This window comes from Sphingomonas sp. NY01 (assembly GCF_038809135.1).
Taxonomy (GTDB): Bacteria; Pseudomonadota; Alphaproteobacteria; order Sphingomonadales; family Sphingomonadaceae; genus Sphingomonas; species Sphingomonas carotinifaciens.
In genome coordinates this window covers 57672-173014 of record NZ_CP101723.1, presented here as the reverse complement: position 1 = coordinate 173014, position 115343 = coordinate 57672, and the positions used below count along the sequence as shown (strand labels likewise).

Here is a 115343-nt window from a genome sequence, read left to right as displayed (position 1 = left end):
TCTGCTGGTCGAGGATCAGGGTGCAAAGCGCACCATTCGTTACCTTCCGCAAGGGAAGGAACGGGTTTCCGTCCAGCAGATGCAGACCACGAGGGCAAGTGACAGGCAATGCGGGCAGACTTTGGGCGGAATGGCGAGCGCGACCCTAGGCTGATATAAGGCACCGACTTTGCCCGAAACCGCGTCTCTCAGACGTTTCGAGAAACCTAATATTTTCTCATTTCACCATCGTTTTCGGGAAGAGCCAGACCCTCGACAATTTCCCGTCGCGTCGTCACATAAGCTATTACGAAACAGAAAAGAGGCGATGAAGATGCATAAGAATGCCCGAGAGCGATATCTGCCGGTCGCCATGATTCCTGCGATCATGCCGGTTATCATGTTACCGGGTATGAAAGCTGATCTCTCGCCGTATCTATACTACGGAATTTGGAGCCTTTCGCTTGGCCTGGCAATCATGGGTGTTGCTTGGCTGGCTAAGGGTGCGCCGCGCCAAACCGCAAAATCCGCCCGGTCGTAGAGCGTTGAGCTCAGTCCCGTAATTTGATCCTTGTGGGAAGGACCGGGCCGTCTCGCTGGCCGTTGCCCAACCGGGAAGGTTTCTCCTTCCCGGTTGGTGTGGTTCATCGCGTGGATGGTCCGGCAGGTGCGGCAAGAAACGGTCGTAGCAGCTCGTCCAGCCGCTGCGGTTGATCCGACATGATGAAATGCCGCGTGCCATCCACCCGAGCCAGCTTGACGTTCGGCATCGTTCGATAGCTCGCTTGGAATATGGCATCTGTCATTTCCGCAGTCGGCTTCGTCCCGTCCGGGTACGTCAGCGTCGGATCGGAGGCGTATAGCACGAGGGTAGGCGTTCTGATGGCGGGAAGCGCCGGCCGAAGATCGGTGGTGAGGTCTTCATACATGGCGCGACTCCCCACCTCGGGATCGCTCGCCAGTCCGTCCGCTGCAATCCGCACGCGGGCCACCGGGTCTAGTGCCAGCGATTGGGCTATGTTGCGCTCCCCCGCTTCGCGGCGTGCTTGCGACGCCGTAAAGGTGCTGTCGCTCATGGATCGGGCCATCGGACGAACGCTGTCGGCGGTGGAGTTGGGACCGAACATCAGCCCCCAGAAAGGAGTGGCATCGACCACGACCAGCTTGGTGACATCCTGCGGGTATTTCGCCGCCAGCATCAATCCGAGCAGGCCCCCGAGCGAATGCCCGATGATGACGGGGCGCATCCGCCGTGCGGCGATATAGGCGTGCAGGTCTTCCACGAGCGCCGGGAGCAGCGGGTCCGCCGTGGCATTGGCGCCGGCGGGCTGTCCGGCGAAGCCGTTCACCTGGAACAGGTGAAGCCGATAGTCGGGCGCCAGCTTCGCGGCCTGCGCTTCCCACACCCACCGTCCGCCGGTCAGGCCGGGGAGCAGGATCACGTCGGGCTTGCCGGTGGCGCCCTGGTCCACGACTGTGAAGCGGATCGGGGCGGGTGCCGGAGCGGCAGTCGGGGATGACGGCGCGGCCTGCGCCATGCCCCAAGCGAGAGTCAGGACAGCGGCAGTCAGGGCAAGAGCGGCCCGCAGGTTGAACATTGATGCGTCCTTTCGGTAAGCCCGATCGGGCTATTGATGGGACGCCTCTCCACCGACAGCGGCTTGCTTGGTAGTGACGAATGTCACCCGCCACATCGCGCCGGCCGCCTACAGCCACCCTTTCGCGCGGGCGTTGCGGACGGCTTCGATCCGGTTGGCGGCGTAGAGCTTCGATGCCGCTTCCGAGAGATAGTTGCGGACGGTGCCCGTCGAGAGGCCGAGGCGGTCGCCGATATCCCTGTTCGGCATCCCTTCTTCAGCCAAGCGCAGCACGTCGCGCTCGCGATCGGTCAACGGATCGACCCCCGCCTTGCGTGCCGCTTCGGCGAGATCGGCCGGGATGACGATACCGCCGCAGTGAACCGCCCGGATCGCGCTGACCAGCTCGTCCGCCGGCGCGACCTTGAGCAGGTAGCCCGATACGTTCGCGGCGCGAGCGCGCGTCAGATAGCCCGGCCGCGCATAGGTCGTGACGACGATAACGCGCACCGGCAGCTTTTCCGCGTCGATGGCATGGGCCAGCTCGATGCCGGACCGGCCCGGCATCTCCACGTCGGTCAGGAGGATGTCGGGGCGCAGCTCGCGAACCATCGTCAAGGCGGCGTCGCCGTCCCCCGCCCGGCCGATGACCTGGAGGTCGTCTTCCAGCGCAAGCAGGGCGGCGATGGCACCCAGCACCAGCGTCTGATCCTCGGCAATGATGATGCGGATCGGATCGCTCATGCCGGCACGCTCGCGACCAGCGTCGTGCCCGCGTCCGTACGGATGACCAGTTCACCGCCGGCCGCCACCAATCGCTGTCGCATCCCCGTCAGGCCGTTCCCTTCCACGATCGCCTTTCCCATGCCGTCATCGGCAACGATCATGGTCAGCCGCCCCGCCCCGTGCGTCAGCCCGATCGAGCACCGGCCGGCGTCCGCGTGTCGGATGACGTTCGTCACCGCTTCGCGCAGCGTCATGGCTAGGATCGCGCCGGCATCGGGCGGGATCGCCGTCCGATCGCCGTCAATGTCAGCCCGGATGCTCGCCGTTTCCAGCGCCGCGACCGATGCTGCAATCTCGTTGGCGAGGCTTCCTCCGGCATGGCCGTCAAGCGCGGCCCGTATCTCGGCGAAACCGGCACGAGCCTGTTCGCCGATGCTGCGCGCCTCCTTGGAGGCCGCCTCGCCGTCCCTGCCGGCCAGGCGCTCGACCAGATCGGCCTTGAGGGCAACCAGCGTCAGCGTGCGGCCGATCACGTCGTGAACGTCGCGCGCCATGCGCTCGCGCTCGGCAAGGCCGGCGAGCCGCCGCACTTCCGCTTGCGTCGCTAGGAGAGCGTGCGTGCGATCGTAGAAGGCTTCCCGCGATAATGCTGCACCGCCGATCAACGCCGGCAGGATCAGGCTCGGCAACCACCATGTCGGGGGTTGTCGTGACAGAATGCCGGCGACCAGGAACACGACGATAGACAGCAGGATCGCCCATATGGCTAAGCGCCGGGGCCGGAGGTGAGCGGCCTGCATGGCGGGATAGACCGCCAAGGCGCTCCAACCGCCGCCTACCGGCACCAAGGCGACGCCGATCGCCGCCATGATGGCGATCGATCCAGCGAGCGTCTTTCCGGTCAGATGGAAGGATCGGAAATAGACGGCCAAGAAGATACCGAGCGCGACGGCTGACAGCAGCAGTTGCTTCGGACCGGGAGGCACCCACAGCCAAGGGATGCCGTAGGTGGCAAGATAGGCCAGCCAAGGCCAGGGACCGTCCCACCATCGCATATCGCTTCGCATGGTTTGAGCGTCCGGTTTCACGCCGACTGGGTCAAGCTCGGGCTTTCGTTCTCAGAAGTGACGGGTTTAGAGAACGCTTTCTCTTTCTCGATCAACGATCCCGGTGGGAAAGCCGGATGCCGGAAGCGACTTCGTCTGCTAACTTCGCTCAATGGCGAGGTTCGAGAACAAGCGCGTCCTTATCACGGGCGGAACGAGCGGCATGGGTCTGGCCGGCGCGAAGCGCATCGTCGCCGAAGGCGGCAGCGTCATCGTCACAAGGCTCAGTCCGGATCGTATCGACGGCACGCGACGTGAACTCGGCGATCGTGGCCAGGTCCTCGCCAACGATGCCGCTGATCCTGCCAGCGTCGCCATTCTGGCCGAGACGGCAAACAATGCGGGCGGACTCGACGGACTATGGCTCAACGCCGGATATGCCGCGCTCGGCGCGCCTGAAGAAGTCGACGCCAGTGCCTTCGACCGGATGATGGCCGCCAACGTGCGGGGTCCGATGCTTCAACTCGCTGCGCTCTCCAATCACCTGAGGGACGGGGCCTCGGTCGTCGTCACGTCATCGTCCTCGACCTATGAGGGCGCCGCTGCCACAAGCCTGTACGCTGCCACCAAAGGGGCACTGGTCGCGATGGCACGGTCTTGGGCGACGGCATTCGCGCCGCGAGGCATCCGTGTGAACGTCGTCGTGCCCGGACCGATCGACACCAATTTCCGCCACTTCCTGCCGGCTGAGGCAAAGCGCGGTTTCGAGGATTTCGTTGTCGGTCAGGTCCCGCTGGGTCGCCCTGGTACACCCGAGGAAGCGGCGGCTGTTGCGCTGTTCCTCCTCTCGGACGATGCCTCCTACGTCACCGGCAGCCAATATGCCGTCGATGGTGGCCTAATTATGCAGTAGCCGCCCGTTCTCGTTTCGCGATCCCAATGGGAATGCCCCATCGCCATGTCGGCCTATTCTGATAGGAATGGCTTGGGTCATTCGGCTGACCCGCTTGGCTGGCTAGAGGGAACAGCCGTGACTCGATCTGCACCGCGCAGGGCGTCGATCACGGCACGGATCGAGGCTGCTGTTCTGATGTCCGTGTGCAGGGTGAGCCACACGTCGCGGGTTACAATCGCGTCGCCCTTATTCGCTCGGACGAGGCCCGACCATCGGGATGTCAGGAATTCCGGCAATAGTGCGACACCGCTTCCAGCGGCTGCGAGGGCAGCCTGTATATCGACTTGGTCGCTTTGCCACGGGTCAACATCCCGCTTAGCGAGTTTTGCAAGCTCGGCTTGTTGAAGTGAACTCGCCATAGCGCCGACCGAACCGATGAACACCCAATCGTCTTTCGGGGTCGTCGAGAGATACTCGGCGCTGCCATAAAGGTGGAAGGGCATCGTGCCGATCCGCATGGCCGTCAGCTCGTTGCCTTCTGGGCGACTGAGCCGAATGGCGATGTCGGCCTCGCGCCTCGCAAGTGAGGCGCTGTGCGCCTCTCCGAGCAGGCGTATCGCCAGCTTGGGGTGCCGAATTCGAAGAGCCGCGAGGCGACCCGCCAGCACCGAAGCCGCGTAGGCGGGTGGCGCACTGATCGTCACCCTTCCTCGCAGTTCGGAACGGCTTCCGTCCGCCAGGCGCTCGACCGCACGGATAGTCTCGGCCATCTGGTCGGCGAGCGCGGCCACCTTTTCCCCCGCCGGGGTAAGAATGAGGCGACGCCCACGCCGATCGACCAGCTTCATCTGCAACCGGTCTTCGAGCGCCGCAATCCGCCGCGCGACGGTGGCATGTTCGATCCCAAGCGTTCTAGCCGCACCGGACAGACTGCCCGTTCCGACGAACGCGGCAAAATGGCGAAGATCGTCCCAGCTCATATCAGCGATCTATTCCCATTCGTTGTGTATCGCACGGGAATTTTCTGCCAGCATCCTTCGCTGCAAACGTCTTCGCGAAGGAGACATGCTCATGGATATCGCAGTCAGATTGAAGCACCCCGGCGGCCCGAACCAGCTCGAGACGATCGAGTGGCCTGCACAGGTGGCGGGCAAAGGCGAGTTGCTTATCCGACACGAGGCGATCGGCCTCAACTTCATCGACATCTACCATCGAACCGGCCTGTACCCTTTGGCGCATCCGGCGATCCCCGGTGTCGAAGGCGTGGCCCGCATTGAGGCGATCGGCGACGACGTTCAGGGCCTGCATGTAGGGCAGCGGATTGCCTATGCCGGTATCGCGGGCGGCTATGCCACCACGCGCCTCCTGCCCGCGTGGCGCGCCGTACCGCTTCCCGAGGGGATCGATACGAAGGTGGCCGCCGCATTCCTTTTGCGCGGGTTGACGATCCACATGCTGATGAACCGCACGTTTCCGGTCACGTCGAGCACCACCTTGCTGGTCCATGCCGCAGCCGGGGGACTGGGAGCGTTCGCCACCCTCTGGGCCAAGCGCCTCGGTGCCACGGTGATCGGGACTGTGGGATCGGACGCGAAGGCCTCGATCGCAATCTCGCATGGCGTCGATCACGTGATAGTCGGGCGTGACGCTGACTTCGCGGCCGAAGTGTCCAGGCTCACAGAAGGGCGCGGTGTAGATTTCGCGATAGACGGGATCGGCGGAAGCACGCTTGGCAAGACGCTGGAATGCGTTCGACGGTTCGGCACCGTAGCCAGTATCGGCGAAGCAGGTGGCTCCATTCCCGCTCTCGCCGTCGAAGCGATCGGGCCGCTGCGGTCGCTCAGTTTCGCGCGACCGAGCGTCATGGCCTACGCCGCGGACCCTGACACCTATGCATTGGCGTCTCGAGCCGTGGTCGACCTGATGGCAGCGGGCGTCGCCGCCCCGATAGGACGACGTTATCCGCTACGTGAAGCGCCGCAAGCCCACGCCGACCTCGAAGCGGGACTGTTCTCCGGTGCTGCCATCCTGCTGCCGGGGTGATCGTGATCGGCATAGTTCATCCACAACACCTCCACGGGACGACGGACGATGTTGATAGGCTATGCGCGTGTCTCAACGGCCGACCAGGATCTCGCTTTTCAAATTGACGCTTTGACGAAGGCCGGTTGCGAGAAGATCTTCACTGATAAGGCGAGCGGTGCGAAATCGGATCGTCCAGGCCTTGCCGATGCGCTGCAATTTGTGCGGGGCGGTGATACATTGGTCATCTGGAAGTTGGATCGGCTTGGCCGATCGATCCGGGGCCTGATTGAGCTGGCCGCTGGCCTGTCGGCTCGCAAGATCGACTTTCGATCACTGACTGATGGTTTCGATACGGCCACGCCCTCTGGAAGGCTGCTGTTTCATATCCTTGCCTCGGTAGCCGAGATGGAACGCGAGCTGGTCAGGGAGCGCACAATCGCCGGTCTGGCTGCGGTCCGCGCGAAGGGCGGCAGCGGCGGAGGGAGAAAGCTGGCGATGACGCCTGAGAAGATCGACACGGCGCGCAAGCTACTCGCGGCAGGTGACAAGCCCGCAAAGATAGCCAAGTTGCTGAATGTCGGCGTGTCGACGTTCTACCGTCATTGCCCAGGCGGCCATCGTCTATCGGGCTGACCCGCCGTTGTTCTCTTTTTTCCAGGTGTCGGGGCAATCGAGAGATCTTCGGCTGTCTCGCTGGCCGTTCCTTATCGGGAATGGGTCGGCATTCCGAGCATTTGCCCGTATGGAAAGAAGGCCTTCCGTCAGGAAGCCTTGGCAGCATCAGGGACAGACGTTGATCCAGTCGATTGAGCGTGCCGTCGCACTCCTTGAGATCATCGCGCGGCATGGCGGGGCAGCCAGGCTTGGCGAAGTCGCGGCGGAGGCGGGCATCGGCAAGACGACGGCGCATAACATCCTGAAGACGCTGGAGGCGCTCGGCTATGTCGGACGCCGTAGTGGCGACGCAAGCTATCACCTGGGCGGTGGCATTCTGAACCTGGCCCGGATCGCGGGTGACGACGGCAATCTGCGGCGTCGCCTGCGCCCCACGCTGGAGCGCATCGCGGTCGCAACCGGCGAGACGGTGTATCTGGCGGTTCCGAGCGGCGACGAGACCTATTATCTTGATTGCGTCGAGTCCGGCGCGGTGCTGCGTACCACCAGTCAGACAGGGATGCGCGAGCGACTGGAAGGCTCGGCGATCGGACTGGTCTTCCTTGCGTTCCTGCCGGGTCTCGGCAGGCGTCTGCTCGCCGCGCGAGCCGAAGCGTTAGGCCCGGCGATCGTAGACGAAATCGCGGCGGTAGCCACACGCGGCTACGCGCTCGATCTGGAAGGCTACATGCCCGGACTGCACTGTATCGCGGTGCCCTTCCGCGAGCGTGGAGAGGTGCGTGCGGCGCTGGGGCTTAGCGGGCCGGCAGTGCGATTGCCGCGCGCACGTCTGGACGAGATCGCCTGGATGATGATGGAACTGGCGATCGAAGCTGCTTGAGCGTCCCCGACGCTCCATTGTTCAACATTGTTGGAGATATGGCGATTCTGATAACTATACTATGCGGTTCCAGGAACTAGGGCCAACAGATCGTCTTATCCTGTGCATCAATGACCCCACGCCGGGTCGCTGTGCAGGAGCCACGTCATGCCCGATTATCCGCTGGATGTCGTCGGGATTGTCATCGCCACGGACGGGCAAGAAGAAGCGTTGGAAGCCGTGCTCATGCGCTGTGTCGCGCCAAGCCGGGCCGAAAGCGGTTGCCTTGCCTATGCCCTTCATCGCGACCGTGAGCGGCCCGCACGCTTCGTCTTCATCGAACGCTGGGCCGATGATGGCGCCTTCGCCGCGCACCAGGCGACGCCTCACTTCCGCGCCCTCGGCAAGGCAATCCGCGACCTGATCGCATCCCCACCCGAGACGATCGTCACCCGGCGTCTGGGTGGCACGACTGTCGTTCCCGCAACCTGAAAGGCATTCGTATGAACACTGCCATCGCCCATGCTCTCGTCGCCGCGGCCGAAGCCGAAGCGACACGCGGCGGGTTCGCTGTCTCGATCACCGTTCTCGACGCCGCAGCCCATCCGGTCGCCTTCCTGCGGATGAACGGCGGCGCGATCGGTCCTGCCGAGGTCAGCTTGAAGAAGGCGCGCACCGCCGCACTCTTCCAGGCCGACAGTGCCGTTCTGGGCGCCGCTGCGCAGCCAGGCGGGGCGATCTATTCCCTCGAGCACACGCATGGCGGCCTCATCAGCTTCGGCGGCGGCGTCGTGGTACGGGACGCGGCGGGAGTGGTCATCGGCGCGATCGGTGTCGCCGGAGCGACGGTCGAGGCAGATGAGACCATCGCCCAGGTAGCCGCCGCCTCGCTGCACGCTTGACCGCTGCAATGACTAGTATCCGTACACCGCCGGGCCTGTTCGCACTGGCCGTCGCCGCCTTTGCCATTGGCACGACCGAGTTCGTTATCGTCGGGCTGATCCCGGAGATGGCGCGCGACCTCGGCGTCTCACTCACCACAGCGGGGCTGTTGGTCAGCCTGTACGCTCTGGCGATCACGCTCGGCGCGCCGAGCGTCACCGCGTTGACCGGCCGCCTGCCGCGCCGGCAGCTTGCCATCGGACTGATGGCGATCTTCACCGCCGGCAACCTGATTGCCGCTGTTGCACCAGGCTATGGCCTGCTGCTGGCGGGACGGATCGTAACCGGCATCGCGCACGGCGTGTTCTTCTCGATCGGAGCGACCGTCGCGACATCCCTGGTCGACAAGACCCGATCCGGTCAGGCGGTGGCGCTGATGTTCGCCGGACTGACGGTCGCGATGGTCGTCGGCGTGCCGCTGGGCGCCTTCATCGGTCAGCACCTGGGTTGGCGCGCACCGTTCCTGGTCGTAGCGGGGCTCGGCGTTGTCAGCATGGCTGGCCTGATACTGTTTCTGCCGAAACAGATCGCCCACACGCCGCCCTCCGGCCTTGCCGCGCAGCTCAAGCTGCTCGGTCAGCCCCGCTTGGCCTCACTCTATCTCGTCACCGCGTTCGGCTTCGGTGCGTCGTTCACCGTCTTCACCTACCTGTCACCCTTGATGACCGGGGTCACCGGCGTATCGGAGGGAACCGTCAGTCTTGCCCTGATGCTGTTCGGTGTGGCGACGGTGATCGGCAATCTCATGGGCGGCGGTCTGTCAGACTCGTTGGGGCGCAGGCGCGCGCTCGTTACCACGCTCACAGGCCTGATCGTCGCCCTTGCGGCCCTGCCGTTCACCGTGACGAACCCGGTGACGATGTTCGTCAACCTGTTCGTCTGGGGGGTCTTTGCCTTCGGCCTCTCGCCGATCGTGCAGGCAGGCGTCGTCGCGGTGGCGGAGGAGGTTGCTCCGCAAGCCGTCGGCACCGCGTCCGGGTTCAACATCGCCGCCTTCAACCTCGGCATCTTCGGTGCCTCCTTTCTTGGCGGCGTCCTTGTCGCCGGGCCGGGCATTCTCACGACCCCATGGGCGGCTGTCGCCGCCGCCAGTGTCGCGCTTACCATCACTCTGATCCACAGGGAACGTACTCATGGATGACCCCTTGACGCTCGACCCGTCACGTACCGCCGTGCTCGTCATCGACCTGCAGAACGACAATCTCGCTCCCGGCGGCGCTTCCGATGGCAGCGAGGGCTTCCGCCATGCCCGGTCGCAGCAGGTCGTGGCCCATGCCGGGCGGATCGCCGATGCCGCCCGGTCGGCGGGGGGCAAGGTCGTTCACTGCCATTTCGTCATCGATCCCGAAGCCGGCGGAGCGGGTCGGAACACGCCCCTGTTCCGCAAGATCACCGATGGCCCGATGGTGGTGCGCGCGAGCTGGGGTGCGGCCCCTGTCGCCGGCGCCGAGCCGCGACCGGGCGATCTGGTGATTGCCCGGTCGCGCATGAGCGCGTTCGGGGGCACGCAGCTGGACATCATGCTGCGCAACCTACGGATCGACACCGTCGTCGTGACCGGCGTCCATCTGTGTCACGCCGTCAACCATACGACGCGTGATGCAGCCGATCTCGGCTACCGCGTGCTGCTGGTCAGTGACGCCACCGCTTCACAGAGTGCCGAATGGCAAGCGGCGGACCTCGCAACCGGCCTCACCGATATCGCGGAGATCTTGACGACGGAGGCGGTGATCACCGGGTTTCTCACCAAGCAATCGGAGGCGACGGCATGAAGATTTTCGCATTGAGCGTTCCGATCAGCTCCATCGGTTCTTCCCGGCGGGTGGCGAGCGCGGTGTGATGCGCTTCACGGATCGGGCACCGCTCCCAAGTCGTGGCACGGGCCGTGCCCGTCGCCGGCTGCATTTGGGGCGATCGCGCATGGGTATATCCATCGCTTGCGCCTGACACAGAAAAGATGCTTGCGTGAACTCGTCATACTGCGGCAGCTGATATTTCTCTGAATACCATCCCAAACGGTAAGCGGGCGTTGCCGCGCCGGCTGAAGTACGGCAGCGATGGAGAATGCCTCAGCGACTGAACCTCACTGCTCTCCTCGTCGACGAATATGACACCGCGCTGACGTTCTTCGTCGGTAAGCTGGGCTTTGAGGTTCGTGAAGACACCCAGCTTGGAGACGGGAAACGATGGATCGTGGTCGCGCCGGAAGGCGCGGCGAACGGCCTCCTTCTGGCGCGAGCCGTTGGCGAGCGGCAGCGGAATGCCATCGGCGATCAGAGCGGCGGTCGAGTGTTCCTGTTTTTGGAGACCGATGATTTCGCGCGAGACCACCTCGCCTACACGCAGCAGGGTGTACGTTTTGTCGAGGAGCCTCGGCACGAGCCATACGGCATCGTGGCGGTCTTCGAGGACCTCTATGGAAATCGATGGGATCTGATCGAGCCGATTACCACCGAGCGATGATCTGCATTCCTCGATCCCTATGGGATCGTGGCTCGACGCGCTCTCAAACGCCGACGCGATAAAGCGCCGCCCCCCTGAAGCCCGAACGGATGGCCGACGCGAGCGGCACTGATCCATGCGCTGTCGAGGACATCGCCTGAGCGCCGGTTGACGAGCTTCCCCCCTGCCCTTCCACGTGGTCAAGCCGCCCTGCCCTAGCGTCGACGCCATCGCGAGCGACGTTTTCGCAGGGACTTAACAAAAATCGACTTAGCTAACGATCCAACAGTCGTTACGGGCGTTATCAATATCGCTGAGCTGATTTGTCAGATACGGTAGACAGCGCAGCAGATTCTGCCTTTGGGCAGTATTTGGGAGGCGTCGCTTAACCATGACGGACAAGGAACTGCTTCGCGGTCTTGAGGAGCACCACCGAGTCATCCGGATTGGCCTCGCCTCAATTCAGAGTCACTGCGCTCATGACTGCGCCAACATTGCAGATTTGGAAAAGGCTCGCGTAGATCTAACCCGCGCAAGCCGCGAAAGGTCAGCGTTTGTTAGCGACCGCATTATTCCGCGACTGAGCTGAGCCCTTCGGATTGGTCCATTCTTTGTGAGAAATTCCCGGTTAGGTTTGGCAGGTGCCGGACGAGGGAATCCGCCGATGAAGAAGTCGAGGTTCAGCGAGCAGCAGATAGCGTTCATCCTGAAGCAGGCCGAGGATGGAACGACCGTGGAGGAGGTATGCCGAAAGGCCGGCATATCGATCCAGACCTATTACCGATGGCGCAGCAAATACGGAGGGCTGATGCCGTCGGAGATGAAGCGCCTGAAGGTGCTGGAGGAGGAGAACGTCCGGCTGAAGCGGCTGGTGGCGAACCTCAGCCTGGATAACCCTGTCCTGAGCTTGTCGAAGGGGAAATGCTGCAGGACGTCATCCGCCGAAAAATGTAGGGCCTGGTCGAGCCCGGGAGATCGTCGGCTATTTGCAGGCGAGCTACCAGGTCAGCGAACGGCGAGCCTGCAGCGCGTTTCCGATCAATCGATCGACCCAGCGCTATCAGTCGCGCCGCCTCGATCAGGCCGGCCTCAAGATGCGGATCAAGGAGTTGGCTGCGACCCGTGTTCGCTATGGGTACCGACGCATCCATGTGCTGCTCCGACGGGAGGGCTGGGAGATCAACCACAAGCGCACTCATCGGCTGTATCGTGAGCTCGGGCTGCAGCTGCGCAACAAGACGCCCAAGCGCAAGGTGAAGGCGAAGCTGCGCGATGACCGGACGCCGGCGACGGCACCCAACGAGTGCTGGTCGATGGATTTCCTGTCGGACCAGCTGTTCGACGGTCGCAAGATCCGGGTGCTCTCGATCGTCGACAACTTCACCCGTGTGTCACCAGCGCTCGACGTACGGACGAGCTACCGCGGCTCTGACGTGGTCGAGACGCTCGAGCGCATTGCCGTGGTACACGGTCGTCCCAAGCGTATTCGTCTGGATAATGGCCCGGAATTCATCTCGAAGGATCTCGACCTGTGGGCTTACCAGCATGATGTGGTGCTGGACTTCAGCAGGCCTGGAAAGCCGACCGACAACGCGTTTGCGGAGGCGTTCAACGGCCGGGTGCGGGCCGAATGCCTCAACGCATACTGGTTCTTGAGCTTGGACGACGCACGGGTAAAATGTGAGGCGTGGCGGCGTGATTACAACGAGCACCGTCCGCATAGCTCCCTCGGCAACCAGACCCCGATGGAGCGCGCTTTTTCGTCAGGGCAGGCATGCCTGCCCTGACGAAAAGAGAGCCGGTTTTCTCATAAAGACCGGACCAGAGACGGGGTGAGGCTCATCCTTGATCCAGACTCTCATAGTCGATGGACCACTCAGAAGGGGGCAGCTCAGTATGAGCTCGATCCTACGGCTGGCTCTGATGTGGGGCTGGGTCAGCTGCGATCCGGATTCCCGCGCATCGTCGGCCAGTCGGAATAGCCGACCGACCCGCCGCCATACCAATACTCTTTTGGCGCCTCTGCAAGCGGCGCACCTGTGCGCAGGCGATCAACGAGATCGGGGTTGGCAATGAACGGCCGCCCCATGCTGAACAGGTCGGCATCGCCACGCTCAAGAACCTCTTCGGCCAGCTTGAGCGTGTACTGGTTGTTCGCGATATAAGCCCCTTTGAAGCGCTTGCGCAGCGCAGCAAAGTCGACGCCATCTGCGTCACGTGTCTGCTGCGTCACGCCCTCGATGTCGTGGACATAGAGCAGGCCGCGCTGAGACAGCGCATCAACATAAATGCCGAAGGTTTCCATCACGGTGCTGTCGAGCGGCGTCTCGCCGGGCATTGTCGTTGCTGGCGACAACCGGATGCCGACACGCCCTGCGCCCCAAACGCCGACGACCGCGTCGACGACCTCGAGGGGGAAGCGCAGACGGTTTTCGATTGACCCGCCATAGGGGTCGGTTCGCCGGTTGGTGCTGTCGCGTACGAACTGTTCAAGCAGATAGTTGTTCGCCGAATGGACTTCGACCCCATCGAACCCTGCCGCCTTGGCGTTGGTGGCGGCGCGACGATAATCCTCGACGATGCCAGGGATCTCGTCCGTTTCCAGGGCTCGCGGCGTTACGTGGTCCTTCATACCATCCTTGGTGAATGCCTGTCCGACCGGCTTGATGGCCGACGGCGCGACCGGCGGTTTTCCGCCCTGTAGGTCCGGATGCGAGATACGCCCAGTATGCCACAACTGAAGAAATATGACGCCGCCACGATCATGGACAGCCTGCACGATCGGGCGCCACGCCTCGATTTGCTGTTCGTTCCAGATACCCGGTGTTAACGAATAGCCGACCGCCTGGGGAGATACATTGGTCGCTTCGCTTATGATGATCCCGGCGTCAGCGCGCTGTGAGTAATAGTCTGCGGCGAAAGCGGGCGGGATCCCGTCGTCGTTCGAACGGCTGCGCGTCAACGGCGCCATGACGATGCGGTTGCGCAGCGACAGGTCACCGATCTGGACGGGCTGCAATATGGGCGATGCGGAATGGTCGGGCATGGTCGGCGATATCCATCAAGCAGTGCAAGATCAGGAACGCTGAACGGACAAGCTGCCGTTACGGTCCGGCGTTCGGCCACATTCATGGTCGGTTGAACCGATTTGGAAGAGATGCTGGTGGCGCGTTGACGGCCGCAATGGCCTCCTATGCGATCATGACCGAACCCCAGTCGTTTCAATCCCCTCCTGGCTGATTGATCTCAGCGCTCGTCAATGTGTATGAACTCGTCGTTTGGGCGTCCCCGCTTCGGCACCGGCACGCCCAAGCATTTACATGTCCGCTGCGGTCGGGCGAACGATCACCTCATTGATGTCGACACCCTCCGGCTGCTCGATGGCATAGCGAACGGCTCGCGCGATCGCATCCGGCGTCAGCGACTTCTTTCGCCATCCGGTCAGGGCCGCAGCAACCTCAGGATCGGTGATGTCATGGCCCAGCTCGGTGGCAACCACGCCCGGCGAGATCAACGTCGAACGGACCTCGTCATGCTCCTGCCGCAGCCCTTCAGTGATGGCGCGTACGGCATGTTTGGTGGCGCAATAAACCGCGGCGGTCGGCATCACCATGTGTGCGGCGACCGAGGCGACATTGACGACATGCCCCCTTCGCTGAGCCACGAACCGCGGCAGGACCGCGGCGATGCCGTTGAGGACGCCGTGGATGTTGACGTCGACCATCCGCTTCCACTCGTCGCGCTTGAGCGCAGCGAGCGGTGAGAGCGGCATCACACCCGCATTGTTGACCAGCACGTCGACACGTCCGAAGCGCGCTTCAGCGGCCTCCACGAACGCATCGAAATCGGCGCCGTAGGTGACGTCGAGTTCGCGCCAGGCGACGGTCTCGCCCAGTTCCTCCGCCAGTGCCTTCAGGCGCTCTCCGCGACGCGCGCCGATGAACAGCCGGGCGCCGGTCGCAGCCATTTCTCGCGCAGTTGCCTCGCCGATCCCACTCGACGCGCCTGTGATGAGGACGACCTTGTCAATATTTCCTGCCATGATGCAGTCCTTCCGTTGTGGTGACGGGACGCAGATGGGCCATCGTCCATGTCGCACGGTAGAGTGATTGCCCTAATGGCTTGCACGATCCTCTAGAATTAACGCCAGATACTTGCCCACAGCTCGCAATTGGAGAAGGATCGTCGGCATGGACCGGATCGCTCAACTCTCCGCCCTCATCGATCGACACGTTGTGGGCACAGGCATTTGCAGCACGGCGATGCCGCGTGTGTCGCTGATCCGGGCCGACGCGCCGAGCACCCCCACGCCTGCCGTCTACGAGGCCTCCCTTTGCATAATAGCCCAGGGGTCTAAGCGGGTGTCGATCGGCGAGCACAGCGTGGTCTATGATGCGGCCCATTACCTCTTGGTCTCGGTCGACTTGCCGCTGGTCGGTCATGTGCTCGATGCGAGCCCCGAGCGACCCTATCTCTGCTGCAAGATCGATCTCGATGCCTCGATCCTGGCCGATCTCATGGCGATCGAAGGCGGTGGGGTGGTCCGAACAGACTTGCCGGTGCTTGGCGTCTACCCCGGCGATACCGACCTGATCGACGCGGCATGCCGGCTGGTCGGCCTGCTCGACCGACCCGACACGATCCGCGCGCTGGCGCCGCTGATCGAGCGCGAGATCCTCTATCGTCTGCTCACCGGACCGCATGGTCCGATGCTTCGTCACGTCGCAACCGCTGGCAGCCATCTCAATCAGGTCAGCCGCGCCATCGCCGCCATCCGCCGGCGTTTCGACGCGCCGATCCGCATCGACGATGTCGCAGCCGAGGCCGGCATGAGCTCCTCCTCGCTCCACGTACACTTCAAGGCGATTACCCGCATGACGCCGCTGGAGTATCAAAAACAGCTGCGGTTGCAGGAGGCCAGACGCCTGATGCTGACGGAGGGCGCCACGGCGAGCACCGCAGGCTTTGCCGTCGGCTATGAGAGCCCATCGCAATTCAGCCGCGAATACAGGCGACTGTTCGGCGCGCCTCCACGTGCCGACATCGAACGACTCCACGCTGCGCCAGCAGCCGCCATGGCGCTGTGACAATGGCTCGGGTGGCGACCGGTGCTTCAAAATGCTGTGATCAGCTGATGCTGGGACGCAGACCCAGTTGCAGACATTCGGGATCCCTTTCCCGTCTCCCAACTTCAGACATTCGTTCATTTTCGGTCGGCGTCTCGAGCGGCAAACGTGGAATGACGAAATCTGGGACGAAGCCGTCATTCAAAACCGGCCTTCGAAACGGCAGTATCTGACAACAGCTGACGTTCGGGCACTAGGCGGCGTGGACAAAATTAGGAGATGATTTCGACGCTGACCAGCTTCATGTCGCCGTCGAAAGGTTCGATGTACGCGCATATGTTATCTGAGAACTCATCCATGAGGTTGAGCCCCTCAGGATCGTAATCGTTTTCCGCGACCAGCTGGAGCGTGCCGTCCATGAAGGTGCAGGTGACGTTGTGCTCGTGCGGGTAGTGGAGCCGGAATGCCTCGGCGATGTCTCGCGCGGCTTCGTCGCCCGCCGCAGCCGGGACATTAAAACACTCCAGCGTGATGCGATACATGCGTCCATGCTCCCAACCTGCGGCATACCTATCCGCAAACAAGCGCGAGAAGGAAGCCGCCCGATTGACGAGGTGCGCGCTGGTTGATTCAAGGCTGCTTTTTGGAGGCAGGCTTGAGCCGGGGCGATCTCACTGAGGCGGAATGGCGCATCCTAAGGGACTTGCTCCCGATTGATCGCAAGAACCGGAGCCGAGGGCGGCCTCCCGAACAGAACCGCTCGATCATCAATGGCATACTCTGGCGGCTACGATGCGGCGCTCCGTGGCGCGATGTTCCTCCCAAATACGGGAGCTGGAACACCATCTATCGCCGGTTCCGGCGATGGAGCGAGGCCGGGGTCTGGGAGATCGTGGCGGTGACGCTGGCCGAGATCATGGCGGACACCGGTCACTACAGCATCGACAGCACCACCGTCCGCGCCCACGTCTCGGCAGCGGGTGGAAAAGGGGGGCTCATCGACGCGCTCTTGGCCGCTCGCGGGGCGGGTTCACCAGTAAGCTTCACTGCCTGGCTGACGCCCTCGGAAGACCGCTCGCCTTCCACCTGACGGGCGGTGAGGCGGCAGACTGCAAGGCGTATGACGCCCTGATCGCCCTGCCAGAACGCACGCCCGATGCCTTGCTGGCGGACAAGGGCTACGATGCCGACGCCATCCGTGCCGACCTCGCGAAGCGCAATATCGAACCCGTCATTCCCGGCCGATCAAACCGCCGGGTGAAGATCGTGTATGACCGAACCCTCTACAAGCAGCGCAACCGCATCGAGCGCATGTTCGGTCACCTCAAGATCAACCGTGCCATTGCAACCCGCTACGACCAGCTGACCAGTAGCTTCCTCGGCATGGTCCACCTGCCACCGCCAGATACTGGATCAAATTTGTCCACGCCGCCTAGTCCTTTGAATGCGCCTCGCGGGTATCAGGGAGTGCCAGCGGCGGCGAGGTGGGTCAGCACGAGCTGCTGCGCCTGCGCGGCGCGGGCGGCACGATAGGCGTTGGAGCGCGCCAAGTCGGCCTCGAACCGGCTCGACAGGTCGGGATGGCGAGCGCGGAACAGGGTCGGCAGGTGGACGGGGTCGCCGGCGTCGCGCTGCGGCTGGGTTTCATCCCATAACACCTGCAGGATGGCGTTGGCGGTGCACCGGTCATCTTCGTCGAAGTCGGGGGAGGGCGCACCATTTGTCGCGGCGGCGAATGCGTGGACCAGTCCGACAAGGACCGAACGGCTGGTCGCCAGCGGCCAGCAGGCGAGAGTGCAGGCGTTCAGCGCGATTCGCGTAGCGTTCTCTGCCGCCGTCGCTCGCGCCTCGATCTCCTCCCGCAGGCGCGACCAGGCGGTCCGGCTGGCCGTGTCGCCGCGGGCTTCGTTGCGGTGCATGTCGATGACGATCGCGAAATAGTCGGGGGCCGACGCCCCGGCGCCCAGCCGCTCCAGCAGGTCGGTCAGGAGGGTGGCAGGTACGCCCGACAGGTCGCTGCCCGGCAGCACGTGCTCATGCCAAGCGATCGCAGTGTCGAGCGCACCGGCGTGGTTGACCGCCACGATCGGATCGAGCAGCCCGGCGAGCGCCAGCGGATAGCCGAACCGCGTCGCATAGTCGCCGCTGTCCTCGCTCTCGGCCGCGATGCCCAGCGTGCTGCCGCCCGTACCGTCCCACCGCGTCGCGCCGAATGACAAAGTGCCCGCAGCGGCGTGACCCTTCAGTAGCTCTATGACAGCGGACTGGACCGCGGCGTCGCCATGAAAGGCGGGAGTCACAGATGCCCCTCGATCCAGCGCGACAATTCTGATCGGGAACGCAGTCCCAGGATGCGATCGACCTCCTGCCCGTCCCGGTAGAGCGCCAGCGTGGGGACGCCGCGGATGCCGAGCCGGGTGTGCAATTCCGGTTCCGCTGCGACATCGACCTTGTACACCGCGACCTCACCGGCGAAATCCACCGCCAGGTCCTCTAGGATCGGCAACAGCGTCCGGCACGGGACGCAGTCCGGCGACCAGAGATCGACGAGCACGAGCTCGTCCCGGCCGGTGACCACCGCATCGAATCTCACAGTGGTGACGTTGACGATCTTCGCCATGCATACCTCTCCCATTGGGCGGCGCAGGCGTCGCCCGGCATGTTGTCCTTGGCCGTTATCGACCGGCGTTCATTCGTCCGATGCGTCAACCGCGATCGGTGCGGATGCGGCCCGGCCGTTGGCGATGTTCAGCACGTGCGTGTGCCGGTCGAGCAGCGTCTCGTCATGGATGACGCTGATGATGGTCGCATCGGGCAGGGACGTCCGGACGCTGTCGTAGAAGTGCCGGGCGTTGTCGGCGTCGAGCGCGCTCGTCGCCTCGTCCAGCACCAGCAGCGACGGTCGGTGCAGCAGGACGCGGGCCAGCGCCACGCGTTGCTGTTCGCCCGGCGATAGTTCCTCCTGCCATATCCTAAGAGCGTGGAGGTCGTCCGCCAGATGCCCCAGCCGAACGCGGGTTAGCAGCGCCAGGATGCTCTCGTCGTCATGTGCCTGCGGCTTGTCAGGGAAGCAGATCGCGGCCTTCAGCGTGCCGAGCGGCAGGTACAGGCGTTGCGGCACGAACATCGCGCTGCTGTCCCTCGCCATCGCCACGCTGCCCCGGCCATCGGGCCACAGTCCGGCAAGCGCGCGCACCAGCGTCGACTTGCCGGCCCCGGATGCGCCCGTCAGTGCCCAGCGCTCGCCCAGCCGGATGGACCAGTCGCCAATGTCGACCAGCGCGTCGCCGTGCGGACGGTGCAGCGCCAGCCCGGAGGTCGCGAGGGCAACGCCCGCCGCAGTCCCCGCGCCGACCGTGATGCCGACCGGGCGCACCTGCTCGATCGCGTCGTCCAGGCCCTTCAAGCGGTTGAAGTAGCTGACCTGCTGGCCTATGAGCTGGAAGCTCTTCAGGAAGTAACCGAGCTGGAACGACAGCTGGTTGAACGCCTCGCGCCCCGCCATGAGCTGGCCGAACGTCATGCCGCCCGCGAAATAGGTCGGCACCATGAAGACGAGCGGCAGGATGACGCCGCCACGTTCGTACACGCTGCCCGCCGCGGTGATGCCGAGCGAGGAGTAGATGACCGCGCGGAAGTTGCGGCGCACTTCGCCGAATGACTGTGCGAGCGCCGTGCGCTCGATTTCGACCGCTCCCGCGAGGCCGATCTGCGCGGCGTTGCGCCGGACGTGGATCAGCCCGGCACGGAAATCCGCCTCACGGTGCTGCTGGCGCATCATGGCGCGGATGAATGGCTGGCCGATCTTCGCCGTCAGATACGATCCGACCAGCGCGTAGGCGGCGGCGTACCAGACCGTGCTGCCGGGAATCGACACCGCGGTACCCGCTAGTGAGAAGCGGATCGGCGGCGCCGTCTCCAGCAGCACCATCGCGAAAGTGACCGCCGTCACGATCGACCCGATCAGGCGCAGCACAATATGCAGCGCGCCGATGTTCGTGCCGACCGCCGAGGTGATGTAGTTCAGGTCGTCGGCGATACGCTGATCGGGGTTGTCGATGAGCCGCAGCCGCTCGATCTCGGCATAGCGGTTACGCTTCATCCAGCGGTCGAGGTAATCCTGTGTCAGGTAGTTGCGCCAGCGGATCGAGAGCAGCCCGTCGATCAGGTTCTCCACCACGATCATGGCGATCTGCATCGCCATGATGCCCAGGAACACGAACAGCAGCGGCGTGAATTGCGCCGCGTCGCGCTGCTCGACAACGTCGAAGAACTGCTGCTGCCACCGGTTCGCGCGCAGCAGGATGAACGCGGTGCCGAACTGGAAGAACAGCAGCGCGATCAAGGCGGCCCACGCGAACTTCCAGTCCTTCGACGTCCAGTAGCTGCCGACGAGCGACCAGGCATGACGCCAGCGCGCCGCTGCAGGCTGGGGGTCGGAGAGGCCCGTCTCGCGACGGACCTCCCCGCTCTGGGTGGGTTGCGGGATCATGCGCCTTGCCTACCGCGCCGTCACTTGAACCGGTAGCCGACCGACACCCGCCAGTTACGCGGTTCGCCGAGCGGTACATAGGACGAGGAGATTGTCGGGAAGTAGTTCTGGCGATCGAACACGTTGCGGACGCCGGCGTTGATGTCGAACTTGCCGATCGTGACGAAGGCGTTGATGTCGGCCTGCAGCGTGCCGCCGAGACGATAGACGCCGAGCGAATCGACTGCGGAACTCGACCGACCGCTGACCCCTGCGCCTAGACCCGCCGTGACGTCGCTCGACACAGTGTGGCGGTACGATGAGTACAGGCTGTAGAGATCGCGTGGCTGCGCATTGACGATGCCGCCGATGCGCGGGTCGAAGCTGAGGAACTTGTAGTTGGTGCGCGTATAGGCGGCCACGATGGACAGGCCGCGGATCGGTTCGCCGCTCAGGTTGATATCGATGCCGCGGCCGAGGACGCCCGGTGTCGCGGTGTCGAAACCGCCGATGCGGCGGATGCGGTTGCTTTCGCGGATGCTGAAATACGAGGCGTTCAGCACCATGCGATCGCCGAACATGTCCCACTTGATGCCGGTCTCGGCATTGCGCGTTCTGACGTCGGGCAGGCGTATTCCGCCGATCCCGGTGGTGAATGTCGGCAGGAACCCGTAGGCCAGCGTACCGAAGACCGAGAATTTATCGGTGATATCGACCACCGCGCCATAGTTTGGCGTGGTGATATCGGTCTTGATCCTGGTGGTGCTGAGCACGTTGCGGTTGGCGACGGTCGACGAGACATCGGTCTTGTTGTGCCGCAGCCCTGCCACGAGGTGAACCTTCCAGAAGCCGAGCAGATACTGGCCGTAGAAGCCGTCCTGCTTCCGGATCGAGCTGTTGCTGAAGCCGTAGTTGGAGGCGAGCGGACGCAATGCAGTCGGCGTCAGAAACGCGTATGGAACGAATGCTCCGTCAGTGGCCCCCAGCGCGGTGGTCCGGTTGTCGAGGCGCGTATATCCCGCCACGATCTTGTGGTTGAAGATGCCGGTATCGAAATTCGCCCGCGCGTAGGCGTCGACCACGTCCATGTTCAACTGCTGGCGTACGCCACTGGAATTTATCAGCAGCAGTCCGGGCGCCAGCAAGGCGAATGGCGAATATTGCGCCAGCGAGAAGGTCGATTCGGTATGTTGCCCGCGCGCCACGACGGTCAGCCAGTCGGCGACCTTCTGCGTCACCTCCAGATTGACCTGGGTGTTTCCGTTGCGCGTGAACTGTTCGCGGCCACCGAGCAGCGGTCGGTCGAACGCGACGTTATATGGCTTGCCAGTGGCAGGGTTCAGTACCGTGTACGGCACCATGCCGAAGATCTGCGTCGAAATCGTCGACGACAGCACGACGTCGGTCACTCCGTTCTTGTAGCGCAGCGACGGCGCAAACAGATAATCCTCGTTGCCGCGGTAGCCGCCGAAATTGTGGTCCGCCGATGCCGCGGTGGCGATGATGCGAGCCGACCAGCGATTGTCCGCGCTGATCGAACGATTGGCGTCGATCGTGCCGCGGATCAGGCCGAAAGAGCCGGTGTCGGCAGATACGTACAGCCGCTCCTCGACACTGGGCTTCTTGGTCACGATGTTGATCGTGCCGCCCAGACTGTCGCCGCCCAGCAGAATGGCGTCGGGACCTTTCAACACCTCGATCCGCTCGACGTTGGCGACCGAAAGGGTGGCCCCCGACGCGAAGCTGCTGCTGCCCGCGCCAGGCAGGCCGTTGATCGCGCCGTTGGAGCTGAATCCCCGTACGCTGAAGCTGACGCCGCCCTGCACGGTCGCCTGGTTCAGCACCACGCCGCCGGCATTGGTCAGCGCTTCCGACAATGTCTGCGCCTGCTGGTCCTTCAGCAGCTTCGACGAGATGACCTGCGTGTTGCGCGCCTGGTCACGCAGCGACTGGCCCAGGCGGGACGAGGTGGTGGAGCTACGCACCAGCACGCTCGTTTCAGCTTCGTCACGGCGGGCGACGACAAGGATGTCGTTGGCGACGGTCGGATTGCCACCGGCATCCTGCTGGAAGGCGATCGGCAGGCCTCTCGTCGCCTGCTCCACGGCGTCGTCGGCATTGCGTGCGTCGGACACCGGTCGCGACGTCAGCCCCTTCACGGCATCGGGGTCAACGTTGACCGGCTTGCCCGACCAGGCGGCGATCTTTTCCAGTGCATCCCGCAGCGGCTGCGCCGGCAGCGACAACGTCCGGTCCTGCGCGGCGGCGGCGTTCGGCAGCGTGATCGACGATGCAATGATGCCTGCGGTCGCCAGGTGAATGGATAGTGCGACACGGTACTTCATAGTCTTTCCCCCTTTATGTGCCCCAAGCCTGATAGTGCCGTCGACCGTTGTCGTTTCGGCGGTTATGGTGTTCGATCACTCCGGCGCGCGCAGGACGACCGGCTCGCCCAGGCCCAGCCCGGTCAGCTGATCGCGTATCCGGTTCCAGTCGCCGACGACGACCCACTTCATCTTCATCGGGTCCAGCAAATACTTTGACGCGCCCCGCACCTGCGCCAGCGAAAGGGTGCGCATCGTGGCGGGATCACGGACGATCGCGTCGTACGGTCGGCCATAGGATTCGCTGTCGGCCATCGCTGCTACGATGTCGGCGTTGCTTTCCAGCTTCGCCGCGACGCGGTTGATGCTGCCGTTGACGATACGGTCCAGCTCGTCCTGAAGCGGCGGATCGTCGCCGTTCATCGCGCGCATCTCGCGGATCAGCTCCGCGATCGCCTCGCCGGTGTGTGCCGCATCGACCGAGCCTGCGATCTGCCACATCCGGGGGCCGCGCGCATCGTCGGTTCCTGACCCGATGCCATAGGTCCAGCCGCGCTTTTCCCGCAGTGTCGTGCGGATGCGCGCACCGGTCATGTTGCCGTAGACGCCGTCCGCCGCCTCGATCGCCAGGTCGTTGTCCTTCGGCGTCGGCGAAATCGTTCGCCCGACGTCGAGGAACGACTGGCCCGCGCCGGGCTGGTCGATCACGATCAGCTGCGGTGCGGGGGCGGCGGGCGCGGCGGGCACCGGGGCATCGGTCGCTGCCGGACCCCGGCCCGCCCATCCCTCGAACGCGGCATCGAGCAACGGGCGCAGCGTCGCCATCGTCGTGTCGCCGGCAACGTAGAGGACCGCGCGGTCGGGCCGCACATGGCCCTGCGCCCATGTCTTGACCGCAGGCAAAGTTACCGCCTCGATCGCCGCGATGTCCTCAGCCGCCGCGCGGTTCGTGCCGTAGGGATGCGCCGCGCCGTAGAGTGCGTTGCGCATGATGCGACGATAGCTCGGCGCAGCGGCGGCCTCGCGCCGGAGGGCGTCGAGGTACGCCGTCCGCACCTTCGTCAACTCCGCCTCGCTGAAATCGGGCCGAGCGATGACGTCGCCCATCAGCGCGACGATGGCCGGCAACTTTGCGGTTTCCGCCGAGAGCGAAACGTCGGTGACGTCGAGGTTCGCTCCGCCCTGGAGCCTGCTTCCCAGCGCGTCGGCGCGGGTCGCGTAGCTGCCCTTGGGATCGACCAGCATCGCGGCGGTGATCGCATCGACCGGGCCGGTCACGCTTGCCGTGCCGGAGTCGAACCGCATGAGCATGCTGGCGGTCGAGGTTCCGGGCCGCGGCACCAGGACGACGTTCAGGCCGTTCGACAACCGAGCGCGTTCCACGGCGGGAAAGGCGATCGGCTGTGCCGGGCCGACGGGCGGCGGCCCCTTGGCGAGGTCGTAGCCGCCCGGCGTCGCCTTCACAGCGGGCAACGGCCGCACGATCAGGCGGTGGCCGGGGCGACCGTACACGCGCTCAGCGGTCCGCCGCACGCTGTCGCGCGTCGCCGCATTCAATTGGCGGACATAGGTCGCGGCATAGTCCGGATCGTCGGTCATCGACACGCCGCGCATCAGCAGGAACGCCTTGCCGAACGTGCTGTCCTGCATCCGGCGGACATAGGCGAGCCGCGCCTCGCGTGCGCTGGCGAGCTCTTCCTCGCTCGGTCCCTCGGCGACGAACCGTGCGATCACCGCCTCCATTTCGGTTTCCACGCGGCGGACCTGGTCAGGGGCCTTCACGTCCACGACGAAGCCCATCTGGCTCGACAGCAGGCGCTCGTCGAACGTCACCATCGCGGCGTTGGCGATACCCAGCTCCGTCACGAGATGCCGGCTGAGGCGTGAGTTGGCGCCGTTGGCCATGATCTGGGCGATGAGATCGAGATTGGGAATGTCGGGTGATCCCGCCGGGGGCGCGGCATGGGTTGCGTAGATCCGCGCAGTTGGCACCGCTTCGAACATCTCGCGACGCAAGGCACCAGGGAGCGGCGACATTTGCGTCAGCACCCTGTCCAGCGGCGCGCGCGGGGCAAGGCTGGCAAAGTATTTCTCAACCAGCGCGCGCGCCTCCTCTGGTGCGATGTCGCCGGTGAGGATCAGCGATGCATTGGCCGGGCCGTAATAGGCGCGGAACCAGTCGGTCGCGTCCTTCACGGTTATCGCGCGCAGGTCGGCGTCTTCGCCGATCACGCCGTGGTGATAGGGGTGGTCGGCCGGATACAGGTCCCGCCCGATGGTGATGAAGTCGCGACCGTAGGGCGCCCCCCCGCGCTGGCGCTTCTCGTTCAGCACGACATCGACTTCGCGCGCGACCTTGGCCGGCGTCAGCGCATCGGCCAGATAGCCCATGCGGTCAGCCTCTAGGAACAGTGTCCGCTCCAATGCTGAACGAGGCACGGTTTCGTAGAAGATCGTGCGATCCTCGGTCGTCGTCGCATTGATCTCCGACGCGCCTAGGTTCGTCAGCGCCAGCGTCGAATTCTCGACCCAATGCTTGCTGCCGCCCAACATCAGATGCTCGAACAGGTGGGCGTAGCCGTATTGGCCCCGCTTCTCGTCCTTTGCCCCGACGTTGTAGATGACGATGGCGGTGACGATGGGTAGGCGACGGTCAGGCCGGACGACGACCTTCAGCCCATTGCGCAACGTGAAGCTGGTCGAGGCTTCCGCGGCCGGACCAGCGACCGGCGTCGCGACGGGGCGGACGCTGTCAGGGCCGGCCTGCGGCCAGGCGCTCGTGGCGGGAAGGAAGGCCGTGATCGCGGCGGCCGTCAACAAGTGCCATTGAAATTTCATATGTGCAGATTGATCCATTGTGGTTTTCAATGCGCCGGTACAATCTACAATTATATGATCCAACTGTCCGACCAAATTGACCCTAACAATTGTCGCGGGTCAGCCTTGCGCAACAATGATGCCCGGAGACTAACCGACCGGCTTCATGATGACATACTGGGCCGCATCATGGCCGGCGTTCTTTCCGTCGGGGAACGGCTGCCATCGGTTCGCACTCTATCCGCGCAACAGGGCGTCAGCCGCGATACCGTACTGCGCGTCTATGACAGGCTGGTTGCCGAAGGACGTGCGCAGGCGGTGCGGGGGGCCGGCTATTTCGTGCTCGGGCAGCCGACGCCGGCAATGGATGCGTTGCCGATCGATCCGCGCGATCCGCTCGACGCGATGCGGCTCGTGCATTCGGACTATCCGCTCGATCATCAGCCCGGCAGCGGCATCCTAAGGCAGGACGCCGCGACACGGGCCGAGGTCACCCGCGTGCTGCGTAGCGTGTCGGGCGGGGGTCCGGGAATGGATGGCATCTATGGCGATCCGCTGGGATATCTACCGCTGCGCCAGCACCTTGGCGACGGGCTTCGGCACGGCGGAGTCGATTGCCCGACCGATGCGGTCGTAACGACGCCGGGCGCCGTCGCTGGTATCGGCCTGGCGGTACGGTCCATGCTGCGGGCCGGCAGCGTGGCACTGATCGAGGATCCCTGCTCGTTCATGCACATGCACGCCCTGATGGCGCAGGGGGCCGAGATCCGTCGCGTACCCAGGCTTGCCGACGGACCGGACATCGATATGCTGCGCGAACTGTGCGAGCGCTATCGTCCGAAGCTATACGTGCTGAGTTCCGTCCTGCACAATCCCACTGGGTCCACGATCGCACTTCACAAGGCGCAGAAGCTGGTTGAGATCGCAGCTGAGTTCGAGATGGTGCTGATCGACGACTGCAGCTACGTCGATCTGCTTCCGCGGACGGTCGATCGACCAGTGGTACCGCTGATCCTGCTCGACCGCTTGCGCTGGGTGATCCATGTCGGCGGCTTCTCCCGCACGGTTTCGCCAGTGTCCGGTCCCGGCTATCTCATCGCCGGTGAAGCGCATATGCGCTACATCCGCGCCTATCGCCCGGTCACGGGCTTGGGCAACATGATCCTAGCCGAGCGGACCGTGTACCGATTGTTGAGCGAAGGCCTGTATCGGCGACGATGCTCAAGGATTCAGGCCAGCCTTGTCGATCAGAGGACCGGGCTGCGGCAGCGCATGGCGGCGGTTGGTTTCACGCTGCCAGAGAATCAGGCCGGCTTGTTTCTATGGCTTTCTCTTGGCGACGGCGTCGATGCTAACGCGGTAGCCGAGCGCATGATGGCGCGGCGGTTTCTTACTGCGCCAGCGAAGCACTTCACTATCGCGCCAGACAGGCAGTCGTACATGCGGTTCAACGTTACGACAACGACTGACGACGCGGTCGCACTATTGTCGAACTGCCTTTGATACGACGTCACTTCGCTGGTGCAGCTTAGGCGGCGTGGACAAATTTGATCCAGTATCTGGCGGTGGCGAGGTGGACCATGCCGAGGAAGCTACTGGTCAGCTGGTCGTAGCGGGTTGCAATGGCACGGTTGATCTTGAGGTGACCGAACATGCGCTCGATGCGGTTGCGCTGCTTGTAGAGGGTTCGGTCATACACGATCTTCACCCGGCGGTTTGATCGGCCGGGAATGACGGGTTCGATATTGCGCTTCGCGAGGTCGGCACGGATGGCGTCGGCATCGTAGCCCTTGTCCGCCAGCAAGGCATCGGGCGTGCGTTCTGGCAGGGCGATCAGGGCGTCATACGCCTTGCAGTCTGCCGCCTCACCGCCCGTCAGGTGGAAGGCGAGCGGTCTTCCGAGGGCGTCAGCCAGGCAGTGAAGCTTACTGGTGAACCCGCCCCGCGAGCGGCCAAGAGCGCGTCGATGAGCCCCCCTTTTCCACCCGCTGCCGAGACGTGGGCGCGGACGGTGGTGCTGTCGATGCTGTAGTGACCGGTGTCCGCCATGATCTCGGCCAGCGTCACCGCCACGATCTCCCAGACCCCGGCCTCGCTCCATCGCCGGAACCGGCGATAGATGGTGTTCCAGCTCCCGTATTTGGGAGGAACATCGCGCCACGGAGCGCCGCATCGTAGCCGCCAGAGTATGCCATTGATGATCGAGCGGTTCTGTTCGGGAGGCCGCCCTCGGCTCCGGTTCTTGCGATCAATCGGGAGCAAGTCCCTTAGGATGCGCCATTCCGCCTCAGTGAGATCGCCCCGGCTCAAGCCTGCCTCCAAAAAGCAGCCTTGAATCAACCAGCGCGCACCTCGTCAATCGGGCGGCTTCCTTCTCGCGCTTGTTTGCGGATAGGTATGCCGCAGGTTGGGAGCATGGACGCATGTATCGCATCACGCTGGAGTGTTTTAATGTCCCGGCTGCGGCGGGCGACGAAGCCGCGCGAGACATCGCCGAGGCATTCCGGCTCCACTACCCGCACGAGCACAACGTCACCTGCACCTTCATGGACGGCACGCTCCAGCTGGTCGCGGAAAACGATTACGATCCTGAGGGGCTCAACCTCATGGATGAGTTCTCAGATAACATATGCGCGTACATCGAACCTTTCGACGGCGACATGAAGCTGGTCAGCGTCGAAATCATCTCCTAATTTTGTCCACGCCGCCTAGCCAGTTCTATATCAGAGGATGCCTTTGGGCGGTATCGGTATTCGTGCCGCCGGCGATTGGAGTTCATTTCCCGTTTAGCATCGCCCCGACCGCTGTTTGCGGGGATGACCCCATTGCGATCGTCAGGGGCCTAAGGCGCTTGCCCCGGACCGGAGGCCTGTTCACTCGTAAGGTCACGCTCTTTCAACGGCATGTGGTCTATCAAGGCTCGCGGTGACGCGCAGGAGACGCTATGGGACTTCGTGAGCTGCCCCCTTCTGAGTGGTCCATCGACTATGATTGTCTGGATCAAGGAAGGGACGACGAATGCCTGCCAAGAAGCACAAGCCCGAAGAGATCATCGGCAAGCTGCGTGAGGTTGAGATCATGCTGGGCCAGGGCGGCACAACTGCCGAGGCATGCCGGCGCATCGCCGTCAGCGAGCAGACCTATTACCGGTGGCGCAAAGAATATGGTGGTCTGAAGACGGATCAGGCGCGGCGGATGAAGGACTTGGAGAAGGAGAACCTCCGGCTGCGCCGCGCGATCTCGGACCTGACATTGGACAAGCTAATCCTGCAGGAGGCGGCACGGGGAAACTTCTAAGCCCTGCACGGCACCGGCGGTGCATCGACCAGGTGCGGGAGGTGCTGGATGTGTCCGAGCGACGGGTGTGCCGCGTCCTCGGGCAGCACCGGTCGACCCAGCGCAGGGTGCCGTGCGGGGCAGATGACGAAGAAGCGCTGACCGACGACATCGTCGCGCTGGCCAGGCAGTACGGGCGCTACGGCTATCGCCGGGTAACCGCACTGCTACATGCGGCAGGCTGGTCGGTAAACCACAAACGGGTGGAGCGGATCTGGCGACGCGAGGGGCTGAAGGTGCCGCAGCGGCAGCCGAAACGCGGTCGGCTGTGGTTGAACGATGGCTCGTGTATTCGGCTGCGACCGGAGTATCCCGGGCATGTCTGGGCATACGACTTTGTCGAGGCGAGGACGCACGACGGACGCAAGTTCCGCATCCTCACGATCATCGACGAGGCCAGCCGCGAGTGCCTGGCGCTGGTGGTCGCCCGCCAGCTCCGCCACGAAGATGTGCTGGCGGCCTTGGCCGAATTGTTCATCACGCGGGGCCCGCCAGCTCATATCAGGTCGGATAACGGCAGCGAGTTCATCGCCACCGCAGTCCAGAAATGGCTTGGGCGGATCGGCGTGAAAACGCTCTACATCACACCAGGCTCGCCATGGGAAAACGGCTACAACGAAAGCTTCAACGGCTCCCTGCGTGATGAGTTGCTTAACGGAGAGATCTTCTACAGCCTCGCCGAGGCCAAAGTGCTGATCGAGGCATGGCGGTGAGCTGCCCCCTTCTGAGTGGTCCATCGACTATGAGAGTCTGGATCAAGGTGAGCCTCACCCCGTCTCTGGTCCGGTCTTTATGAGAAAACCGGCTCTCTTTTCGTCAGGGCAGGCATGCCTGCCCTGACGAAAAAGCGCGCTCCATCGGGGTCTGGTTGCCGAGGGAGCTATGCGGACGGTGCTCGTTGTAATCACGCCGCCACGCCTCACATTTTACCCGTGCGTCGTCCAAGCTCAAGAACCAGTATGCGTTGAGGCATTCGGCCCGCACCCGGCCGTTGAACGCCTCCGCAAACGCGTTGTCGGTCGGCTTTCCAGGCCTGCTGAAGTCCAGCACCACATCATGCTGGTAAGCCCACAGGTCGAGATCCTTCGAGATGAATTCCGGGCCATTATCCAGACGAATACGCTTGGGACGACCGTGTACCACGGCAATGCGCTCGAGCGTCTCGACCACGTCAGAGCCGCGGTAGCTCGTCCGTACGTCGAGCGCTGGTGACACACGGGTGAAGTTGTCGACGATCGAGAGCACCCGGATCTTGCGACCGTCGAACAGCTGGTCCGACAGGAAATCCATCGACCAGCACTCGTTGGGTGCCGTCGCCGGCGTCCGGTCATCGCGCAGCTTCGCCTTCACCTTGCGCTTGGGCGTCTTGTTGCGCAGCTGCAGCCCGAGCTCACGATACAGCCGATGAGTGCGCTTGTGGTTGATCTCCCAGCCCTCCCGTCGGAGCAGCACATGGATGCGTCGGTACCCATAGCGAACACGGGTCGCAGCCAACTCCTTGATCCGCATCTTGAGGCCGGCCTGATCGAGGCGGCGCGACTGATAGCGCTGGGTCGATCGATTGATCGGAAACGCGCTGCAGGCTCGCCGTTCGCTGACCTGGTAGCTCGCCTGCAAATAGCCGACGATCTCCCGGGCTCGACCAGGCCCTACATTTTTCGGCGGATGACGTCCTGCAGCATTTCCCCTTCGACAAGCTCAGGACAGGGTTATCCAGGCTGAGGTTCGCCACCAGCCGCTTCAGCCGGACGTTCTCCTCCTCCAGCACCTTCAGGCGCTTCATCTCCGACGGCATCAGCCCTCCGTATTTGCTGCGCCATCGGTAATAGGTCTGGATCGATATGCCGGCCTTTCGGCATACCTCCTCCACGGTCGTTCCATCCTCGGCCTGCTTCAGGATGAACGCTATCTGCTGCTCGCTGAACCTCGACTTCTTCATCGGCGGATTCCCTCGTCCGGCACCTGCCAAACCTAACCGGGAATTTCTCACAAAGAATGGACCAATCCGAAGGGCTCAGCTCATCGATGCGCAACGAATTCGCTTGGTATTTGAACTCCTCCAGCGCGGCAGCCCGCGGAGCTTGGGAAACCGCGATCCTGACGGTGGACACCAACGTCCTACTGGATCTCTACCGCTACCATGCGAAGACCTGCGAAAGCATTCTCACGGCTCTCGAGTCCTTCGGCGATAGGGTCTGGCTTTCGCACCAAGCGGCGACCGAGTTCTTCCGCAACAGAAAGAAGGTGATCTCCTCTTCGGAGAAGACCTTCAGGGAAGCCGCCAAGGGGCTAGACGATCTGGACAAAACGCTTGCGAGCGACATTTCCAAGCTCAAGAGCCACCGCCTTATCCCCACTCCGATTCTTGACGATCTGTCGTCGGCAATATCCGACGCAGTGGTGAAGGCGCGCGGAAAACTCGACGACGTGACGAAGGAGCATCCAAAGTACCTCGACGAGGACCCGGTTCTGGAGCGCCTGCTAAAGTTATTCGAGGGACGGGTCGGTCCGGCTCCGTCGCAGGAGAGGCACGCCGAGCTGCTGGCTGAGGGAAGGAAGCGGCACGAAGCAAAGATTCCCCCGGGCTACCTCGATAAAAAGGAGGGTGACCGGAGCTTCGGCGACTACCTGCTGTGGGCCCAGACCATCGACCATGGGAGGACGGCGGCCGCCCCTGTTATCTTGGTCACCTCGGAGCGTGACGAAGACTGGTGGCACATAGAATCCGGCAAGACGCTGGGGTCTAGACAGGAGATGGTCGAGGAGTTCTGGCGCGCGACGGGCCAGCCGGTGTTCCTTTACCAGACACAGCACTTCCTCCGCTTGGCGGAGGAGCTCGCCGGCAGGAAAGTGAGCGAGGAGGCGGTCGCAGACATCAGGAGTGTCGGCGTCAGACGCGCGCACGGTCGCGCCGGCAGCTCGCCCGCTGCCGAGGTCAATCAGATTGTCCACGATGCGGAGTCCGAAGCGAATCACGGCATCCTTGAAATCGACCTCCAGCGCGCGGTTCTTAACCTGACCAGCAGCGGGCGCTTGGATCCGGAGCTAGACGACGTACCTGCGCTCGCCGTCTCAGTGATCTCGTCGCCCGACGGCTGCCCACCGATCCGCGTCACCGCCAAGACCGGAACGACGTTCGACTTTAATGTCCACCTTCGGCCCACGGAGTGGGGCAGCACCCTGCCAGTTGGCATGTACCGGATCGGCTATTCCGCAGTTTGCCTTACGGAAGAAGCGTACCCGAGCGATGCACCTGATAATGAGGCGAGCTGACCGGGCGGTAAAGCCGACTTGAGCCAATTGCTCTCCCTCACGCGTCACCTTGCTACAACGGCAACAAGCGCTCGCGGCGCCGTTGTCTGTCTCAAGCCAAAATTTCGACGTGCCGGTTCGCGACCCGACGTTTGAAGGCGGCGCAGACCGTCGTACATCGGCATGATCCGCTTGCTGGCCTTGATCAGGACGAACGGCATCTACTGTCGGGACTAGCCGTTCGCTTAATCAATTGATCCGACTGCACTCTCGTAGGCTCTCGTCGCGCTGGCTCGAACGGTAGAACCGAGGCGCGCGTCCCAAATTAGGCGATGGCTCCGCCGGGATGGGCATGCTACCCATCCGGCCATGTTGGTTCAGGCCTCAGAAGCTGTTCGCCTTTCCGGCCTAACAGCCCATCAACTACGCGAGTGGTGTGGGCGTCGGGCGCTCGTCGAAGCCGACGTTCCTCCCGCCGGGCGCGGGCATCTGGCCTTATTCTCTTGGCAGACGATCCTGGCGCTGCGGGTGCTGCACGAGGTGCATCTTCGCTACGCGGTCGAGGTCAGTGGTTGGCGCGAGGCGATCGCGCAACTCCAGGCGCTGTTGCGCAAGCGCGCCTTTCCGTCGCTCTGGGGCTATGCCGCAATGTTTGCTAACGCGCGAGAGGCCTCGCTACGCGTATCGAACGACCCTTTGGGAAAATGCTCCTGCCTGGTCGTCGAGCTAGACGCGCATCTGGAAATCCTCGCGACGCCCAATGCTCTTCGGGTCGAGAGCCAGCTGCCGCTTTTCCCCGCGATGGCGGTGCGATGACTCAGTTGGAGCCTATCGCCCACGACTGGAGCCGCCGCTTCGGTCTGGCACTCGCGCCGCTCTTCGAGACGCAGGACACCACCGCGATTCCGGGCGATCACCACGTTCTACTCGACGGCGGATTTGGAACGTTCGCGCTCTCGACGTCGTCCGAGGATCTTTGGCGTACCGGTGAGACCGCCGGCTGGGCGTGGTCGAGCGATATTCCCCATCATGTGACGGTGACGGACAGCAAGGTGGCCGTCGTGCGGTGGGATATGCCCGGCGACGCGCGCGTCTACGAGCGCGGCGGCGTCGAACGCAGCCTCGATCGATTCTATACGTATCTGAACGAAGATCGCCTGCGGTCGAACCGTGGCATCGTCGAGCATCTCCTCAATTTCTTTCGCCGTGTGCGCTCGCTCGCCCATCATGCCAAGGTGCCCGACGGTCGGGCGATCGACGTGTATCTGGCGACCCTAGCCGGGCTCATCGCTCCGGATGTGATCGGACAGGACCTGTCCGTGCTCGGCTTGGCCGAGGACGTCGCCGAGCTGCACGCGCGCATTCCGGCAAACGCACTGAACGCCGCCAGTAGTGAGGCCGCAGCGGCGCCCGGCGCGCTCTCTAGACTTCGGCTCCATCCGGCGCTCGCGATCCGCCACGCTGGCGGTCAGCTGTTCCAGGAGGCGCATTTCGAGTTGCTGCGGGTGTCGCCGGATTTCGATCTGTTCGGACTAGTCGATGCCCCGGAAACGCGTGTTACGCACCGCGGCGGAACCCATTTTACGCCGCCCGCGCTAGCGCGCAGCATCGTCGAACAGGTTCTTGCCCAGGTTCCCGATCTCTCAACCCGCCCAGAGCTGGTTCTGTGTGATCCGGCCTGCGGATCCGGCGCATTTCTGCATGAGGCACTGCGTGCGCTCAGACGCGCGCGCTTCGCCGGCAAGCTGACGATTATCGGCCTGGATATCTCCCCAGCCGCGATCGCCATGGCACGCTTCGTCATCAGTCTCTCGCTCCGCGACTGGACGCCGGCAGGCGGCGTCCAACTCGAGATCGTTCAGCGCGACGCGCTCGGTGAAGCGGGCTTCCCACGCGCAGACGTCATCGTCATGAATCCACCGTTCATCGGATTCGGTGCGCAGACGCCCGAGCAGCGCCAGCAACTGCGTGACGCGACCGACGGTAGCGCCGCGCGCGGCGACTATAGCATGGCCTTTGTGTCGCGCGCGCTCGATGCCCTCAATGAGGGAGGCGCGCTCGGGTCGCTTTTTCCTGCAAGCTTATTGTCGCTCAAGGCCGCAGAGACGTGGCGCGAAAGGCTCGCGGATCGCGGCGACATCCGCATGCTCGCCTCCATCGGTGATTTTGGCCTGTTCTCCCACGCCCTCGTTCAGGTTGCCTGCACGGTGATCCGAAAGGGGCAGTCGGCCGAGCCCAAGCCGCTCATGGCGTTGCTGACGGAAAACGACCCTGCAGCCACCGGCGAAGCGCTTCGTCAGGTCCGCAAGCTCGATGGCGCGGCCCCGCCGGCGCCGATCATCGAACCCCAGTGGAGCCTGTTTCCGGTCAAGGCGAGCTCTCTCGTCGGGCGCGGAACATGGCGATTGCCGACGCCATCGACGGAGCGTCTGCTCGCAGAAATGGCGGAACTGGGGCTGCCGACCGTCTCGGACCTGTTCGAAATCTCACAAGGTATCCAGACCGGCTATAATGACGTCCTACTGCTAACACAGGACGAGTGGCAGTCGCTGCCGCCACGGGAGCGGCGTTATTTCCGCCTGGCGACGATGACGGACTCGATTCAGAACGGGCGGATCGTCAAGCCCTATCACGTATTCTTCCCGCATAGCGCCGACGGGCCGCTGTTTGTGGACGAAGAGGCGGTCGCGCGCGCGGTTCCGACCTATTTCAAAACCTATCTCTCACCGTCGCGTGACCGCCTCTTGGGCCGCGCGTCGATTGTCCGATCGAACCGGAAGGACTGGTGGGGTCTGATGCATTCACGGTCGTGGGCGTACCGGAGCGAACCGAGGATCATCAGCAAATTCTTCTCGGCAGAAGGTGGCTTCGTGCTCGATCTGGAGGCGGCCTACGTCCCGGTCATGGGACATGTGTGGACGCCCAAGCAGATTCTCGTCGATGCGGATGACGATGCGCTGCCGGCAGGCGACATTCTGGCCGCTTATGCCGCACTATTCAATTCGGTACCCTTTGCCCGGTTGCTCGGCCTCTACGCCCCGCATGTCGCCGGCGGCCAGTTCGACCTGAGCGCCCGTCATGCCAACCCAATGCCGCTGCCCGATCTGCGCGCCCTGAGTGTCGACCTTCGGGCCGGACGCCGCGTGAGCGAGCTTGCACACCTCGGTCGCGCGATCAACGTCACCGACCGGTCGTGGCGCGCGAGAGTCAGTCAGATCGTGGTAGAGATGTATGGCGCGCCCGGCCTCGCCGCAGCCTGACTGGCTGCCGGAGGAGCTCCGGGCAACGAAGGGCATGCTCGACCAGCGATGGATCGAGCTCAGCAAAGCGTTTGCGATGACACTGGCCATGCCGATGGATGGTCGCGCCTTGCGTGTAGAGGTCGATTATCAGTCCAGCCAAGCCTGGGCAGGACTGATCGGAACGGAATGCGAACGGGTAACGCGGAACCGCGGCGGGACAACCTTGGTCGCGCCGTTGTGCGAGATCTCAGGCGGCCTCACTTCTTGGCTCGGCTGGCAGGAGGTCTGGGAGGTCACGGTCGGTCCGAAACCCTACCGCTTTCGCAACGCCGGCCTGACAGTCTATTTGGGAAAACGGTACGAGGCGGCCAAGCCGCAGATCCTGCGACTGGAATGGCCAGGGATCAGCACATGGTCAGGTGGGGAGCTCTCCTTTCAAAGTCCGGGCGCGGGCCATCCTCATTGGCAATTCGATCTGCTCGAAGCGCTGGCGCAAACGGCGAACCAAGCAAACTTCATTCCCGACACGGAGGAGGTCGTTGAAGATTTCGACGCCGCGCCGCCCGAGCGAAGCACGACCGAACTACTCTCCAAATTCTCTATTGAGCGGATGCATCTCGCAAGCGCGGCTCCTTGGTGGCTCCCCCCGAAATCGGGTGGCTCAGCACATCATATGAACGCTCCGCCCGATCTTTCCTCGCTGACAAGATGGCTTGAGCAGAGCGTATTGTACCTCAGACAGGAACTGCAACGCTGCGTCATAACCGCTTAGGCGCAAATGTGCATTGCAGCGATATAGCCGAAAGCTCGACGAAGAACGGCGTGTCTATCGTAAGCGTGGTCAGCAGGCCGCCTTGCGGTAGCGCCGGTAGCCGGGATGCTTGCCGCCTTTGAAGAGGGTGCGGGCGGTGCAGGAAGTTATCGGTTCTACGACCAGTCATACGAGCACTCGTATGACTGGTCGGATAGAGGTGGTCGGCCGGGTATCGGGTCGACGGCGATGGTCCGACGCGGAGAAGCTGGAGATTCTGGCCGAGGCGTTCCGGCCGGGGGTTCGGGTCTGCGATGTCATCGCACATCGCGAGGTATCGAGCAGCCTAATCTACACGTGGCGCAAGCAGCTGCACGAAGGCAAGCTGGCCGGGGCGATGCCGTCGCTGCCGGTATTTGCCGAGGTGCAGGTGGCGGAACTGACGCCGTCAGCGCCACAGCCGGCACCATGTTCATCGGGGCTCATCCACATCGAACTGCCGAGCGGTGTGCGGGTAAGCGTCGACGCAGGCGTGGATGCAGGCGCGCTGGCGCGGGTGCTGTCGGTGCTGCGGTGAGCCCGGTGCCGCTACCGACGCGGGTGTTCCTGGCGTGCGGGGTGACCGACATGCGCAAGGGCTTCGATGGTCTGGCGGTGCTGGTGCAGCAGGTGCTGGCGCAGAATCCTCATTCGGGTGCGCTGTTCGCGTTCCGGGGCAAACGGGGACATCTGGTCAAGCTGCTGTGGTTCGATGGGCAGGGGCTGTGCCTGTTTTCCAAGCGGCTCGACCGTGGCCGCTTCGTCTGGCCGGTGACCGCGACCGGCACGGTGGTGCTGACGCCGGCGCAATTGTCGATGCTGCTGGAGGGCATCGACTGGCGACGCCCCGAGCGGACGTTCGCGCCGACGCTGGCGGGGTGAGAACGGCGGTTTTACGCCGCTTTTGCTCGCTCGCCGACCTGCAATCTGCTATGAAGACAGCGTGTCGGAAGCGCCTGTTTCCCCTGCAGATGCCACCGCGCGGATCGCCGCGCTGGAGGCCTTACTCGCCCGGGCCAATGCCGCTCTGGCTGCCCGCGACCTGCTCATCGATACGCTGCGCGGACAGATCGCGCGGCTGCGGCGGATGCAATTCGGCGCCTCGTCCGAGAAGCTCGGCCGCGAGATCGAGCAGCTCGAACTGGCGCTGGAGGAACTGGAGACGGAGCGCAACGCGCCTGGGCCTGAGATGGCCGACAGCGGCGTGGCGGTTCGGCCGGTGCCCGTCCGCAGTCTTCCCGGACATCTGCCGCGCGAGGAGGTCGTCCATGAGCCGGCGTCGGGTGCCTGCACCTGCCCGGACTGTGGCGGTGCATTGCGCGCGCTCGGCTCGGACGCACACGAGATGCTCGACATCGTGCCGGTGCGCTGGCGGGTCGTGCGCAACGTCCGCCCCAAATACAGCTGCCGGGTGTGCGAGAAGATCGTCCAGGCTACCGCCCCGGTCAGCGCCGTGGCGCGTGGCAAGGCCACCTTCGCTACGCTGGCGCATGTCGTCGTCTCGAAGTTCGACCACCATTTGCCGCTTTACCGCCAGGCCGAGATGATGGCCGCGCAAGGGCTCGACATCGACCGCTCGACGCTGGCGGGCTGGACCGGACAGGCCGCGGTGCTCCTCGACCCCATCGTCAGCCGCATCCGTGACGAGGTGCTCAAGGCCGACAAGATCCATGCCGACGACACGCCCGTGCCGGTGCTCGACCCCGGCCGGGGGAAGACCGCGACCGGGCGGCTATGGGTGTACGCAGCCGACGACCAGGCGTCCGGCGGCACGGCGCCGCGCGCGACCTGGTATCGCTTCACGCCCGACCGCACGGCCGCGCACCCGATGGCCCATCTCGCCGGCTTCCGCGGTTTCCTTCAGGCCGATGCCTATGCCGGCTATGACGGGCTCTACCGCAGCGGCGTGACCGAAGTCGCGTGTTGGGCACACTTTCGCCGAAAGGTCTTCGATCTGCACGAGCGGTCACCCACGCCGCTGACAACCAACATCCTCGAGCGGATCGGCACGCTTTACGCTGTCGAGGCCGAGGTCCGTGGCCAACCACCCGACGTGCGATGTCGAGCCCGACAGGAAAAAAGTCGACCGCTGGTCGACGCCTTGCGCGAGGTGCTCGACGCCAGCTTGCGCCGCCTGTCGTCCAGGTCCGACATGGCAAGGGCCATCGCCTATGGCACGAAGCGCTGGCCAGCGCTGTCCCGCTTCCTCGACGATGGCCGCCTGGAGATCGACAACAATATCGCGGAGCGTGCGCTGCGCGGTGTCGCGGTCGGACGCCGCAACTGGCTGTTCGCCGGTTCGCGCGCAGGCGGCGAACGGGCCGCTGCCATCTACACCGTCATCCAGACCTGCAAGGCCAACGGCGTCGATCCGCAGACCTATATCGCAGACGTCATCGCCAAAGTCGCGGCAGACTGGCTTGCCAGCCGATGGGATGAACTCATGCCGTGGAACTGGATGCCGCCGGCACATCAGCCGACCGCACAAGCCGCATAATCCGCGGTCTCCACATCACGCTTACTGTCTATCAATCTAACCACTATTTATAACTATTTTCTGGAGCGAATGTCTCCGTGCCTTTGCCGAAAAGCGCTGTCCACTGCGGCTATGTCCGCTTCGGACAAAAGCCGCCGGTAACCGTCCTTTCTATGACTGACTGACTTTGGTCGTGAGCGGCCGCCCTCCCCTTCTGCCGCGGCGACCCAGTTCCAGACATTCACGGCCCACTTCACCCTCCCCAGCTTCGGCCGTTCGTTCAGTTTGCTCTCCGATTTCCGGGCGCACGAATTTCTCGCGCGCACCGGCATTGCCGCGGACAGTCCCCGAGCGGTTAGATCAGCGTTGATCGTCGCCTAGGCTAGCCATCATCTCCGCGTCGGAAGGCTAGTCTATCACTGCCAGAGAGCCTATCCGGTCCGTGGTAGCCCAACCTGGGCGGTCAAGGGAGGTGATACATATAGACACCGCAACAATCGTAGCACTGGTACTCGGCGTCGCGACGCTCGTCGTTGCGCTCCTCAGCTTGGTAGTGAAAATCATCGAGCTGTCGCGCCACTAGGCCGAGTTGGGGACGTCCCGGCGCTGGAACGCCGGGGCGTCCTTAAAAAGTTTGAGCCCCGAACGCTGGAACGCTCGGGGCTCAGGGAATGACCTATAGACATAGAACATCGTAGCCCGGCCTATATACGCTTAAATCCATAACGCTGCAAGGCCGCCCCGCCGCGATACCCGTGCCGTTTACGCGCGAGCAATGCCGTAAGCATGCAGACCCACAATCGGTCACTCACGTTCCCCTTCCCCGCTCCTCAACTTCCGATGATCATTCGGCTCTGCGGTATAGCTCTTTTAGTACCCAATCTTCCGATAGCGAACGTCATGACGTGACGACGACCAAGCGACGAGCTTGAAGAACCTTGAACTGGAGAGCTGACGCTGCATCTTGATTTAGCCAAACTCGTTGAGTCGGCGATTACATGCACGATGACGCCGTCTGCTGGGCACTCTCCCCTCTTCTGAAAGCCAGGTGCTCACTCACTTCACACCGAGCAGTGCAGTGGCCCAGCGTCTCAGCGGTGCCTCTTCGCGTCGACGTCAGCACTTTCCGGGATAGCATCACCTACCGACCCCATGCCACTCTATCTATATTGATAGTGACTTGCAGTTGCGGATCTGATAGCTAGCGGCAAAATCAAAAGGGGAAGACAAACAGTGCGTTTCTCAGCGATGCTGCTCGCCACCACGGCAATGGTGGCGACGGTACCCACTTGCGCCTATGCGACGGTGAACGACGAACCGAAGACAACGGTCACTCCCGACCTGGGTACCCCCGCAGTCGACCAGGTTCAGACCGGCGAGCGTGACGAGCGCAACCAGACCGAGCTCGTCGTGGTGGGCAAGAGCTACGGCAGGGAAGTCGGCAAGACGATCACGCCGCTGAAGGACGTCGCCAACACGGTGACAGTCATCGAGCGTGAGCAGATCGAGGCACAGAACCTCTTTACGCTAGAAGATGCACTGACAGCGACCAACGGTATCACTGTGAATGGCATTGGCAGCGAAGACCCGGCATACTTCTCGCGTGGCTTCGCCATCACCAACTATCTCGTCGACGGCGTGCCGACGTTGACGTTCAACTTCCCGGGCGTGGTGCCCGATCTGTTCGCGTATGACCGTATCGAGGTGCTGCGTGGACCTGCCGGATTATTCAGCGGCTCCGGAAATCCGTCGGGCAGCATCAATCTCGTCCGCAAGCGGCCGCTCGATGCATTCAAGATGCAAGGTTCCGCAGGATACGGCAGCTATGACAACATCCGGCTCGAACTGGACCTGTCCGCACCACTGGGGGAGCATGCCGGCGTTCGCATGGGTGTGATGGCACAGGATCAGGACCAGTTCTTCGACTATGCGCACCGCAACCGGGTGAATGCATTCGCGGTAGGCAGCTTTGAGATCGGCGATCGCACCACCGTCACGTTCGGCGGCTCGTATGATCGCTTCAGGCCTTCGACCCAGTCCGGGCTACCCGGCTATGCCGGTGACACGAGGGGTGGCGAGGGGCGGTTGCTTGATGTCCGTCGGTCAACCTACCTGGGTGCAGACTGGAACCGGTTTGAGTCTAAAACCTGGACTGCCTTTGCTGAGATCGCCCACCGCATCAGCGACCGCTGGACCTTGCGAGCGACAGGTCTGTTCACTGATGTCGATCGTGTCGACATCTACAGCTATGTCGGCAATGCGGCAGTGACCACCGCGGCCAACGCGGTAACGCCTGCTGCCGCGAATAACGGGACCACCACCCAGATCGCCTATCGCGGCGACAGCTTCTCGAAGACCAACTCGTTTGATTTCAACGGCGTCGGCAGCTTCCGCCTGTTCGGGCAAGAGCAGACGCTGATCTTGGGCGGCGACTATCAGTCGCAGGACTATGACAGCTATTACACGCGTCTGAATGGCTATGCCCGGATCAACGTCTTCAACCCCGTCTCGCCACTCGAGCCGCCCCTCAATCCCTATGGCGCATCACCCTATTATCCGGTGCAGGGCACCAATGCCGTCTGCCCGAACCGCACCACACCTATCACGCCGGCCCCCGTCAACTGCGTCATTCAGAGCTGGGGCGCGACCAATACGGTCATCGAGCAATACGGCCTCTACGGTCAGCTGCGGCTTCAACCGGTCGCCGGGCTGACGCTGATCGGCGGTGGTCGTCTGACCTGGTGGGAACAAACGATCGACACGCTGCTGCCGACCGCGGTCCGGGGACGGCCGCAGAACATCGACAACCGGTTCACGCCCTATGCGGGCATCGTCTGGGATGTGACGCCGAACCTCAACGTGTATGGCAGCTATGCCGACAGCTTCACACCGCAGGCCGCACCCGCCAACCGCGTCCGCGACGATGGCGGCACGGTCGAACCGCTGATCGGCAGTCAGTACGAGGTCGGCACCAAGCTGGCGCTGATGAACGACCGGTTGCTGCTGTCGGCGGCCGTCTACCAGATCGAGCAGACCAACCGCATCTTCAATCCGCCCGAACTGACCACCGTCTACCTTCAGGTGGGCAAAGTCCGTTCTCGCGGTATTGAGGCAGAGGCGACCGGCGAGATCCTGCCAGGCTGGCGTGTTAACGGTGGCTACACCTACACCCGCACGAAATACCTCGAAGATACGCAGCCCCAATATGAAGGGCTGTCGCTGACGCCGATCATCCCCCGGCACATGATCAAGGCCTTCACCAACTACACGGTGCAGGGCGGTGCGCTGAAGGGGGCGAGCCTTGGTGGCAGCGTCACCTGGTTCAGCGAGACGTTCGGTGGCACGCCGTCGATCATTGTCCCGGTCACTACGGCCACGCCGAACGGACGTTCGATCTCGTCGGTGGTTCGCCAGCCCGGCTATGCGGTGGTCGACCTGCGTGCCGGCTACAAGGTCAACGAACAATTGTCGCTGTCGGTCAACGTCAACAACGTGCTCGACAAGAGCTACTATGCGCGCATCTCGTCGACCGGGCGCGGCAACTATTACGGCGTTCCACGCACCGTGTTCGCCACGCTCCGGTTCGCCTACCCGTGATCGCAAGAGCGACCGGCCGTGCCGTGATTTGGCGGAGGCGTAGTGACAATGCGCTGCGCTTCATCGCGGCGGTGCCGCTCGGCTATGCCGTTGCCAGTCTCTGGGCAGCGGCACTGGCGCGGGTGCTGCCGATGTCCCGGTCGGAAGCGACGGTGACCGGGACGCTGATCGCCCTACTGCTGTGCGCCCTGTTCGCGATGTACGCGTACGGGGCGCGCAGCGGTTGGCGGGCGACATGGGTCCTCGGTCTGATCGGCATGGTTGCGGGCGGGATCGTCTGGTGGTCGATCGCAACAACGGGGCGGCTATGAGCAAAGGCATCCGGCAGTCGCAGTCGACGCTTCACACCTGGTCAGGTTTGCTGCTCGGCTGGATCCTGTTTCTTGTGTTCCTGACGGGCACCGTCGCGTTCTGGCGTGAGGGGCTGAACCGCTACATGCGACCCGAACTCGCCCGGATCGAGGAGCCGATGCGTGTTCTGGGCGGCGCGCAACGCTTCCTCGTCCGCAAGGCGCCCGATGCCAAGAACTGGTTCATCGCCATGCCCAACGCTCAGGTGCCAGGCGCACAGGTGACCTGGCAGCCGCAACCCAAGAAAGGTGAGCGGGGCGGACGCCGCGGCGGAGGGCGCGGACGGCGAGACAATCAGGCGTTGATCGGTGCCGATGGTACACCAATTACTGCGCGCGATACCCGCGGGGGCGACTTCTTCTACCGCTTCCATTTCGACCTCTACTACCTGCCGGTGATCTCGTCGCGCTGGCTGGTGGGGTTCGCCTCCGTCATGATGCTGGTCGCCATCCTGACCGGCATCGTCACCCACAAGAAGATTTTCCGCGACTTCTTCACTCTCCGCCGTAACAAGGGTCAGCGATCATGGCTCGACGGGCACAACGCCACCGCCGTGCTGGCGCTGCCCTTCCACCTCATGATCACCTACACTGGCATCGTCACATTGATGGCGCTGCTGATGCCATGGGCGACCGTCGCCAACTATGCGGACGAGACGAAGATGTTCGCCGACCTCTTCCCTCAGGCGCCGGTGGTGGAGCGCACCGGGCGACCGGCACCGCTTATGCCGCTGTCGACGATTGCTCGCGATGCCGAGCGCCGGCTTGGCGGACCGGTGGGAACGATCGAGGTGAGCCAGCCTGGTGATGCGGCCGCTCGCGTCACCCTCTATCGCACCCCCACCTCGCTACTAAACACCCGTGCGCCGGCCATCACCTATGACGGCATCACCGGAGTACCCGTCTGGCATTCGCCAGGCCCAGGCGGTGCAGCGGTGACGGCCGGCGTGATGGTCGGCCTTCATGCCGGCCGCTTTGCGGACCTCTTGTTACGCTGGATCTATTTTCTGTGCGGCGTGGCGGGCACGCTGATGGTGGCCAGCGGGTTGGTGTTGTGGACCGTGAAACGGCGCGAGAAGTTGGCCGATCCGGCATGCCCCCCTTTCGGCTTCAAGGTCGTCGAACGGCTGAACGTCGCGGTGCTGGGCGGCTTCCCGCTTGGCATCGCAGGCCTGTTCTGGGCCAACCGGTTGCTGCCGGTGACCTTGCCCGGTCGGTCGCGGTGGGAAGTGCATATCCTTTTCATCATCTGGGGTGGCGCAGCGATCCTGTCGCTGTTGCGGCGTCCGGCCGCGGTGTGGCCCATCCTGTTCGGAGCAACGGGCATCTCACTGGCTGCCCTACCGGTCTACAACCTGTTCGGCACACAGTGGAATTGGGCCAGGTCAACCGGGGCGGGCGATCTGCTGCCGCTCGGCGTCGACTTCACCATGATCGTGTTCGCCGTCGCCTTCCTCTGGCTTGCCCGGCGCGTGGCACGTCACCGCCCGGCCGTCCGTATCAGCCGTCGTGCGCGGACGGCAGCGATCCCGATGTCTGAGATGGAGGCAGTGGCATGACGTGGCTGACGTTCATCCTGTCGCTCATCGGGTTCGGCTGCTTCGGCTTCGCCACCGATGACCACCATCAGCGTCTGACCGGACGCCGGCCTGCATCTGTTGCCAAGACAAGATGGCGAGCAGCCGCATGGATTGCCCTGGCGTTTGCCTTTGGTAGCGCCGTAGTGGCGCGTGGCTGGGCATTCGGTCCTGTGTTGTGGCTCGGTGCAGTGATGCTTGCCGCCGGCATCGTGTTCCTCGCACTCAACTTGTGGCCCCCGCAGGTCCATGGCAACCGCGAGTAGGGAGATGCGGCGCGGCAAGGCAGACAGACGGGAGATCGCTCCAGTCCCCGGATTTGGTGTCATTCCTTGCCCGACATCGCGGACCTTCCCCCTTCGCAAGGGTGCGCGACCATGAATAACGCTCATAGATTGATTGCTTGGGCAGTTCTAACTTTTGTGCTCGCAGCATGCGCAGGGCAGCACAAGACGGCCCCATTCCATGTGTCCATTCACAGAACCACTGCACTCTGCACCGTCCAGATCAAAGATCGTACGGTAGATATGGACGAGCTTCTTGCAATCGCACGCGTGGAAGCGAAGTCCGGCCCGCATGCCACTATCTCATCTGAGCTAACTGATACACCCTACCGGTGCCTCGGTGGCGCGATTTACATCTTGCAAACTGCCGGCTTCGCAAGCGTCCGTGTTGTTGGCACACCTTGACGTGACCCCCGTTTCTTCATCCATCTGGAACTAGAAACCGGCTCCTTGTGACGGTCCCCCGGTTTCTCATCCGGATTTGATGCGAGCTTCCGGACTGCATCCGCCGGGGTTAACCCCGGCGGATGCAGCATATTCGGCTGGCGTCAGCCAGCCAAGCGCCGTGTGAGGACGGCTCTCGTTATAGTCCCGCCGCCAGGCCTCGATCTTGGTTCTTGCGTCCGCCAGTGACAGGAACCAGTGGCTGTTCAGGCACTCGTCACGCAGGCGGCCGTTGAACGACTCCACAAAAGCGTTGTCGGTCGGTTTGCCCGGCCGCGAGAAGTCGAGCGTGACGCCGTTCTCGTACGCCCATCGGTCCAGTGCTTTCGAGATGAACTCCGGACCATTGTCGACCCGGATGGTCTTGGGCGCACCACGTGTCGCCGAAATCCGCGTCATTGTCGCCACGACCTGTTCACCCTTGATGCCCTGGTCGACATCGATCGCCAGCGCTTCACGGGTGAAGGCATCGACCACCGTCAGCGCCCGCAGCCGTCGGCCATCGAACAAGGCATCCGAGACGAAGTCCATCGACCACATCTCGTTAGGCGCCGACGCTGCGGGCTGGCGTTCGCGGTTCGCAGCGCTGACGTTGCGCCGAGGACGTTTGAGCCGGAGGCTCAGCCCATCTTCCCGGTAGAGCCGATAGACGCGCTTATGGTTCACCAGCCAGCCTTCCCTGCGTAGCAGGATGTAGATCCGGAAATAGCCGTAGCGCACCCGTGCCGCCGCCAGATCGTGGATGCGCAACCGCAGCGGCGCCTGGTCAGGCTTGTGCGACACGTACCGCACCGACGAGCGGTCGACGCCGAGCGCGAGGCAGCTACGCCGCTCGCTGACGCCATGGGACGCCTGGACGTGCGCGACGATCTCGCGCCGTCGCCCAGGCGTCAGAGCTTTTTTGCGAGCACGTCCTGCAGGATATGCTTGTCCAAGCTCAGATCCGCGACGAGTTGCTTGAGCTTACGATTCTCGTCCTCGAGCTGCTTGACCCGCCGCAGCTCGCCGACGCCCAGCCCGCCATACACCTTCTTCCAGCGGTAGAACGTCTGCTCCGACACGCCCATCCGGCGAATGACCTCGGCCACCGGCGTGCCCATCTCCGCCTGCTTCAGCGCAAACGCAATCTGCTCTTCCGTGTACCTCGACTTCTTCATGTTCCAGCTCCTTGCCCGCAGGCTTCAAAGGGCCGGAAAACTCTCACTCAACATGGATGAAAAAACAGGGGGGACGTCACTTGAAGGGACGGACGGAATGAAGCGGAAGCAGTTTTCGGAAGAGCAGATCATCGGCATTCTGAAAGAGGCCGAGGCGGGTGCGGTGGTGACGGAGCTGTGCCGCAAGCACGGGCTGTCGAGCGCGACCTACTACGCGTGGAAGGCGAAATTCGGCGGCCTGGAGGTATCCGACGCAAAGCGCCTGCGGTCGCTCGAAGAGGAGAATGCCCGGCTCAAGCGGCTGCTGGCGGATACGATGCTCGACAATGCGGGTCTGAAGGATCTGCTGTCAAAAAAATGGTAACGCCCGCCGCGAAGCGGCAAGCGGTCGCGCATCTCCAGGCGACGTTGGGGATGAGCGAGCGGCGGGCGTGCATGGTCGTCGGGGCGGACCGCACGAGCATGCGGTATCGCTCGTGTCGGGGAGATGATGGCGACCTGCGGTCGCGGCTGTGCGAACTGGCGCAGCAGCGCCGGCGGTTCGGCTATCGACGGCTGCACATTCTGCTTCGTCGGGACGGCATCACGATCAACCGCAAGAAGACCCAGCGGCTCTACCGTGAGGAGGGTTTGACGGTCAGGCGCCGGAAGGGACGAAGGCGCGCCGTGGGCGCGCGGGCGCCTGCACCGGTGCTGGCACTTCCCAACCAGCGGTGGAGCCTGGATTTCGTCCACGACCAGCTCGTCACCGGCCGACGGTTCTGCGTGCTCAACATCGTCGACGACGTCACGCGCGAGTGCCTCCGGGCGGTGGTGGACACGTCCATTTCGGGCCGGCGGATCGTGCGCGAGCTGGCCAATCTGATCGTCGAGCGCGGCAAGCCGACGATGATCGTCAGCGACAACGGAACCGAACTGACGTCGAACGCGGTGCTCGCCTGGTCCGGCGATGCTGGCATCGAGTGGCATTACATCGCGCCGGGCAAGCCGACCCAGAACGGCTTCGTCGAGAGCTTCTACTGAGCAGCCCCCACCGGGTGGTCCGGGTAGATAGTTAGTGCATCGTCGTCTCCGCCGCCATTGCCGGGCGTAGGTGGAGCGAAGCGGAACCGGAGGCCGGCAATGGCGGTGTCGCCGCTTCTGGTGCAGGTGGGCGGTAGTCCAGGCTGCTGTGTGGCCGGATGGTGTTGTAGTGGCGCCGCCATGCCTCGATCAGCACTTTGGCCTCGGCGAGGCTGTAGAAGATCTCTCCGTTAAGCAACTCATCACGCAGGGAGCCGTTGAAGCTTTCGTTGTAGCCGTTTTCCCATGGCGAGCCTGGTGTGATGTAGAGCGTTTTCACGCCGATCCGCCCAAGCCATTTCTGGACTGCGGTGGCGATGAACTCGCTGCCGTTATCCGACCTGATATGAGCTGGCGGGCCCCGCGTGATGAACAACTCGGCCAAGGCCGCCAGCACATCTTCGTGGCGGAGCTGGCGGGCGACCACCAGCGCCAGGCACTCGCGGCTGGCCTCGTCGATGATCGTGAGGATGCGGAACTTGCGTCCGTCGTGCGTCCTCGCCTCGACAAAGTCGTATGCCCAGACATGCCCGGGATACTCCGGTCGCAGCCGAATACACGAGCCATCGTTCAACCACAGCCGACCGCGTTTCGGCTGCCGCTGCGGCACCTTCAGCCCCTCGCGTCGCCAGATCCGCTCCACCCGTTTGTGGTTTACCGACCAGCCTGCCGCATGCAGCAGTGCGGTTACCCGGCGATAGCCGTAGCGCCCGTACTGCCTGGCCAGCGCGACGATGTCGTCGGTCAGCGCTTCTTCGTCATCTGCCCCGCACGGCACCCTGCGCTGGGTCGACCGGTGCTGCCCGAGCACGCGGCACACCCGTCGCTCGGACACATCCAGCACCTCCCGCACCTGGTCGATGCACCGCCGGCGCCGTGCAGGGCTTAGAAGTTTCCCCGTGCCGCCTCCTGCAGGATTAGCTTGTCCAATGTCAGGTCCGAGATCGCGCGGCGCAGCCGGAGGTTCTCCTTCTCCAGGTCCTTCATCCGCCGCGCCTGATCCGTCTTCAGACCACCATATTCTTTGCGCCACCGGTAATAGGTCTGCTCGCTGACGGCGATGCGCCGGCATGCCTCGGCAGTTGTGCCCCCCTGGCCCAGCATGATCTCAACCTCACGCAGCTTGCCGATGATCTCTTCGGGCTTGTGCTTCTTGGCAGGCATTCGTCGTCCCTTCCTTGATCCAGACAATCATAGTCGATGGACCACTCAGAAGGGGGCAGCTCACCGCAGTGCGGAGTTTGCCGTAACCGGGATGTTCAGGGCCACACGCGTCAAAGCGCCCCGTGCGTCGTCGCCTGGCCGGGTGCGGTTGTCGGCTTCCATGTCGAAGGAGGCCGCATAACTACCAATTTCGGGCTTGTTCGTAACGATGTTGAGGAGGCCGGCCGACGCGTTCTTGCCGAACAACAGGCCTTGGGGTCCGTTGAGCACTTCGATCTGCGATATATCGTAGAATGGGATCGCGCTCAGGAGAGGCTTGCCGAGGTTCACATCGTCCAGTGAGATGGCAACGCTGGTATCAAGCGCGGTCGAAAACGACAGCGTGCCAATGCCGCGAACCGAAAAGTTTGTGTTGTTGTTGACCTGGAGTGACGGCGCCACAAGGCCGATTTGCTGCAGGTCATTGATTCCGCGTTCCTTGAGATCCTGCGCACCGATCGCAGTCACGCTCACAGGCACGGTTTGGATGCTTTCGGAACGCCGCTGCGCGGTGACGACGATGTCACCCTCTTGGGATGTCGATTGGACGACGGGATTCGCGTTCGCGGGCGCGATCGGACCGTCAGGCGTGGGCGCTGCCGAGGTCGCGGGTGTCTCAGGATCTCTCGGCGGGATTGGCGACTGGACGGTGACTTGGGCCGACGCCGGCATAGAAATGCTGGTAGCGGCGATGCACGCGCTAGCCATCAACAGAACGCGAAGCTTCACGTCGTTCTTCTCCCTCTCCTTCGGGTGTCCTGGCCTCAGGGCCAGACAATCCTGCAACAATCACCCGTTTCTTGGGTTTATCTATCGCCGGAGTATGGACCCACTGGTCATAGCGCAACATGCCTAACCATATGATTGTCATCACGGTCAGTGATTGCGGTTGTTGTGCGCAAATCGTGGAGCACTGCCGGTGACACAGGCTTTACCGAACATGCTCTGCCATCGTCCCGTGCTCATTCGGCCCAAGCAGCCTAACAAACGGAACATCGCCTGATCGCGCCAGATGGCCTTTTACATAGTGGAAGCGGATGAGGTAGTGCGCCCTCTCACCAAGCCTAGTTTCCCATCATTCCGCAAACGTGCGGTCGGGTTGGCGGCACTATCAACGAAGAGACTATTAAATAACCCCGACTGGTCTAGGAATTGCCTCGCCGCTTTCGAGGCCGCCTAGAAGCTAATTCAACAACCTAGGACGTTCATGACTCCGTGTTCTTCGATATTGCCGAGATATAGTCGCTAAAGCCAGATAGGTTCATTGTCGGTCCGCTTGATTCAAGTTCATAACTGGGCGCCGTAGCTTGCACGACGGCCTTCGTAAGCCTTTGCGTACCCAAAGCCGATCATGACATCCAAGGAAGGTAGCGGTCGCTTCCTTGATCGGCGCCTACTCGTCGGTCGCGCTGGCAGCGATCGCCTTCTGCGGCGTGGTACCCATTCCCTGGAAGGGCGACAGCCGAAAGGCGATACGGGTCAAATCCGGGCGGGTGCGGTATTGCAACAGCGGCTTGCCGAACTCGCTCCACTGCGTATCCCCGCCGACGCCCCATTGCGCGCTATCGACCAGCAGCGTCACCTGGCCATGGGGCACCACGTCCGTCGACTTCCACGTCCCCGGCGCATGCCGGTCTAGATCGGCATAGGGAAAGGCGAGCACGTTCATCATCAGCGGACGGTCCCCCGCGATCCGCACCCCGCGACCTGTGCCGGACAGTTCCATCCACCGCACGTCGACCTTGTTGCCCGTTTCCTGCGGGCGGATGTAATCGTGGTTCTGCGCGGCGATGGCGCCCCGCCACAACCCGATCGGGGCGGACTGCTTGCGATCCACATAGCTTTCGTGCGGGCCGCGGCCGTACCATTCCACCTGCGTGACGTCGGTCGGCAGTGCGAACATCAGCCCCACGCGGAAGGGCGGGGGCAGATCGGGGCGGATGGGGGTCAACTGCCCCGCTACCGCGACGGAGCCGTCGCCTGCCATCGCATAGGTGACGCCGAACGTCGCCGCGCCGTCGCCCAGTGCATAGTCGACCGTCACCTCGCCGCCCGTATCGGTGCGGCGGCTACGGATCGCGGTGACGCGCCGGGTGTTGCTCATGGCCTTCCATACGGCGAGCTGCTTTTCGGTCCCGATGCCGATGTCATTGTCGGTGACCGCACGCCAGAAATTCGGCGCGCCCCCAGAGGCGACGGTGCGACCCCCTTGCGCGAAGCGGCGGATCAGCCCGGTGCCGCGGTCGACCTCCAGCAGCGCATCGCCCGCCGACAGGGCGATTACGCCCCCTCGCTGCGCCACGCGCACACCGCCGCTGCCGGGCGCCGCTGCGGCCGGTGGCTTCCCGGGCAGCCCCGGAAGCGCGAACTGCTCGAACCCGATCGGCGTGTCAGCCTCCACCAGCGGCACGGCGCCCTGCTTCGCGCGCACCCGCAGGGTGACGAAATATTCGGCTCCTGCCCTGCGGGGGAACGCCGCGACGGGCATGGTCATCGTGGCGCTTGCCCGCGCCGCGACGGCCGGCGTCGGCAGCGCGCCGCTCGCAATCGTCACGCCGTCCTCCTGCAGCGTCCAGTCGAACGCGAACCCCGACAGGTCGCGGAAGTCGTGCCGGTTGCGGACCGTCACCTGCCCCGTGGCGGCGTCGAACCCGTCGAACTGGACCGGCGCATAGACCTTGCGCAGCTCGTACAGCTGCGGGTTGGGCGTGCGGTCGGATTGCAGCAGGCCGTCTCCGAACTCGATGTCGCCACCCGGATTGGGACCGTATTCGCCGCCGTCGCCCCAATAGCGGCGGCCGTCGGCGGTGTGGCGATACATCGACTGGTCGACCCAGTCCCATGCGAAGCCGCCCTGCAACCGGTCGGGATGCGCGTAGATGGTGTCCCAATATTCCTTCAGATTGCCGCCCGAATTGCCCATCATGTGCGCATATTCGCACTGGATCATGGGCTGTTTGAAGTTCCAGTTGGTGGCGTAATCCTCCATCTTCACCGCCGGGTCGTACATCGGCGCATAGATGTCGGCGTACCAGTTGGGGCGATGGTCGCCGATGCCGTCCCACGTTCCCCAGCCCAGATAGCTGACCAGCCGGCCCGGGTCGCGCGCCTTGGCCGCCGCAGCAGCCGCCTCAAAATTGGGGCCGATCCCCGCCTCGTTGCCCAGCGACCAGAAGATGACGGACGGATGGTTCTTGTCGCGCTCCACCATGTTGACGACGCGGCTGACATGCGCCGCCTTCCAGGCGGGATCGAAACCGATCTGGTACTTCGCGCGCTCGCGCGGGTGCTTGTTCGCGTAGTCCATGTAAGCGTGGCTCTCGATGTTCGCCTCGTCCATGACGTACAGGCCGTAGCGGTCGGCGAGCTCGTACAGATACGGATCGTTTGGATAGTGAGAGGTGCGGATCGCGTTGATGTTGTTGCGCTTCATTAGCCGGATATCGCGCTCCATCGACTCGTGGCTGACGACGTGGAATGTTTCGGGATCGTGCTCGTGGCGGTTGACGCCACGAACGGTGATCGGGCGGCCGTTGACCGACACCAGACCGTTCTTCATCTCCACCGTGCGGAAGCCGATCCGCTGATAGGTCGACTGGATGATGCCACCCTTGGCGTCGTACAGTTCGACCAGCAGCATGTAGAGGTTCGGCGTTTCGGCGCTCCAGGGCTTCACGTCTGGCAACGTTCCGGTCAGCGTCGCCTTGCGCTCCGCCCTTCCGGCCGGCACCGTCGCGCGCCCTTGCTGCACCACGCGGTCGCCGTCCATCAGCACATAGCGCGCGCTGGTTTCCGCCCCCGGCGTCACCGCCACATCGACCGACAGCCTGCCCGTCCGGTAACTTTCGTCCAGCCCCGCATGAACGAAAACATCACGCACACGGGTCTTGGGCGCCGCCATCAGGAACACCTCGCGCTCGATGCCCGATACGCGCCAGAAGTCCTGATCCTCCAGATAGCTGCCGTCCGACCAGCGATGGATCTGGATGGCGACCGTGTTCCGCCCCGGCTTCACGAAGGGGGTGACGTCGAACTCGCTGGGGAGCTTCGAATCCTCCGAATAGCCGACTTTATCTCCATTGACCCACACGTCATAGGCGGAACCCGCGCCGCCGATATGCAGGATCACGTCCTGCCCCGCCCAGCCCGCCGGCACGTCGACGTTGCGGCGATAGGAGCCGACCGGATTGCTCGCATGGGGGATCAGCGGACGGTTGGCCGGAAAGGGATAGGTGATGTTGTTGTAGCGCGCCTGGTCATAACCCTCGGCCTGCCAGTCGGCGGGCACCTTGATGTTCTTCCAGCCGGACACGTCATAGCCGGGCTGCTCGAACCCGGCCGGCAGACGATCGGAGTCGGGCGAAAAGGCGAACTTCCACTCGCCGTTGAGCAGAAGAAAGCGGGATGACTGGGTGCGATGGCCGGCCAGCGCCTTGGCCCGGTTCTCGAAGGGGAAGCCGGTCGCGCGCGCCGGCAGTTTGTTGCGGGCGAAGACCGCCGGGTTCTCCCAATCGGGTCGGGTCGCATCGACCTGTACCGGCTGGACCTGCGGCACGGTTTCCTGTGCGGGCGCCGCGGCGCCCATGCCCAGCGCGGCGATGCCGATCGTATAGCGCAAACGCGTCATGCCTTGCCCCCCGGAATTGTTCATGTGTTGGTCGATTAATCGTCGCTCAGCCGAAATCGTGCAACCGAACGCGCAGCATCACCGGCTCGACGAAGTTCAGTCCGAAGTCGGTCTGGTCACCGTTCCACCGGCGGCGCGGCAACCATCGTCCCTGGACGTAGCTTCCCTCCTCGACGCTGAGATATTCGGTCGCGGAATTGTCAGCCTGCCGGAACCGTATCCGCACATCCGCGCCGGCGACGAGGAACTCGTCCGGCGCCAGCTGGGCGACCACCGCCCCGCCGACCGGCTTGCTGGCGTTCGGCTTCGGGACGGCGCGCGGATCGGTCCGTTCCTTCATCTGCCAAAGGCCGTATTCCGCCGTGATCGTCCAGCGCCCCATGACGACCGACTGGTCGGCGCCGTCGTCGCCCTTGGCAAATCCCCGGGTCGGCTTCTCGAACGCGATCCTCGCCCAATCCGCGGCCATCGGCGCGAACAGTCGATAAGGCCCGGCAAAGGCCGACAGCGTGTCCGGATCGAGCCTTTCGGCGCCCAACGGGTAGTTGGAGTAGCTGGTGCCGTCCATCCCGAAGGGCGAGAAGCCGATCGCCCCATGACCCAGCGCCGGCCAGAAGAAGCGGGCGAAATCGGCAGCGTTGCCGATCTCCGGGATCATCAGCGCATTGTCGGGGCGGGTATAGTGATCGAGATACGCCAGCACCGCGCCGTGCTTGCGGTTATAGATGTCGGGGGCGACGAAATCGATGTGCGGGGCTGCCGCCTTCCAGATGTCGATCACGTTCCAGTTGGGGCCGCCGCTGGCTCCGCCTCCCGCTTTCGCGAGGTCGAACGGGTCGGTCAGCGCGGCGTTGCAGAACATGGGCAGGTCGATCACGCGCTTCCCGGCGGCCGCGATCTCATCGACGTACCGGGCGATATGCCACGCGCTGAACGACTGGTCGGCCGCCGCGCCGAAGACCTCTGTCCACGTCCCCGGCTTGCGGTGCAGCGCTCGCGACAACGCGTCGGGCACGCGCGCATCGAAAAGCCGCTGCGCCTGCGGCGAAAAATCGCGGGGGGTGCCGATGCTGCCGACCTCGTTCTCCGGCTGGACCATGATCACCGTATGCTGCGGGTCGCGGTCGCGCAGATGCTCCATCAGCTTGACGAAGGCGCGCCGGTCGGCCGCCAGCGTCCGTTCGCCATGGGGCGACAGGTTGGGGTGGATCGATCCATCGCGCCGCCGCATCCTGGGAAAGCGGCGGGTGTCGGTCTTCACCCATTCGGGGACGTAGGTTTGCGCCGCGTTTTTCCACGTCCCGAACCACAACAGCACGACGCGGACGTCGTTGTCGCGTGCCTGGGATAGCAGGTCGTCGACGAAGCCATAGTCGTATCGACCCTCCACGGGTTCGAACTGCTCCCACGCGACCGGCACCTCGACCGTGTTGGCGTGCAGCGCCTTGATGGTCGGCCAGACGCTCGGCAGCATGGCGGGATAGTTGCTGCTGTTGTGTATCTGGCCGCCGAGGACCAGGAACGGCTTGCCGTCGACCATCAGCATATGCCGGCCATTGCGGGACGCGATGGTCGGCAGCGTGGTCGCGGGGGCGGTCGCGGAGGTGGTGGCCTGGGCGAGCGCCGCGGGTGCGACCGTCAGGAGGGCGGCGATGCCTGCCAGAAGGGCGGGCGCGATCGGGCGACTTCCACGCGCGGCAGGTCCATGGGTGGCGTACATCTCTGATCCCTTCTTCGTCTGTTCGGCAGCAGGCCGGCAACGGGTCACGGCAGCAGGCTCGCGCCGTAGAAATCGGGCGCGCCGTCTAGCAGCACGTCGAGGCGGTCGATGATGAAGCCGGGATCGAGCGCATGGACGGAAACCCGGTGCGATCCGGACGGGAGCTCGGGCAGCACCAGCTCCCGTATCGCGGTGTTGCTCAGAACGTTGCGCTTCCATTCCTCGCTGCGGCCGAACGTCTCGAAGTCGAGCGTCCGCATCGGGCCGCCGTCGATCGAGACGCCCAGCCGCAACCGCGTTGAAGATGTCAGCGGGTGGACAGGAATGGCCACCACCCGCAAACGCGCGTCGCCACTGGCGTTGGTCCGGAAATCATAGACCAGCGGTTCGCCGGTGGCGCTTTCCGAAGACCGCACGTCCAGTCGCGCGCGCAGCGCCGCGCCGCGCGAGCCTAGTCCCGGCACGGTTTCCCATTGCGAGCTGCGGGCGCGCACCGCCGGCATCGAGATGATGCGGTTCACCTCTGGCGGGAAGCGGCCGTCCCGCGCCGCCAGCACCGGTTCGACCGGCAGCTTGCGGCCACCGCATTCGACCGTCCCCGGGGAGGGCGCCTTTGCCCCCGCATAGGACAGGCGGATGCGCATCTGGTAACCATTCGCCTCGTCCAGATCCCCCTCCCGCGCGGACGCTGTGAAGCCCGCGGGCGGGGTGAACGTCCAATGCGCCCGGCTGCCGGCGGAATAGATCGCGAAGCTGCGATCGGCTGCCTGCCCCTCCACAAAGGTCAGTGCGGAAAGGTCGAGGCCGCAGCCCGGTCGCGCCGTCCAGCTCCAGCTCGGCCAGGCGGGCTCGTCGAACACGGGCAGGCCCCTGGGCGCCATGTTCATGATCCCCTTCCACTTGCCGGCGTTGAGGGCGTTGTACGTCGCCGTATCCCCGACGAGGCGGGCATGGGCCGCCCTGGCCTGGCCGACCAGCGCGTTCATCGCGGCGCGGGGCACGTCCGCCGCCCGCGCGGCAGGATCGCCGTCCGACCGGATCGCGACGTTGAGCGGTGCGCGGCCGGCCTTGGCATAGGTCGTCGCTAGGTCGAGCTTCAGGATGCGTTCGTTGAGGCTCGCCGAAGCGCGGACGGGATAGAGCACCAGCTGGAAATAGGCGTCCCGGCGATCGCCCGGCAGGCTGCGCGCCACCTCCTCCGCGCGCCGCGTCAGGTCGGCATAGCGGTCGAGCCGCTGCCACGCCTCGTCGCCGCCGGTGCGCACATAGGGGCTGACGGTGTTGGGCGAGGTGGGCTCGGTCTGCCCGCCGCCCATGAACTCCGGCCGGCGTTCGAAGGCGAGGTCGTAATAATCCATCATGATCGACGCGATCCTCCGCCCATCACGCGGGCCGAACTGCCGCCCCGCCCATGCCGTCAGATGCTCGATCGGCGCCGTGGCGAACAGGCGGTCGTCGAACGCGAGATCGAGGAAATACTGGGTCAGATACTCGCCCGGCTTGATGTCGCCGACGTTGACGATCCATATGCGGCGGGCATCCATCCGGTACGCCCGATCCATCTGCTCGCGCAGCAGGGCGGGATGCGTCGTCGCCAGCCACAGATAATCGTGCGGCCGCCCCCAATAGGATATGTGGTAGTAGACACCCGATCCCCCTGCCCGCCGATCGGCGGGACCGGACAGTTGGTTGATGTAGCCGTAATTGTCCTCCGGCCAGATCAGCGTGACATCCTTGGGAACGTCGAGCCCCGCGCGATAGGTGTCAAGAACCTCCTTGTACAACGTCAGTACCTGGGGGATCCGGTCGGCCGGCTTGCGCTGAGCCTTGGCCAGCAAGTCGCGCTGTATCGCGATCGCCTGCGCCGTCGCGTCGCGCGCGGCCTCCGCCGTATCGGCGCCTTGCATTCCCGAATCGTGCTTGCCGCGCAATCCGATTGTGTAGATGTTCTCAAAATCGCGGACTTCCTGCGCGCGCTGGTTCCAGTACTCGATCATCCGGGTGCGGTTGGTGAAGAAGTTGAACGGCCCGCGAACGTCGTCGTCCCACTCGCGCACGTTGTTGCGCATCATGGGCTCGGCATGGGACGTCCCCATGACGATGGCATGATCCCGCGCAGCTTCGGCATTGCCCCTGATTTGGTAGAAGGGCCTGGTGGAATCATGCATGGCCGGCCAGAGCGTGTTGGCCTTGAGCCGCCACATCAGTTCGAAGATGCGTGAATAGGTCTTGGGGCCGATGTCGCCCACATCCGGCTCGAAGGTCTTCGCCGCCCAGGGTTGCAGTCCCCAATCCTCGTCGTTGAGGAAGATGCCGCGATATTGCACCGACGGAGTTCTCGACACGATGCGGTCCGCCGCGACCGCAACCCGGTCGGCGTGACGCGGCGCGACGTCCGCCCACCATTCCCATGCGGAAACCCCGATCTCGCGGGTGAGATCGACCACTCCCCAGATCGTCCCCCGCCGGTCCGATCCCGCGATCAGCAGATACGACGTCTCGGGATCACGGCGGGAGCGAAGCAGAACCCGCTCGTATCGTTCCCACTGCCCGGCCAGCGCCCGCAGGTCTAGGCCAGCGTCGTCCGCGACCGACCGCGCCAGCGCGCTGTCGTAGCGCGCGATCACCACGCATATCTTCGTGCAGCGGTGAAGGTCGGTCGACAGCGTCGCGGCTTTGCCAGTGACGGCCTTCAGGTCGCGCGCCAGCAGATCGGCCGACAATGTCAGCGGGATGTCGTCTTCGTGGATGATGCCGGCGGTATGCGCCGGGGTGACGAGCATCGCCGGCTCCGCCCCGGCCGCGCCGGCGGATAGGATCGACAGCGCGATGCAGCAGAGCCTCGACTTCATCCGATTCGATCCCGTCATCATATCATCCGGCCCGCCGGCCCGTTTTATCGCCGGACATCGAGCCCGCCTTCCAAATAGGCGTCGAGGTCCGCCTGCCGGAACAACGAGGCGTCCCCCGGCAGCGAATGTTTCAGCGCCGCCAGCGCTAGCCCGATGCGCGCCGCCGTCGCCGGGTCGCCGCCGCGGCGCAGGGCGTGCAGCACGCCCGCCGCGAAGGCATCGCCGCCGCCGATCCGGTCGACGATCCCGGTCAGCAAAACGTCGTCGGTCTGGACTTGCCCGCCACGCGTATCGATGCGAGCTGACAGCCGGTGGCGGTCGACATGCTCGACGTGGCGGGCGGTCGATGCGATCATGGCGAGGCCGGGAAATGCCGCGAAGGCAGCTTCCGCGGCAGCGCGGCGGCGGGCTTCGCCCTCGCCATCGAAGGTGCGGCCCAGCAGCAGCGCGACGTCGCGGTGGTTCCCGAACATCAAGTCGGCATGGGACACCAGCTCGGCCAGCACCGCACGCGGATCGCCGTCCCACCGCTCCCACAGCTTGCCGCGCCAGTTGCCGTCGAACGACACCGGGATGCCCCGTGCGCGTGCCGCGCCCGCGGCCGCGATCGCGCTACGTGCGGGCCCCGGTCCCAGCGCCGGGGTGATCCCCGACAGGTGCAGCCGGTCGACGCCCGCCAGCAAGCGGCCCCAGTCCCACGCCGCCGCTGGCGCTTCGGCAAAGGCGGAACCAGCGCGGTCATAGATCACCTCGGTCGCGCGCAGGCCCGCGCCCGATGTCACGAAATACAGCCCCAACCGGTTCCCGCCGATTGCAATCCGGCCGACATCGACGCCGTGGCCGCGCAGCGTCGCGACGGCGGCCAGACCCAGGTCGTTGTCGGGCACCCTCGTCGCCAACGCGACATCGTGACCCAGCCGCGCCAGCGCGGTGACCAGATTAGCCTCCGCGCCCGCCACCCACGTGTCGAACCGCGGCGTCTGCATCAACAGCTCACGCCCCGGGGGCGACAGGCGCAGCATAATCTCGCCGAATGCCAACAACTGCCCCATCAGTGCGCCAGCCCTGCCAGCACGCCTAGCGCACCCTGGTCTTGCAGGCGCTCGACCCATTCCACCAGCCGATCGCGGACCGCGCAGTCCGCGGCGAGGTCGGGCGGGAAGATTGCATCGATCGCCAGCAGCGCATCGACCCGGTCCGCCGCCCGCGTCTTTCCTGCCAGCGCCGCCGCGGTCGTGGCCGCCATCGGGTCCTCGATCGCGAACGCCCTGCCGGCATCGTCGCGCCCGTCCTGCCAGCGCATCCACGCCGCCACCGCCAGCGTCAGCATGTCGACCGGCAACCCCGCCGCCCGACGGGCCATGATTGGGGCAATCAGCCGCTGGGGCAGCTTCTGCGACCCGTCCTGCGCGATCTGGTCGGTGCGATGCTCCAGCGCGGCGTTGCCGAACCGCGCCATCAACGCGGCGCAATAGCCCGGGATGTCTAGGCCGCGCGGGGCATCAAGCGTCGCCGCACTCTCGTCCCACAGCGCATCGACGAACGCCCACCCCTCCTCGCGCGCCACGAACTGATGGACAAAATCAATCCCTGCCAGCCCGCCTAGATAAGCGATGCCGGAATGCGCGCCGTTCAGCAGCCGCAGCTTGGCATCCTCCCAGGGGGCGACCGCATCGGTCAGCTGTACGCCCAGCGCGGCGAGATCGGGCCGCAAGCCGCAGAACCAGTCTTCGACCACCCATTGCAGGAACGGCTCCGTCTTCACCATTGCGCGGTCCTCGACCCCACTCCGGCCCGCCAGCGCGGCGATGTCGACGGGGGTCGTGGCGGGCACGATCCGGTCGACCATCGTCGCGGGGAACGCACCGGAGGCCGCGATCCAGTCGTGCAACGCCGGATTGTGTGCCGCCGCCATCGCCAGCACCGCCGAACGCAGCACCGCGCCGTTGTGCGGCAGATTGTCGCACGACAGCGCGGTGAACGGCGCCACGCCCGCACACCGCCGCGCCGCCAGCCCCGCGACGATCAGACCGATCGCGGTGCGCGGCGCCGACAGGTCGGCCAGATCCGCCGCCACGTCCGCATCGTCCATGCGCAGCCTGCCGCGATCCAGCCTGTATCCCTTTTCGGTGATCGTCAGCGTCACCAGATGGACGGCCGGGTCGGCGAGCGCGGCGACCACCGCCGCCGGGTCCTCGGGCGCGACCAGCACCTCGCGCACCGCGCCGATCACCTGCGCCGTCACCGCGTCGCCATCGCGGATCAGCAGCGTGTACAACCCGTCCTGCGCCGCCAGCCGGTCGCGCGTCTCCGCAGAGCGCAGGGAGACGCCGGTCACGCCCCAGCGCAGGTCGCCCGCCGCCAGCGCGCGGTCGAACACCACCGCCTGATGCGCGCGGTGGAACGCGCCGATCCCCAGATGCACCACCCCGCGCATCACCGCCGCGCGGTCATAGCCTGGGCGCGCGACATCGGCGGGCAGCAGGTCCAGCGTCGCCGGCGACAGCCTCACAGCCGGTACGCCTGCTTGACTAGGTCGTACGACAAAGCCCGCGCCAACTCGGCCGCCTCGTCCCGTTCCAGCCGATGTTCGGCGACGAGGCGGGCGAGGAAGCCGCAGTCCATGCGCCGTGCGACGTCGTGGCGTGCGGGGATCGACAGAAAGGCGCGCGTGTCGTCGTTAAAGCCCACGGTGTTGCCGAACCCTGCGGTCTCGGTGGTCGCCTCGCGGAACCGGCGCATCCCCTCCGGACTGTCGTGGAACCACCAGGGCGGCCCCAGCCGCAACGCGGGATAATGCCCGGCCAGCGGCGCCAGTTCGCGGCTGTAGACGCTCTCATCCAGCGTGAAGAGGATCAGCGTCAGCCGCGGGTCGTTGCCATGCCGGTCGAGCAGCGGCTTCAGCGCGGCGACGAACGCGCCCGGCAACGGGATGTCGTCGCCCTTGTCGCTCCCGAAGCGCCGCCGCACCGCATCGTTGTGGCTGCGGTGCACCGCCGGATGCAGCTGCATCACCATGCCATCGGCGACGGACATCGTCGCCATCTCGGTCAGCATCTGCGCGCGGAACAGTTCCGCCTCCGCCGCGCTTGGCCCCTCGAGCACGCGCCGGTACAGGGCGGCCGCATCGTCGGTCGGCAGGTCGGCGGTCGCGGCGGAGGGATGGCCGTGATCGGTCGAGGTCGCGCCCGCCTCGCGGAACCGCGCGCGGTGGAACCGGTGCGCCGCCAGATAGCCGGCATAGTCCGTCACGTCGATTCCCGCCGTCGCGCCAAACCGGCGGACATGGTCCGCAAACCCCGGCGCGTCGGGATCGACCACCGGATCGGGGCGATAGGCGGTGACAACACGCCCGCCCCATCCGCTCGCACGGATCGCGCGGTGGTGGTCGAGCGGATCGAGCGGGCTCTCGGTGGTCGCGATCACCTCGATCCCGAACTGCTCGAACAGCGCGCGCGGGCGAAAGGTGTCGGTCGTCAGCGCCGCGTCGATCACGTCGTAATAATGGTCCGCGGTCGCCGCCTCCAGCCGGACGTCTATGCCAAACACCTCGGCGAACACCCAGTCGAGCCACAGCCGCGACGGCGTGCCGCGGAATAGGTGGTAATGCGCCGCGAAGATCCGCCAGATCGTGCGCGGATCGGCCTCCGTCGGGCTGCCGTCGACTGTCGCAACGCCCAGCGCATCGAGCGGCACGCCCTGGCTCATCAACATGCGGTATACGTAATGGTCGGGGACGATCAGCAGGCTGGCAGGATCGTCGAACGGCCGGTCATAGGCGAACCACGCGGGATCGGTATGGCCGTGCGGGCTGATGATCGGCAGGCCCTTCACCCCCGCATACAGGTCGCGCGCGATCGCGCGCGTCGCCGGATCGGCGGGAAACAGGCGGTCGGGGTGGAGGGTTAGCGGGTGGGTCATGGCAGGCGTTCCGGCGCGACGGGGGCATAGCGCGGGATCAGCAGGTGGATGACGAGCAGCGCGGCGAAATAGGCACAGCCCGCCACTGCGAAGATCGGGCCATAGCCGCCGACCCCGGCCAGGATCGTACCCGCGAACTTGGCCATCGCCATGCCGCCCAGCGCCCCCGCCAGTCCGCCAAGCCCGATCACCGACCCGCCCGTCCCGCGGGGGAACAGGTCGCCGGGGATTGCATAGACGTTAGCCGAAAACCCCTGATGACAGGCGCAGGCGAGTCCGATCGCCAGCACTGCCCACCACAGGCCGGGCGCGTGCGCCGCGAAGATGATCGGAAGCGCCAGGATCGCGCAGGCCGCCATCGCGGTCTTTCGGGCGCGATTGACGCTAGCCCCCCGCGCCAGCAGCCGGGACGAGAACCACCCCCCCGCCAGCGATCCCACGTCTGCCAGCAGATAGACCGCGACCAGCGGCGGCCCGAAGTCGAGCATCCTGACGCCATATTGCCGGTTGAAGAAATCGGGCAGCCAGAACAGGAACGTCCACCATATCGGGTCGATCAGAAACCGCCCCAGCACATAGGCCCAGGTCTGCCGCAGTCGCAGCAACGTCCGCCACGCGACCGGGTGTGCGAGTGCCGCCTCCTCCTGCTCGATCCATGCCAGTTCCTCGGCCGTGACGCGGCGATGCTCGGCCGGGCTGCGGTAGAAGGCCAGCCATGCCGCCAGCCACAGCAGCGTCAGCGCACCCGTCGCGATAAACGCCATCCGCCAGCCGAACGCCACCGCGATCGCGGGCACGATCAGCGGCGTCAGGATCGCCCCGACGTTCGACCCGGCATTGAAAATTCCGATCGCCAGCGCGCGTTCGCGCTGCGGAAACCATGCATTCGCCGCCGCTAGTGCCGCCGGGAACGCCCCCGCCTCACCCACCGCAAGCGGCAACCGTGCCCAGATCATCCCGCCCGCGCTGGTGAATAGCGCATGGGCGACGTGGCCGATCGTCCACAACGTCACCGCAACCGCATACCCGACCTTCGCCCCGACCCGGTCGACGAACCGGCCGAACAGGATATAGGCAAGGCCGTAAGCCGCCTGGAACGCGATCGCCAGATCGGCATAGCCTTGTTCGGTCCAACGATAGCGCGCCTGCAGTTCGGGCTTGAGCGTCGGTAGGACGAGCCGGTCAATATAGCTCAGCGCCACCGCGGCGAACAGCAGCGCGCAGACGATCCAGCGGATGCGGCCACGCGGCTTTTCGGGAGCTGCGGTGGGCAGCGCACTCACCTCACCAACTCCACAAGGTACCGTCCTCCAGCCGATTCACGGGCAAGTAGGCCGGGCGATACGTATATTGGGCGGCCAGATCCTCGTCAATGTCGACGCCCAGCCCCACGGCGTCGCCCGGATGCATCATCCCGTCGGCAAAGCCATAGGCGTGCGGGAAGACTGCGTCGGTTTCCGCGGTATGGCGCATATATTCCTGGATGCCGAAGTTGGGCACTGACAGGCCGAAATGGAGCGCTGCCGCCATCGCCACCGGCGATAGGTCGGTCGCGCCATGGCAGCCAGTCCGCACCTGATATAGATCGGCGAGCGCGGCGATGCGGCGCAGGTGGGTGATGCCGCCGGCATGGACGACGGTGGCGCGGATATAATCGATCAGCTGGTTCTCAATCAGGTCTTTGCAGTCCCAAATTGAATTGAAGATCTCGCCGACCGCCAGCGGCGCGGTGGTGTGCTGCCGGATCAAGCGGAACGCATCCTGGTTCTCCGCGGGGGTCGCGTCTTCGATCCAGAACGGGCGATAGGGCTCCAGATCGCGGCCGAGCCGCCCGGCTTCGATCGGGGTCAGACGGTGATGGACGTCGTGCAGCAAGTGGACGTCCCAGCCCAGTGCCTCGCGCGCGGCCTTGAACAGGTCGGGCACGACGCGCAGGTATCTCGCCGTCGACCACATGTTCTCGCTCGGCAGGGCAGCATCAGCGGGTTCATAGAAATAGCGGTCCTTGCTAACGCCGTAGGTAGAAGCCATGCCTGGCACGCCGCATTGCAGGCGGATCGCTTTGTATCCTTGCGCTTGATACTCAAGCGCGGCGGCAATCGTGTCGTTGATCGAGGTGCCGTTGGCATGGCCGTAGACGGTGCACCCCTCGCGTACGGCGCCGCCGAGCAACTGGTAGACGGGCAGCCCGGCTACTTTCCCTTTAATATCCCAAAGGGCCATGTCGACCGCAGCGATTGCAGTCATGGTGACAGGCCCCCGACGCCAATAAGCGCCCTTATAGAGATACTGCCAAATGTCCTCGATTCGATGAGCATCGCGGCCGATCAGGCAGGGCACGACGTGGTCGCCTAGATAGCTCGCCACCGCGAGTTCTCGGCCGTTCAGCGTCGCATCGCCAACCCCGGTGGTGCCGTCGTCGCATATTACCTTGAGCGTGACGAAATTGCGTCCCGGGCGGGTGACTGTGATGCGTGCATCAACGATCTTTGGCATGACAGGTTCGGTCCAATACCGATTTTATGGGCGCGGAGAGCCACAACGTACCGATGGTATACCTAACGCCGGCCTCTCCTTCTGCCCTACAACCACATGGGTTTTGGCCTGTCAACTCATTCGGCCAGATGGTAATCTGCCTGTTTGCACTACCGCTCTGATGCACTAGATTCGTGATATGCAGAAGTCAGACAAGCTGTATCGCCGCGTATGCGACGGCGTTCTCGATCAACTCGCCGCTGGCGAATTTGATATCGGTGCGCGACTACCTACGGAGCGCGAACTCGCGGAAACTTATCAGGTCAGCCGCACCACGGTGCGCGAAGCGATGGTCGCCCTCGAGATGTTGGGCATCGTCGACATGCGGAAAGGCTCCGGGATCTATGTCGTCAGCCGGAGTCGGGCAGCGGATGAGGCGAACGCCCTGGATATAGGGGCCTTCGAACTGATGGAAGCCCGACGCATCTACGAGGTAGAAACAGTAGGTTTGGCCGCGCTACGCATCGGCGACGACGATCTTGGCCGCCTTGAGGTATTGCTGGCGACGATGCGCGATGCCGATGAACGCGCTGGCGAACAGGCGGACCGCGATTTTCATATCACAATCGCGCAGGCAACCGGCAACAGTGCGATGGTTGGCATTATCGCCGAACTGTGGCTGATGCGCGACCGCTCCGACCTGGCCCGCAACATCCACAAGCGGGCGCGCGGCACTGGGCTCGAGCCACGGGTTCACGAGCATCAGGCGATCCTCGACGCCCTGCGTCAGCGAGATCCACAAGCCGCGCGCGAGGCGATGCGGCTGCATCTTGACCAAGTGATCGAGCACTTGCTGGCGCGCACCGAGTTGCAAGTCATCGAGGAGGCGAGGCTCCGCACCGCAGACCTACGCGAACGCATCTTCGGTTCGGCAGAGGCCATTTAATTGCGTGGAGCCGTAGCAAGGTGGGCGGCGAATTGCGGAGGTTTCAGGCTGACCGCTTCGTGACGAAAGCCCCATCAGCATACCGTCGTGAGAAAGCCAAATAGCGTAGTTGACTGGCACATCTCCTCTCATTAGTCAGACCAAAAAAGGAGAGGGACGAATGCGCAAGTTTCTTATCGGAACCAGCTTTTGGGCGTTGACGATCGCTAGTTCCGCCTACGCCCAAGTGACGCCGACGCCCAGCGAAGGTGCAGATTTGCAGTCGTCAGAGCAGGAAGCCGCTACATCTGCCTCGCAGGTCGGCACCTCGGCCGCGGCTCCGGCGGCAGGGCAAGCTGCAGATGCGGGTCAGGAAGACATCGTGGTCACTGGTGTCCGCGCTAGCTTGCGCAGTGCAGCCGCAATTAAGCGAAACGCGGGCGCCATCGTTGACTCCATCGTTGCGCAGGATATCGGCAAGCTGCCCGATAACAATGTGGCGGAGGCGCTACAACGCGTCACCGGCGTCCAAATTACGCGCAGTCAGGGTCAGGGGCGCGGCATCGCGATCCGCGGGCTAAGCCAGGTGCAGACTCTACTTGACGGCCGCGAGGTCTTCTCCGCCGCATCGCGCTCGCTCACCGTGTCCGACGTGCCGGCGGAGCTGGTGTCGGGGATCGACGTCTACAAGACGGTCCAAGCCGACCAGATCGAAGGGGGGTTGGGGGGCACCGTCGACCTCAGGACCCGTCGCCCGTTCGACTTCAAAGGCTTTGAGTTTGGGGTCAGCGCAAAGGGCGAATATACCGACCTGCGAGACAAGGTGACGCCCTATGCCTCGGTCCTGATCAGCGGCCGCAAGGAAACCGGCATCGGCGATGTCGGTGCCCTGCTAAGCGCCAGCTACCAGAATTTCGTGTACCGCGTCGACCGCAATGCGGTCGGTACCTTCAGCGAGCGCCGGGACCTCTACGATCGTGATCAGGACGGCGTGTTTCCCAATGATCCCGGCGACCTAATCGTGGCGCCAACCGATGTCGGCCAGCGCTACGTCTACGGGAACAGGAAGCAGCTCGGCGTGAACGGGACGCTGCAATGGGCGCCAAGCGACGATCTCGAGTTCCACATCGACGGCCTCTACACGCGCTATCGGTCACGCGAGGATAACGAGTTAATCTATGCGCTGACCGGGAACTCCGGCATTCGAACCTCGCCCGCGGTGGCCGCGCCGCCGTTCGAGTTCGCGGAAGACAATCTAACGGTTCGTCGCGGGACATGGACCAACGCCAGGCTGACGACGAGCACCTATACGCAAGACGACGATACCGACACCTATCAGGCGGCGATCGGGGGAAAGTTCGAACGCGACGGAGTGCTGTTGACTGGCGACGTCAGCTACAATCGCAGCACCTCGCTCAGCGTGTATCAGGAACTCGGTCTGCGTGCGCAGACGTCGCGCTACGATCTGGACCTGACGAGCTCGCTGCCAATCATCTCGATCCAGGGGCTGGATCCGACGTCAATCGGCGGTTTCATGCTCGATCGGTTGACCTACAGCAGGACTAGGACCCGCGGCGAGCAGATCGCCGCGCGGCTCGACGGCCGCTTCTCGATTGGTGACGAGGGGCTGACGGCGGTCAAGTTCGGGGTGCGTTATGCCAAGAGGGACGTCAGTTCGCGTCGTTTGGACGACACTTTTTCCTACACCAACTCGGTCGCGGCGTCGGGATACACCAACCTCTTCGAGCTTACGGACGACGATCTGTTCTCCGGCCGCAACCTGTCGATACGGCAATGGCTTACGCCGCGCGCGGATTTAGTCCGCGATTACAGTGGAATCCGGCAAAGCCTGGGATACCGAACCACCCAACTACCGGCGCTCATCCCGACAAACGCCTATGATTTCACCGAGGAAACGGTTGCCGGTTACGCGAAGGTAGAATTTGCATCGACAATCCTATCGATACCGGTGGACGGCAATGCGGGTATGCGGGTCATCAGGACTGGGCTGGTCGGCAATAGCGCGACGACCGTGGCGGGTGGCGGGTTCGCGCCCTTGCAGCAGACGACGAATTATGTCGACGCGCTACCGAGCATCAACTTCCGGGCCAAGCTGCGCGACAATCTGCAACTGCGTTTGGCCGCATCAAAGTCGCTCACGCGTCCCGGCTTCTCCCAACTCAATCCTGCGCTGCGGCTCGACTATCTTTTCCTGACCGGCAGTGCAGGCAATGCCAATCTCCAACCCTTACGGGCCGATCAGGCGGACGCGTCGCTTGAATGGTATATCCCTGGCGGAGGATTGCTGTACGCCGCCGGCTTCATCAAGAACGTCAACGGCTTCATACAGAATAGTAACGCCGTGGAGGTCTATAACGGCGTGAACTACCTTGTCAGCCGCCCCCGGAACGGGCGCAACGGACGTATCAAGGGCGTAGAAGTCGGCGTTCAGCAGTTTTTCGAGTTCCTTCCGTCTCCGCTCGATGGGCTCGGCATCCAGGCCAATTACACATACGTCGATAGCAAGGCGCCCTCGTCTATCGTTGGCCAGACTGTGCCGTTGGAGAACTTGTCGAAGAACAGTTATAACCTCGTCGGCATCTACGAAAAATACGGAGTCAGCCTACGCGTCGCCTACAACTGGCGCTCAGCGTTCGTGAACACCACAGGTGGCGGCGGAGCTGGCAACCTTCCCATCTATACAAATGCCCAGCCTCAGCTGGATGCCTCGCTCAACTACGACGTGACAAGCAAGATTACGCTTACTCTCGATGCCCAAAACTTGACCCGCCCCGACCGGATCGACTATTACGGCTTTTCCTATCGCCCAAAAGCCGATCTTATTCAAGATCGCCGGGTCGCGTTCGGTATGCGCTTTCGACTTTAACGATTACCAATTTCACAGGCAGCTGGTAGCCTACTTCGAAAGTTCCTTGTGCTACTTACTAGGGTCAGGACCCATTGATGTTACGGCTGCGATCTGATTCAGGCTCCGTGAGGAGACTGGGATGCGCGACCTGTTTTGGTTGACGGACGAGCAAATCGAGCGGCTGCGGCCGTTCTTTCCGAAGAGCCACGGCAAGCCGCGTGTCGATGACCGGCGGGTGCTGAGCGGCATCGTCTTCGTCAACCACAACGGGCTGCGCTGGCGAGACGCGCCAAACGCGTATGGTCCTCACAAGACGTTGTATAAACGGTGGAAGCGCTGGGGCGAGCGAGGCGTATTCACGCGCATGATGGAGGGGCTGGCGGCGGTCGATGCGGAGCCCAAGACCGTGATGATCGACGCGACCTACCTGAAGGCGCACCGCACGGCATCAAGCCTGCGGGTTAAAACGTATGGCTCGCCCCGTCGGCAAGCGGTTTGTGTCTGATGTTCTGAGCAATCTGCGAAAACGTATCCGGCCTTTCGACTCAAGGTCGTTGGCCAAGATGGAGATCCGCGCGTCCTGGTCCTCATAAAGGGGCCGGCATCGAGTGCCATTTTTAGCCATAGGGTTCCGGGACACCGGTCGACTGTCAGGCCATCTTTCACTCACCTCCCGCAGACATCATTCAGCTGGCGCAAGGCGCGCCGGCCGAGCTTGTTCAGGCTGCTTGTGCAACCGGATCATAGATGCGCTCGTGTCGCAGCAGCGCCCACACGATACGCGCCATCTTGGCGGCCAATGCCACCACGACGGTGTTGTGATGAGAACGTGAGAGGAGGCCGCGTAGCCAGGCGCCAAGTCGCGTATCGCTCTTGCTCATGACCGGCAGGGACGCCCGCGCACCTTGGATCAGGTTCTTGCGCAGGTAACGGCTTCCACGTTTGGTGATACCGAGCAATCGCGGTTTGCCTCCGGTTGTTGCCTGCCGTGGCACCAAGCCTAGCCATGCGGCAAGGTCGCGACCACGCCCGAAGGTCCGGGCATCGCCGATGGCTGCCACCAGCGCGGTTGCATTTAGCGCCCCTATGCCGGGAGTAGTGAGCAGGCGCCGCGCTCGCTCGTCTGTGCGAGCAGCCTCGGTGAACTCAGCATTGAGATCTTCAATCCGCTCGTCGAGGGCAGCCCAGCGTAAGCGCATGTCGCTCACCAGCCGGTGAATGCGCGGGCCGAGCACTGGTTCGTCACCGTCGAGCATCTCGCCCAGCCGGACGGCGAGCTTTGCACGCCCTTGTGGGACTATGTAACCACGCTCGAGGAGAAGACTCCTGATCTGGTTCATCAGGGAGGTGCGGTCTCCGACGAGCTGGTCGCGGATGCGGTGCAGCGTCTGCATGTCGAGTTGCTCCTCGGTCTTCAAATCGACGAACCGCATGGTCGGCCGGGTTGCCGCTTCCGCAATCGCTTCAGCATCACGGTCGTCGTTTTTCTGCGCTTTAACGTAAGGCCGGACGTATTCCGGCGACATCAATCGCACTGCATGGCCTTGTCCCGCCAAGGCACGTCCCATGTGATGCGCACCGCAGCAGGCCTCCATTGCTACAACGCAGGCCGGCAAGGTCGCCGCGTAGGTGATGACCGTCTCGCGCCGCATTCGCCGGCGGACGACAACCTTGCCAGTGGCGTCTAGCCCAACCACGCTGCAGCTGGTCTTGCCAAGATGGATCCCGAGCACCGATACGTCCATGACCTTCGCTCCTTCCGCAAAAGACCCGCTGTCGTGAAGCAACAACGGTTCAGATAAGGGGCGAGCCATCCATAAAGGGGATCTCGGCCGCCTGATCGGCCGCACCAAAGGCGGCATGAACACCAAGCTCCATGCCGTTGCCGACGCGAATGGCCGCCCGTTGAGCTTCTTCATGACGGCCGGGCAGGTCAGCGACTATACCGGCGCAGCCGCGCTGCTCGACGATCTGCCCAAGGCGCAGTGGCTACTGGGTGACCGCGGCTACGACGCTGACTGGTTCAGGGACGCACTCCAGGCCAAAGGCATCCAGCCCTGCATCCCGGGCCGCCGATCGCGAAACGAGCCAGTCCGATACGACAAGCGACGCTACCGGCGTCGCAGCCGCATTGAGATCATGTTCGGCCGCCTCAAGGACTGGCGACGTGTCGCCACCCGCTACGACCGTTGCCCCACAGCCTTCTTCTCCGCCGTCGCCCTTGCTGCCACCGTCATCTTCTGGCTCTGATCAACGAGTCATCGTGTAATTTGTGGCTGCTTCCCCGGGCCGGCTGAGCAGCGCACCTTCTGGTTGTCGGACCTGAAGGAAGGAAGCAGCTATGAAGCACTATGCCGGAATAGACCTGTCGATGGAAACGTCGCACGTCTGCATTGTCGATGCCGAAGGGCGCAAGGTCGCAGCGCAATGCGTGGAGAGCACGCCGGAAGCGATCGCCGCGCTGCTGGAACGCCATGGTCCGATGGAACGCGTGGTGATCGAGACCGGCCGGATGACGCCATGGGTTGCGCGTGGCCTGCACGAGCTGGGCGTCGCGATCGTGTGCATCGATGCGCGCCAGGCCCACCAGAGCCTCAAGGCGATGAAGGCGAACAAGACTGATCCGCATGATGCGGCGGGCCTCGCACAGTTGGCCCGGACAGGCTTCTACAAGGAGGTGCACGTCAAATCGCCGACGTCACACGGGGTGCGCTCGGTGATCACCGCCCGCACGCATCTGGTCGAAGCACGTGTCCGGCTCGACAACACCATCCGTGGCCTCTGCGCCACCTTCGGGATTAGGCCGGGGGCCGGCCAAGGCGAGCGGTTCCTCGCGCGGGTGCAGGCCGCCGTCGCCATCCCGGGTCTCGGTGAGGCGGTGGCCTCGCTGCTCCGGGCGCGGACCGGCCTGGTTGACGAGATCCGTCGGATGGATCGCGAGCTCAAGGCGATCAGCATCGCCTCTCCGGCCTGTCAGGCCCTGATGAGCATGCCGGGAGTCGGCGTGCAGACCTCGGCTGCGTTCGCTGCCGCCGTCGATGAGGCGGGCCGGTTCAAGCGGTCGCGCACGGCTGGCGCCTACTTTGGCCTCGTCCCGCGTCGGCACCAGTCCGGCGAACTCGACTGGACGGGCCGGATCACCAAGCAGGGCGACGGCACCGTCCGCAAGCTGCTCTACGAAGCGGCCAACTCGATCCTGACGCGCACGCGCCAGACCTTCACGCTGAAGACCTGGGCGCTGAAGATCGCCAAGCGACGCGGTCTCAAGAAGGCCCGGGTCGCGCTCGCCCGCCGCCTCGCCGTCATCATGCACGCCATGTTGCGCGACGGCACCTTGTTCGAGGCCTGAAAAGAGGTAAGCTCCCTTCGCCAGCGGTGATGCTCTCCAGCTGACCCGATGGCGGTGTCCCGCGAGGGAACGCAGGGACGGACGATCTGCGAAGGTTATCAGATGGGCTGCCAAGCCCGCTTCGAGTCAATGCAACGTCCGGCCTTGTGAGACCCGATACAGCACCACCGACCGACAGGTCGGCGAGTGCGGACAGATCCTTGAGACCCTCAAGGGACAACCGCCGAGCGGACGCAAATTACAGATCCTGACCCTAAAGGTGCATATGCACAGTTTAGTATTGCTACCAGCGGCACTTGGTAGATGCGCGAAAGGCGCATAGCAAAAGCTTGGCCGGATAGCGTAGGTCGTCGGCGCTGTGGATCGCGATAGCTAGTTCAGCGAGATGAGTGACCGGTTATGGCAGTTGCGGCAATCTGTTATCGCTAGGACTTGTGAAGATGACCTTCTCGCTTCTCGATAGCACCACTTGCACGGCGGCGTTGTAACGGTTCAGTCTCAATTTCGGACGGGGCGACTGTCCAGTGATTGGCAGGTTCGCGTGAGCGATGCCGCGGCCGTTATTCTGTACCCGAAACCCGCCAAGGCTCTCTCACAGCCTATGGCCTGTTCCTTTGACCGCTACACCGTAAAAAAAGACGTCAACGCTACTAGCAACAAGATCATCCAGCTCCATCCCCTTAGGGGGCGGCGCGATGCCAAGAGCCGCATCACGCAGCGCGTCAGCTAGGACCATCGCCATCAACATGGTGGCGGATCGCACCGTATCGGTTACCACGAGCGTTCCCGTGGAGGTGTAGTTTGAAAGCTGATCGGCCAGCGGCCTGATGCCGAAGGCTTTGATCGTTTCTATATAGATGCGTGCCACTTCTGGGAAGCGGGTACCTTCGCTCATCATCAAGCGGTAAGAGGTTACGCCCTCTTCAGAAAAGGCTAATTGGGCAAACCTCGTAAGATACGCCGTTAGCCACTTCCTCGGCGAAGTGTTAGCGTCTGACAGGTCCATCGTTGCGGCTGGTCCGCTGACAACAGACCGCATCACTTCCACAAGCAGCGCCTCTTTCGACGGCACATATTTGTAGATGGTCTTCTTCGAAATACCAGCAGCGGTTGCGATCCGTCCCACGTTCGCTTCGGCAAACCCATACTTGCGGAACTCGGCCCGTGCGCTGTTGAGTAATTCGTCGGACAGTGGAAAATTGCGATTCATTCATTCTGCTCTAATTTGCAATGCGGCAAAAGCCGAGGTGGAAACCACCGGGTTTCCAGGGGCGATACTCGAGGCTATATGGTCACAAGGAGGAGCTATGATTGATCGACGAAATCTGTTGGCAGGGATTGGTATGGCGGGTCTTGCCGGGTCACCGGCCGATGGCCGGCCGGCTCAAAACGTAGGTAGGCGTAGAGATCCGAAACCAGCTGATGATCTGGAAAAACGTGCCGCTGAAGGGCGCGGCGCTAACCGCATTGACGTTCACCACCACCTTATCCCGCCTGCCTGGTCGGCCTCGGCCGAGCGTCACGGGTTGAAGAAGGTCGCCGGCGCTCCGCTGCCGGACTGGACGCCGGAGAAGTCGCTGAGCGTGATGAACATCAACGGCATCCAGACTGCGATCCTGTCGCTGTCTGCGCCGGGCGTGCTTTTCGGAGATCGGGCCGAGGCGCGTGACGTCGCGCGCGCGTCGAACGACTATGCCGCCGAGCTGAAGGTCCGGCGTCAGGGCCGGTTCGGCAGCTTCGCCGTGCTGCCGATGCCCTTCACCGACGATGCCGTGCGCGAAGCCATCTATGCTCTCGACACGCTCCATGCCGAAGGCGTGGTGCTGCTCGGCAGCACCGACGGCAAGTTCCTGGGCGATCCGCAGTTCGACGAGCTGATGGCCGAGCTCGACCGGCGCAAGGCCATCGTCTTCGTCCATCCCAACATCCACCCGACCAGCGAGCAGCTCGGTCTTCAGATCCCCGGCTTCTTCGTCGAGTTCCTGTGCGACACGACGCGTGCCGCCACCAACATGATGTTCAACGGCACGCTCAAGAAATATCGCAACATCCGCTTCATCCTGGCGCATGCTGGCGGTTTCCTGCCCTATATCGCGTGGCGGCTGAGCCTCGCCAACGACATGCCCGAGTGGGCGGCCAAGGTGCCGGGCGGCGTGCTCGACGCCATTCGCGGCTTCTATTTCGACACCGCCCTGTCGCCCGCGCCCTGGGTGCTGGCCGCCCTTAACGAACTGGTCGATCCCAGCCATATCCTATTCGGCAGCGACTTTCCATTTGCGCCTGCGCCGGCGGTCGGCATGGAGCGAAAGTCGCTCGAAGGTTTGAAGAATGTTTCCCGCCCGGAGAAGCTGGCCATCAATCGCGGCAACGCGCTGGAGCTCTTCCCGCACTTTGCGCGTTTTGCCGGCGATCCCGCCAATGCAAGCGTAGGCAACAAGATTAAGGGCGCGGTGACCAAGCCGGTCGTCGATCTTGGCGACGCGATCCGGAAGCGTTGACACGATGGCGACCGCGATCCCCCAGCCCAAGGGTTATCCGCTGATCGGCAACATCGCCGAGATCGATCGCGAAGCGCCCATCCAGAGCCTGATGCGCATGGCGCAGCGCGAGGGCGCGCTGTTCCGCATGGAAGCGCTTGGGAACGCGATGGTGATCGTCGGCAGCCAGATGCTGACCGACGAACTGTGCGACGAGACCCGCTTCCGGAAGGCGCTGCACCGCCCCTTGCAGGAGGCGAGGACCGTGGCAGGCGACGGCCTGTTCACGGCTTATGACGAGGAGCCGAACTGGGGCAAGGCGCACCGCCTCTTGATGCCCGCATTCGGTCCGCTGGGCCTGCGCGCGATGTACGACCGGATGCTCGACATTGCCGAACAGATGATGGTCCGCTGGGAGCGGTTCGGCGAGGGGGCGACGATCGACGTCGCCGACAACATGACCCGGCTCACCCTCGACACGATCGCGCTGTGCGCCTTCGACTACCGGTTCAACAGCTTCTACCAGAACGAGATGCATCCGTTCGTCGCGGCGATGGTGGGCGCGCTCGACGAGTCGGGACGGCGGGCGCGGCTACCGACCGGCGTGGGCAAGCTCAACCTGCTGCGCAGCCGCCGCTTCGAGGCGGACACGAAGGTACTGCGCGAGGTCGCCGACCGGCTGATCGAGGAGCGCCGCCGCGATCCGCGCATCGGCGATTATGGCGACCTGCTCGACCGGATGCTGACCGCCCGGGACCCAGAGACCGGCGAGACGCTGAGCGCCGAGAATATCGGCTATCAGATGATCACCTTCCTGGTCGCCGGCCATGAGACGACCAGCGGCCTGCTGAGCTTCGCGACATGGCTCATGCTCTCGCACCCGGACGTGCTCGCCGAGGCGCGGGCGCATGTCGACGAGGTTCTGGGCGGCGACACACCGACGATCGACGACGTCGGCCGGCTCGCCTATCTGGAACAGGTGCTGCAGGAGACGCTGCGGCTGTGGCCGACCGCACCCGCCTTCGCGGTCCACGCCCGCGAGACGACGACGATCGCGGGCCGTTACCCGGTCACGCCCGACGACCTGCTGCTGATCCTGACGCCGGTGGTGCATCGCGATCCGGCGGTGTGGGAAGACCCGGAGGCGTTCAGGCCGGAGCGGTTCGATCCCGAAACCGCGGCCAAGCTGCCGCCCAACGCCTGGAAGCCGTTCGGCAACGGCCAGCGCTCGTGCATCGGGCGCGGCTTCGCCATGCAGGAGGCGGTGCTGGTGCTGGCGCTGATGCTCCAGCGTTTCGACATCAGCCTCGCCGACGACGACTACAAGCTGGTGGTGAGCGAGACGCTGACGCTCAAGCCCAAGGGCCTTCGCATCCACGCGCGGCGCCGCGACCTGCCCGCCGGGCAGCGCCGCAGCCGCGTGCCCTCCGCGCCGGCGCGCCCGCTCGCCGCTCCTCAGGCTGCGGCGAGCGTAGGCGACAACGGCCCGCTGCTGGTCCTCTACGGCAGCAATACCGGCGCCAGCGAAGCCTTCGCCCAACGGATCGGCGCCGATGCCGGCGCGCAGGGATACTCGGCCACAGTCGCGGCCATGGACGATTATGCGTCAGGATTTCCCGACAATGTGCCGCTCATCGTCGTCACCGCCTCCTACGAAGGCCGGCCGCCCGACAATGCCGCTCGCTTCGTTGCCTGGGCCGAAGGAGTGGACGAGGGCGCGCTCATCGGCTGCCGCTATGCGGTGTTCGGCTGCGGCAACCGGCAATGGGCGCGCACCTGGCAGGCGATCCCCAAGCGGGTCGACGCCGCGCTCGCCGGAGCCGGCGCCGAACCACTGCTCGATCGCGGCGAAGGCGATGCGGCCGGCGATCTGTTCGGTGCATTTGAAGCCTGGTACGACCGCCTGTGGCCGGCGCTCGCCACTGCGGAGGGGCGGGAGATCGAAGCGCCGGTACAGGCGACGCTCGATGTCGAAGTGCGGCATGGCGCGCGGGAGCAGGCGCTGAAGCTCGACGAACTCAAGCGCGGCACCGTGCGCGTCAACCGCGAGCTGGTCGACATGCGCCGGCCGGGCGCGCGATCCAAGCGGCATATCGAGATCGCGCTGCCCGAGGGCATGACCTACCGCGCCGGCGATTATCTGGCGGTGCTGCCGAGCAATCCGTCCGAGACCGTCAAGCGCGCATTGGCGCGGTTCGGTCTGACGCCGAATGCCGAGCTGATCGTCCATGGCGCACCGGGTGTGCCCTCGGCGCTGCCGGTCGACCGGCCCCTCGCCGCTGAGGCCCTGTTCGCCGACTATCTGGAGCTGCAGCAGCCCGCGACCCGGGGGCAGGTCGCCGCGCTCGCCGCCGCCATCGCCTGCCCGCCCGAACGCAAGGAAGCCGAGCGTCTCGCGCAGCCCGATGTACACGCCGCCGAGGTCCTGGAGAAACGGGTTACCCTGCTCGACCTGCTCGAACGCTTCGGTGCGGCCGATCTGCCGCTCGGCGCCTTCATCGCGGCGATGCCGCCGATGCGTGCGCGGCAATATTCGATCGCCTCCTCGCCGCTCGCCGATCCGAAGCGCTGCGCGCTGACGGTATCGGTGCTGGAAGCGCCCGCGCTGGGCGCGGATCGGCTCCACCAGGGCGTGGCATCGACCTTCCTCGCGGGCCTCGAGGAAGGTGATACGCTGGGCATGGCCGTGCGGCCGAGCCAGTCCGGGTTCCACCCGCCGGACGATCCGCAGGTTCCCATCATCATGGTCTGCGCCGGCAGTGGCATCGCGCCGTTCCGTGGGTTCATCCAAGAACGGGCCGTTCGCAAGGCGGCGGGCGATGATGTCGGGCCGGCGCTGCTGTTCTTCGGCGTAAGCGACCCGGAGACCGATTTCCTGCACCGCGAGCAGTTGGAAGCCTGGCAAGCCGAAGGCGTGGTCAGCCTCCGCATGGCGTTCTCCGCCTACGGCTTCCACGGTATCACCTATGTGCAGGATGCGATCTGGCGCGACCGCGCCGAGATCGAGCAGCTCTTCCGCGACGGCGCGAATGTGTTCGTCTGCGGCGATGGCAAACATATGGCACCGGCCGTGCGCGACGCCTTCGTCTGCATCTACCGTGATGCCCTTGGCGTGTCGGCGCGTCGAGCAGAAGCGTGGGCTGAGAAGGTCGAGCGCGATGCTGTACGCTATGTAGCGGACGTGTTTAACTAATCATGCCGCTTTTCAAGAAGGTCGGTGTTCGGTATCCTCTTTTATTGGGCGTGTTCAGCTCGGCTTTCCGAGAGGCATATTTCCCAGCTTCCCGGACCCAACATCACCGTAGCTGGTACTATATGTTGCTCGCTAGGCAATTCCATGTTCCATGCTATCATCAGGACTTTATTATTGGAGCCTTAGCTATTATCTGCGGGACCCATGCCTCTGCGCAGACATGGGTCCTACTTAACCGTCATCTATGCCTTCGCTCAAGAAAGACACGCCTCGCCATATTGCACGTGGTGACCTGAGCCCTTCGGATTGGTCCATTCTTTGTGAGAAATTCCCGGTTAGGTTTGGCAGGTGCCGGACGAGGGAATCCGCCGATGAAGAAGTCGAGGTTCAGCGAGCAGCAGATAGCGTTCATCCTGAAGCAGGCCGAGGATGGAACGACCGTGGAGGAGGTATGCCGAAAGGCCGGCATATCGATCCAGACCTATTACCGATGGCGCAGCAAATACGGAGGGCTGATGCCGTCGGAGATGAAGCGCCTGAAGGTGCTGGAGGAGGAGAACGTCCGGCTGAAGCGGCTGGTGGCGAACCTCAGCCTGGATAACCCTGTCCTGAGCTTGTCGAAGGGGAAATGCTGCAGGACGTCATCCGCCGAAAAATGTAGGGCCTGGTCGAGCCCGGGAGATCGTCGGCTATTTGCAGGCGAGCTACCAGGTCAGCGAACGGCGAGCCTGCAGCGCGTTTCCGATCAATCGATCGACCCAGCGCTATCAGTCGCGCCGCCTCGATCAGGCCGGCCTCAAGATGCGGATCAAGGAGTTGGCTGCGACCCGTGTTCGCTATGGGTACCGACGCATCCATGTGCTGCTCCGACGGGAGGGCTGGGAGATCAACCACAAGCGCACTCATCGGCTGTATCGTGAGCTCGGGCTGCAGCTGCGCAACAAGACGCCCAAGCGCAAGGTGAAGGCGAAGCTGCGCGATGACCGGACGCCGGCGACGGCACCCAACGAGTGCTGGTCGATGGATTTCCTGTCGGACCAGCTGTTCGACGGTCGCAAGATCCGGGTGCTCTCGATCGTCGACAACTTCACCCGTGTGTCACCAGCGCTCGACGTACGGACGAGCTACCGCGGCTCTGACGTGGTCGAGACGCTCGAGCGCATTGCCGTGGTACACGGTCGTCCCAAGCGTATTCGTCTGGATAATGGCCCGGAATTCATCTCGAAGGATCTCGACCTGTGGGCTTACCAGCATGATGTGGTGCTGGACTTCAGCAGGCCTGGAAAGCCGACCGACAACGCGTTTGCGGAGGCGTTCAACGGCCGGGTGCGGGCCGAATGCCTCAACGCATACTGGTTCTTGAGCTTGGACGACGCACGGGTAAAATGTGAGGCGTGGCGGCGTGATTACAACGAGCACCGTCCGCATAGCTCCCTCGGCAACCAGACCCCGATGGAGCGCGCTTTTTCGTCAGGGCAGGCATGCCTGCCCTGACGAAAAGAGAGCCGGTTTTCTCATAAAGACCGGACCAGAGACGGGGTGAGGCTCACCTTGATCCAGACAATCATAGTCGATGGACCACTCAGAAGGGGGCAGCTCACCGAGGTCGATGTAGCTAGCGCGGTCTTATCGCATCGAGTATCGGCGCCATACTGTTAGCCTTGCATACTAAGGGAATTTTTGCAGCTGGGATTGGCGGTTACTAGCGAAGCTGGCGCATCGGCCGTCTACTGTTCCGGACCTGATCATCCGTTAGACCGTTGCCGCTGGAAGCACCGTTGATGATCGGTATAACCGAGCTTCGACGCTACCGGGGTAGCTCCGCCTAACTGGATTGGACGAGGATCGAATGAGGGATCAGAACAACGTCGTCGAGCTCGCGACCGAGCTGACGATCGCCTGGCTGTCCAACCCGAACACGCGGGCCGATCAGAGCCAGGTGCCTGCGTTTCTCCAGTCGATGCACGAGGCGGTGACCGCGCTCGAGAGCCCGGCCGGCGAGCCGACAGAGTCGGCCGAGTTGTTCACGCCTGCGGTTTCCATCAGGAAGTCTCTTGCTCGACCCGACGCCATCATCAGCCTGATCGATGGCAAGCCTTATAAGTCGCTGCGCCGGCATCTGTCCGGTCATGGCCTAACCCCGGATCAGTACCGTCAGCGATATGGCCTCAAGGCCGATTACCCGATGGTCGCGCCCGAATACAGCGAGGCGCGCCGATCGATGGCGAAGAAGATCGGTCTCGGCCGTAAGCCGAAGGACGCGCCGGCTGCACCGGCGCCTGCAGAGGCGGAGCAGCCCGCGCCTAAGCGTGGTCGCCGCAAAGCCACTACCAGCGAGAAGGCGGACTGAGCCTCTCCGCGCCGTCGGGCAGCCAAGCCGTCGCTATTGCATCTGTAGGACGACTGCCCGTCTGACAGGGAGGCTGGCCGCCTCTCGCGGCCATCCGCCTCGGGTCTCGGCGGAAACATCTTTCCGGATTCCGGAAAGATGTTTCCATCCGAGTAGACCTGAGATTGGTCGGTAGCTGGTTGGATGCACCCCATCTCGTGTGCGGAGCTGGGCCAGCGGGATGACCTTGTCCGCGAAGCGAAGCGCCACTTTCGTCACGATCAGAGCTGCAGTGCGGTTGTAGGGTGCGAGCCACGTCACGCTGGGCGCCCGGGTTCTCGCGCGCAGAGCGATCAACCGGCGTTCCAAGCGTGGATCTCCGACATCGTTCGAGCCCAACGCGATAAGGGCAACGGCGGGGGTAATACGGCCCTGCCATTCCTCCAGCACACCGCTCGAGCGCGCGCCGACGTGCGCGTGGATCTCGCATCGGATACCTTCGCGCGCGAGTGCCCCCGCGGTGCTTACGCCGGTGCTATCGCCAAGGATGAGGCAGAAGGGGATCACAACCGCCGTGCCGCGACCTTCGGAGATGGCGTCCCCGGGTGCGGGCTTCCTGCCATCTCGTCGTAAGCGAGCAGCCCGATGATCGCGACGGCCACGCCGGCGATGCCGAAGAGGCCGCGCGCGAGGCCGATCGCGCGCGCCGACTTGCCACGCTGTAGCGTCCGCCAACCCCGATCGATCGATGTCCGCCACGACAGCCAACCATCCGCGATGTCGCAGGCCCCGAACATGGCGATCGGTATCGCGATCGCCGCGATGATGTGTCGCGTCTCGACGGGGTTGAAGGCGATCAAGGCCAGCGTGAGCAGCAGCACAACAAACGCGGCAGCGTAGATCACGGTATAGACAGGCCGAAGGCGGAAGATGCGTGCGCTAGGCTGAGCCAGGTAGCGCACGATCGGCCGTCTGCAGGTATCGCAGGCTAGAACCGCCTGCCCGAGCGGCCAGCGTCGCATCGCTGCATCGCAGTACGGGCAGGTTGGCCGGGGCAGGCTGATCATGTTCATGGCAGCTGCGCCAATTGCACAGCGTTCGGGACGCCGGCGCGGATCTCGGTCGCGATCTCCGGCGGGCACACCCAGTTCGCGAACATTGGGTTCCACACCGCCCTGCCCTTGCAGAGTGCGGTTAGCGCCTCCCGGCCGATGTGATCGTCCTTGGCCGCCCGGAAGGCGATGCGACCGTCTGGCAGCGTGCGCTCCATGATGCCGGCACAGACCTCGATCTGCGCTCCTGCCTTCCGAGGTTTTGGCGAGGGGGGCACCGCATCAGCGATCACCGGCTCGGGTGGCGGTGTCGCGGGTTGGCTGATCGCGATTACTGGCGCTGCTGCGGGCTCCTCCGGCGCGTCGACGATCGGCTCTGGCGCCGGGTCGTCAGCTTGACTGGTGTCCGGCTCGGCCGTCATTCCGTCAGGCCCAGGATGGATCCCGAGCCGCACGTAGATGTCTTCCTCCTCGACATGGTCAGCGATCAACTGGTCGGCGATCGCCAGCATCTGCGGGCCGGTTACGCCTGTCGAGAAAAGACGCGACAAGGGGCTCGTTCCCCCAAATGGCATCCATCCCGCGACGAGGTTGTCGCATTTGTAGATCGGGTCCTCGTCGCCGATCTTGGACCGGTCAATGTCGTTCGTAGCTGGCACGGATACGAATACGCCGATGCGCTCGAACGCCTTGGTGTGCCCCTTGCGCTTCAGCCACGCGGCGAGGACGTCCCGTTGGCGCCGCACCTGAGCGACCGGATTGGGAATGTTCTGAGGCCGGTGCTGCCCCCGATACCAGACCATCCACTCGCCATGTGCGTTCTTCGAGATATTGCCCGCATAGTTCTTGGACTCGAAGATCGCGGCGGTTCGTGAGAAGCGAGACAGGAGGATGTGATCGAACTGGGCGAACCCGCCCTGACCGTCAGGCAGGCGCAGATTGTGGATCAGAACATGTCGGTCGTTCTCCGGCCCGAACTCGCGATCGAGCATGAACGCGGTCTCCTTCTCGCCCCAGAGACCGCGCACATGCTTTTTGAGGGCTGACCGGACGCGGTCCGGTAGCCCCTCGTAGTCAGGATCGCGCATCACCTCGTCCGCAAGCGCGAGCTCAGCGGATCGTGTCGATCGCTTTCGGATCATTGTTTTGGCGTTCCCGTCTGAGCCTGCGTTGGTAGCGGCTGGACTATCTGCGCCGGGATCGGCGCGGCTGCGGGTGGAACCAGCGCCGGCGGTTTCGCCGGGACCAGCTTCGCTTCGAGCCGTGGCTTGGCATCGGTCATCAGCTTGCGGAAGGCGTCGACCATCGCAAGGCTGGTGATCTTGCCGATGTCGGTCGAGGCGTAGGTGCCGCCCAGAGCCCCGACGCCGAGGCCAAGCAGCAGCCCTCCGCCGACGGCACCGACGTCCTTCTTGCGTGCCGAGCCACTGGCGACCGCTTCCTGAATGCCGGTGTTGACGTCGACGAGCGTGAGCAGGACTTGGCTCTCCATTGTCTTGGACTTGAGGCCGACGGCGCCCCCGAACAGGCCACCGACACCGCCGCCACTCTCGCGCGCCTTGCTGTCGGTATAGACCACGTTGACCTGCAGCAGGTAATCCGCCTTGGTGACGGGCCGCGCGGCAGCGGCCCCGCCGGCGATCGCGCGCTCGCGCTCGAGCGCGCTGAAGGCCTCCCCTCGATCGGCCACGCGAAAGCAGCCTGAGCGAGCGATCATGAGTTTGACGAGCGGCAGCGGGTCGACCCGGGCCGTGGATCCGCCATTCTGCATCTCGGCCATACGCATCAGCGCCTGCAGCTGCGGTGAGAGGTTATCGGCCGGGCTCGCGGCCTTTTCCTCAACCAAGGCCGCGACGCCCAGAGGAACCTCGCATCGCGGCAGCTCGGTCTTCTCGTCGACGCCGGTGCCGCCTTGCCCCAGCTTCTGCGCCAACAAGGTGGAAGGAGTGACGGCCGCGATCGCGGCCGTCACGATGGCGAGAGCGGCGCGGTTAGGCACCGGCCTTCGCCGCCTTGGCATGCTTGGTCGGGTCGCAGATGCCTGCCCGTTCCTCGTTGGCGCTCACCTTCTTGGCGGCTTCATCGCAATCCGCGCAATCGGCGCAGTCAGCGCAGTCCTTGCAGTTGCCCTTGTGATTGGCGTGCGCGCGGTAGTGGGCCGTCTTCTCCGCTGCGCGGCGTTGGGCGTCGTTGCCGGCGCTCTCGCCGGCGAAGCTCGCCATTGCAAGCAGCACCGGGCTGGCCGGCGCCGCGCTGGCGACCGCAGGTGAGGCGAACGCCAGGCCCGCCAGAACGATCGATGCGATATGTCGTGTCTTCACGGTCGTAACCCCTTCGTTGGTTGTCAGAAGAAGCCGTTGCGACGCCCGTCGCGCCGGTCATCGTGGCGGGTGCCACTATCGCCGAGGGCCGAGCGTCGGACCTCCAGCTCCACGCCGTCCCCCTTGCGAGTGATCCGGACGTCTTGTGGGGCGAGGCCTTGCCGCTTCGCCCAGCGGTCCGCGTCGGATGCCGACCCGAACTCGCCCATCTCTTCAAAACTCCAGTTGCTCATCTGCTCCTCGTCGCCTGGGTCGCAGGCAACGACGCGCGACCGCGCCGGCGACATGGTGGGAACGGCGCGCGTGAACGGTGCTGCTCTGACGGCCGCTGCTGGTCCGCGAGCGTGGGCTTGGGCCGCTTCGTCATGCGAGCGGCGCCGGCCGAAGGTTGATACGTCGCACGACGAGGTTGCTGTCGTGCCCAAGCCGTAGGTCGAGGACATGGCCGATCTTGCGGCTGAACCGCATCACGCCGTCGATCTCGTCGTGCAGCGTGCCTTTTCCGAAAAGCGTCTTGGCGTCGCTCCACTCGCGTCCGTGGACGAGCCGCATGTGAAAGCTGCCGACCGGCGCGGGCACCGTTACCCGCTCATGCGCACGCACATAGACCGACAGGGCGTTTCGACCCGTCTTCGCATCGATCATCTGGACGATAGCGTTCTCGAGGCCACCCTGGACGGTCAGCTTCGCGACCACGCGCTTCATGTCGATGTTGGCTGGTACGCTGACGGTACCGGACGCGGGGAAGCCGTGGTTCTTTCTGAGGATGATCGCGGTGAACTGCTCGGCTAGCCAGAACGGAGCACTCAGACGCGTGGCAGCCGCCACTATCAGAAGCCCTCCGAGGGCAAGTCCGGCGAGGACGTGCGTCTTTCTTGAAGATTTCCAGCGACCGCTCCGGAGACGATGTCCGTCTGTTCCCTTGTCGAACCACATTGGGCTGGATTGGAGCTCGCGTCGCGCTTTACGGTCGTTCCATGTCGTACGCTCGGGCGGCAGGCCATGCCGCTTGCGATAGCGCTCGCGCATGTAGGCGCGATCATCGAGCCCCATCGAAGCTCTCCGCGAAGTGGGAGTAGGGGGTAGTGAGCCGTTCGCGCCATTGCTTTAGCTGGTAGGTGCCCAGGACGAGAGCAACGATCCAGCCTGCGACAAGCAGCAACCCGATCAACCCCTCCAGAGCGCCAGGTTCAGGCTGCGGATTCACAACAATCACGGTGGGCGACGGCTCGTCGACCTGATGACAGCTGTCGACGATCTGCTGCGTGACCTGGTCATCAAGAAGGTCGGCGGCTTCGTCGAACTCCGCTGCGACTTCCTCCTGCCCCTTGATGATGTCAGCGAGCGTTTGCCTTACCGCGGCAATCGTGATCGCCGGGCCCGGTCCATTCTCGCCATAGAAGGCCAACGTTCCAGTCAATGTCTGCAGATCGACTACAGCTCCGCGCATCAACGCCGCTGCCTCTCGAAAGAGATCGACATGCTCGAGCGCCTGCTCGTTGATGTGAGCCTCGATCTTCATCGGGGGGCGCCTTCGACGTCGAGTCGGGCGGTTCCCAAGGCCTTCTCAACCTTGATCCGTCCAAGCATGGCATGGTCGCGCAGCGATGCGACGATGGCCTGCAGCTTGTGATCGGCGCGATCGAGATCGCGATGGATGAAGAGGATGGTCGAGGCAGGACCGGCCAGCCACCGAACGATCGAGGTCTTGGGCATACGCGGATCGTGGTTGGCGATCTGGTGCAGTGGCGTTCTCACGCCGGCGAGCACCGTTTCGGCCCATCGCACGCCTTGGCCACAGATCGTATCGTGCCCGGCGAACTCGGCGAGCGCGTCGGGTGGAAGGTCGCGGACGAGGTCGCGGACGCCCGCGAGCATGGCACCTGGCTGCTTGCCGATGTGCTCGATGGCGCGTGCGAGCACGTATCGTCCCGCAAAATGCCAGCTCGCATCGCGGTCACCTGGGTCGATCGGAATGAACGCCTCGACCGCGGACGAACGGGCGTAGTCGCTCGGGTGATCGGCGAAGAAGTCCCAGTTGCCCCGTGCTGGATCGATCATGAGGTCGCGGGTCTGGTCCGCCAGGGCGGTGAAGGCGTCGCCGGCACCGATCACGACGATGCGATCGCCGTTGCCCATTCGCACCGCGCGCAGCGTGTCGGCCGGCAGTGTGTCGGGCGAGGCGATGGTTAGCCGTGGTCGAGCCGGCTCGGGTTCACGCTGGAAGCGAAACGGGTAGCTAATCCCCATGGCGGGACGTCCTTTCGTGCTTCGGGGTAGTGAAGGTGCCGCCTTCGGTCTGGAGCGAAGCGCCGACGATCGCGCAGCCGACAGCCCAGGCGAGAGTGAACAAGCCCGTCAGGGCCGACAGGAGGCCCAACAGGCGCCTTCGGCGCTGACGGAGGCGCGATGGACCGGAAGACCGGAAGCCGCGCTCCTGCGCCGCCTGCGGCAGGGTTGCCGACGGCGAAGTTGCTGCGTCGATCGCGTTCACTGGCGCGACGGCGAGCCGCACCGTGCGCCCCGTCGGCTGCGCGCGCATGTAGACGCGATCACCGGGTCCCATCGGCCTACTCCGTCACCGTGACGGGGGTGCCGGTCGCGGCCGGTTGCAGCTCTTTGAGTCCTGCGATCCCGAGCGTAACGGCGCCAGACAAGCCCAGCATTAGCAGGAGTGCATGGATGATCCTGCTGGCCCAACTCAGCATCGTGCGGAGCCGGTGAGGCGTTGGCGACGATGATTGGAGATCGTCGCGGACGAGCCGTTCTGACATCATGCGGCCACACCCACCGCTCGACGGGGGGCGCGCATCGCTCGTGCCAGCGGCGCGAGCACTGCGTAGGTCAGCGCAAAAACGCTGGCCATAGCCAGGGTCTCAGCGCCCCATTCCAGCGCGTGGTCGTGTTTGGCGAGGCGGCTGCACTCGGCAAGCGTGTGCGTGTTGAGGTCGCACGGGTGCCAATGCTTGATGGCGAGCACCTGTTCGAGGGTTGGGCGTGCGGTGGGCATGGTCATAGCTCCAGTCCGATGTCTTTTTCGGGGAAGGGCAGCTCGATCGCGGGCGGCTCGACGCCGATGCGGAGCGACGCGGCCGACAGAGTGGGATCGTTCTTGAAGTCAGGAGCGGTGGTGGTGCTGCTTATCGCCGGCGAGGCGACCGAGCCCGCTTTCTCACCGTCCAGTTTCTCGGGGCCACGATCCAGCTCGGGCGGCAACGAAGGATTGAACGACCCCGAGGAACCCATGCCAGTCTGGCTCCCCGTCGCACCCGGCGACGCGCCATTATCCGAGATGGAGCCCCGCCCTGGATCGATCGACAACTCGCCAATGGTCTCGAGTCCAGAGGTCTTGTTGCCTTCGTTGCGCTCAATCGCTTCGGTGAGCTTCGCGCGATTATCCGTGAACAGAATGAGGTCATCACGCGCACGGGTGACCAGCACGTTGAACAGGCGCTGATTAGAGAGGTTCATTTCCTTGTAGCTCATCGCGAGCACGTCTTTTTCGATCGATATGCCTTGAGCAGCATTGGCATTAAGCGCGTACGCGAGGTTGATCCGTTCCATCATCGGATCTCCCGTCTTCAGCTCGTGGATGGTGCCGTTGCTCGCCTCGACCTTGATGCCCGAGGGATCGACCGAAACGATGCGAGCAATGTCATTGTTGTTGAGACCGCGCGCTTTGTCGTTCTGCGTCCAACGGATCTTGTCGCCCTCATGGAGCTTGATCTGCTCGCGGTGGGCGAGCTGCATCGCGTCAGTCTTGTCGAGCGGCGAGAGCTTCTGCGGGTCGAAGGTTTTGACCTTGTTGCCGATCTGGACCTGGACCCGCCCCTTATCATCGACGCCGAGCACGTCGAACGTGCCGCGCGGCAAGCCAAGCTCGCGGATGGGAAAGCGGAGGTCGATTACGACCCCCGCGTCGCCCTTCTGCGAGTATGCCTGCGGGTACCGGAGTTCCTCGCGGGTAATGTTGACCTTGTCGAGAACCCCGACGTTCAGGGGTTCCCCTTTCAACGTGCCCTCGGCGGAAAGCCCCTCCTGAATGAGGACGTTGATCTTGGCGCGGGCAACGCGTCCCGATGATAGGACGGCTGCCTTCTCGCGCTCTTCCTGGGGCAGCTTCAGCCAGTAGTCGGCGGCCGCACGAGCATGGTCCGGCTTGGCAACGACCTTGTTGCCTAGAACCGCCATCGCCTCGCGAACCGCGCCCCGGTTGGACAGCGCGGCGACGGTACGAAGCTGCTCGGTGCGCTGACGTAGGTTCTCGTCCATGCGCGCCATCGTGATGCCGCCTGCCTGCGCGAGGGAGAACGCCTTGCCGGCGTCGACTGCCGCGATCTGCTGGCGATCGCCCACCATCAAGAACCGATCGACACCAAGCGCGTTGGCGATGCCCACCAGGTGCTTCATCTGGTCGGAGCCGACCATCGACGCTTCGTCGAGAACGATCGTTGTGCCGGCCAGCTCGTTCCGGGCGCCATCGTAGCCGGCGCCCTTCCCCGCCAGCGCATGTCCAGCATAGCTGTGGACGAAGGAGGAGACGGTTCGACTCTCGATGCCGGCTTCCGCGCCGAAACGGTCCGCCGTCGCCTTCATCAGCGCCAGGCCGATGATCTTCCCGCCCTCCTGCTCTACGTTGCGCGCGACGCTGGAGAGCATCGTCGACTTGCCGGCGCCGGAGACGCCCTGCACGGCGACGATGCGGTCCGTGGAGGTGAGCGCCATCACCGCGGCCGCCATCTGGCCGGTATTCAGGACCTTGTCGCCAGGGGCTGCATGCAGCCGCTCGATGACAGTGTCTGGCGAGACGATGACCCGCCCCTGCCCGCGGCCCCTCTCGATCTCGGCGAGGATGCCGCGCTCGGTCGCGAGTGCCTCCGGTGTGGTGACGTGGGTAACGACACCGTCGATCCGGTCCTGCTTGCCCGGGATCAGCTGACCGGCTCGGATGAGCTCCGAGACGCGTCGGTCGACATGTTCGGGCGTGACGCCCTTGAGGTCGCGATCGAGCGCGGTCTTCACGACGTCGGGTATCGAGAACGCCGCTTCTCGTTGAGCGTGGATACGGATGGCGGAGGCGACAGCGTGCTGAGCGCGCAGGTCGACCGGAGATATTCGGAGACGCTCAACGCCACTGGCGATCAGAGGGTCATTCGGTCGAAATGCGTCACCTAAGGTTTCGCGGATGCCGTTCAGCGTCTCGCGGATACGCTCCATGGTCCCGGGCCTGCCGTCGATGGCATACCCGTTGGCCCGTGCCTTCGCTTCTTCGACAAGGGCTTTGCCATCGAACCCGATCGCGGCTGCGCGCTCGCGCCACGCCTCCCGGAGAGCCTCACGATCCTCGACGTTGAGCTTCGGATCGCGGGTGTTGTTCGTGACCTTACGCAGCGCCTCGGCCGACTTGAACCCGAGCCGCTGGGCGGTCTCGAGGATGTCGGCACGGCGCTGGCTGAATGTGTCGATGGCCTTCTTGGGAACACCGTTGATCTCGAACATGCCGTGCTTGCCCGTGACCGACGTCTCGAAGCCGATTTTCCCCAGTTCGGCGCGGAAGTTAGCGTGATAGGCCGAGCCGATCGTCGTGTTGTTCTTCCAGAGTTGCTGATTGTGCAGCGCCTGCCAGACACCATTGGCCATCTTGGTCATGTTCGCGACGATGACGTGGATGTGCCCCTGGGGGTCCAGGGCGCGGCTCGTGTCGTGCTGGAACATTGCGTAGACCAGGTTGCCGGTGCGCACCGCGTCACCCGACTTCGACCGGTCGTAGGTCCGACCCTCGGCGAAGGTCTTCTCCGCCCAGCTCATGGTCGCCCGGACGGCGTTCATATGAGCCACGAGAATGCGGGTATCGCCTGCGACATACGCCAGGATGCTGGCTGACTTCGGCATCGAGAACGTGAGGTCTACCCCGAGCCGGCGGTTCTCGCCCGGCGCGACCTTTTCCCCCGACGGCATCTCGCCGTTCAGGATCTTCTCGAATGCCTCCTTTGTGACCTCGCCCTTGAGCCCGATCTCGGCCGCTCCGACGCCGCCCCACAGCGTTGCCTCGGAGGCGTGGTCGGCGGTGTAATAATCGTCCTTGGCGAAGTAGCTCGCTGCGCCGGAAGCGGACTTGACGGAAGCGACCGAGAGCATCGCTTACATCTCCATGTCGTCGTCGATCTCGGGCGCATGATCGTGCCCGTGATGACGATGATGATGGTCGCCATTGCGATCGGTGGCGAAGCCGTCGCGCAGTTCGCGCATTGACTGGTCCTCCTGGCGATCGCCGTCGAGCCGGTCGAGGATCGGGTTTCCGGTAGAGCGACCAACATCGCCACGTGCCGTCTGCTGACTAGGATCGAGATTGCGCGCTATGCCCGGGTCCGCGAGGCGCAGCCCTGCACGGGCCTCCGCCAGCCTCGGAAGCGATGCCTCCTTCTCACCATTGGACGGGGCCGGTGCGGCGCCTTGCGGCGAGGTGGCCGCGGCACGGCCCGGGATCTGGTCGAGAGCGACCTGGGTCGCACCGACGACCTCCATCGCTGCTGCCGCCTTTTCCGCCTCGCTCTGACCCTTGCGAGGCTCCGTCGTCTCTTGCTCCGGCTCGATCTCGCCGCGCTCTTCCACGCCTCCTACCGGCCGCGTGGGCGTATGCTCGCGGCCACCCTCACCCCCTTCATCCGCGCCATTGTTCTGGGCTGCACGTTTCCGCCGCTCTTCCGGCGAAATGTAGGGGGTGGGTTTGAAGTCTTTTCGAGGCAACGACCCGGGTGCGACCTCGGGATAGGACTTGTAGGTCAGCTTGATCCGCGCGGCGGGGAAGCCGTCCGGGAATTTGACGAACCCGTTGAGCGACGGAAGGTCGGTGATGTCGTCGGGCAGCACTAGCGGCTCCACCGCCGTGCGAGGCGTCAGCGTCGAGGCGTCGCGGGTGTTGTTGTAGCCGTAGCTGTACGCCTCATCGACCTGACGGACCTCGCGATTACCGATGAACTCTGAGCACTTTTCGGCCGTCGTACGGTCTGCCGTAGCGAGGATCAGCTTGGTGCGCGCGAGGCCCGTCAAGGCGGTCGCGTTCTGGAGCCCATAGGTCGCGACGAGCTTGTCGAATGAGTGAATACCGAGGACGAAAGCTCCGCCGAAATTGCGGGCCGACTGCAGGCCGTGCTCGATGCCGGGAAGGGCGTGGAGCGCGTGGACCTCGTCGAAGAGATACCAGGTCCGCAGGTCGCGCGTTTTCGGCAGGCGCATCAGGTTGTTGACGGCGAGATCGATCCACAGCGTGAACAGGCCGCGGGTCATCTCCAGGTCGTTGTACGAGCCGGTGATAAACATGATCGAGCCGTCGCGATTGTCGGTCGCGATCCAGTCGCGGATCGAGAACGCCGGAGGGCCGCCTTCAACCGGGTCCGGCATGAAGCGTAGGGCCTGTCCGTTGACGTTCAGGACCGACCGGATCGACTCCGCCATGCGGGCGGCCTTTTCGGTTGTCAGCGGCGCGGCGACAGTGTCCTCCAGCTGTGCATGGATCTTCTTGAGATCGGCCGTCATCAGGTGGTGGGCGATCGCGGCGTTATTGCCCTCGCCCGCCTCCTGCAGCTTCAGGCACATCTCGATGAAGAGCATCCGGGCGGCGTTCTGCCAGAACGGCTCTTTGTCGTCAGGATGGGACGGGATCAGAGCCGCGGCTGCGGAGACGAAATCGGCATAGTTCCGGCACTCGTCGAACAGTGTCCACGGCGCGCAGCGCTCGTCCATCGGGTTGAGAATGACGTCGGTTTCGGGGTCGAAGAACGTCTCCACGAACACGCCAGTAAGGTCGAAAATGACGGCGCGATGGCCGCGTGCCCGGATCTGCGAAACGTGGCTGCGAAGCTGTGTCGTCTTGCCGGTGCCGGTCGTGCCGATCAGCATCGTGTGGCTCTGCTCGAGGCGCCACGGATAGGGGATGCCGGCGATCGAATATGGGACGTGAATGCCTTCGTCGACGCGGTCGATGATCGGGGCCTTGGCGACGAGTTTCGGATCGTAGGGAGGGTCGTGTTCGGCGCATTCTTTGCGGAACTGCGCGAGGTTGTGTCGGCGCACGTTGTCGAGCAGCAGATCGCGGGCGACGAGCATCGATCCGCGGTTGTGTCGCTCGGTCAGTACGTCGCGACCGCGCTTGTTCGCCCAGGTGATGAACCAGCTGATCAACGGGGCCGCGACCGCGGTCGCCATCACCAGCGTGCTCAGGAAGATCTTGACCGTTTGATGCCAGGCGTGGACGACGTGCGGCTCGTAGGGGACGTAGCCGATCGGAACTTTGGTCACGGTGCCGTTTGGAAGGGTCAGGTTGATGAGGTGAAAGCGGTCGCCTCCGACCCATGTCCAGACCGCCGAATAGAGCTTCATCAGGTCGAGTTGAAATTCGTGTTCGGCGAGGCCGAGCCAGACCATGATGTTGAACAGGACGATGAAGCTGCCGAGCCAGATCCAGACCGGCACGAGGGTGGCCGCCCAGGCCATTTTGTACTGGCTCGACAGCAGCTGAGAGCCGCGCGTGAAGTTGCCAGAGTTGCGGGTGATCCGGCCGCGCGCGGAGGCGTGCTCGACAACGGCGGCTTGCCCGTTAAAGCGGATGTCACCGCTGCGCATGGTGGGCCTCCACGCGCTCCTGGGCGATGTCGATTATTCGTTCGGCATAGTCGGGATGTTCGCGAGTGACGATGAGGTCCATCGACGCCGAAAGCTGCTCAAGAATGAGGAGCACGCGACTGACGTTGAAGGTGTGGCTCGCATCAGCGAGCGGCAGCCCGAAACGAAAGACCAGACGGGTCGCTTCCGAGCGCGAGCAACCCCGCTTCCGGGCGAAGTTGTCCAGGGCAGCGAGATCACTTCCGGAGAGCCGGAATGTCACATGATGATTGTTCATCGTCCATCCACGCTTGGTGGATGGTGGGGCTTTCGCACCGACTTTGTAGCACCAGTCTGTGAGGCCTTCCACTAGAAAAGCGTCTCACCCGCGAACACGCCGTTTTTGGCAGATTTCAGCCGTTTTTGGCGTCGCTCAAAGATGTGTTCGCCCTGTGTAAACGTCTCACCCTGTGGACATTGAGCAATTTCAGGCACTTACACCTGCGGCCGCCGCGTACGGTGTGCTAATCCTAGGGACTGTCGTGGGGTTGAGGGCATCATCGCTACTCGTTTCCATGTTCGAACGGAGTCCTGCGGGGCGATCGCCGAAGGCGGACTGATCCAAGGCGTGTTTTCGGCGGACTTGCGAAGCGATCCCGACCCACGACGGACCCGCCACAGGCGAGGTCCGTCGCAGCCTTTCCGATGATCCGGCGTAGCTCGGATCATCGGTGCCGATCCTGACGGCCAAAGGCCGGCTGAATAGCTCTCGCTTGCGGCCGGTCGTGCGGCCTGTCATCGTGGGTGTCGGAGGCTGTCAACCGATCAGAAAAAGGGACGGCAATGGCACGTACAATCGAGCAGGAACGCGAGCAGCTGGCGGCAGAAGGACGGAAGCTGGAAGAGCGGCGTCGTCAGCTTGCCGAGAGGGAGCGCTCTGAGCTTCTGAAGGAAGTCGAAAAATCGGGGTTGCTCAAGGGTGATGCCGAGCAGATTCGGTCTATCCTCGGGGCGGTGAAGTCGATGGGTGTCGCTGAGGTGGCGAAGCGGCTTGCAGCGTAGCAGGACCGATGTTCGGGTAGGCTGAAGCCTGCCGGGCAAAAGAAGAGGGGAGAGGCCGTAAGGCCCTCCCCTTTTTTTCGTGATCGAGAACTGAAGCCCTGCAGGCAAAAAAAAGGGAGAGCGAGATTGTCCCGCCCTCCCCCTGCGATGATCTAGGTGGAGGCTATCCCCAGACCACGCGCAGCTCGTGATTGTTGTTCGCTTACATTGGGCGTGCTGGCGACGCGAAGCGAGATCGATCGCGTGGCGTCGTCGCGGTCGAAGCGAACGTTGAGACGACGAAACTGCGCCTCCTCGATAACCGCGATCACGCCCTCGTCGTGGTCGAATAGCGCGCAGATGCTGGCCAGCGACCAGGCGCAAACGCGAGCCTCGAAGCTGCATGCGACCAGCGGGTCTTCGTCGTCGTGGTCGAGGAGCTCGCCGCGTTCGCGAGCGAAAGCCCGAAATGCGACGAGCTGGCGTGCGGTGACTGTCGCGGGCCTCACGTCGCGTAGAGCGCCGGCGCTGAGTAAGGTTGTGATCGACATGGCTTTGCCTCCCGAGTGGAATCACCGGCGCAAAGCCTCCTTCCCTCGACCCGTTAGGGTCGCCCGGACGGCTCCGGGATCGTCGGTCCAAAGGACCGGGATTGATCGTAATGATGGCGCAGCAAGGTCGTGCGCTGATTGGCGGTGATAGGGGCGCGCGAGGCGTAGCGAACTGGCGACCCGGCGGGGTCGCCGTGACGCGAGCGAGCAGTGCCGGCGCGACGTCTGCTGGGGTAATCGGCACGGCGCGATGCGCAGCGGTAGCGTTGGCGATGCGGCGGCATCGCCACGCCCGCCAGCAAGCCGTGCCGGAAGGCTGGGCGGGACCCATCCCCGAGCCGCACCGGCCGAGGCGTAGCGAGCGTGACGCGCGACGGCGCGGCCGCGATGCGAGCGAGCCGGTGCGGGTCTGCCGTGAGGAGTCGGATTGCCGGCGCGCGAGGCGTAGCGAACCGGCGACCCGACGGGGTCGCCGTGACGCGAGCGAGCAGTGCCGGCGCGGGCTCCGCTGGAGCGATCGGCACGGCGCGATGCGCAGCGGTAGCGTCGGCGATGCGACGGCATCGCCACGCCCGCCAGCGAGCCGTGCCGGGAGGCCGGGTGGAAGCTCGCCCCCAGCCGCACCGGCTGAGGCGTAGCGAGCGTGACGCGCGACGGCGCGGCCGCGATGCGAGCGAGCCGGTGCGGGTCTGCTGTGAGGGGTCGGATCGCCGGCGCGCGAGGCGTAGCGAACTGGCGACCCGACGGGGTCGCCGTGACGCGAGCGAGCAGTGCCAGTGCGGCGTCCGCTGGGGCGATCGGCACGGCGCGATGCGCAGCGGTAGCGTTGGCGATGCGACGGCATCGCCACGCCCGCCAGCGAGCCGTGCCGGGAGGCGGAGCAGGCGTGCGTGTCCACGGCCGACCCGAAGCCCCTTTCAGCGCGGATGCGGTCGCCAATGTGGCAGCGGCAGATCCCGGGTGCCCCTTGCCAGCTGGCCGGGCCGTCATCCCCCGGTCGGCCGTGGACGACAGCCCTCTAGCGTGCAGGTCTTAACGGAATGCGCTTGAAGTCGGCTCCCGCACCGGTCGAGGCGTAGCGAGCGTGACGCGCGTCGGCGCGGCCGCGATGCGAGCGAGCCGGTGCGGGTCTGCCACGAGGGGTCCGATTGCCGGCGCGCGAGGCGTAGCGAACTGGCGACCCGGCGGGGTCGCCGTGACGCGAGCGAGCAGTGCCGGCGCGACGTCTGCTGGGGCAATCGGCACGGCGCGATGCGCAGCGGTAGCGTTGGCGATGCGACGGCATCGCCACGCCCGCCAGCGAGCCGTTCCGGGAGGCTGGGCGGGACCCCTCCCAAGCCGCACCGGTCGAGGCGTAGCGAGCGCGACGCGCGACGGCGCGGCCGCGATGCGAGCGAGCCGGTGCGGCCATCCGTGGTGAAGTCTCGATCGCAAGGTCAGTCCCCGCGGCGCGAGGGGGCTCGATGCCCCTGAGCGCCGCCCAGGGCGACGTAAAAAAGGGGAGAGGCTCCGGTTGCCCGGAGCCCCTCCTGCGGGTGCGTCAGGCGCGACGGTTGCGCGCTGCGGGAGCCATCGGGGCCTGCTCGGCGAGACGGAAGACGTGGAGCGGCACGCCGGCGGTCCGCATCTTCCGGGCGAAGTCGGACTGGACGCCCGAGCCTTCGCAGACGATCGCTTCAACCGGGCGCTGGTTGGCGATGCGGTCGTTGCGGAGGAAAGCCGCCTTCGGACCGTACCGCGTCTCCAGCATCATGCGCACTAGCTTGACCTGCCGCGACGACGCCCACGCGGCTGCGACGGCGTCCGCACCCTTGTTCATGCCGGTGGTCATCAGGACCATCGCCGGGATCCGACGCTTGATCTGGTCGAGGCGGTCGAAGAGCTGCTCGTGGTCGTGCCAGACCTGTCCACCCGAGAAGGCGACAATCGGGCCGGTCGGGGCGTGCTCTTCCCGGCGCTTGGCGGCGCGGGCGGCGAGGTAATCCTTCCCGTCGATGACCGACGCGGTGAGCTTGGAGGAGACCCGGCTGCCGCGGATCGTGTTGAAGGGGCGACCCGTCTCCACGCGGAACACCTCCCCGGCGTGGTCTCGCATGCACCGCATCGCTTCGGCGCAACCTTCCAGCGTCTGGCAGAGGAGCTGCGTGTCCTCGAGTTCGACGGCGTAGATCTCGCTGGGGTCGTACGCTTCCACCATGTCCTTCAGCTTGCGGGCGGCGTCGTCCTCGCGTCCCTCGATGCGTTTGGTCACCATGTGGAAGGAGTTGACGATGCCCCATGCGATGTCGGCGGCGAACTCTTCCATGCGGGTGTCGCGCGTGACGTCGAACACCGTCCGCAGCATGAGGTCGACGGCTGCGGCGGCCATCTCCGGGTCGGGCATGTCCAGCTTCTCGGGGGCGTTGAAGACGGTCAGCTTGGCCATCTCGCTGCTCTCCACGAAGGCGCCGTCGTAGGTCTGCTGCGTCTCAGCGTCGATGTTCAAGACGCTGTCGTTCATCCGGACCTCGTTCATCGCGCGGGCGGCGTCGGAGAAGCTGCGGAAAGTGTTGGTCATGATAGCCTCCATGTGTTGAAAATCTCACCTTCTTCTCGGTGAGGAATCTCACTCGGCATGCGGCGGTCAGGGCCGTCAGGGACGTTAACCGGGAAGCCGCGCCCATCGGGCGTGGACCCCGGTTAACGCTCGCGAGTGGGGGAGCCGATTTTCTCGGCCCCCAGAATGGAGCGAAGCGGAGTGGCGGGGGTCGTGAAAATTGGGGGCACCGCTCGTCCTTGACGGTCCGCCAACCCCGCATGCCAAACTTCCACATCACAGAGAGAGAAAATATTGGTTTGGGGCGGGTGCGCCGGGGTGATCCGAGCACGAGCGGCGGTGCTGTGGCCGCCAGGCCGCAGCACCGCTAGGCAGCTCTGCTGCCGTCGCTCGCGCGCAGGACGCCCCGGCGTCGGCAAAGGGATCGATACCCGAAGGGCGGAGACCCCTTCAGGGGGCTCCGTAAGGCCCGTCAGGGCCGATGAGAGCCCGGTCCCGCCCACAAGGCGGGACGCCCCGCCAACCCCTTCCCTGCCGCCTTATTGGGCATCCTGCCCGTCGTCGCGCTCCCACGCGCCGTCACCTCATGTGTCGTCGTAGCCCGGATCATCCGGATCGAGCCCCATGTTGGGATCGTCACCCGGGCCGGCTGGGTCACCGGGCTCGCTCTCGCGATGGTCGTCGGCTTGCGACGAGCCACGGAAGCACGCCGGGTCGCAGAACAGCATGGGGATGCCGCGGCAGACCAGCTGGACGCCGTCGATTGAGAGCGGCTTGGTGGCGAGCCGTTCGCAGGGCTGGTTGCTCCGATCGCGGAAGCCGCAGGGTGCAGCAAGCGGCTCCTGTCGAGGTGGCTCGGGGCCGTCGTCAGGTTGGTTCTCGGCCAAGGCAACGGAGCCACTGTCGGGCTGAGGATCGAACATGTCGTGCTGCGCGCGCATCGCGGGTTTCCTCCGGAATCTTGGGACAGGTGCGAAGGGGGTGGCTCGCCGGTTGAGGCGTGAGCACGCGAAAAGGGCGGCGCCGCGAGGCGCCGCCCGAACCCGGCGGGTCAGTAGAACTCGGCGCGGTCGGCGATGATCTCGCAGCCGTAGCGGTCGTTGCCCTCGGCGTCCTGCCAGCGGGTGTAGTGGAGGCGACCCTCGATCGCGATCAGGTCGCCCTTCTTGCGGTTGCTGGCGACAGCCTTGGCGAGGCCGTTGAAGCAGGTGACCTTGTGGTATTCGGTCTCCTTGACGGTGAAGCCGTCCTCGCCCTTGTAGGTGTGGCCATCCTTGTTCAGCTTGGGGCGGTCGGTCGCGACGAAGATCGTGGCGACGTTGGTGGTGGGGTTCACCGCGCGCAGTTCGGGGGTGCGGGTCAGGCGGCCGATCAGGTTCACGTTGTTCATGGCGATAGCTCCCTCGGGTGATGTCGGGCGGATCGTCCGCCGGTGTCACCGATGAGCGAGCTGGCGCGGTGCTGCGCACCGGAGGGGCGGCCGGGATCGTCGCGCAGGCGACGAGCGCGGTCGACCTGGAGGGAAACCTCTTTTGCAGGGGTGGTGCGGGCAGCCGCGCTTCAGCGCGGCAACACGGCCCTGCCAAAGGGGTTGCGCGGTGCCGGGCCGGCTCGCAGGTGACACGAACCGGCGGATGAGACGCCTGGTAGCAGCCGAGATGTCGGAGCGGACGCCATGAACAGGCTCCGTGGACCGGCAGGATCGGCCGCCTGATCCGCCTGCCCGGACGAATCGGCACGCGGTGAAGCTCGCCACCAGCGTCGGGCGCGGCAGCGCCCATGACTGGCCCGAGTTGGGCATGAGTGGACCACACAGCCGAGGACGTCGCCGATAGGGAGGCCGAATATCACAAGGTCGCCGTCGATTGGGCGCCTCGCCGGAGCCGTCGGGACACGCTGAGGTGAAGGTCGATCTGTGAGCGCTCGAGGTGCGCGATGCGACTTTGGCTGGCCGGCGAAGGGTCGGCCGCGGATGAGGCGGGAGCAGCCTGATCGACGCGTTTTCGCTGGTCCGCTGGGTTCGGGTAGTGCTTGCGGGGCTATCCCGGGAGGAGCGAGGGCGATCGAGACAGGGACCGACGCGGCAGCGTCGGTCCAAGCGATCAGCCGAAGAGCTTGCCGATCGCGGCGCCGGCCGTCAGGAGGGCGGCAGCAGCCAAGGTCGCCTGAAAGAACAGGGTCCCGGGGAAGAAGCGCACCTCGAGCTTGGTTTTCGCGAGGTCCGCCTGCGTCTTCTGGATCTCGACCTGCATCTTGTCGATCCGCGCGAGCTGCTCGCGGATATCGAGTTGCGGATCTGGTGCGACGGTCGCCATGGTAGCCTCCATATAGCGTGGAACAGTGAACGATTGAAGTGCCGTGCTGGCCCAATGTTGGAAAGGGCGAGCGCAGCCCGAATTGCTCGAAGCATCCGGCACGTCGACGGGGACCGCTCCGGGTGTCGAAGCGATCCCCGTCGAGGGAGTGCGGGGGCGACGCGCGCGCGCCGCCCGGTGTTCGATCAGGCCACCTCCTCGACCGGGGCGGTGCTCTCGCCGAGGCCGTCGCCGGCAGGCAGGCCGGAGGCCGAGCCGTCGGCGCCGAACGGCGGAGCGGGGTCTTCGTCCGACTTGATGCCGAGGGCGCTGGTCACGTCGCGGCGCTTCTGCGCGCGCTGCCAGACGATGTTGTACGAGCCGTCCTCCTGCCGGAAGGCCGAGACCTGCAGCGGCTGGGCGAGTGAGGGATCGTCGATGCGGCCGTTGAGGAACGCCTCGCCGGTGTTGTTCGACGTGAGTTCGAAGAAGGCGCCGACCTGCACCCAGGTGCGGCCGGGGGTGAGCGCGTGGATCTCGTAGCGCGGCGCGCGCGGGTTGGTGGACTGGACCGGCTTCAGCGCGATCGTCATCGCAACCGCGAGCGTCGAGATGCGGCCCATGAAGATGCCGGCGTCGTTCTGCTTGATCTGACCGATGTTCATCGTAACGTCTCCTGTGTCGGCTGGACCCCATGTCCTCGACACCATCTTCAATCCCTCTCTCCTCCCCGGCCCTTCAGCCGGGCAAAGCGCGCAAGCGCCCCTCACCGGCGCGCTTTTCGCGCGGCGGTGGACGTTCGTGGGGAAATCCGCCGGGGAGACCAGCGAGCCGTCCCTACAGCGAGGGATCGTCACCCGGCAGGGCGGAGACCCGCGAGGGGCTCCGGGCGGCGAAGCCGGCTAGAGCCCGGTCCCGCCCGACGGGCGGGCGCCCTGAAAAGGCTTGAAGGTCGCCGATGTAGCTGCGGTCCCGGGCACGTTCTGGCGGCCTTCTCGCCTAGTCGTTAAGGCCGGACGATCTTGGCCGACACGATGGAGGGAAGCGACATGAGAAACGCGATGCTGGCGATCATCGGCGCATTTGCTCTGGCAGGCTGCAGCAAGTCGGTCGAGGGCACGTACAACATGGTCAACGGCCCCGTGCCGGGCGTGGTCGCGACCTTTGGTGACAAGACCTTCTCGCTGTCGAGCGGCGCGAGCGGTAGTTACGAGGTTAGCGGAGACACCGTCATTCTGAGCGGCAACTCGCTCGGCGGGACCTATAAGATCGACGGCGGGAAGCTGGTCGGCGATCGCTTCTCGTTCGTTCCTCGTGACCCGAACGACAAGTCGCCGATCAACCGCGGACCGCGTTCGTCGGGCAACATGCCGACGACTGGTGGAAAAGCCTTCTAGGGCCGCGAGTGAGTCTTCTCGCCGTTCGCGGCCGTTAGGCCGAACTCGGCGTCTATGTCGCGACCTGCCGCCTCCCGGATAGCGGACATCTCGGTGTGGGTGATCCGACCATCGACCATGACTGTTCGGTAGGCCCGCGCTCCGACTGGTCCGGCGCGGGACAGGACGATCGCGTCGCGCTCGCCCTTCGCGCTCACAGGCCCGAAGGGCCAAAGAGCGATGGAAACCGCACCTAGGCCTGCGGCAAGGATGACAAAGCTGAACGGCACCCGTCGCCGTGCGAATAAGAAGAGCGCGCCTGCCAGAACCAGGATCAGGACGGCGACGGGAATGAGGTTGAGCATGGTCCTGCCTCTCGGATTAGCCATCGTATGGGCTGGCGACCGCAGCCGCCAGAGCTGCTGGTCAGGTTGCACGGATGGCGATCGTCTCGTCGTCGCCGTTATCGGTGACGAGGACGGTGCGGCCATCGCGTGCGGCAGCTGCTGCCGCGTCTGCTGGCCAGTCGCCGTACTCGCGCAACGTCTTGGCCATGTGTGCCTCGGCACTGGCGCGATCCGGATGATCCTTGATGATCGTGTCGAACGATAGCGACTGGTGTAGGGTCTGAATGGGCATGGCGGTCTCCAGCGGAGGCCGGCACAGGCGAGGCGTAGCACGTGGGCCACCCGCAGGGGTCGCCACGATGCGAGCGAGCAGTGCCTGGCGAGCCATCGGGATCGACGGCGATCGACGCGCTACAGGACGAGGCGGTGCGACGTGATCGTGCGGGGCCGGGTTTACCCGGCTGTCGTGGGGACGAGCACGAAGGGGGGCGGAAGGTACGCGCCAGTGGCGAAATGCTCCCGCAGGTCGTCGAGGGTCGCGATCTCGCCGGCTTCGTCGGATGTCAGGACCGGGCGGCCGTCTTCGTCGGCGGTGAAGGCGCGACGCTCGCCCACGCCCTTCCAGATGACGATCTCGGCGGGGAATGAACCCGGCGCGCCGCCCGACCAGCGCCAGAACGGCAGGTCGTTCGTGCAGCAGAAGTCCTCGATCTCTTCGATCTTGCCGTTTGCGATCTCGTGGCCGCGCAGCACGAGCGGTTCACCGTCGGGTAGGTCGTTGGCGGTGAAAGGCTCGCCGTCCCACTCGGTGGAAAGGTTTTCGGCGTTAGCCTTTTCGATGAGCTCGCCGAGAAGATCAGCGGAAAGTCTTCCACCGATCGAAATCGAGACAGATACGCGGTCAGCCATGGTGGCACCTCGTGGATATCGTGGCGCGCTGGTCTTGAGCGGGCCCTCGGCACCATTCGTCCAGCTATCCACAACCGACCTCCTTCCCTTCAGGTTAAAGGTTGAGACACCGCTTCACTTTGGTTTCATTTTCGCAGCAGAATCTAGTTATGCCCTTGATGCAAGACAGTTTTGGGTCCGAACCGGTTCCTGTCTCCTTTTGAGCAAAAAAAGGGCGATGCCGGGGGGCATCGCCCGAGTGACGCGCAGGGAGTGGGGGAGCCTGCGACGTCTGCCGGTGCCGCGAGGGAGCGAGTGGCACCGGGAGGGGATCAGGCGTTCTCGGTGACGCGCTTGCCGCGGCTGCGGCGCGTGGTTTCCTCGACGGGGGCGGTGGTCTCGCCGAGGCCGTCGTCGCCGGCGCCGGCGCTGCCGCTCATCCCGGCGTCGTCGCTCGAGCCGTCGGCGCCGAACGGCGGAGCGGGATCCTCGTCCGACTTGATGCCGAGCGCGCTGGTCACGTCGCGACGCTTCTGCGCGCGCTGCCAGACGATGTTGTACGAACCGTCCTCCTGCCGGAAGGCCGAGACCTGGAGCGGCTGAGCGAGCGAGGGATCGTCGATGCGGCCGTTGAGGAACGCCTCGCCGGTGTTGTTCGAGTTCAGCTCGAAGAAGGCGCCGACCTGCACCCAGGTGCGGCCGGGGGTCAGCGCGTGGATCTCGTAGCGCGGCGCGCGCGGGTTGGCGGACTGCACCGGCTTCAGCGCGATCGTCATCGCAACCGCGAGCGTCGAGATGCGGCCCATGAAGATGCCGGCGTCGTTCTGCTTGATCTGACCGATGTTCATCGTAACGTCTCCTGTGTCGGCTGGACCCCATGTCCTCGACACCATCTTCAATCCCTCTCTCCTCCCCGGCCCTTCAGCCGGGCAAAGCGCGCAAGCGCCCCTCACCGACGCGCTTTTCGCGCGGCGGTGGATGCCTTGGAGCGCCCTTGGTGCGACGTGCTTGGCACGGTGTCGCCGTTACGGTGGACCGCAGGGGTGTTCCGGGATCGTCGCCGGAGGGTGGCGCTCGAGGTGACGCCGGGCAGTCGCCAGTTTGCGCAAGGCGGAGGCCAGAAACAGTCCGTGCGAACTCTCCGCGTCGATAAGCGCCGCGCGCTTCGTCAGCTGGGTCTCCCGGTGCCGGATCGCGTCGATTGCCATCATCACATCGTCGAGGGTGAGTGCGACGACCGTCTGTGACGGGGAGAGCGGCACGCACCGCAGGGCAAAGGGCAGGAAATGCGGTGCGATCGGCAGATGGTGCGCAAGCGCGAGCTCGACGGCGTGCCGCCACTGGTCGGCGTCGTGGACCGTCTCCCGCAGGATCGCCGCAGACGACATGGGCGCGAGTGAGCGCAGCGCTCCGGCGCCGATGGTAACCGCGAGCGGATCGCTCGATGCCAGGCCGATGACGCCTTCGGAAATGACGGCGAGGACATCGCCCTCCACGATGCAGGGGCTCTCGTCGAGGCACGCTTCGTAGGCGGCTGCGCTGGTGTCGTAATAGTGGACGCGGTGCATGACCGTTTCCTTCAGGTTCGGGGAAGGCGACCGCGGTCGCGGTCAGGAATAGAGGGGGCGCTGGGCTGGGAAGCGCTCCGGCGGCAGGCCCGAGAAGGTGTAGGCGCGGTAGCGTCCGCCGTCGTAGATCACCGACGAGACCTCCGGCTTGTGCCGCTGCAGGCGCTCGAGGAGGCGGTTCGCGCGGCGCTGCGCCGCGATCGCGGCCTCGTCGTCGAAGTGGATGGCGATCGCGCGCACGAAGGTGCCGCTATCGTACCACCAGCCACCTTCTTCGGGGCCGCCATAGGTTCGGTCGATCTCGTAGAAAGCGAGGATGCTGCGCATGTTGGGCTCCCGTCGGCTGCGGGCGGCTCGATCACCGCCAGCGTTCAGCCACCGTCATCCCCCTCCCCTTCGTTCAGGCGTCCCGGGCATCATCGTGTCGTTGGTGGCGCAAGGCGCGCGCCAGCGCTTTCTTCCGCGCGACGGCGTCGGCCCGCGTCGGACATGATGCCGACAGGCGGCCATGGCGTGCGCTGCTGTTGTCGAAAACGATCCAGCCCGCGGCGGTGTGGGCGACGTGCATGCCGTCGCTGCGCGACCCGGTCATGACTCCCGTCCCCGTGGGTCACGCTTCGCGGCCTCGGCCTGGAGGAGGCCGATCAAGCTCTCGCGACCCGACCGGATCTCGCTGTCCGGGGCGGCGATCACGTTCGCGGCTCGCCGCAGCAGGCTTGAGATCTCGCGATCGTTCATGGGCTTTTGCGAGGGTGCGGGATGCGCCGGTTCGTCCCCGGCCTCGTCCATGAGGAGCACGAGGATGGACGGCTTGTGAGCCTCGTCGAGCGGACGGCTGTCAGTCACATGGCGGCCGCGGCCAGTCACGGCAAACGCGTTGAAGGTGGGTGATACCCGGTCATTGGCATTGGGGATCGTGGTGCCCCGGTCATGGAACTGGATGTCGACGAAGCGCGCGGGGCCGTCGTAGCTCTTGCCCATGAAGCAGAAGGTGACGCGGCGCTTCTCGCTGGTCTTTGCCGTGATGGTGAAGGCGCCGTCGGGCACGTCGATCGCCTTGTGTGGCACGTCGTTGAAGCCGGCGAAGCCGAGCGAGACGGCGTCGGCGCGGCTCATGACGGGAAGATCGGTGATGTCGGCCATAAAGCGGCTCCTCGGGTTTCTATGGGAAAGGGCTGCAGCGGCACGCCCAACCGGGCCGTGCGTTGAGGCTCGATGACGACTGGCGACATCGAGGACCTGTTCGTGACGCTGTTGGTCGGCGTGGCGGGCGGCAGTGATGCGTCGTGGCGCAAGGCGGTCGGGCCTGTGGCGGCGCTGCCGGTGGTGTTCCATCCGCGCTCAAATTGGTCGATCGCGCCGCAGGGGTCGGCGCGTCAGGTCGAGGCGATCGAGAAAGCCGAAGCAATCATCCGGCAGGAGCACCCTTACGTGCCCAGTCCAGGTTTCCGGCCCTAGGCAGCGCGGCGATCGGCGGCTGCCATCAGGCGGGTCGCGGCGCCGAACGTGCGCAGCGTCGTGGCGATCGTACCTCGCAGCTTGGCTTTGCTTGAGACGACGATTTCCGGGTCGAGCGGCGTGCCGTCTGCCGTCGCGAAGCCGCAGGCAAGGCCGCTGCGTGTCTCGACGCGGACGAGGTGCCCCCGCCCCGGCGCCGGTCCGACGTGACGCGCGGTGAACTCGCCGAGACTGCCGTAGAGCGCGGTGATCGCTTTGCCCCAGCGTATGTGGCCTTGGGCGCCAGCGTCAGTCCCGCTGAAACCACGATCGAGCCAGGTGCGAAGGTGGGTCCGCTGTTGGAGACGTGAGTTGCGGGTCCGCTCCATCGTTCGCGCGAGCGGCAGAATGTGGCCGATGGTGTCGATCAGGTCGAGATCGGCCCCCTGCAGCGCGACGAGAACATCGTCGTATTCACGATTTTGCAGAAGTGCGGCTAGCTGGTTGGCCGCTTCGACGTGATCCACGGACGGCGTAGCGACGTTCGGGTCGCCGAGTGCCTCGGCAGCGACGAAGCCGCCCGGGGTGAGCACGACGATCGTCGCGTCGTCGGCGCCCGGGCGTGCGAGGGTCAGGGCGAGGAAGTCCCACGCGGGGTCGCTGTCGATGTGGTCGGCGCCAACGATCAGCAGTCGGCGCGACCACCGGGCAGGTCGGTGGTGGTCGGAGGGCTTGGGATAACTGCTCGGCACGGGGCGTCCGGCGAGGATGATCTGAGGGTCTTTCGGCAGGTTGTCGCGGCGCATGTCAGCGATGAGGCTGCGCCGCGCCGCGTCGAACAGGTCGGTTCGATCACCACCGCCGTCGCTGAAGCCCTGGTCGTAGGCTGCGTGGCGCTCTTCCAGAGGAGCCGAGCAGGGGATCGCGTCAGAGTAGTGATGGGGCCATCCGACATGCGCTGCGTACCAACCGTCGGCGTATCGACTGGCGAGATCCCAGCTCAATGCGTGGTCCTCGTGCCCCCGCATGATCGCGATGTCACGGTCGCTGCCGAGTCCTCGGCGGATCTGATCCTCTGTGAAGGCGAAGTTGGTGGCCTCGCGTTGCGAAGCGGCCTCGGCCGCGATCGCGTCGTTCACGCTCCGCATCGCGGCGATACGTTCGCGGCCTCGGGCCATTCGGTCGGAAAGGGGCGCGTCGCCCGGCAGATCGGGAAAGGTGCGCCACGCCGCGGCGATCGCCGCGGCGTGCTCGGGAGAACGTCCGCGCGACAGCCAGGCCGCGGGATCGGCGGGATCGAAGGCATCGGACATCGTCGGCCTCGTTCTTGCTGGTGGTCCGCCCAGAAGGGCAGCGGAATCGCCGTCAGGCGGCCGCGGCCGCGGCCTCGGTGAGGCGCGCGCTGGCGACCGCGGCCTCGTCGGGGAAGGCGGCGGTCAGGTTCCGGTGCAACGTCTCGAAGTCGGCTATGGGAAAGCTTCCATCCGGGCTGGGTCGCGTGACGTGAAAGGCGCTGACCAGGATCTCGAGAGGATCGCTCTGGACGATCGTTGCTGTGGCGTCGTCGTACGCGACAGGCGCGCGAAAGCCGGCCTCAAGCCAGGTCCCGAGACCCTCTTCGACGGCCTCGGCATAGGCGCTGACCGCTTCGTCGAGCTCGTTCTCGACGTGGAGGACGAGCGACACATAGCGGCCGAAGTCGTGCCGATTGGACAAGCCGGTCAGGCGGCAACCTGCGGGCGGAGAGCCGTAGCGTGCGATGATCGCGTACTTGTAGGCGAGCACCTCGAGCTTGTTGAGTATGTCGAAATTGGGCGTTTGCCCGAGCTGCGCGCACGGTTCGTTGGCGGGCGTACCGCCGATGTCGACGAAGTAGGGCATGGTGATCTCCAACGGTCCTGTCTTGACCGTCTGACCCCTCCCCCTTCCTTCGCGACCCAGTCGTCAGCGTGCGTTTTAGAGCGGTGTCCTGCTGCTCGAGCCGGGAGCGTGCCTAAGCGGCTCGCTCCAGCGCAGCGCGAGGATGACGACGCTCGTCAAGCCGCCTGCGATGCAGAGGATCCAAGCCGCCAGGAGGTGATCGCCTGTGGCAGAGAACGAAGTCGTCAGAGACATAAAGAACGCTGCCACACCGATGCACTCGCGTGGAGCGAGAGGCGTCATGGTAACCAAGAAGAAGCCTACCGCGATTCCAAGGGCCGTCAGAGCAGTGAGCTTCTGATAGGCCTCCGGCATGTAGTGCATGCCCAACAAGGCGGCGAAGGCGATGGTGCCGGCGATCAGGGTCACGGTGAAGGTGCGCCAGTCGCGTTTCACCGGGTCGCCTGCCGTTGCGGGGCGGCTCGGCAAGGGGTGTGAGCCATCAGACATGCGTGATCTCCTCACTGCGGTGATAGCAGCTGGCATCGCCGAAATTGCGGTACCCGCCAGCCTCTTGGTCATCTCGGGAAAAGCCGGCGCTTCACCTCGGCCTGATATTCGCCATCGGACAGCCCGAGTGTCTTCAGGCGGTCCGTTTCGAGCGTCGTGCCGAGATCTGTGGGGAGCGCCGCGTGTGGCGTCGCGATCGCGATCGCTGCGGCCGCGGTGGGCAGTTCGCCGGGGGCGAGACCTTTCCACACGAAGGTGTCGCGTTCGCCCGGGTCCTCGGGGTCGGGGCGTGACACCTGCACGTAGAAGGTCTCGAGTGGGCGGTCCCACCCGATTGCGACGCTGACGCCCGCTGGCCCGACAAAGGTATGTCGACTCATGAGTGTGTTCCTGAGTTGGTTCGGTCGGTACGCATCGTCGCTGCCGACCCGGTCAAGCGTCGAGACGTAGTGCCAGAAGTTGGGTCAAGAACCCAGCGACGAGGAAGCCGCCGACAAACGACCAGGTCGCGGTCGCATGGCTCATCGAGAGGGTCAGGTTCACCAGCGCATCGCTTGTCACTGGCGCCGGCTCGGGATCACGTCCCAGCAGCCACATGTTCCGACCGCAAACCATAGCAGCAAGGTTGAAGGCGACCGAGAGGAGCGACACAGGTCGGCGGATGAGGAAGCGGATCATGATCACCTCCATGACGTCTCGATTTGCGGTTATTTCGGGTTGGCGGGGTCACGTCCAGTCAGCGATGGGCGCCCTAATCGGCGTTTGCGCACCCGTTCGCGGTCGTCGATGAACATGACCGCGGCGTATAACGGTCCTACGAATGCGAGCATCAGGGGTGCGGCTTGCAGCACGCTGAATGCGAGGTTCTCCATCCTGGCGATATCGTCCGCAGGATCGTTTGCGGGCAGGTCGCCGGCGCCAAACAGCGGAACGAACGAGATGGCGAAAACCAAGCCGGGGACTGCACCGATGGCCACGATTGTCCGACGGTAGTCGGGCAGCAGGTGGGCCATTAGGACCCCGACGAGCGAAAGCACGGCGAGCGCGAGGAGGGACCAATATAGGTGCGAGGGCGAGCCGAAGAGAAACTCAGTCAAAATGGCGGTCATCGTTCATCTCCTGAGATGAATGTTGCATCGGATCGTCGCGGGGCCAAATCGCGGTCTTCGATGTCGACTGGCAGGCTAAGCCAACGAGGCAACGGTCCGGATCACCGAGACGGGTTGCAGGTGATGCGCGCCGATGACGTCTTCGACGCCGAAGCTGAGGCACTCTTCGAGCCAAATGACATAGCACGCGGCCTCTGCGAGTTCGGTGGCGAGAAGCTCGTCCATCATCGCGGCCTCGCGCGCCATCTGCTCAGGCAGGGCGTCCCAGTCGAGCGCGTCAAGAAATCGGTCCCGCCGCCCGATGAAGCGGATCAGGCGGTTCTCGTCGGCCTTGGCGATCGCGATCGCCTGTTGGATGCGCATGGCTCGTCTCCTCTTGTGGACACGAATCCTGCTCCCCCTCCCCTTCCCGTCGGCACGACGGGTCAGGCTCCGAGCTGCTCACGCAGAACGTCGGACCTGATCGGATAGGCGAGACGCGGTAGCGCTCGGCCGGCGCGGCGCGCGCCGCGCGTGAGCTCAAAGCAGTAGGTGAAAAGGGAAGCCTGTCGGGCGGGGACTAGGACTTTTGCGCGACGGCATCGTTCGAGCCATTCGCGGAGGTGCTCGCTTGCCTGCGGCCTCGGGGCGCCGAGCCTTACGAGTTGATCGACGGCGCCGGCATGACCGGTTTCGAGGTTTCGAATTTTGGACAAGGTGCGATCGGAGATCGTTTCCCCGGCGATGCGGAGCACCGTCCGCGGCCTCGTTCGCCCGCGATACGCCCCGGAGAGCGAGGCGTAGACGCAGCCGCAGTGTCCGACCTGAGGGTCGGAGAAGCTGACGACGGACTCGATCACCGGCTTTGCCTGACGCAGCAGCCGGAAGGCCCGGGCGGCGAAATAGCTTTCCCCATTGGCGGCGACGGAGGGCAGGCAGAGCAGGCGTTGCAGCACGCAACCGCGGGTTGGCTCGTCATAGCCGGTATGGCGCGTGATGACCGCGCCCGTCGCGGGCACTCCGAAGACAATGATACCGTCGAGAGAGGAAGCGCCGCCCCGGCCTAGGCCGAATAGCCCGACGGCCAGCTGTGCGGCGGGATAGCGATTGAGATAGTGATGGTCCGCGATGAAGGCGCGAGCGGTGTCGTGCGCCACGACGTCGACTGCGTAGCGCCTCGGGTGGATGACGGTGTCGTCGGCCACGAAGCGGCTGCGCCGGTCGCGCCAGCGTTGTGAACGGTCGGTAATCATGGTGAGCCTCGCTCAGGCGGCGCGCTGGTGGAAGAGATCGGCCGCCCAGGATTCGACCCAGTTGGCGGTGATCTGGTCATGATCGAGCTCGCCGGTCTCGATGAGTTCGCGGATCTGAGCGCGTGCATCAGCGATGGCCCGCTCCCATGGATCATCGTCGCCGAGGGAACGCGCCTGGTGGTCGGCGGCCTCGGGCAGCGTGACCGGAGGGGCGAGCGCACGGCCGCACTGGCGTTGATACCATTGCTCCATGTGCGAGGCGACCAGGCGATCGCTCTTCGCAACGCCACGGCGAAGCGCGTCTCGTCGCGCCGCGACGCCGAAGGCCTGGCTGTCGATCGAGGCGATCCAGCGGGAGAACGGTGCCAGGTAGGGCAAGGCGTCCCCTTTGACGCCGAAGGCGTGGGCACGGACCCCGACCGGGAGCACGCGCGAGAGCCGTTTAACCACGGCGACGAGCCCCTCCGGGCCATGGATGACGCGTCGGCACATGCTTCCGATGCCCACAACGGTGCCCGGCAGGAGCATGCCCTCGATCGCCTCGAGGCAGCGGACGTAGTCGTCGGGCGTTCGGCCCTGCAGGACCGGCATGAAGCGATCCCGGATACCAAGGTCTCCAGCGCGGGCGAAACACTCGTGGTTGGTCGCAATCGTACGGGAGATCCTGTCGAGAACCTCTTCGCGGTGCGACGCGACGCCGTCCTCGCAGCAATAGTCGATCGAGGACACGCGCCGGAACGGGTACGAGGCGGCAAGCGCCATGTAGTCGGCTATCGACCACGGCAGACCGCCGTAGCGCACCATCATCGAGTAACCGGCGCTGTCGAGGTCGAGGCTGACGAGGCCGTGGGCGTTGTCGAGGGTAGCCGTGCGCCACCCCGCCCATTCGCGCCAGCCATCGGCCTTGCGCCAGCGCGACAAGCAGTTGGCGGAGATCAGCACCGGTGCCTGTAGGCGCCGCGCTGTTGCGAGAAGCGCACCATCGGCGAGGTGCGGCAGGCCCAGGATGATCTCGATCGTCACGACGGCTCTCCCCGGTAGATGTCGGGATAGCCGTTGATGGTCGTCAGCTTGCCTCCGGCGATCGCGACGGAGATGTTGCCGTGGAGCTCGAGGTGGCGATCGCCGCGCCGGCGGATGTAGAAGTCGAGAAGGCCGCGCCCGTCAGGCGTTAACTTGACGCCGCGCGTGAAGGCTGTCCACGGCTCATAGTCGTCGAGATCGGTATCCTGCCAGTCGGGATCGTCGCTGATCAGCGCGAAGTTGATCGACGTTTCGCCTGACACAAGGCTCTGCCGACGCCCGACCTCGAGCATCACTTGCCCGACCCGTTCGAACTTGGCCTCGCGCCGTGCGGCGTCGCGAATGGCCGCGATGTCTGCCGCAGAGGGGCGGAAGCGAGGCATCAAAGATCCTCCCGCAGCATGAGGGTTAGCACGCGGGTCGTGCGGCTGGCGTCGGCAGGATCTTCCGAACCCCATTCCAGCGCCGGATCATAATAGTCGATGCGGAAGAAGACCTCGGTGTCGTCGATGATGAAGGAGCCGCGATCGCGCTCCGGGCAGTCGGCAGCGAAGCTGTGCCGGCGAAGCTCCTGCAGCAGGCGCGCTTGGGCCACGGCCTCCGACGCGAGCGAGTCGGTCGATAGGGTGGCAAGGCACGTGCGCGTGACGGTGATGCGCGCGGTTCGATCGAGGCCCTGACGGCATCGGTCGTTCAGACGCGCGATCGTTTCGACGCGCGTCTCGGCAGCATTCTCGATCATGGGTCGATCCTCGGTTCGTTCGATGGGCGGGGGGATCAGGCGGCCAGCGCGTCCGGGTGGCCGCGGACTCGTTCGGCGAAGGCCAGGTGAAAGCGGTCGAGCCATTCGCCCATCTTCGGGCGCTCGCCGACGGGGATCGCAGCCGCGACGTCTTGGAAGCGGATGAGGTCGGTGGGAGCATCGCGGACGATGCGATCGACTTCCTCGGCTCCCAGTAGGCCCTCGGCCCGGATGAACGCGGTCATCGATCCGGGACGTGTCCTGGTCGACTTGCGCCATAGCCCTTCGACCGTATGGAGCCGGGGCGCGGCGCGTGCCTCCACCAGGACGATTAGTCGGAGGCACCATGGTGGAAGGCTGCGGATCTCGTCCGGCTTGTTCGCGATGCACAGGATGCACGCCGACTTGGGTGGCACGGGCAGGCCTTCGGCCTCGATGCGCGACACGCATCGCGGGCGGTGCCATTGCCAGTCACGTAGCGGCGATCGACAATCGTAGAGTGGGTCGTCGATCGTCAGCGCATGGTTGGCGCGCGCGGTGTCGCGGGGGCCAGCATCATAGCCGATCAGTCGGATGACCCGCTGGCCGCGGTCCCATGCCTCGACCGCAGGCTGCCACGTCTTGAGGAAAGCGTCCTGTGGGGCCTTCTTGTACTTGAGGCTGCATGACGATCCGCCAAGCGATTTGCTCGGCAAGGTTGCGTTCGTCAGGCACATTTCGAGGATTCCGAAGTACGGCGGCCAGTGCTTGAACCGCTTGGGCACGTAGGAGACGAGCTCGAACCGGATGCCGCGGTCGCGCATCCAGGGGCGGATGATGTCGAGGTAGTCGTAGGTTTCCGGCTTCTCGTTGCCGGTGTCCGCGCTGAGGACGAGATCAGGAGCCTGCCCGCGGGCATGCAGCTCGATCAGCAGCGCTGTGCTGTCGACGCCTATCCCGTACGACAGCACGGACGGAGGGGGCGGCAGCATGTCACGCGCCCTCCTCGTTGGTGTCAATCGGCGGGGCGGCGCGCTCGACGATCTTCACCTCGAGACGCTCGCGGTTGATGACGACCGTCACGGTTCGGTCGGCGGGAACCATGAAATAGTGTCCCGACAGCTTGTCGCGGATGCGGCTCTCGAGCGCTGCATCGTCACCCTCGAGAAGGCCGATGATCCGCTCGGCCGCATCCGCCTGGAAGCGCTCTAGCTGGGTGTCATAGCTGTCAGCGTCGCTGTCGGAAGACGGCTCGAACGCGGCACGCTCGAACAGATCGGCGACCGCGAGGGCGGGCCGGCTGCTACCGCGGCACACGAAGATGGACGTCCCGTCGACCGAGTTGCAGGTCCATTCGTCCGGCGCGAAGGCCACATCGGCAGCGGTCGAGGCCTCGATCGACGCGCCCGCGTGCGAGATGGTGGCCTCCAGCGTGATCGCGTCGACCCATCCGTCCTCGGCCTCGGCAGGCGCATCGAGCGTAGCCGAAACCACGAAGTCGAGGTCGCCCTGCACGATGCGGAACCGTAGGTCGTCCACGCGGGCAAGGACGTCGTACCAGCGATAACCGATGAAGGCGTCCTGAGCCATGACAAGGGGGCCGCCGAACGGGTTGTGGGTGGCGATCGCCTCCGCTGCCGGTTGTGCGACCAGCGCGTCGAAGTCGGACATGACCACCATCGCAGGATCGGTGGTGCGCTCGCCCGAGGCATAGTTGCGACCGCTATCGGCCGCGGGTGCGATCCATGCGAAGAGGTATGCCGCCGCTTCCGGCAGATCGACACCGAGGTCGACCGCCTCGCGCCAGCGTTCGGCCGACAGCCGGTGCGATCCTTGCGCGGCGATCGCGCGGTAGATGGCGATGCTCACCGCCCGGCGCAGTTCTGTCAGGCCGTCGTTCTCGATCGCCTCCTTGCGTGCCGGGAGCACGAGTTGGATCTGTGGCGCGTCAAAGATGTCGACGCGCGCGATCCAATGATGGCCTCGGTCGACCTCCTGGACGTCCGGCAGCTTGCAGGGGATCGTCAGCCCATGGAAGTTCAAGCGTCCGTCGTGGGTCGAGTAGGATGACGGATGTTTCTGGAAGACCCCGATGCGCGTTCCGTTCCACTCCTCGATATGGACTGCGTCCGCCAGCCAGTCCTCGCGCGGCAGTGCCTTGCCGTCGAGCGTCACCGGCAGCGGATAGTGTTTCGCCGCCTTGGCGACGTCGTCAGCGAGCGTCTTCAGCCAGCTGTCCGGCACCTTGATGGTGATGGCGGTGCCGCGCGAGATCGGGTCGGGCGAGATCGCGATCGGCCGGCTCGTTTCCCAGGCCGAGGCGGGGATGTGTGCCATCCATCCTTGGCGATCAGGACGGGAGAAGGAACGCACCATCACGTCTCGTCCGGCGAGGCTGAAAACTCCCATGCCGGCAGGATCTTCCATGCGGCGCGTCTCGTCGGACCATCCCGAACGACCCAGCGTCACAATCGACGTGGGGTCGGCGATCCCATGCCCGTCATCGATGATGTGGAGGAGCGTATCGGGACCTCCCGACTGGATCAGCACGGCAACCGCAAGAGCGCCGGCGCGCCGAGCGTTCTGGAAGAGCTCGGTCACCACGTCGAAGGCGGTGTTGTTGAACAGCCGGGTGACCTTCGCGATCGTCTCGGGTGCGACCGCGGTCGCGATGGTGGCGGGGATCATGATGCGCTCCTCGTGGCTGGCGTGTCCTTCACGCCCGCCCGGCCCCTCCCCCTCCCCTTCGATCCAGGGTCGTTCCGCGCCTATGGCTGCGGAGCAAGGGCGAGGATGTCCTGCAGCGTCGGTGCAGACTTGCGACGCGGACGTCGGCTGAACTTGAGGCCCTGCTTCTCGGCGTACTTGTGGACGCCCGCGTAATTGCGCCCCAAGGCGACGACGAGGTCGGGCAAGGCGATGCCATGAGCATGCGCGAGCGCGAGCGCGCGGCATTCGTCATCGCTCCAAGGCCGTTGGTAGCCGTGGACCAATCCCAAGATATTTGCGCGAGTGAAGAGGGAGGCCTTGGTACGGCCCATCTTGGTGGCGAGATCCGTCATCGGCATCTTGCCATAGTGTTCGCGCAGCGTTGCGATGTCGCCCTCGGTCCAGACGGGACCGCTCCGGAAGCCATCCCGATTGGCGTGAGTACCGCGCAGACCAAGGTATTCGGCCCGCCACTTGATCGAGTGGGTGGTACGGCCGAGCCGCGCTATGAGCGGCGTCCGGCTCGTTCCGTCAGCATAGACGCGCATCAACAAAGCGTCCTCGTCTGAAGTCCATGGACGGCCCCAACCGCGGCCGTAGCCGAGCTTGCGCAGGTGCGGGCCAAACCCCGCCTTTGTGCGTCGGGGAAAGCCCTCCGCGACCATCATCTCTATGATATCGACGTAGCGATGGCCCTCAGCCGCGAGTGTCAGCGCGCGTGCCGCCTCGGCCTCGGTCCATCCTGGCGGGTTGTTCGGGTGTCGCAGCCCAAGGTTGCTCGCGTGCGTGATCGTGCCCGAGAGCGGGCGACCGATCAGGACTGCGATCTGTGCGACCGGTATTGCGCGCTCGAAGCCGGCGCGCAGCTGAGCATCCTCCCACTCGGTCCAGCGTGGGGCATTGCCTTCGGTAAGGCCGAGAAGGCCGGCGCGAGCATAAACGGCGGTGCAGGCTCGTCCGAGATCCTGTGCGAGCGCGGATGCGGGACGTGAGCCGTACTCGCGTGTCAGCCAGGCGTCCTCGGCCTCGGACCAGTTCCGCTGCGAGTTTCGGCGCAACCCCAAGGTCGCGATCTTGTCGCGGACGCCGTGGATGCGCCGACCGATCGCTGACGCGATTTCATCTATCGCTATGTCGTCGCGAAACAGGCGCTCCAGCGTTGCGACCTCGTCGGGCATCCAGGCATCGCCACGGTACGCCATCTCGCGAAGCCGGCCTGTCGGCGCCGTTCGTACCGGACAGGCGACGAGCTCGACGATATCGGGCGCTAGGTCGGTCATAGGGCCACCACTGCGACGTCGCTGAGGCGGGCACGTAGACGCGCATGGAGACGCGCAATGCGGTCGTCGCCCTTGGGCATCGTGTCGACGGCAGTGATCGCCGACAGGAGGTTGAGCGCCCGATCGGTTCGCTCCGCATCGAGCGACAGGTGTCTTGCGAGATCGCGCGCCGTGCTGGCGTTCGGGGAAATGCGTTTGAGTGCCTCGACGATCGCGGCAGCATCGGTCGCGGCGGGATCAAGGAGGAAGGCGTCGAGCGCGCGCGTGCCCTTGAGCGCGATCGCAGGGCCATGGTCTGCCACCTCGGCAAGCCCGGCGAGGTCGAGCAACCGAGCCGCCTCGGTCGCGTCGACAGAGGCCGCGGCGCGCAGCTCTGGGGTCTTTCCGATATGCTCGGTGATCGTCGGATCGATGTGGGCGAGGCAGGGTGTCGCCGAAAGGGCCGGTCCCATCGCGAAGAAGTCGCCAGGGACGAGCGTGCGAAGCGCATCGGCCTCCTTGGCTGAGAAGCCGAGAAGATCGGCTGCTCGCGCGATGTCGCGATCGAAGACGTTGAGGCCCACGAGGACGTTCTGCAGCTCGGAAACCACGGAGGTCGACAGCTTGGCGAGCCGCTGGGTGGCGATCACGGGTGCCAGGCCACGTTTACGGCCGCGAGCGCACAGATCGGTGAGTGTCGCGACGCCGAGGCGTCGCGCCTCCGCGTCTCGAGCGGACCCGGCGACGTGTGGCGCGAGGAGGTGTCCCTCGTCGATGCAGACAAGGACGGTGTGATCCCAGTCGTCACGCGGCGCACCGATGAGACCGGCGAAGAAGGCTGCCGCCTTGATGATGCGCTGATCGGGATCCAGGTCGGTCAGGTCGATGTGGATCGACAGCCGATGATGTCGGCTCCGCGCGGCCGCTGCGGTTAGGCCTTCGGCGGTCAGTTCGACCGCCCGGATCGTGGTGGCACCGATGTGACGGGCGAGGTTCTCGAACTCGCCCTCGGGGTCCACGATCGCGATCGTCGTGTAGTCGAACGCTTCTTCAATGATCCGGCGCAGCGTTCGGCTCTTTCCCGCACCCGAGCTGCCCTGGATGAGCAGGCGCCCGGCAAGAAGTCGATCGAGATCAAGGTGGAGTGCGCCGCTCGAATGGTGGCCCAGCGGTACGCGATTGTCTGCGGCCTCGGGGAGCGGCCTGATGGGGGTGACGCAGGTCATAGCGGCATCCTTGTTCTGGCGTCGTATGGGTTGGGGTGTCAGGTCAGGGCGGCGACCTGTTTGGTGATCGGCGCCGTGCTTGCGACGCGCTCTGCCGAGAGCGTGTCGAAGGTTTCGGGCATGACCCGAGCGTCGTAGCGTGCCTTGTCGACGAGGCCGTAGATGGGCTCGCCCTCGTGGCGCGCGAAGCCGAGCGCATCCACGCTGGCGACACGGCGAAAGACGCATCCGACCTTGCCGTCAGGAACCCAGTCCGCCCATGACCCGGACGCCGAGACGCTCTCGTACTGCCCAATGATGGCGGTGTAGGCGGCGCGACGGCGGACGACGTGGCTTTCTCCGATCGTCACCTCCTCGCCGGTCAAGGCCGTCCAGCGATCCGGATGCCAGC

General features: G+C 64.6%; 101 protein-coding genes and 9 pseudogenes (2 of these 110 cut by a window edge). 41 read left to right on the top strand and 69 right to left on the bottom strand.

The features are described 5' to 3' along the window. Together NPJ82_RS16685 and NPJ82_RS16680 are read left to right on the top strand one after the other, a co-directional pair. Positions 1-154, top strand: the final stretch of a protein-coding gene (locus NPJ82_RS16685; protein ID WP_342659084.1) for a hypothetical protein. 1571 nt of this gene lie to the left of the window's left edge; the window shows 154 of its 1725 coding nt (coding positions 1572-1725); its start codon lies beyond the left edge, outside the window; its stop codon occupies positions 152-154. Positions 155-307: 153 nt separating this feature from the next. Continuing rightward, a complete protein-coding gene (locus tag NPJ82_RS16680) occupies positions 308-520 on the top strand; it encodes a hypothetical protein (RefSeq protein ID WP_342659083.1) in 213 nt (70 codons plus the stop codon). 103 nt (positions 521-623) lie between these two features. On the opposite strand, the gene NPJ82_RS16675 is transcribed toward NPJ82_RS16680, so the two are convergent. The 3 genes from NPJ82_RS16675 to NPJ82_RS16665 form a co-directional block, all read right to left on the bottom strand. After that, positions 624-1577: an alpha/beta hydrolase gene (locus NPJ82_RS16675; protein WP_342659082.1), complete on the bottom strand. Its 954-nt coding sequence runs from the start codon at positions 1575-1577 to the stop codon at positions 624-626. A 108-nt stretch (positions 1578-1685) separates the two neighbouring features. Continuing rightward, entirely contained in the window at positions 1686-2300 is a 615-nt protein-coding gene (locus tag NPJ82_RS16670; protein WP_342659081.1) for a response regulator transcription factor, read from the bottom strand. After that, positions 2297-3370, bottom strand: coding sequence for a histidine kinase (locus tag NPJ82_RS16665; protein ID WP_342659080.1), 1074 nt, complete (start codon positions 3368-3370; stop codon positions 2297-2299). The genes NPJ82_RS16670 and NPJ82_RS16665 overlap by 4 nt, the downstream gene beginning before the upstream one ends. A 130-nt stretch (positions 3371-3500) precedes the next feature. On the opposite strand from NPJ82_RS16665, the gene NPJ82_RS16660 reads away from it, so the two are divergent. Further along, positions 3501-4241, top strand: a complete 741-nt coding sequence (locus NPJ82_RS16660) for an SDR family oxidoreductase (RefSeq protein ID WP_342659079.1) — start codon at positions 3501-3503, stop codon at positions 4239-4241. A gap of 77 nt (positions 4242-4318) precedes the next feature. On the opposite strand, the gene NPJ82_RS16655 is transcribed toward NPJ82_RS16660, so the two are convergent. Beyond that, positions 4319-5203 (bottom strand): LysR family transcriptional regulator, encoded by an 885-nt coding sequence (locus NPJ82_RS16655; protein ID WP_342659078.1) that lies wholly within the window; start codon positions 5201-5203, stop codon positions 4319-4321. A gap of 91 nt (positions 5204-5294) precedes the next feature. Between NPJ82_RS16655 and NPJ82_RS16650 the strand changes: the two genes are divergently transcribed. From NPJ82_RS16650 to NPJ82_RS16610, 9 genes and pseudogenes are all read left to right on the top strand, one after another. After that, entirely contained in the window at positions 5295-6266 is a 972-nt protein-coding gene (locus tag NPJ82_RS16650) for a quinone oxidoreductase (RefSeq protein WP_342659077.1), read from the top strand. 48 nt (positions 6267-6314) lie between these two features. Then, positions 6315-6881: a recombinase family protein gene (locus NPJ82_RS16645; protein WP_342659076.1), complete on the top strand. Its 567-nt coding sequence runs from the start codon at positions 6315-6317 to the stop codon at positions 6879-6881. 109 nt (positions 6882-6990) lie between these two features. Further along, positions 6991-7743, top strand: coding sequence for an IclR family transcriptional regulator (locus NPJ82_RS16640; RefSeq protein WP_342659075.1), 753 nt, complete (start codon positions 6991-6993; stop codon positions 7741-7743). Positions 7744-7890: 147 nt separating this feature from the next. Further along, positions 7891-8214, top strand: coding sequence for a putative quinol monooxygenase (locus NPJ82_RS16635; protein WP_342659074.1), 324 nt, complete (start codon positions 7891-7893; stop codon positions 8212-8214). An 11-nt stretch (positions 8215-8225) separates the two neighbouring features. Next, a complete protein-coding gene (locus tag NPJ82_RS16630) occupies positions 8226-8624 on the top strand; it encodes a heme-binding protein (protein ID WP_342659073.1) in 399 nt (132 codons plus the stop codon). Further along, the gene (locus tag NPJ82_RS16625) at positions 8621-9805 is read left to right on the top strand and encodes an MFS transporter (RefSeq protein WP_342659072.1); all 1185 of its coding nucleotides are present in this window, start codon (positions 8621-8623) and stop codon (positions 9803-9805) included. Before NPJ82_RS16630 ends, NPJ82_RS16625 begins: the two co-directional genes overlap by 4 nt. Next, on the top strand, positions 9798-10436 hold the full coding sequence (locus NPJ82_RS16620; RefSeq protein ID WP_342659071.1) for a cysteine hydrolase: 639 nt from the start codon (positions 9798-9800) through the stop codon (positions 10434-10436). Before NPJ82_RS16625 ends, NPJ82_RS16620 begins: the two co-directional genes overlap by 8 nt. Before the next feature lie 292 nt (positions 10437-10728). Next, positions 10729-11127: a VOC family protein gene (locus NPJ82_RS16615; protein WP_342659070.1), complete on the top strand. Its 399-nt coding sequence runs from the start codon at positions 10729-10731 to the stop codon at positions 11125-11127. A gap of 643 nt (positions 11128-11770) precedes the next feature. After that, positions 11771-12893, top strand: a pseudogene (locus tag NPJ82_RS16610) (IS3 family transposase). A gap of 149 nt (positions 12894-13042) precedes the next feature. On the opposite strand, the gene NPJ82_RS16605 reads toward NPJ82_RS16610, so the two are convergent. Together NPJ82_RS16605 and NPJ82_RS16600 are read right to left on the bottom strand one after the other, a co-directional pair. Then, positions 13043-14152: an alkene reductase gene (locus NPJ82_RS16605; protein ID WP_342659069.1), complete on the bottom strand. Its 1110-nt coding sequence runs from the start codon at positions 14150-14152 to the stop codon at positions 13043-13045. Positions 14153-14422: 270 nt separating this feature from the next. Continuing rightward, a complete protein-coding gene (locus NPJ82_RS16600; RefSeq protein WP_342659068.1) occupies positions 14423-15148 on the bottom strand; it encodes an SDR family oxidoreductase in 726 nt (241 codons plus the stop codon). A gap of 148 nt (positions 15149-15296) precedes the next feature. Here NPJ82_RS16600 and NPJ82_RS16595 point away from each other — a divergent pair, with 148 nt between their 5' ends. Then, positions 15297-16193, top strand: a complete 897-nt coding sequence (locus tag NPJ82_RS16595; RefSeq protein ID WP_342659067.1) for an AraC family transcriptional regulator — start codon at positions 15297-15299, stop codon at positions 16191-16193. Between the two features lie 251 nt (positions 16194-16444). On the opposite strand, the gene NPJ82_RS16590 is transcribed toward NPJ82_RS16595, so the two are convergent. Beyond that, positions 16445-16714, bottom strand: a complete 270-nt coding sequence (locus NPJ82_RS16590; protein WP_342659060.1) for a hypothetical protein — start codon at positions 16712-16714, stop codon at positions 16445-16447. 113 nt (positions 16715-16827) lie between these two features. Here NPJ82_RS16590 and NPJ82_RS16585 point away from each other — a divergent pair. Then, positions 16828-17552, top strand: a pseudogene (locus NPJ82_RS16585) (IS5 family transposase); the annotation flags it as partial. Between the two features lie 80 nt (positions 17553-17632). On the opposite strand, the gene NPJ82_RS16580 reads toward NPJ82_RS16585, so the two are convergent. The 5 genes from NPJ82_RS16580 to NPJ82_RS16560 form a co-directional block, all read right to left on the bottom strand. After that, positions 17633-18472: a hypothetical protein gene (locus NPJ82_RS16580; RefSeq protein ID WP_342659066.1), complete on the bottom strand. Its 840-nt coding sequence runs from the start codon at positions 18470-18472 to the stop codon at positions 17633-17635. Next, complete coding sequence (locus NPJ82_RS16575) at positions 18469-18792, bottom strand: thioredoxin domain-containing protein (protein WP_342659065.1); 324 nt, start codon at positions 18790-18792, stop codon at positions 18469-18471. Before NPJ82_RS16575 ends, NPJ82_RS16580 begins: the two co-directional genes overlap by 4 nt. A gap of 69 nt (positions 18793-18861) precedes the next feature. Then, positions 18862-20664: an ABC transporter ATP-binding protein/permease gene (locus NPJ82_RS16570; RefSeq protein WP_342659064.1), complete on the bottom strand. Its 1803-nt coding sequence runs from the start codon at positions 20662-20664 to the stop codon at positions 18862-18864. 20 nt (positions 20665-20684) lie between these two features. After that, positions 20685-22988 carry a TonB-dependent receptor gene (locus NPJ82_RS16565; RefSeq protein WP_342659063.1) on the bottom strand — a complete coding sequence of 768 codons (2304 nt, stop codon included), beginning with the start codon at positions 22986-22988 and terminating at the stop codon, positions 20685-20687. A gap of 75 nt (positions 22989-23063) precedes the next feature. Further along, on the bottom strand, positions 23064-25787 hold the full coding sequence (locus NPJ82_RS16560) for a pitrilysin family protein (protein WP_342659062.1): 2724 nt from the start codon (positions 25785-25787) through the stop codon (positions 23064-23066). A 123-nt stretch (positions 25788-25910) separates the two neighbouring features. Here NPJ82_RS16560 and NPJ82_RS16555 point away from each other — a divergent pair, with 123 nt between their 5' ends. Further along, complete coding sequence (locus NPJ82_RS16555) at positions 25911-27287, top strand: PLP-dependent aminotransferase family protein (RefSeq protein ID WP_342659061.1); 1377 nt, start codon at positions 25911-25913, stop codon at positions 27285-27287. A gap of 25 nt (positions 27288-27312) precedes the next feature. On the opposite strand, the pseudogene NPJ82_RS16550 reads toward NPJ82_RS16555, so the two are convergent. Beyond that, positions 27313-28094, bottom strand: a pseudogene (locus NPJ82_RS16550) (IS5 family transposase). Positions 28095-28207: 113 nt separating this feature from the next. On the opposite strand from NPJ82_RS16550, the gene NPJ82_RS16545 reads away from it, so the two are divergent. Together NPJ82_RS16545 and NPJ82_RS16540 are read left to right on the top strand one after the other, a co-directional pair. After that, positions 28208-28477 carry a hypothetical protein gene (locus NPJ82_RS16545; protein ID WP_342659060.1) on the top strand — a complete coding sequence of 90 codons (270 nt, stop codon included), beginning with the start codon at positions 28208-28210 and terminating at the stop codon, positions 28475-28477. 325 nt (positions 28478-28802) lie between these two features. Next, positions 28803-29830 (top strand): annotated as a pseudogene (locus NPJ82_RS16540) (IS3 family transposase); the annotation flags it as partial. 106 nt (positions 29831-29936) lie between these two features. Here the strand turns inward: NPJ82_RS16540 and NPJ82_RS16535 are convergent. Beyond that, positions 29937-31059: pseudogene (locus tag NPJ82_RS16535) on the bottom strand (IS3 family transposase). A gap of 86 nt (positions 31060-31145) precedes the next feature. Between NPJ82_RS16535 and NPJ82_RS16530 the strand changes: the two are divergent. The 11 genes from NPJ82_RS16530 (at position 31146) to NPJ82_RS16480 (ending at position 44670) form a co-directional block, all read left to right on the top strand. Next, positions 31146-32393 (top strand): PIN domain-containing protein, encoded by a 1248-nt coding sequence (locus tag NPJ82_RS16530; protein ID WP_342659059.1) that lies wholly within the window; start codon positions 31146-31148, stop codon positions 32391-32393. 348 nt (positions 32394-32741) lie between these two features. Then, the gene (locus NPJ82_RS16525; protein ID WP_342659058.1) at positions 32742-33188 is read left to right on the top strand and encodes a hypothetical protein; all 447 of its coding nucleotides are present in this window, start codon (positions 32742-32744) and stop codon (positions 33186-33188) included. Continuing rightward, positions 33185-35632: an N-6 DNA methylase gene (locus tag NPJ82_RS16520; RefSeq protein ID WP_342659240.1), complete on the top strand. Its 2448-nt coding sequence runs from the start codon at positions 33185-33187 to the stop codon at positions 35630-35632. Before NPJ82_RS16525 ends, NPJ82_RS16520 begins: the two co-directional genes overlap by 4 nt. Then, positions 35604-36386: a hypothetical protein gene (locus tag NPJ82_RS16515; RefSeq protein ID WP_342659239.1), complete on the top strand. Its 783-nt coding sequence runs from the start codon at positions 35604-35606 to the stop codon at positions 36384-36386. Before NPJ82_RS16520 ends, NPJ82_RS16515 begins: the two co-directional genes overlap by 29 nt. Positions 36387-36567: 181 nt before the next feature. Next, complete coding sequence (locus NPJ82_RS16510; RefSeq protein ID WP_342659119.1) at positions 36568-36942, top strand: transposase; 375 nt, start codon at positions 36568-36570, stop codon at positions 36940-36942. After that, positions 36939-37286: an IS66 family insertion sequence element accessory protein TnpB gene (tnpB, locus tag NPJ82_RS16505; protein WP_342659120.1), complete on the top strand. Its 348-nt coding sequence runs from the start codon at positions 36939-36941 to the stop codon at positions 37284-37286. The genes NPJ82_RS16510 and tnpB overlap by 4 nt, the downstream gene beginning before the upstream one ends. Before the next feature lie 43 nt (positions 37287-37329). Beyond that, complete coding sequence (locus NPJ82_RS16500) at positions 37330-38901, top strand: IS66 family transposase (protein WP_342659242.1); 1572 nt, start codon at positions 37330-37332, stop codon at positions 38899-38901. Between the two features lie 1227 nt (positions 38902-40128). Beyond that, positions 40129-42477: a TonB-dependent siderophore receptor gene (locus NPJ82_RS16495; protein WP_342659238.1), complete on the top strand. Its 2349-nt coding sequence runs from the start codon at positions 40129-40131 to the stop codon at positions 42475-42477. Positions 42478-42500: 23 nt separating this feature from the next. After that, a complete protein-coding gene (locus NPJ82_RS16490) occupies positions 42501-42788 on the top strand; it encodes a hypothetical protein (RefSeq protein WP_342659237.1) in 288 nt (95 codons plus the stop codon). Next, a complete protein-coding gene (locus tag NPJ82_RS16485) occupies positions 42758-44386 on the top strand; it encodes a PepSY-associated TM helix domain-containing protein (protein WP_342659236.1) in 1629 nt (542 codons plus the stop codon). The genes NPJ82_RS16490 and NPJ82_RS16485 overlap by 31 nt, the downstream gene beginning before the upstream one ends. After that, the gene (locus tag NPJ82_RS16480) at positions 44383-44670 is read left to right on the top strand and encodes a DUF3325 domain-containing protein (protein WP_342659235.1); all 288 of its coding nucleotides are present in this window, start codon (positions 44383-44385) and stop codon (positions 44668-44670) included. The genes NPJ82_RS16485 and NPJ82_RS16480 overlap by 4 nt, the downstream gene beginning before the upstream one ends. A 489-nt stretch (positions 44671-45159) precedes the next feature. Here the strand turns inward: NPJ82_RS16480 and NPJ82_RS16475 are convergent. Beyond that, positions 45160-46289 (bottom strand): IS3 family transposase gene (locus NPJ82_RS16475; RefSeq protein WP_164727745.1). Its coding sequence is split into 2 segments (ribosomal slippage): positions 45160-46037 and positions 46037-46289, totalling 1131 coding nucleotides; the frame shifts between segments, so codons are not numbered across the junction. A 97-nt stretch (positions 46290-46386) separates the two neighbouring features. Between NPJ82_RS16475 and NPJ82_RS16470 the strand changes: the two are divergent. Next, positions 46387-47306, top strand: a pseudogene (locus NPJ82_RS16470) (IS3 family transposase); the annotation flags it as partial. A gap of 37 nt (positions 47307-47343) precedes the next feature. Here the strand turns inward: NPJ82_RS16470 and NPJ82_RS16465 are convergent. The 10 genes from NPJ82_RS16465 to manD form a co-directional block, all read right to left on the bottom strand. After that, positions 47344-48515 (bottom strand): IS3 family transposase gene (locus NPJ82_RS16465; protein WP_342659234.1). Its coding sequence is split into 2 segments (ribosomal slippage): positions 47344-48251 and positions 48251-48515, totalling 1173 coding nucleotides; the frame shifts between segments, so codons are not numbered across the junction. A gap of 60 nt (positions 48516-48575) precedes the next feature. Then, positions 48576-49283: a TonB-dependent receptor plug domain-containing protein gene (locus NPJ82_RS16460; protein ID WP_342659233.1), complete on the bottom strand. Its 708-nt coding sequence runs from the start codon at positions 49281-49283 to the stop codon at positions 48576-48578. 664 nt (positions 49284-49947) lie between these two features. Beyond that, complete coding sequence (locus NPJ82_RS16455; RefSeq protein ID WP_342659246.1) at positions 49948-53139, bottom strand: glycoside hydrolase family 2 TIM barrel-domain containing protein; 3192 nt, start codon at positions 53137-53139, stop codon at positions 49948-49950. A gap of 88 nt (positions 53140-53227) precedes the next feature. Continuing rightward, a complete protein-coding gene (locus tag NPJ82_RS16450; protein WP_342659232.1) occupies positions 53228-54901 on the bottom strand; it encodes a DUF5597 domain-containing protein in 1674 nt (557 codons plus the stop codon). Between the two features lie 44 nt (positions 54902-54945). Next, the gene (locus tag NPJ82_RS16445) at positions 54946-57753 is read right to left on the bottom strand and encodes a glycosyl hydrolase 115 family protein (protein WP_342659231.1); all 2808 of its coding nucleotides are present in this window, start codon (positions 57751-57753) and stop codon (positions 54946-54948) included. Between the two features lie 44 nt (positions 57754-57797). After that, positions 57798-58805, bottom strand: a complete 1008-nt coding sequence (locus tag NPJ82_RS16440) for a sugar kinase (RefSeq protein WP_342659230.1) — start codon at positions 58803-58805, stop codon at positions 57798-57800. Next, entirely contained in the window at positions 58805-60265 is a 1461-nt protein-coding gene (locus NPJ82_RS16435) for a mannitol dehydrogenase family protein (RefSeq protein ID WP_342659229.1), read from the bottom strand. Before NPJ82_RS16435 ends, NPJ82_RS16440 begins: the two co-directional genes overlap by 1 nt. Next, a complete protein-coding gene (uxaC, locus tag NPJ82_RS16430; protein ID WP_342659228.1) occupies positions 60262-61674 on the bottom strand; it encodes a glucuronate isomerase in 1413 nt (470 codons plus the stop codon). Before uxaC ends, NPJ82_RS16435 begins: the two co-directional genes overlap by 4 nt. Further along, positions 61671-62957: an MFS transporter gene (locus NPJ82_RS16425; RefSeq protein ID WP_342659227.1), complete on the bottom strand. Its 1287-nt coding sequence runs from the start codon at positions 62955-62957 to the stop codon at positions 61671-61673. The genes uxaC and NPJ82_RS16425 overlap by 4 nt, the downstream gene beginning before the upstream one ends. A gap of 1 nt (position 62958) precedes the next feature. Next, on the bottom strand, positions 62959-64170 hold the full coding sequence (gene manD, locus NPJ82_RS16420; RefSeq protein WP_342659226.1) for a D-mannonate dehydratase ManD: 1212 nt from the start codon (positions 64168-64170) through the stop codon (positions 62959-62961). Positions 64171-64348: 178 nt separating this feature from the next. Here manD and NPJ82_RS16415 point away from each other — a divergent pair, with 178 nt between their 5' ends. From NPJ82_RS16415 to NPJ82_RS16405, 3 genes and pseudogenes are all read left to right on the top strand, one after another. Then, entirely contained in the window at positions 64349-65095 is a 747-nt protein-coding gene (locus NPJ82_RS16415) for a FadR/GntR family transcriptional regulator (protein WP_342659225.1), read from the top strand. 160 nt (positions 65096-65255) lie between these two features. After that, positions 65256-67961, top strand: coding sequence for a TonB-dependent receptor (locus tag NPJ82_RS16410; protein WP_342659224.1), 2706 nt, complete (start codon positions 65256-65258; stop codon positions 67959-67961). A gap of 121 nt (positions 67962-68082) precedes the next feature. Next, positions 68083-68409, top strand: a pseudogene (locus NPJ82_RS16405) (transposase); the annotation flags it as partial. A 253-nt stretch (positions 68410-68662) separates the two neighbouring features. On the opposite strand, the gene NPJ82_RS16400 reads toward NPJ82_RS16405, so the two are convergent. Then, positions 68663-69688, bottom strand: coding sequence for an IS110 family transposase (locus tag NPJ82_RS16400; protein ID WP_342659223.1), 1026 nt, complete (start codon positions 69686-69688; stop codon positions 68663-68665). An 85-nt stretch (positions 69689-69773) separates the two neighbouring features. Between NPJ82_RS16400 and NPJ82_RS16395 the strand changes: the two are divergent. Continuing rightward, positions 69774-70193 (top strand): annotated as a pseudogene (locus NPJ82_RS16395) (IS5 family transposase); the annotation flags it as partial. Positions 70194-70284: 91 nt separating this feature from the next. Then, complete coding sequence (locus NPJ82_RS16390; RefSeq protein ID WP_342659222.1) at positions 70285-71292, top strand: IS110 family transposase; 1008 nt, start codon at positions 70285-70287, stop codon at positions 71290-71292. 592 nt (positions 71293-71884) lie between these two features. Here the strand turns inward: NPJ82_RS16390 and NPJ82_RS16385 are convergent. Continuing rightward, positions 71885-72502 (bottom strand): TetR/AcrR family transcriptional regulator, encoded by a 618-nt coding sequence (locus NPJ82_RS16385; protein WP_342659221.1) that lies wholly within the window; start codon positions 72500-72502, stop codon positions 71885-71887. A gap of 97 nt (positions 72503-72599) precedes the next feature. Between NPJ82_RS16385 and NPJ82_RS16380 the strand changes: the two genes are divergently transcribed. The 4 genes and pseudogenes from NPJ82_RS16380 to NPJ82_RS16365 all read left to right on the top strand — a co-directional run bounded on the left by NPJ82_RS16380 (position 72600) and on the right by NPJ82_RS16365 (position 79312). Next, a complete protein-coding gene (locus tag NPJ82_RS16380) occupies positions 72600-73790 on the top strand; it encodes an amidohydrolase family protein (RefSeq protein WP_342659220.1) in 1191 nt (396 codons plus the stop codon). A gap of 4 nt (positions 73791-73794) precedes the next feature. Beyond that, positions 73795-76962 carry a cytochrome P450 gene (locus tag NPJ82_RS16375; RefSeq protein WP_342659219.1) on the top strand — a complete coding sequence of 1056 codons (3168 nt, stop codon included), beginning with the start codon at positions 73795-73797 and terminating at the stop codon, positions 76960-76962. Positions 76963-77333: 371 nt separating this feature from the next. Further along, positions 77334-78456 (top strand): annotated as a pseudogene (locus tag NPJ82_RS16370) (IS3 family transposase). A 355-nt stretch (positions 78457-78811) separates the two neighbouring features. Beyond that, positions 78812-79312 carry a MucR family transcriptional regulator gene (locus tag NPJ82_RS16365; RefSeq protein WP_342659218.1) on the top strand — a complete coding sequence of 167 codons (501 nt, stop codon included), beginning with the start codon at positions 78812-78814 and terminating at the stop codon, positions 79310-79312. Between the two features lie 542 nt (positions 79313-79854). On the opposite strand, the gene NPJ82_RS16360 is transcribed toward NPJ82_RS16365, so the two are convergent. The 12 genes from NPJ82_RS16360 to NPJ82_RS16305 form a co-directional block, all read right to left on the bottom strand. Next, positions 79855-80364 carry a hypothetical protein gene (locus NPJ82_RS16360; protein ID WP_342659217.1) on the bottom strand — a complete coding sequence of 170 codons (510 nt, stop codon included), beginning with the start codon at positions 80362-80364 and terminating at the stop codon, positions 79855-79857. Next, positions 80361-81431, bottom strand: a complete 1071-nt coding sequence (locus NPJ82_RS16355) for an NERD domain-containing protein (RefSeq protein WP_342659216.1) — start codon at positions 81429-81431, stop codon at positions 80361-80363. The genes NPJ82_RS16360 and NPJ82_RS16355 overlap by 4 nt, the downstream gene beginning before the upstream one ends. 50 nt (positions 81432-81481) lie before the next feature. Then, complete coding sequence (locus tag NPJ82_RS16350) at positions 81482-82342, bottom strand: CsgG/HfaB family protein (RefSeq protein WP_342659215.1); 861 nt, start codon at positions 82340-82342, stop codon at positions 81482-81484. After that, on the bottom strand, positions 82335-82664 hold the full coding sequence (locus NPJ82_RS16345; protein ID WP_342659214.1) for a hypothetical protein: 330 nt from the start codon (positions 82662-82664) through the stop codon (positions 82335-82337). The genes NPJ82_RS16350 and NPJ82_RS16345 overlap by 8 nt, the downstream gene beginning before the upstream one ends. Positions 82665-82687: 23 nt before the next feature. Beyond that, positions 82688-82897 (bottom strand): hypothetical protein, encoded by a 210-nt coding sequence (locus NPJ82_RS16340; RefSeq protein ID WP_342659213.1) that lies wholly within the window; start codon positions 82895-82897, stop codon positions 82688-82690. A gap of 130 nt (positions 82898-83027) precedes the next feature. Next, positions 83028-83717, bottom strand: coding sequence for a hypothetical protein (locus NPJ82_RS16335; protein WP_342659212.1), 690 nt, complete (start codon positions 83715-83717; stop codon positions 83028-83030). Continuing rightward, a complete protein-coding gene (locus tag NPJ82_RS16330; protein ID WP_342659211.1) occupies positions 83704-84186 on the bottom strand; it encodes a hypothetical protein in 483 nt (160 codons plus the stop codon). The genes NPJ82_RS16335 and NPJ82_RS16330 overlap by 14 nt, the downstream gene beginning before the upstream one ends. Then, positions 84183-84914 carry a type IV secretion system DNA-binding domain-containing protein gene (locus NPJ82_RS16325; RefSeq protein ID WP_342659210.1) on the bottom strand — a complete coding sequence of 244 codons (732 nt, stop codon included), beginning with the start codon at positions 84912-84914 and terminating at the stop codon, positions 84183-84185. The genes NPJ82_RS16330 and NPJ82_RS16325 overlap by 4 nt, the downstream gene beginning before the upstream one ends. Before the next feature lie 523 nt (positions 84915-85437). Further along, positions 85438-85680, bottom strand: a complete 243-nt coding sequence (locus NPJ82_RS16320; RefSeq protein ID WP_342659209.1) for a hypothetical protein — start codon at positions 85678-85680, stop codon at positions 85438-85440. Then, positions 85677-88802, bottom strand: coding sequence for a MobF family relaxase (gene mobF / locus NPJ82_RS16315; RefSeq protein WP_342659208.1), 3126 nt, complete (start codon positions 88800-88802; stop codon positions 85677-85679). The genes NPJ82_RS16320 and mobF overlap by 4 nt, the downstream gene beginning before the upstream one ends. Positions 88803-88805: 3 nt before the next feature. Next, positions 88806-91286: a type IV secretion system DNA-binding domain-containing protein gene (locus NPJ82_RS16310; protein WP_342659207.1), complete on the bottom strand. Its 2481-nt coding sequence runs from the start codon at positions 91284-91286 to the stop codon at positions 88806-88808. Then, positions 91273-91563 carry a hypothetical protein gene (locus NPJ82_RS16305; protein ID WP_035386216.1) on the bottom strand — a complete coding sequence of 97 codons (291 nt, stop codon included), beginning with the start codon at positions 91561-91563 and terminating at the stop codon, positions 91273-91275. The genes NPJ82_RS16310 and NPJ82_RS16305 overlap by 14 nt, the downstream gene beginning before the upstream one ends. Positions 91564-92108: 545 nt before the next feature. Between NPJ82_RS16305 and NPJ82_RS16300 the strand changes: the two genes are divergently transcribed. Beyond that, positions 92109-92327 carry a hypothetical protein gene (locus tag NPJ82_RS16300; RefSeq protein ID WP_016509334.1) on the top strand — a complete coding sequence of 73 codons (219 nt, stop codon included), beginning with the start codon at positions 92109-92111 and terminating at the stop codon, positions 92325-92327. A 152-nt stretch (positions 92328-92479) separates the two neighbouring features. Here NPJ82_RS16300 and NPJ82_RS16295 read toward each other — a convergent pair whose 3' ends face one another. The 6 genes from NPJ82_RS16295 to NPJ82_RS16270 form a co-directional block, all read right to left on the bottom strand. Beyond that, positions 92480-92857: a hypothetical protein gene (locus NPJ82_RS16295; RefSeq protein WP_342659206.1), complete on the bottom strand. Its 378-nt coding sequence runs from the start codon at positions 92855-92857 to the stop codon at positions 92480-92482. A gap of 1540 nt (positions 92858-94397) precedes the next feature. Further along, the gene (locus NPJ82_RS16290) at positions 94398-95426 is read right to left on the bottom strand and encodes an SLOG family protein (protein ID WP_342659205.1); all 1029 of its coding nucleotides are present in this window, start codon (positions 95424-95426) and stop codon (positions 94398-94400) included. 551 nt (positions 95427-95977) lie between these two features. Further along, positions 95978-96334 carry a hypothetical protein gene (locus NPJ82_RS16285; protein WP_342659204.1) on the bottom strand — a complete coding sequence of 119 codons (357 nt, stop codon included), beginning with the start codon at positions 96332-96334 and terminating at the stop codon, positions 95978-95980. Positions 96335-96444: 110 nt separating this feature from the next. Next, entirely contained in the window at positions 96445-96783 is a 339-nt protein-coding gene (locus NPJ82_RS16280; RefSeq protein WP_342659203.1) for a single-stranded DNA-binding protein, read from the bottom strand. A 712-nt stretch (positions 96784-97495) separates the two neighbouring features. Further along, positions 97496-97708, bottom strand: a complete 213-nt coding sequence (locus NPJ82_RS16275; protein WP_016510755.1) for a hypothetical protein — start codon at positions 97706-97708, stop codon at positions 97496-97498. A gap of 185 nt (positions 97709-97893) precedes the next feature. Then, positions 97894-98352 carry a DUF736 domain-containing protein gene (locus NPJ82_RS16270; RefSeq protein WP_174195136.1) on the bottom strand — a complete coding sequence of 153 codons (459 nt, stop codon included), beginning with the start codon at positions 98350-98352 and terminating at the stop codon, positions 97894-97896. A 357-nt stretch (positions 98353-98709) separates the two neighbouring features. On the opposite strand from NPJ82_RS16270, the gene NPJ82_RS16265 reads away from it, so the two are divergent. Then, on the top strand, positions 98710-99084 hold the full coding sequence (locus NPJ82_RS16265; RefSeq protein ID WP_342659202.1) for a hypothetical protein: 375 nt from the start codon (positions 98710-98712) through the stop codon (positions 99082-99084). On the opposite strand, the gene NPJ82_RS16260 is transcribed toward NPJ82_RS16265, so the two are convergent. The 8 genes from NPJ82_RS16260 to NPJ82_RS16225 all read right to left on the bottom strand — a co-directional run bounded on the left by NPJ82_RS16260 (position 99081) and on the right by NPJ82_RS16225 (position 103009). Then, positions 99081-99428, bottom strand: coding sequence for a hypothetical protein (locus tag NPJ82_RS16260; RefSeq protein WP_342659201.1), 348 nt, complete (start codon positions 99426-99428; stop codon positions 99081-99083). The two genes, NPJ82_RS16265 and NPJ82_RS16260, sit on opposite strands and share 4 nt — an antisense overlap. A gap of 61 nt (positions 99429-99489) precedes the next feature. After that, complete coding sequence (locus tag NPJ82_RS16255) at positions 99490-99702, bottom strand: hypothetical protein (RefSeq protein WP_342659200.1); 213 nt, start codon at positions 99700-99702, stop codon at positions 99490-99492. A 161-nt stretch (positions 99703-99863) separates the two neighbouring features. Then, the gene (locus NPJ82_RS16250; protein WP_342659199.1) at positions 99864-100319 is read right to left on the bottom strand and encodes a hypothetical protein; all 456 of its coding nucleotides are present in this window, start codon (positions 100317-100319) and stop codon (positions 99864-99866) included. A 311-nt stretch (positions 100320-100630) separates the two neighbouring features. Continuing rightward, entirely contained in the window at positions 100631-101146 is a 516-nt protein-coding gene (locus tag NPJ82_RS16245) for a DUF736 domain-containing protein (RefSeq protein ID WP_116732688.1), read from the bottom strand. 177 nt (positions 101147-101323) lie between these two features. Next, on the bottom strand, positions 101324-101866 hold the full coding sequence (locus NPJ82_RS16240) for a hypothetical protein (RefSeq protein WP_116463091.1): 543 nt from the start codon (positions 101864-101866) through the stop codon (positions 101324-101326). 42 nt (positions 101867-101908) lie between these two features. After that, positions 101909-102193 carry a hypothetical protein gene (locus tag NPJ82_RS16235; RefSeq protein ID WP_116463092.1) on the bottom strand — a complete coding sequence of 95 codons (285 nt, stop codon included), beginning with the start codon at positions 102191-102193 and terminating at the stop codon, positions 101909-101911. 73 nt (positions 102194-102266) lie between these two features. Further along, a complete protein-coding gene (locus NPJ82_RS16230; RefSeq protein WP_342659198.1) occupies positions 102267-102458 on the bottom strand; it encodes a hypothetical protein in 192 nt (63 codons plus the stop codon). After that, on the bottom strand, positions 102455-103009 hold the full coding sequence (locus NPJ82_RS16225; protein WP_342659197.1) for a hypothetical protein: 555 nt from the start codon (positions 103007-103009) through the stop codon (positions 102455-102457). The genes NPJ82_RS16230 and NPJ82_RS16225 overlap by 4 nt, the downstream gene beginning before the upstream one ends. 72 nt (positions 103010-103081) lie before the next feature. Between NPJ82_RS16225 and NPJ82_RS16220 the strand changes: the two genes are divergently transcribed. After that, a complete protein-coding gene (locus NPJ82_RS16220; RefSeq protein ID WP_342659196.1) occupies positions 103082-103324 on the top strand; it encodes a hypothetical protein in 243 nt (80 codons plus the stop codon). Here the strand turns inward: NPJ82_RS16220 and NPJ82_RS16215 are convergent. From NPJ82_RS16215 to NPJ82_RS16140, 16 genes are all read right to left on the bottom strand, one after another. Continuing rightward, on the bottom strand, positions 103321-104616 hold the full coding sequence (locus NPJ82_RS16215; RefSeq protein ID WP_342659195.1) for a hypothetical protein: 1296 nt from the start codon (positions 104614-104616) through the stop codon (positions 103321-103323). The genes NPJ82_RS16220 and NPJ82_RS16215 overlap by 4 nt on opposite strands. Before the next feature lie 52 nt (positions 104617-104668). Further along, entirely contained in the window at positions 104669-105184 is a 516-nt protein-coding gene (locus NPJ82_RS16210) for a hypothetical protein (RefSeq protein WP_342659194.1), read from the bottom strand. Between the two features lie 75 nt (positions 105185-105259). Beyond that, positions 105260-105673, bottom strand: a complete 414-nt coding sequence (locus NPJ82_RS16205; RefSeq protein ID WP_342659193.1) for a hypothetical protein — start codon at positions 105671-105673, stop codon at positions 105260-105262. A gap of 68 nt (positions 105674-105741) precedes the next feature. Next, positions 105742-106053, bottom strand: coding sequence for a hypothetical protein (locus tag NPJ82_RS16200; protein ID WP_342659192.1), 312 nt, complete (start codon positions 106051-106053; stop codon positions 105742-105744). A 52-nt stretch (positions 106054-106105) separates the two neighbouring features. After that, positions 106106-106351 (bottom strand): hypothetical protein, encoded by a 246-nt coding sequence (locus NPJ82_RS16195; protein WP_342659191.1) that lies wholly within the window; start codon positions 106349-106351, stop codon positions 106106-106108. A 29-nt stretch (positions 106352-106380) separates the two neighbouring features. Beyond that, positions 106381-106782, bottom strand: coding sequence for a hypothetical protein (locus tag NPJ82_RS16190; RefSeq protein ID WP_342659190.1), 402 nt, complete (start codon positions 106780-106782; stop codon positions 106381-106383). A gap of 75 nt (positions 106783-106857) precedes the next feature. Continuing rightward, positions 106858-107145, bottom strand: a complete 288-nt coding sequence (locus NPJ82_RS16185) for a hypothetical protein (RefSeq protein ID WP_342659189.1) — start codon at positions 107143-107145, stop codon at positions 106858-106860. Positions 107146-107207: 62 nt separating this feature from the next. Beyond that, on the bottom strand, positions 107208-108014 hold the full coding sequence (locus NPJ82_RS16180; RefSeq protein ID WP_342659188.1) for a hypothetical protein: 807 nt from the start codon (positions 108012-108014) through the stop codon (positions 107208-107210). Positions 108015-108026: 12 nt separating this feature from the next. Beyond that, positions 108027-109037 carry a hypothetical protein gene (locus NPJ82_RS16175; protein ID WP_342659187.1) on the bottom strand — a complete coding sequence of 337 codons (1011 nt, stop codon included), beginning with the start codon at positions 109035-109037 and terminating at the stop codon, positions 108027-108029. Next, a complete protein-coding gene (locus tag NPJ82_RS16170; RefSeq protein WP_342659186.1) occupies positions 109034-109420 on the bottom strand; it encodes a hypothetical protein in 387 nt (128 codons plus the stop codon). The genes NPJ82_RS16175 and NPJ82_RS16170 overlap by 4 nt, the downstream gene beginning before the upstream one ends. Further along, positions 109420-109779 (bottom strand): DUF3768 domain-containing protein, encoded by a 360-nt coding sequence (locus NPJ82_RS16165; protein WP_242121655.1) that lies wholly within the window; start codon positions 109777-109779, stop codon positions 109420-109422. The genes NPJ82_RS16170 and NPJ82_RS16165 overlap by 1 nt, the downstream gene beginning before the upstream one ends. Positions 109780-109814: 35 nt before the next feature. Next, the gene (locus tag NPJ82_RS16160; protein WP_342659185.1) at positions 109815-110750 is read right to left on the bottom strand and encodes a hypothetical protein; all 936 of its coding nucleotides are present in this window, start codon (positions 110748-110750) and stop codon (positions 109815-109817) included. Position 110751: 1 nt separating this feature from the next. Continuing rightward, positions 110752-112359, bottom strand: a complete 1608-nt coding sequence (locus tag NPJ82_RS16155; protein WP_342659184.1) for an ATP-binding protein — start codon at positions 112357-112359, stop codon at positions 110752-110754. 167 nt (positions 112360-112526) lie between these two features. After that, positions 112527-113747, bottom strand: coding sequence for a hypothetical protein (locus NPJ82_RS16150; RefSeq protein ID WP_342659183.1), 1221 nt, complete (start codon positions 113745-113747; stop codon positions 112527-112529). Beyond that, positions 113744-114952, bottom strand: coding sequence for a DUF87 domain-containing protein (locus NPJ82_RS16145; protein WP_342659182.1), 1209 nt, complete (start codon positions 114950-114952; stop codon positions 113744-113746). The genes NPJ82_RS16150 and NPJ82_RS16145 overlap by 4 nt, the downstream gene beginning before the upstream one ends. A gap of 38 nt (positions 114953-114990) precedes the next feature. After that, on the bottom strand, positions 114991-115343 hold the 3' portion of the coding sequence (locus NPJ82_RS16140) for a hypothetical protein (protein ID WP_342659181.1). The gene runs 292 nt beyond the window's last position; only the last 353 of its 645 coding nucleotides appear in the window; the start codon falls outside the window, past its right edge — the gene reads right to left on this strand; its stop codon occupies positions 114991-114993.

Excerpts from the sequence above, each read along its gene's own strand:
- NPJ82_RS16680 (WP_342659083.1), top strand. The coding sequence starts at position 308 with ATGAAGATGCATAAGAATGCCCGAGAGCGATATCTGCCGGTCGCCATG.
- NPJ82_RS16675 (WP_342659082.1), bottom strand. The coding sequence starts at position 1,577 with ATGTTCAACCTGCGGGCCGCTCTTGCCCTGACTGCCGCTGTCCTGACT.
- NPJ82_RS16670 (WP_342659081.1), bottom strand. The coding sequence starts at position 2,300 with ATGAGCGATCCGATCCGCATCATCATTGCCGAGGATCAGACGCTGGTG.
- NPJ82_RS16660 (WP_342659079.1), top strand. The coding sequence starts at position 3,501 with ATGGCGAGGTTCGAGAACAAGCGCGTCCTTATCACGGGCGGAACGAGC.
- NPJ82_RS16655 (WP_342659078.1), bottom strand. The coding sequence starts at position 5,203 with ATGAGCTGGGACGATCTTCGCCATTTTGCCGCGTTCGTCGGAACGGGC.
- NPJ82_RS16650 (WP_342659077.1), top strand. The coding sequence starts at position 5,295 with ATGGATATCGCAGTCAGATTGAAGCACCCCGGCGGCCCGAACCAGCTC.
- NPJ82_RS16645 (WP_342659076.1), top strand. The coding sequence starts at position 6,315 with ATGTTGATAGGCTATGCGCGTGTCTCAACGGCCGACCAGGATCTCGCT.
- NPJ82_RS16640 (WP_342659075.1), top strand. The coding sequence starts at position 6,991 with ATGGAAAGAAGGCCTTCCGTCAGGAAGCCTTGGCAGCATCAGGGACAG.
- NPJ82_RS16635 (WP_342659074.1), top strand. The coding sequence starts at position 7,891 with ATGCCCGATTATCCGCTGGATGTCGTCGGGATTGTCATCGCCACGGAC.
- NPJ82_RS16630 (WP_342659073.1), top strand. The coding sequence starts at position 8,226 with ATGAACACTGCCATCGCCCATGCTCTCGTCGCCGCGGCCGAAGCCGAA.
- NPJ82_RS16620 (WP_342659071.1), top strand. The coding sequence starts at position 9,798 with ATGGATGACCCCTTGACGCTCGACCCGTCACGTACCGCCGTGCTCGTC.
- NPJ82_RS16615 (WP_342659070.1), top strand. The coding sequence starts at position 10,729 with ATGCCTCAGCGACTGAACCTCACTGCTCTCCTCGTCGACGAATATGAC.
- NPJ82_RS16605 (WP_342659069.1), bottom strand. The coding sequence starts at position 14,152 with ATGCCCGACCATTCCGCATCGCCCATATTGCAGCCCGTCCAGATCGGT.
- NPJ82_RS16600 (WP_342659068.1), bottom strand. The coding sequence starts at position 15,148 with ATGGCAGGAAATATTGACAAGGTCGTCCTCATCACAGGCGCGTCGAGT.
- NPJ82_RS16595 (WP_342659067.1), top strand. The coding sequence starts at position 15,297 with ATGGACCGGATCGCTCAACTCTCCGCCCTCATCGATCGACACGTTGTG.
- NPJ82_RS16590 (WP_342659060.1), bottom strand. The coding sequence starts at position 16,714 with ATGTATCGCATCACGCTGGAGTGTTTTAATGTCCCGGCTGCGGCGGGC.
- NPJ82_RS16575 (WP_342659065.1), bottom strand. The coding sequence starts at position 18,792 with ATGGCGAAGATCGTCAACGTCACCACTGTGAGATTCGATGCGGTGGTC.
- NPJ82_RS16570 (WP_342659064.1), bottom strand. The coding sequence starts at position 20,664 with ATGATCCCGCAACCCACCCAGAGCGGGGAGGTCCGTCGCGAGACGGGC.
- NPJ82_RS16565 (WP_342659063.1), bottom strand. The coding sequence starts at position 22,988 with ATGAAGTACCGTGTCGCACTATCCATTCACCTGGCGACCGCAGGCATC.
- NPJ82_RS16545 (WP_342659060.1), top strand. The coding sequence starts at position 28,208 with ATGTATCGCATCACGCTGGAGTGTTTTAATGTCCCGGCTGCGGCGGGC.
- NPJ82_RS16530 (WP_342659059.1), top strand. The coding sequence starts at position 31,146 with ATGCGCAACGAATTCGCTTGGTATTTGAACTCCTCCAGCGCGGCAGCC.
- NPJ82_RS16525 (WP_342659058.1), top strand. The coding sequence starts at position 32,742 with ATGTTGGTTCAGGCCTCAGAAGCTGTTCGCCTTTCCGGCCTAACAGCC.
- NPJ82_RS16520 (WP_342659240.1), top strand. The coding sequence starts at position 33,185 with ATGACTCAGTTGGAGCCTATCGCCCACGACTGGAGCCGCCGCTTCGGT.
- NPJ82_RS16515 (WP_342659239.1), top strand. The coding sequence starts at position 35,604 with ATGGCGCGCCCGGCCTCGCCGCAGCCTGACTGGCTGCCGGAGGAGCTC.
- NPJ82_RS16510 (WP_342659119.1), top strand. The coding sequence starts at position 36,568 with ATGACTGGTCGGATAGAGGTGGTCGGCCGGGTATCGGGTCGACGGCGA.
- NPJ82_RS16495 (WP_342659238.1), top strand. The coding sequence starts at position 40,129 with ATGCTGCTCGCCACCACGGCAATGGTGGCGACGGTACCCACTTGCGCC.
- NPJ82_RS16480 (WP_342659235.1), top strand. The coding sequence starts at position 44,383 with ATGACGTGGCTGACGTTCATCCTGTCGCTCATCGGGTTCGGCTGCTTC.
- NPJ82_RS16455 (WP_342659246.1), bottom strand. The coding sequence starts at position 53,139 with ATGGGCGCCGCGGCGCCCGCACAGGAAACCGTGCCGCAGGTCCAGCCG.
- NPJ82_RS16450 (WP_342659232.1), bottom strand. The coding sequence starts at position 54,901 with ATGTACGCCACCCATGGACCTGCCGCGCGTGGAAGTCGCCCGATCGCG.
- NPJ82_RS16445 (WP_342659231.1), bottom strand. The coding sequence starts at position 57,753 with ATGAAGTCGAGGCTCTGCTGCATCGCGCTGTCGATCCTATCCGCCGGC.
- NPJ82_RS16440 (WP_342659230.1), bottom strand. The coding sequence starts at position 58,805 with ATGGGGCAGTTGTTGGCATTCGGCGAGATTATGCTGCGCCTGTCGCCC.
- uxaC (WP_342659228.1), bottom strand. The coding sequence starts at position 61,674 with ATGACCCACCCGCTAACCCTCCACCCCGACCGCCTGTTTCCCGCCGAT.
- manD (WP_342659226.1), bottom strand. The coding sequence starts at position 64,170 with ATGCCAAAGATCGTTGATGCACGCATCACAGTCACCCGCCCGGGACGC.
- NPJ82_RS16415 (WP_342659225.1), top strand. The coding sequence starts at position 64,349 with ATGCAGAAGTCAGACAAGCTGTATCGCCGCGTATGCGACGGCGTTCTC.
- NPJ82_RS16410 (WP_342659224.1), top strand. The coding sequence starts at position 65,256 with ATGCGCAAGTTTCTTATCGGAACCAGCTTTTGGGCGTTGACGATCGCT.
- NPJ82_RS16400 (WP_342659223.1), bottom strand. The coding sequence starts at position 69,688 with ATGGACGTATCGGTGCTCGGGATCCATCTTGGCAAGACCAGCTGCAGC.
- NPJ82_RS16390 (WP_342659222.1), top strand. The coding sequence starts at position 70,285 with ATGAAGCACTATGCCGGAATAGACCTGTCGATGGAAACGTCGCACGTC.
- NPJ82_RS16385 (WP_342659221.1), bottom strand. The coding sequence starts at position 72,502 with ATGAATCGCAATTTTCCACTGTCCGACGAATTACTCAACAGCGCACGG.
- NPJ82_RS16380 (WP_342659220.1), top strand. The coding sequence starts at position 72,600 with ATGATTGATCGACGAAATCTGTTGGCAGGGATTGGTATGGCGGGTCTT.
- NPJ82_RS16375 (WP_342659219.1), top strand. The coding sequence starts at position 73,795 with ATGGCGACCGCGATCCCCCAGCCCAAGGGTTATCCGCTGATCGGCAAC.
- NPJ82_RS16365 (WP_342659218.1), top strand. The coding sequence starts at position 78,812 with ATGAGGGATCAGAACAACGTCGTCGAGCTCGCGACCGAGCTGACGATC.
- NPJ82_RS16360 (WP_342659217.1), bottom strand. The coding sequence starts at position 80,364 with ATGAACATGATCAGCCTGCCCCGGCCAACCTGCCCGTACTGCGATGCA.
- NPJ82_RS16355 (WP_342659216.1), bottom strand. The coding sequence starts at position 81,431 with ATGCGCGATCCTGACTACGAGGGGCTACCGGACCGCGTCCGGTCAGCC.
- NPJ82_RS16340 (WP_342659213.1), bottom strand. The coding sequence starts at position 82,897 with ATGAGCAACTGGAGTTTTGAAGAGATGGGCGAGTTCGGGTCGGCATCC.
- NPJ82_RS16335 (WP_342659212.1), bottom strand. The coding sequence starts at position 83,717 with ATGGGGCTCGATGATCGCGCCTACATGCGCGAGCGCTATCGCAAGCGG.
- NPJ82_RS16330 (WP_342659211.1), bottom strand. The coding sequence starts at position 84,186 with ATGAAGATCGAGGCTCACATCAACGAGCAGGCGCTCGAGCATGTCGAT.
- NPJ82_RS16325 (WP_342659210.1), bottom strand. The coding sequence starts at position 84,914 with ATGGGGATTAGCTACCCGTTTCGCTTCCAGCGTGAACCCGAGCCGGCT.
- NPJ82_RS16320 (WP_342659209.1), bottom strand. The coding sequence starts at position 85,680 with ATGACCATGCCCACCGCACGCCCAACCCTCGAACAGGTGCTCGCCATC.
- mobF (WP_342659208.1), bottom strand. The coding sequence starts at position 88,802 with ATGCTCTCGGTCGCTTCCGTCAAGTCCGCTTCCGGCGCAGCGAGCTAC.
- NPJ82_RS16310 (WP_342659207.1), bottom strand. The coding sequence starts at position 91,286 with ATGCGCAGCGGTGACATCCGCTTTAACGGGCAAGCCGCCGTTGTCGAG.
- NPJ82_RS16305 (WP_035386216.1), bottom strand. The coding sequence starts at position 91,563 with ATGAACAATCATCATGTGACATTCCGGCTCTCCGGAAGTGATCTCGCT.
- NPJ82_RS16300 (WP_016509334.1), top strand. The coding sequence starts at position 92,109 with ATGGCACGTACAATCGAGCAGGAACGCGAGCAGCTGGCGGCAGAAGGA.
- NPJ82_RS16295 (WP_342659206.1), bottom strand. The coding sequence starts at position 92,857 with ATGTCGATCACAACCTTACTCAGCGCCGGCGCTCTACGCGACGTGAGG.
- NPJ82_RS16290 (WP_342659205.1), bottom strand. The coding sequence starts at position 95,426 with ATGGAGGCTATCATGACCAACACTTTCCGCAGCTTCTCCGACGCCGCC.
- NPJ82_RS16285 (WP_342659204.1), bottom strand. The coding sequence starts at position 96,334 with ATGCGCGCGCAGCACGACATGTTCGATCCTCAGCCCGACAGTGGCTCC.
- NPJ82_RS16280 (WP_342659203.1), bottom strand. The coding sequence starts at position 96,783 with ATGAACAACGTGAACCTGATCGGCCGCCTGACCCGCACCCCCGAACTG.
- NPJ82_RS16275 (WP_016510755.1), bottom strand. The coding sequence starts at position 97,708 with ATGGCGACCGTCGCACCAGATCCGCAACTCGATATCCGCGAGCAGCTC.
- NPJ82_RS16270 (WP_174195136.1), bottom strand. The coding sequence starts at position 98,352 with ATGAACATCGGTCAGATCAAGCAGAACGACGCCGGCATCTTCATGGGC.
- NPJ82_RS16260 (WP_342659201.1), bottom strand. The coding sequence starts at position 99,428 with ATGCTCAACCTCATTCCCGTCGCCGTCCTGATCCTGGTTCTGGCAGGC.
- NPJ82_RS16255 (WP_342659200.1), bottom strand. The coding sequence starts at position 99,702 with ATGCCCATTCAGACCCTACACCAGTCGCTATCGTTCGACACGATCATC.
- NPJ82_RS16250 (WP_342659199.1), bottom strand. The coding sequence starts at position 100,319 with ATGGCTGACCGCGTATCTGTCTCGATTTCGATCGGTGGAAGACTTTCC.
- NPJ82_RS16245 (WP_116732688.1), bottom strand. The coding sequence starts at position 101,146 with ATGAACATCGGTCAGATCAAGCAGAACGACGCCGGCATCTTCATGGGC.
- NPJ82_RS16240 (WP_116463091.1), bottom strand. The coding sequence starts at position 101,866 with ATGCACCGCGTCCACTATTACGACACCAGCGCAGCCGCCTACGAAGCG.
- NPJ82_RS16235 (WP_116463092.1), bottom strand. The coding sequence starts at position 102,193 with ATGCGCAGCATCCTCGCTTTCTACGAGATCGACCGAACCTATGGCGGC.
- NPJ82_RS16230 (WP_342659198.1), bottom strand. The coding sequence starts at position 102,458 with ATGACCGGGTCGCGCAGCGACGGCATGCACGTCGCCCACACCGCCGCG.
- NPJ82_RS16225 (WP_342659197.1), bottom strand. The coding sequence starts at position 103,009 with ATGGCCGACATCACCGATCTTCCCGTCATGAGCCGCGCCGACGCCGTC.
- NPJ82_RS16220 (WP_342659196.1), top strand. The coding sequence starts at position 103,082 with ATGACGACTGGCGACATCGAGGACCTGTTCGTGACGCTGTTGGTCGGC.
- NPJ82_RS16215 (WP_342659195.1), bottom strand. The coding sequence starts at position 104,616 with ATGTCCGATGCCTTCGATCCCGCCGATCCCGCGGCCTGGCTGTCGCGC.
- NPJ82_RS16210 (WP_342659194.1), bottom strand. The coding sequence starts at position 105,184 with ATGCCCTACTTCGTCGACATCGGCGGTACGCCCGCCAACGAACCGTGC.
- NPJ82_RS16205 (WP_342659193.1), bottom strand. The coding sequence starts at position 105,673 with ATGTCTGATGGCTCACACCCCTTGCCGAGCCGCCCCGCAACGGCAGGC.
- NPJ82_RS16200 (WP_342659192.1), bottom strand. The coding sequence starts at position 106,053 with ATGAGTCGACATACCTTTGTCGGGCCAGCGGGCGTCAGCGTCGCAATC.
- NPJ82_RS16195 (WP_342659191.1), bottom strand. The coding sequence starts at position 106,351 with ATGATCCGCTTCCTCATCCGCCGACCTGTGTCGCTCCTCTCGGTCGCC.
- NPJ82_RS16190 (WP_342659190.1), bottom strand. The coding sequence starts at position 106,782 with ATGACCGCCATTTTGACTGAGTTTCTCTTCGGCTCGCCCTCGCACCTA.
- NPJ82_RS16185 (WP_342659189.1), bottom strand. The coding sequence starts at position 107,145 with ATGCGCATCCAACAGGCGATCGCGATCGCCAAGGCCGACGAGAACCGC.
- NPJ82_RS16180 (WP_342659188.1), bottom strand. The coding sequence starts at position 108,014 with ATGATTACCGACCGTTCACAACGCTGGCGCGACCGGCGCAGCCGCTTC.
- NPJ82_RS16170 (WP_342659186.1), bottom strand. The coding sequence starts at position 109,420 with ATGCCTCGCTTCCGCCCCTCTGCGGCAGACATCGCGGCCATTCGCGAC.
- NPJ82_RS16165 (WP_242121655.1), bottom strand. The coding sequence starts at position 109,779 with ATGATCGAGAATGCTGCCGAGACGCGCGTCGAAACGATCGCGCGTCTG.
- NPJ82_RS16160 (WP_342659185.1), bottom strand. The coding sequence starts at position 110,750 with ATGCTGCCGCCCCCTCCGTCCGTGCTGTCGTACGGGATAGGCGTCGAC.
- NPJ82_RS16150 (WP_342659183.1), bottom strand. The coding sequence starts at position 113,747 with ATGACCGACCTAGCGCCCGATATCGTCGAGCTCGTCGCCTGTCCGGTA.
- NPJ82_RS16145 (WP_342659182.1), bottom strand. The coding sequence starts at position 114,952 with ATGACCTGCGTCACCCCCATCAGGCCGCTCCCCGAGGCCGCAGACAAT.